This is a genomic window from Nitrospira sp. CR1.1, from assembly GCA_014055465.1.
Lineage (GTDB): Bacteria > Nitrospirota > Nitrospiria > Nitrospirales > Nitrospiraceae > Nitrospira_A.
The window spans coordinates 1-114,016 of sequence record WIAF01000002.1 but is presented as its reverse complement, the minus strand read 5'-3'; the positions used below and the strand labels follow the sequence as shown (position 1 = coordinate 114,016).

Sequence of the window (114,016 nt, the reverse complement as noted above, 5' to 3'; positions counted from 1 at the left end):
TTCTCCGGCTCTCTTGAGCAAGAGATTCGGCGGGCTTGCATTTCCTGCCGATGTGAAGAGCGCCTCCGTCCTGATCTGGACGACCACCCCTTGGACCCTGCCGGCCAATCAGGCCGTCTGTCTTCATCCCGATATCGACTATGCCTTTGTGCAGGTCGGGGACGAATTGCTGGTCATGGCCGAGAAGCTGGTCGAGTCGGTTGCCAAGGCCTGCAGTCTGTCGAACTACACGATCGTCGCGGTGAAAAAAGGTCGCGAGGGATTTGAAGGGTTGGAAACCCAGCGCCCCCTAACCACGGGCCTTTCGCCGCTGCTCCTGGGAGATTTTGTGACGTTGGAGCAGGGAACCGGGTGCGTGCATATCGCGCCTGGCCACGGCATGGAAGACTATCTGCTGGTGTTGGATCACAATGCCAAGGCTAGCGTCGGAGAGCGACTCGAAATTCTGGCGCCGGTGGACAATGGCGGGAAGTTTACCGAGGCGGTTCCGGAGTTCGCCGGCCAGCATGTGTTCAAGGCCAACCCGAAAATCGCGGAACGCCTCAAAGAAAACGGCCGCTTACTCGGCCACGGATCACTCAAGCACTCCTATCCCCATTGCTGGCGGTGCAAGCAGCCGGTGATCTTTCGCGCGACTGAGCAGTGGTTCGTCTCGATGGAGACGAATGAGCTGCGGAAAGAGGCGCTCGCGGAGATTGAACGGGTGCGCTGGATTCCTGCCTATGGCCGTGACCGCATCAACGGGATGATCGAGAACCGCCCCGATTGGTGCCTGTCACGCCAACGGGTCTGGGGCACGCCGATCCCCGGCTTTACCTGTGTAAAATGCGGCAAGGTGCTGGCCCACCCCCAGGTCATCGATCATGTGGCGGATCTCATCGGCCAACATGGCACGGACTACTGGTTTGCCAATCAGGCCGGCGCGTTGCTTCCTTCCGGAACCAGTTGCGACGGATGTGGCGGAACTGCATTCGAGAAGGAACGCGACATTCTGGACGTGTGGTTCGAATCCGGCGTGAGTTACGCGGCTGTGTTGAAGAGTCGCCGCTGGTATCCGGCGGATCTGTATCTGGAAGGGTCTGACCAGCATCGCGGCTGGTTCCACAGCGCGTTACTGGCGGGGGTCATCACCGATCATCAAGCGCCATACAAGGCCGTGCTGACGCATGGCTTCGTGTTGGACGGGGCCGGGCGAAAGATGTCGAAGTCGGCGGGCAACGTTGTCGCCCCCCAGGATGTCATCAAACAATCGGGCGCGGAGATCCTTCGTCTTTGGGTGTCGGCCCAGGACTATCGCGAAGACCTTCGAATTTCGCAGGAGATCCTGAATCACCTGATTGAAGCCTATCGCAAGATTCGCAATACCTGCCGCTTCCTGCTGAGCAATCTGTATGACTTCGAGCCGGCGCAGCACCGTGTGCCCTTTGAGCAGTTGCCCGAATTAGACCGCTGGGCGCTCATGCGGCTGGGCGAACTGATTCCGCGCGTGTGCAAGGGGTATGACGAATTTGAGTTCCATACGATCTTTCACGCGCTGAACAACTTTTGTTCCGTCGATTTGAGCGCCGTGTATCTGGATATCCTGAAGGACCGCTTGTATACCTTCCGCAAGGATTCTCCGTTGCGGCGCGGCTCGCAGACGGTGCTGTTTGAGATTGTGGTGGCGTTGACCAAATTGATGGCGCCGGTGTTGAGTTTCACCGCCGAGGAAATCTGGAGAACGTTGCCGGAGTCTGTGCGGGCAGAGGCGAACGCTGAGAGTGTCCATATCGCCATGTTCCCGGAGGTTGATCCGCGCTGGGCAGATCCAACGCTGGCGCAGCGGTGGGAACGGCTGCTCGAGGTGAGGACCGCCGCTCAGGCTGCGCTGGAAGTCAAACGTCGCGAGAAGGTGATCGGCGCGCCATTGGAAGCGCGAGTCGTCATCGAAGCCGATGCCAGCGCATACGAATTCTTGAAGGGCTACGGCCAGGATCTGTCGTCATTCTTTATCGTGTCCGAAGTGGTTCTCAATGCGGTCGCTCCTGTGCCTGGCAGTTCCGGGTTTGCGATCACGGTCGAGAAGGCGACCGGTGCGAAGTGCGAACGTTGTTGGAACTACCGATCGGCCGTGGGCGCTTCTGCAGACCATCCCACTCTCTGCGATCGTTGCATCGAGGCGGTCCAGTGAGTCCATCTATCCGGTATCTCCTGCTTGGATTGCTTAGCCTGGCGATCGTGGTAGTGGACCAAGCCACCAAGGTCTATGTCATGGAGACCATGCGGCTCCATGAGTCCATTCCCGTCATCACCAACCTGTTTAGTATTACCTATATCCGCAATCCCGGCGCGGCGTTTGGCTTCCTGTCGTCCAGCAGTAGCTCATTCCGGTTCGTGTTCTTCGGATTGACCTCGATCTTCGCCGTGGGTTTACTGGGGATGATTCTCGTGCGTATGCCGAAGGATGACTGGATGGGGCGGCTGAGCGTGGCGGGGATTCTGGGCGGAGCAATCGGCAACTTATTGGACCGGCTGCGCTACGGGGAAGTGATCGATTTCCTCGACTTTTATATTAACGGGTACCATTGGCCGGCGTTTAATGTGGCCGATTCGGCCATTACGGTCGGGGTGGTGTTCCTGATCCTGCACTTCGCGTTGGAGAAGGAGTCTGAGCACAGTCCGGTGGTGTCCGAGAATCCCCCCTCCTGACAGGACGCTGAAAAAGCCCGCCAGCAGCGTTCTCGCGTCGCTCGCATGTTCAACGTACCGCTGAGGGTACGCCTCACATGCTCTCTCGCTGCGGCCTTGCTGATCAGCCTTTTTGAGCGTCCTGAAACTCTTCACATTCAGCGTTCAAACTAGTCGCCTCATTTTTCCCCGTTACACCGGCAGGGTGATGATGAATCCGCCCTGTTCGCGGAACTGCCGTTGCTGCTCGACTGAAAACATCACGAGCGGTTCGCTGTGGCAGAACTGGCATTCCTTGAGCGTAATCTCGGCCTGGGGTTCGCCGATGCCTACCAAATATTGCTTGGCCAGCGTTAAGGCCTTCTCCTGACTTGTGGTCATCACGTCAAAGTGGAGTTTGCCGTTCTTGCCCTTGACCCAGGTATCGTAGACGTGGACGCTGTCCATCTGCTCTCCCATGTTGACTCGGCTCCTTGTTCTTGATTGTCCTAGCGGACGACTAACAGTACGATCACGCCCAGCACCATACGGTAGTAGGCGAACACACTCAAGCTGTGGCGCTGCACGTAGGTCAGGAAGGCGGCGATCACGGCCCAGGCCACCACAAACGACACCACCAAGCCGATCCCGAGGGCGACATAGTCATCCTGAGAGAATGAAGCCTGCGATTTCAGCATCTGATAGATGGTGGCGATGATCATGGTCGGCAAGGCTAGAAAGAAGGAGTACTCCGTCGCAACGCGCCGGTCGAGCCCGGCCAGCAGGCCGCCGACAATCGTCGAGCCGGAACGGGACATGCCGGGGATCAGGGAGGCGCATTGAGCCAGGCCGACCCACAGGGCCGATCGGGGCGTGACCTGCAGCAGTTCCTTCACGCGCACGCGGCTTTGCATGCGTTCGACCACCAGAATGATGATACCTCCCACGATCAATGAAATCGCGACGGTGGTCGGGGAAAAGAGGTAGGCCTTGATGGACTTGTGCGCAAGGAATCCCACCAGTGCGGCGGGCAAAAAGGCCAGGCCCAGTCCGATCACGAACCAGAGATTGGGTTGGGCAGTGATCGATTCTTGAATGGTCGCCGCCCAGGATCTCGTGCCCCGGCCGGCGATCAACGAGCGAAAGTCCCGTTGCTCGCGTAGCGCATGCGAGGCCAGCGAGGCAAGTTTGGCGCGCTCGTAAGCAATGATCGCGAGAATTGATCCCAACTGAATGGAAATCTCCACGTTGGAAGCGATATCACCCGTAAACCCGAGGGCATGTCCCACCAGGATGAGATGGCCTGTTGAGGAGACGGGAAGAAATTCCGTCAGTCCTTCAATGATGCCGAGAATAACGGCGAGCTCCGGGCCCCAGTTCATCATAGTGTACGAGACGGTGTGTGGGATGCGGCGGTTGGTTGCGTGGTTGTCACAGACAGTCACTCATATTCCCAGACTGGTCACCGGCAGTCAAGCACTGTTGAATGTTGCGGCAGTCCGTTCTTGATAGGAGTCTTCTCGGCGCTGCGCAATCGGCAAACTTGTTGACAAAGTGGAGTTGATGGCATACACACAACAAGACAGAAGAGGTCCGATCGGTCCAGATCGAACAGGGGAGGGTCGCATGAGGCATGTGTGGATGGCTGGGCTTGCGCTCATGAGCGCGATGGCCGCCAGCGGGTGCGTAAGTGACAAGAAATATCATGAGGCGCTTGCCGATGCCGATGCCACCAGGGGTGAACTGGAGCGTGCGCGAGCGCAGAAGAATGCCCTGGAGCAACAGGTCAAGACCTTAAAGGACTTGAATGCGAAGTTCGGGTCTGAAAGCCAGATTGCCCGTGATGAGCTTCAACGGATTCAGCACGGGCGCGATAAAGAGCGCGATACCATCGACGTCAGGACCAAGGAACTGGAAGACAAGGTCAAGCAGCTGAACGCACAAAATCGAAGCGTCAAGCAAGAGTATGAAGAGGCTCGCCGGCACAATGAACAATTGAAGTCTTTGGTTGCCCGGTATCAGAAAGAGATGAAGGAGCGGTCGCGAGCCCTGTCGTCGGGGATGGGGTCTTCGGCGTCGACCGCAGCACCCGGAGTCGCCGGTTCTTCGTCACCGAAGGCGGCCCCCGCGCCACTCGCCTTGGATGCGCCCGCGCCGGCTGCCTCGCTGCTCAATATCAACAAGGCGCCGTCGACGGATCTCGTGCTTACGCTCGGCCTTACGCAGGATGTGGCGGACCGTATCGTGAGCAACCGTCCTTACAGAGTGAAGGGCGAGCTTGTCGCCAAGAACGTGATCACGAAGGACGTGTTCGACGACATCAAGGATCGCATTACCGTCAGTCCCTAGTCGCCTGTGTGTGGGTCCACCGCTGGTGGACAGCCTGACCCGAACGGCCGTTTGCCCTTACCGGCAAACGGCCGTTCTCATGTGTGCCGCCGCGCTCCGCAAGGCCAGATCGCGGACCGCTGCCTGACATCGTCAAATTGTTTTCTGCTAGAATGCCGCAGTACTTGGCGAAGAGGAACGCCTGTTCATGCGCCGTGTCAGTATCATTGCCGGTGTGCTTGCGCTCGGCCTGGCCATCGCCGGGTATGTGTTTTTCAACGGCGAACGGAAAGCTCCCGTGCGCTACCGCACGGTTCCCGTCGAGCGCGGAACGGTCGTCTCTCTGGTGACCGCAACAGGTACGATCAATCCCATTACCACGGTTCAGGTCGGAAGCCAGGTCTCGGGCATGATCGAGAGCCTGCACGCCGATTTTAATTCCAAGGTGAAGGCGAGCCAAGTCGTCGCGCGCATCGATCCATTCCCCTACCAGGCCAGGCGTGATCAGGCCGCCGCCAGCCTCGCCAATGCCAGGGCCGCGTGGGAAAAGGCGCGGATCGACCTCGCTCAGCGGCGGCGCGAACTGGATCGAGCCAAGTCGCTCATCGGCCAACAATTTATTTCGCAGAATGAAGTCGATGTCGCGTTAACGGCTTCCGAGGGGGCGGTCGCGCAATTGAAGGTGACGGAAGCCGCCGTCAAGCAGGCGGAGGCCATGCTGCAAGCGGCCGAGTTGGACCTGAAATATACGGTGATCCGTTCGCCGGTCGACGGAGTGGTGATTTCGCGTCTCGTAGAGGTCGGCCAGCGAATTTCCGCTAGCTTCTCCATCCCGACCCTGTTTCTGATCGCCGAAGATGTGACCAAAATGCAGGTCGATACCAACGTGAGCGAGGCTGACATCGGCGGCATTGTCGATGGGAAAGCGGCGTCGTTTACCGTCGATGCGTATCCGGGGGAAGCGTTTCAGGGGCGGGTGCGTCAGGTTCGCAATGCGCCCATTAATATTCAGAATGTCGTGACCTACGATGTCGTGGTGGAATTCGAGAATCCTGAGTTTCGTCTGAAACCGGGTATGACCGCGAATGTCTCTATCGTCGTCCACAAGCGGGAGAATGTGCTCAAGGTGCCGAATGCGGCTCTTCGCTTCGTTCCTCCCAAGGTGGTTCGAGAAGAAAGGGGAGAGGCCGGGTCGAAGAAGAATGGAGACGGTGCAGGCGGAAGGCCTACGGCCGGAAGTGTTCCTGCTGAACCGGCGCATCGGCAATGGGGTGTGTGGAAGCTCGACGCTGCGGGAGAACTGGAGCGCGTTCCTGTCGAGATGGGCATATCGGACCGGTCGTATGTCGAAATTGCGGCTGCGGGAATCCAGGAGGGCGACCAGGTTGTGACCGGGATTGAGTCTCCACGGGGTGAGCGCAAGGGCGGAGAGCTGCCACCGGGTTTCGGGGGTGGGCAACAGCGTAGCGGGCGGCGGGATCGGGGGATGTAGCTGCGGCGGAAACCATCGCCCGCGATGGTCGTCGAATCGACAGATGGCTACCATTCATTTGAGCAACGGGCATCGTGCAAAGCGGCCTCATGGTGGAGGATCGCACGTCCACCTGGTGACCGGTCCCGGCGATACCCGTTTGTGAGGGCACTGTGGCTCCCTTGATCGTCTGCGAAGACCTCTGGAAGATGTATCGCATCGGCGATGTCGAAGTGCAGGCGTTGCGCGGCATCAATCTGACGATCGAACGCGGCGAGTTTGTCGCGGTGATGGGCACGTCGGGATCGGGCAAGTCCACTCTGCTGAACCTGTTGGGTTGTCTGGACCAGCCCTCGAAGGGCCGTTATCAGTTGGATGGGCTGGATGTCAGTACCGCGAAACCGGACGTGCTGGCGGATCTTCGCAATCGGCAGATCGGGTTCGTGTTTCAGAACTTCAACCTCATCCCCAGGACCAGCGCCCTGGAGAACGCGCAGTTGCCGCTGTTTTACCGCGGCGTCTCCATCAAGGAACAACGGAAGCAGGCGGCCGCCGCGTTGCAGCGTGTCGGGCTGGCCGGCCGGGAACAGCATTATCCGGCTCAACTTTCCGGCGGCCAGCAGCAGCGCGTCGCCATTGCCAGGGCATTGGTCGGCGCCCCATCAATCCTGTTCGCGGACGAACCGACGGGGAATCTCGATACCGCCTCGAGTCGTGAAATCATGGATATCCTCGAACATCTCAACCGGGAGGACGGGATCACGATTATTCTCGTGACGCACGAGCCCGATATCGCCGCCTACGCCTCCCGCGAACTCGTCATGAAGGACGGGCAGATCGTGCAGGATGTCCGGCGCTCGCCCCACCTGTCTGTTGTGACGTAGCCCGCAAGCTTCATGAGCACTTCTGCTGCACTTGCCGATTCATTGCTGCGACGGTCCTCCGGTCGGCGGGCTCACCTCCCGGACTCTCATCGTACTGCACGAGTGCGCCTCGGGTCCTCCCGGCTCCGCACGCCGGTCTCGCCACGCAACACGGCGATTTCGCGACGAACCGTTAGGAATCATGCGGGCTAGGCCATCCATGTCGGCATTTGTTCTACTCACCGTCATGACCGCCTTGCGAATCCTGAACCGGAACCGGCTGCGGGCCGGTCTCACCATGCTCGGCATCGTCATCGGCGTGGGGGCGGTCATTGCCATGGTCAGTATCGGGCAGGGGGCCAGGGCGGCCGTTCAGGCTCAGGTGGCGAGTATGGGGACGAATGTCATTGTCATCATGCCGGGTTCCACGACGGTCAGCGGTGTCCGTGGCGGGCAGGGCGGGGCGGTGACCTTGACGATCAACGATGCGGCAGAGTTGAAAAAGCGGAGTCCGCTGTTATCCGACACCGGCTGGGCGAAGCGCGATATTATCCAAATCATCAACGGGAATCGTAACTGGAATGGACCCGTGAACGGCGTATCCCCGAGTTATCTCACGATCCGTGATTGGTCGTTCACGAGTGGAGGGCCTTTTACCCAGACGGATATGGAGAGCGCAGCTCGCGTGGCCTTGATCGGCCAGACCACGTTGGAAAACCTCTTTGAGCCGGGCGAAGAAGCGATGGGGGCGACGATTCGCATCAAGAATGTGCCGTTCCAAGTCGTCGGGGTGCTGGCTCCGAAGGGGCAGTCGGCCCAGGGAAGCGATCAGGACGACGTGATCTTCATCCCATTCACTACGGCGGAACGGAAGGTGTTCGGGAGCCAATTTCTGGGATCGGTCGGCGCTCTGTTCGCCTCCACCGAACAGAGCGCCGACTTGCCCGAGGCTGTGGAGCACATTCGGGAGACGTTACGGGCCCGGCACCGGCTGGAGCCGGAACAGGCGGATGATTTTACGATCAGGACGCAGGTCGATATCGGAAAAGTGCAAGAGAGCACGAGTCACACCCTGACGGTCATGCTGTTCGCCATCGCCTCGGTATCCCTTTTGGTCGGCGGCATCGGGATCATGAACATTCTTCTGGTGTCGGTCACCGAGCGGACGAAGGAGATCGGGGTGCGTATGGCCGTTGGCGCCAAACGCATCCATATATTGACTCAATTTCTGATCGAAGCCGTGACGCTGAGTCTGTTCGGCGGCATGATCGGTGTCATTGTCGGCATCGTCGGCGCTCAGCTGACGACGGTGATTGCTGGCTGGCCGACCATGATTTCGGTCGATGCGGTTGTAACGGCCTTTCTGTTCTCCCTGGCCATCGGGCTGTTTTTCGGGCTCTATCCCGCCAATAAAGCTGCTCGACTGAATCCGATCGAAGCGCTTCGGTACGAATAGGCCTCACGAAAATCCGGTGTTCAGGTTGTCCGGTCTTCGTGATGAGGTGTGACGGATGATTGGACCGGCGTCAGTGATAGGCCCGTTGGAATTCTTCCGGGATCGTACCTAACACCGAACGAACTGCGCGAGGAGGCGCCTGTTCATCCTGGTTGGCCAGGTCGATGACGAGCGGGACAATATAAGGCTCTCCCGAAGGATCGTGTGTGATCGTCACGATGGGTTGATGGAGTTTTCCCGAATTGATGACGGAGACGATCGCACGTTCGCCGGTCGTCAGCAGGACATAACTGTAGACCGGGTAAATGCCCATGACTTTCACGAATACTGAGATCAGCCGGCTCTCATACCGGCCTTCCTGACCTTCCTGATAGAGCCGCTGGAGCGATTGGTGCGGGGTCAGCGGCGAGGCCCCGCCGAAGCCCGTCAACAATTCGTCGTAGCGATCCGTCACCATCACAATCCGGGTCATGTCCGACGTGAACGCCCCGCCCGTTTCCGGTGGAAAACCACTGCCGTTCAAGTAGGCATGATGTTCCGCCACAATCTGTTCCACCGCTTTGGTAAATCCACCCCGGCGTTCCAAGAGAATGGCGCCCGCGCGCGCATGGGCCTCATAGGCCAGCCGGTTCTGTTCCGAGAGCGTGGTCGAGGTGTCGTGAACGCGCCGGAGAATCGCCGGCGGAACCTGTAGAAGGCCGATATCGTGAAGCAGCGCGCCGGTGGCCAACTCCTGGATGGCCAGTAAGTTGTAGTCGGCGGCATGGGCGAGGATCATCGAAAAGCTGCACGTGGCGAGCGCATGTTGACTCAGAGGCGCATTGGCTTCCCGGCCTTGGCTGAACACCATGAATAAGGCATGGGTATTCAGCGCTTGCGCCACGGCGCTGATGGCGTGGACGGTATGGCTGGCCTCTTCCGGATCGACGATGCCGGTCTTGGCGATACGGGAGAAAGCGCTATGAACGGATTCTTCGAGCTTGGCGCGCGCGGACCTGGCGGTCAGCAGTTCTTGCGTCATCGCGGCAAGGGAACGGATTTCCGCTGCTTTCCCTGTCTGCGAAGGCGCAGGTTGGGGCGTGAGAGGAAGCGGGTGTTGGGAAGGAGCAGCGGGGTCCTGGATGTCGAGTCCGCGGGTGGGATCGATACTGAGGCGCGTCACTCCCGCGCGTCGCAGCTTCTCGATTTGCTCGTCGGTTCGAATCAAAAACGAGTGGCGCAGGAACGGTGACCGGAACCAGGCGACGTCGAGTTTGGCGACATGCATGCCGATTCGGAGCGCATCAATTGTAATGGGTCGATATGTCATAACACGTGCTGGCCGCCGGACAGGCGGACGTCAAGCGGGGATCACCCGACCATCCTACCGGTGTTGCCCGTTGTCGAATGGCGGCCTGGAGACTGCCGCGACCTGTGCCTTGACTGAGGCGGGGAAAAACGGATCTGGCCCCGACGGGGGCGCCACCGATAACTGAATTTCCATGCGAGGATTATCGCGATCCTGGCGCTTGTAGAGATGAGTTTCGACTACTCGATTGTCATTCAGTCCAAGCCCCTCGCACAGAGCATCTTGGGCGATCTTGAGCCCGCCGTCAGTATCCCGCCGCAGCGCAGAGGCGAAGAAAAAATGGATCGAGAGAGAAAGGCTCGCCTGCCGCAAGGTCTGTCTTAGAGTAGCACGATGGGGCGATTGGGCAAGCGCAACCAGAATTTGTTGCCCGACGAAGTCCTTATACGTACGTCCTTTGGCGGAGAGTAGCCGACGCCCGTTCACCGTCGCGTACTGGTGGTTCACGCTGGGCGGGACCGGCAAGGTGAGGGTGATGGAGGTCGTGGTAATGGTCAGACCGGTGGACGTTGGAATGGCGAACGGCAGTGAACGGCGGCTTCGGGTGGATTGCTGCGGGAGAAGAGGCTGTGTTTCCTGAGGCAAGGCCTGCCGAGGCGGGGGCCTAAAGGACGTTGATCGGATCGTAACGGGAGATTGTCGGGGACGGGACACGCGGCGCAAGGGCCTGCCTATAGAAGATTTTGGATCTTAGCCATGTCCTGCTCGGCCCGGTCTTCGTTTCTGGTGAGATACCGGCGCCACTCCGACGGGCCCCAGATCTCCAGGCGGTGATACATCCCCACGAGGATGAGTTCCTGATCCTCATCCATCGGGACGAGCTTGCGGAGGCGGCTTGGAATCAACACCCGGCCGGCTTTGTCGATGTCGGAGGCGCCGGCTTGCGCCATGACATGGTGCATGAACAGGCGGGTCTGGTCTTCATCTAGCGTCGCTCTCGTGCGTTCCAGGACCTGTCCCCATTCTTTGCCGGAGTACATCCACAGGGTCTGCTCGGTGTTCTTCAGGAACATGACCTGATTGCCCTCGGATTGGAATCGTTCGCGAAGGGGCGAGGGGATCAGGAAGCGTCCCTTTTCATCGACCTTACAGAGATGTTCTCCGGCGAACACGGGCGGTTCCCTCCGTTTCATTGCCGATGGTAGGAGACATGGACAATCCTGTCAAGAGAATATTCTGACCGCGTGGGTCAATCACAGTCGGTGCCGTCCATTTCAGGCGGGGGCGATTGACCGTCCTCCATCGCGGCATCGAGCTCATCACCCAGGTCTTCACCCATTTCTTGGCCCATTTTTTTCATGAACCGCGCCATGCTTCGGGGGTCATTTTCATCGAGTCCTCCCAGGTTGCTCGGGTCGGAGAGGGCCTCAAGTCGCGCTTCCTCCGATTTGGGCGAGGCGAATCGCGAGAGCAGCCGTTCCATGTCGGCGCTCTGGCAACGGGCGCAGGTCTGCTGCGGGACAGAGTTTGCGTTGAGAACCAGACGCGTGGTGCGTGTTCCGCATTGTCGGCAACGATACTCGTAGATCGGCATGGGTCAGGCTCGCTGAATGTGTTTTTGGTTGATGGCTGATGGCGGCAGCCACGTGTCCGGCACCATCCCCGCGTCCACGGAACGCGCCAGGGCGAGAACCGCAACCTGTTTGGCTCCGGCTTTGAGCAGGACTCTGGCGCATTCACTCGCCGTGGTGCCGGTGGTGAACACGTCGTCGACGAGGAGAATGCGCGCTCCGGCGACGTCCTGCGGCGCGCGTATGGCAAACGCCTTGCGGAGGTTGTGCAGTCGAGCTGCGCGCGGAAGCGAAATCTGCGGGTCGGTATCGACGGTACGAATCAGGTTTCGATAGGATACCGGCAGTCCGAGAGCGGAACCGATGCGGTCTGCGAGAAGGAGCGACTGATTGAATTCCCGCTGCCGCAGTCGGTTCGGATGCAGAGGGATGGGCATGAGCCTATCGAATTCCAGACGCTCCGGGAGCGCCTTCAGGAGTAACGAGCTTAACGCGTCCGCCAGGGCGACCCTTCCCCGGTATTTGAAGAGGGCAATGGCATCCTGGAGCGGCGAACAGTAGGCATAAGGCGCCCACACCTGGGAGTAGTTCGGTTCGCGAGTGCGACAGTCCCCGCATTCGTGAGTCGGACTGTAGGCCAGTGCAGAGGCCGACGCGAAGGGACGATGACACCGCGGGCAGGAGGGGCCGTGGAGCGGTCGAATCAAATCCCAGCACGGGCGGCAGAAAAACGGCACCGGATCATCCGTGAGAGGCTGTGCGCAGGTGGTGCAGTCCATCGGAAGCAGCAGCCGGGAGGCCTGTCGGACAATGTCTATGATCATTGGCGAAGACTCATCGTCGACGTTGGAAGCCAGGCCCTGCGCCTTGCTGGGAATTTGTAAGGAAAACTCGCTTAGCCTGTCAAGGTTGTGGGTGTCAAAGGGGGTGTGATATAGCACCTTTTCGTCGGCATCGGGGCGATTTCACTGGTTCCGTTCGGTGCACCGACCACGAATGGAAGAGTCCATCGTCGTTTCTGGTTATGGTTTTCCGAGATGCATGATTCTGCCAAAGCCCTGGTGGGCGTTCAGCGCCTCTCGAAAGAATATCGCCGTGGGGGAACGGTCCTGTGCGCGTTGCAGGACGTCACGCTTGAGGTGAAGACCGGAGAATTTTGCGCGTTTGTGGGGCCAAGCGGATGCGGAAAAAGTACGCTGCTTAATTTGATCGCAGGCTTGGATCAACCCACTTCGGGGACCATTATGATCGAGGGCCGGCCTGTCACCAATGCCAGCGCCACCGAATGGACGCGTCTCCGGCGCGAGTTGATTGGAATTGTGTTTCAGGCCTTTCATTTGATTCCCGGGCTCACGGTTGCGGAAAATGTGGCTTTGCCCATGTTGCTGAAGGGCGAACAGGGGCGGATCGTCGCGGATCGAATTGATGAGGTCTTGCAGGCAGTGGGGATGGAAGCGCGCCGTTCGCATCGGCCCAGTGAATTGTCCGGGGGGGAGCAACAGCGGGTGGCAATCGCCAGGGCGATCGTGCATCGGCCCCGCCTGATCCTGGCCGACGAGCCGACGGGAAATTTAGACTCCAAACAGGGCGCCGACATCGTGAGCCTCTTCCGCACATTGCCCCAACGGTTCGGCCATTCCGTGTTGTTGGTGACGCACAGCGACAGCGCGGCGGAAGCAGCGGATTATGTCTGGCACATGCGGGATGGGCGTCTGGTGAACCGTATCACGCATTGATCTCAAGAGAGCGAAGGGAGTTCGGTGCTTCTCAGCCTCGCCCTATTCATGATGGTCGGGGTGAGCGTTTGTAAGTGCTACCGTCGGAGTGTCCCAGCATCCTGCCGGAGAAAGGATCGGTATGAATCTCAGCACGACCATTGCGGGTGTAACCTTTCCGAGCTGTTTCATGAACGCGTCCGGGGCGCTCTGCATGACGCGCGAAGAATTGCTGGCCCTGGGACGTTCGCGGGCCGGCGCCATCGTGACCAAATCGATGACGGTGGAGCCGCGTAACGGGAACCCTGAACCGCGATATTACGGATTTCCCAGCGGGTCGATTAATTCCATGGGCCTTCCGAATCTTGGCTATCTGGCCTATGCGGAACTCATCCCGGAGCTCAAGCAGTTCGGCAAGCCTGTCATCGCCAGTATTGCCGGCTTGTGCGAAGACGATTTTCTCACCATGGCGCGGGTAATTAATCAGGCGAACCCTGATCTCATTGAGGTGAACCTGTCGTGCCCGAACATTCCCGGCAAGCCGCAAATCGCCTATGACCCGGTGGATTCAGAGCGGCTTCTGAAGCGAGTGCGGCCGCTCATCACGGTTCCGATGGGCGTCAAGCTGCCGCCCTATTTTGATCCGGCTCACCATGCGGTCATGGCCGAGGTGATCGGTCGTTGCGGCGTGGACTATTTGAATTTGATCAATTCCGTCGGTAATGGTCTTGTGATCGACCCGAAGCGTGAAACCCCGGTCATTAAGCCAAAGGGAGGGTTCGGGGGCTTGGGGGGAGCGTTGATCAAGCCTGTCGCCCTGGCCAATGTGCGCGCGTTTTGGAAGCTGCTCGCCGGGCGTATTCCGATCATTGGAACCGGGGGAGTCATGCAAGGAAGCGATGCGTTTGAACATGTTCTTTGCGGGGCCTCGGCTGTTCAGGTGGGCACGGTTTTGGTGGAAGAAGGCCTGGGGGTGTTCGAACGCCTGGAGCGTGAGTTGGAGGGAGAACTCGCCTCTCGCGGGGGGCAACGGATGGAGGCCTATCGGGGGCGGTTAAAAGAGTTGTGACACGTGGCGCGGGGTTCCGCGCCACGCGCTGTTCAGTCGGATTATCGAAATGCAAAGTTCTTGGGAAGGAAGCCCTGCTGCAGCGCCTGACGGAGCAGTTGGGCCACGTTGCGGACCTTCAATCGTCGCATCAGATTAAAACGATGCACTTCAACCGTTCGTACGCTGATATCGAGACGGCGGGCGATGTCGCGGTTGGTGTTCCCTTGCGACACCAGTTTGAGAATTTCCTTTTGCCGGGGAGTCAGTCCGTCTGAGCGTCGGGCGCGCACCGGCGCAGCCTTGGACAACTTCACGGGCTTTCGTTTCTTCGCTGCGGGCGAAGCTTTCGTGGCTTTCGAGGATTTTTTTGCTTGAGGTCGTTTGCGTAGTGCCATAAGAATTATGTACCCCAAATTCTACTGAAAGTAATCTTAGCATACCTGGGTAAATCTGTAAAAACAATTACTGGACTGTAAGGCGAACGAGCGTACAGATGTCGTTGGTTCACGCTGCTTTATTCAAGGTCTGTGCGCGCCTGGGATGGACACATTTGTCCACTCATCCGGGTCGGACAGCGTTGACCATGATCGGTGTCGGACTGGGAGTTGCGGCCACCATTGCCGTTCAAACGGCCAACGTGGAAGTTCTGCGGTCTTTTGAAGAGTCAGTCTTGACGGTTGCTGGTCCGGTCACCCTTGAAGTGTCGGCTGGAGAAGCCGGTCTGGACGAGCGGCTAATTACCACCATTCGGACCGTTCCCGGCGTTGGATCGGCGAGACCGGTGTTGGAGGTCGGCGTGCGGGTCATGGATGGCAGGACCCCACGGCAGTCGTTGCCGATCCTTGGTTTGGACCTCCTGGAGGAGTTGAGCTCAGAGGGAGGACGTGTCTCTCCCCCACCTGATGCGGGAGCGCGGGCTGGCGAGCGAGTCGCCTTGGACGACCTCCTGGCGGATAATGGCCTTCTGGTGGGGCAGGCCCTTGCGTCGGAACTGGGTCTTGCACCAAGGGCTCAATTGGCGCTTCAGAGCGGTGACCAGCAGGTGTCCGTCTCCATTATAGGAGTCATGGGGCGCCGCCCGGGCGCGTCTTCAGCCTGGGACCGCATGGCGGTGATGGATATCGCGGCGGTGCAGCGGACCTTCGGGCTCATCGGTCGTCTCGATCGCATAGATGTGGTCACGTCGCCCGCTGCGTCTGTCGAGCAGGTGGCGGAGGCGATCGGGAAGGTCTTGCCCCCGGCTGTCACGGTTCGCCGTCCGATCCAGCGTAGCCGGCAGGTCGAGTCGATGGTCGGGGCCTTTCAACTGAATCTTACCGTTTTGAGCATGGTGGGGCTCCTGGTCGGGATCTTTCTGATCTACAACACCGTTTCCTTTACGGTGGCACAGCGACGGCGAGAGGTAGGGATTCTGCGCGCGATCGGCATGTCGGAACCGATGGTCGTCGGCCTGTTTCTGGCGGAAGCCGGAGTGTTCGGGGTGGCGGGCGGACTGCTGGGGGGGGTACTCGGTCTGTTGCTGGGCGATGTGCTGGTCGCGCTGGTCGGCCGGACGATCCATGATCTCTATACTCCGCTGTCTCATTCGACCGGAGCCGCCGGTTTTCCTCCCGGGTCGGGCCGGTTGTTGGTCGAAGCGGTGATGATTGGGAGTGGAGTATCCATCCTGGGCGCACTCGGTCCGAGTGTGGATGCCGGACGCACCATTGTGGTCGCGGCGCTGGCGCCGGGTGAATACGATGTCGCTCAGCGCGTCCGTGCGGCTTCGCTGGGCCTGGCTGGTGGAGTTCTGTTAGTGATTACCATGGGATGCGCATTGGCCGGTCCGGTCGGTGGAGTGCCGGTATTCGGGTATCTTGCAACCTTTTGTCTGCTCGCGGGTTTGTCCTGCCTCGTGCCTAGCCTGATGCTGCGCCTCTGTCAGACCAGGGAATTGGGCGTTATGTCCCAGACACCCACGTTGGGAGGGGCCATACGGCATATCGCCCGCGAGCAGACCAGCCGGGGGATGGGGCGGAATGCCGTCACGGTATCTGCTTTTCTCGTGGGCGTCGCGATTATGGTCGGCGTGCTGGTTATGATTCGAAGTTTTCGCGACACGGTTGAAATCTGGATCGATCAGACCGTCATGGCCGATTTTATCGTCGCTCCCGCCGGGTGGCCGCACGCAGTGCGCAGCGGGACGTCGAGTCCGGTGCTGCCTGGTCACTGGCGGGCCCGGTTGGCCAGTTCACACCTCGTCTCAGCGGTTGACACGTACCGTGACCTGCGCATCGACCTGCACGGAAGGCCGGTCTCGCTGGTGTCCCGCGATCTAGCGCTTCATGCAGCCCGGAGCCGGTATCTTTTTGTGGAAGGGGAGTCTGCGGCAATCCTGGCTCGTGCCGCGGCCGGGGAAGGCGCAATTCTTTCAGAGGTAGTCGCGAATCATTTGGCGGTAGGCAGGGGAAGCCGGTTGTCTATTGTGACGCAGAGGGGCGAGCAGTCCTTAGAGGTGCTGGGCGTGTTTTATGACTATGCCACCGATGGGGGCAAGATCGTCATTGACCGTTCGTTGTATCAGCAATGGTGGAACGATGAGGGGGTGACCGTCTTTCCTGTCTATGTCGAATCGGGTGCCGATATGGAGAAGGCCCGAACGGCCATTCTTGACACCCTCGCCAGAGCCTCAGCCGGAAATCTCATGCCGACTCTGTTGAGCAATGCAGAGTTGCGCCAGGAGATTCTTCGAATTTTCGACCGGACGTTTACCTTGACCTATGTGCTGGAGGCCATCGCCGTGATCATCGCGACGTTGGGAATCATCAACACATTGGTCACATCGGTGGTCGAGCGGCGGCGTGAATTGGCTACCTTACAGGCGTTGGGCAGCAGCCGGGGGCAGGTGACGGCGTTAATTCTCTGGGAGGCCGGCTATTTGGGATTGCTGGGGACAGCGATGGGATTGTTCGGAGGGGCTGCCCTCGCGCTCATCTTGATCCGGGTCATCAACCGGCAGTCGTTCGGCTGGACAATCCAGATCTCCTGGCCAGTTGGCCTCATGGCAGAGGTTGCTGCCTTGGCATTGGTGGCATCCCTCCTTGCCGGGTTCTGGCCGGCCCGCTGGGCCGCCAGGCAACCCTTGGTCGAGGGGCTTCGTTATGAATGAAGGCCGACAGCCGGCTCCGCGGCTGGAGTGGCGCCCTGTGTCGGGAGCGCGTCCACTTGGATATCAAATCCCAGGTCTTCAATCATGCGCCAGACTTCTGCGGCCGGTTGGCCTGGAGTGGTGAGATACCCATTCACAAACACGGAATCTGCCGGATAGAGCGCCAGGGGTTGCAGGCTGCGCAAGTTATGCTCGCGGCCGCCGGCGATACGAAGTTCCGTGCGCGGGTGAAGAAAGCGGAATAGGCAGAGGGCTTTCAGGCAGCGCTGCGGCGTCAGGGGCGTGCAATGCTCCAGCGGTGTGCCGGAAGCCGGATGCAGCATGTTCAGGGGAATCGAATCCGGTTTGACCTCCCGAAGGGCAAGCGCCAGATCGATCAAATCCTCATCACCCTCTCCCATCCCGACAATGCCTCCCGAACAGATCTCCAGACCGGCCGTCCTCGCATGTCGAATCGTGGCGAGCCGGTCTTGAAACGTGTGCGTGCTGCAGATTTCCGCGTGATAGGCCTCGCTCGTATTCAGGTTGTGATTAATGCGATCCACACCGGCGGCTTTGAGGTCTTTCGCCTGGCGTTCGTTGAGGAGTCCCAAGGAGCAACAGATTTGGATCGGGACTTCCTGCTTGATGGACCGGACGGCCGAGGCGATATCAGCGATCTCCCGATCCAGCGGGCTGCGTCCGCTGATGACGATGCAGTAGCGTTGAGCTTTGGCGGCGGCCGCGCGGCGCGCGCCGGTTATCATTTGATCTTGCGGCAGCAGGCCATACCGCTCGATGGGGGCCGTTGACACGGAGGATTGCGAGCAGTACCCACAGTCTTCCTGGCAGGCGCCGCTCTTCGCGTTCAGAAGCATTTGAAGACGAACAGTCTTGCCGAAATACCGCTCACGGACCTTGAAGGCTGCCTGTAGAAGTTCGAGCAACCGGTCGTCTGGTGTGTGCAATACGGCGAGGCATTCCTCTGGGGTGAGCAACTCATCCCGCAAAGCCTTGTCGGCCAGGATCGTAAAATCAGTCATGCACGCTACTCCTCGAAAAGACAGACTAGCCTTTGCTCCACGATGGGGGCGTACGAGGCTGAGGTCTTATCCGTGAAAAGAAAAAAGGGCGGTGGAAACCCTACACGGTTTCAAACGGAGATGCAATGCCTTGATAGGGGACGGCGGGGATCCGTGCCGTCTGCCCGTCCTGATCGGCACCGGACTTGGCACTGTCTCTCCAGGGCAGGGCGACATAGGTATTCCAGCGGCCGCACCGGCGGCACCGACCTGACCATTCGGCCAACTCATGGTGGCATTGGGTGCATTGGTAGGGCACGACGACACGTTTCTTGAAGCCCAGGGCTTTTTTCAGTTCGCCCACCGCCTCGTCCATGTGTTGTTTGCGAAGGTACAGATTGGCCATGATCTTATGGTAATCGACAAGCTGTTCCTGCGTGCCGTCCAGGGTTGCCAGCACGTCGTACGCCTCATCCACCATTTCGAGCCGGTAATACAGCTTGCCCAGGTAGAACTGGATCACGGCATTGTGCGGATCCTGCTGCAGGGCCTCCTGGTACACACGGATGATTTCATCCGGCTCTCCGAGCTCCAGAAACAATTCTTCCAGGCGGTGCAGGATGATGACACTGCGCGTCTTGGCGTAAATCTTTTTGAGGATTTCAACCGCGTTCTTGATTTTTCCCTCACGGACCAAGATCTCCCCGATGCCGATATAGGCCGGCAGGAACGAACGATCTTTTTTGATCGCGCCCCTGAAATACCGGCGGGCCTTGTCCGGGTGCCCTCGCTCCAGGAGTTGCCGACCCACTTCATACATGCAGCCCAGCAGAAGATTGGCCTCGGCCCGGCGCTCGCTTTCTGGGAGGTTCGCTTTGACCAACCGGTGTTGGATCTCCAGCGCGTCGCTCCATTTTTCGAGTTTGATCTGCAAATCGCGCTTGCGGATCAGGGCCATTAGATTGTCCGGCTCGATCCGCAGAATATTCTGGAGTGTCTGGAGGGCCTCTTCATAGCGGCGGGCGCCTTCCAAATCCTTGGCTAATTCGAGCAGCACCTCCACATTCCGTTCTTCAATGCGGTAGGCCTGCTGGTGGAGCCGGATGGCTTCCGTGAAATTGCTTTCGGAACGATAAATATTGCCGAGCCACAGCAATGAGTCGGTCCGATTGGGATCGATGACGAGGGCGCGCTCAAACAGGCTGACGGCATCGGCTGTTCGCTTGGACATGAAGGCGTGCGTTCCATCCCGGTGGAGAGCGTCCACCTTCTCCTTGCGGCGTACGAGGCGATTCGTGCGCCAATTCATGAAGACGTGCGACGTTTCCTTGATCGTGACGATGAGGGCAACCACCGTGGCGCCCAGGGCCATCGAGAACAGCACCAATGAGACGGGGCTCAGCTCAAAGAGGGCGTCGGGACTGGTCCGGACCGTGATTGTGCCAGGGTTCAGTTCGCGGAAATAACTGTAGAGAAAGATGCCGACACTGACAAGGAAAATCGTGGAGAGAAGCCGAAACATGCTAGACCCGTTTCCGGGTGCGGGCAGTCCGGGCCGTTGTGCGTGCCGGTGGAGCCACCTTCACGGCGCGCTCTTCCGGCAGCTTGACCTGTCCTGCGTCGCCCCACAGTCGTTCGAGGGCGTAGTGTTCGCGAATATCCTTCTGGAAGATGTGAACGATGACGTCACCAAAGTCCATAACGACCCACTTGGCTGACGACGCCCCTTCAACACTGAGCGGCGGATGCCCTTGGGCCTTGAGCACATCGCCGACGTGGTCTGCGATCGCCCGTGCTTGACGTTCCGACTCGCCGGAGCCGATGACTAAGTAGTCGGCGATAGAGGTCAGTTTGGCGATATGCAGGATCAGGACATCGGTGGCTTTCTTGTCCAGAATGGCGGCAGCCACCGCGAGAGCTTTGGCTTTTGTCTCAGAAACGCTCACGGTCCTCCCTGTATAACCCCTCGCGAAGTATATAGGATTCGACCAGGGTGGGCAACAAATTTGCCAGAGGACGGCCATCGGACACGCGTGCTCTGATGTCCGACGCAGAGCTTTCACAGGGCGGCAGCCTCAAGAATGTCAGCGCCTGACCATTTTTGAGCGGCACGTCCGCTCGTTCCAGCCGCCCGGCATCCAGCGCGATCAGCTCATCGGTGGGAATTTCAGGAAAAAACGGCATGGAGGCCACTGCCAGGAAGGTCGTGGACGGTCTGGAAATGACCACGAAATGGCAGAGCGTCAGAAGACGTTCCGCTTCCTTCCAGGAGGGAAGGTCCAGAAACGCATCGAGGCCAATGATGAAAAAGAGCGCGGCGTCCGCCCCGTATTCCTGTTGAAGCGCGCGGACGGTATCGATGGAATAGGATTTGCCGGTCCGGCGGATTTCCATGTCCGTGAGGGTGAAGGCGGGCTGATCTTGAATCGCCAGTTGGACCATGTGATAGCGATGGTGTGCGGAAGCCAGGGTACCCGGTTGTTTGTGCGGGGGATCACCGGTCGGGATGAACAGCACCTGATCCAGATGCAGGAGACGCCGTGCCGACTGCGCAATCAACAGATGGCACCGGTGAATCGGATTAAAACTGCCGCCCAAGAGTCCCAGGCGCATGTGGGCTCCATCTCAATTCGCGAATATGCGGCACGTACGGAAGCACAGCCCTGGCAGCCGGCGCCTAGACCTGAGCCGTTACAGGATCACCAGGTTGTCGCGGTGAATGACCTCTTCGTACTCCTGGAGACCAGGGATTTTCTGGATGTCGGCAGTCTTAAGCCCTTTGATGCGGGTCAAGATCGTGGATGAGAAATTGACCAGGCCTTTGGCGCATTCTCTCCCGTCAGGTCCGGCGCAGGTGACCGCGTCGCCGGCCTCGAAGTGGCCGGTAATATCACGGATGCCCGAGGCCAACAGGCTTTTGCCGTTTCGCACCAGCGCCTCAACGGCGCCCTGATCCAATTGCACGTGCCCGCGGGGGCGTAACGTAAACGCGATCCAATGTTTTCGGCTGTTCATGCGCCGTTCGCGGCCGAGAAACAGGCTGCCGCCTGGTTGCCCTGACAGCGCATCCGGAAGCAGGCCTGTGCGTGTCCCGTTCAGGATCAAGGTCGCCACGCCATATTCTCCCACTTTCTTAGCGGCGCGTACCTTCGTCGCCATGCCGCCGGTGCCTTCAAAGGTGGAGGACATGCCTGCACGTTGCTCGATGTCCTCCGTGATCTCTTGAACCAGCGGAATCAGTGTGGCCTGCGAATCTTTGCGAGGATCGGCGGTGAAGAGTCCGTCCACGTCAGAAAGGATGATCAGCAGGTCGGCATCCACCAGGTGAGCGACCTGGGCCGCCAGCGTATCGTTGTCTCCTACGCGGATCTCCTCGACCGCGACGGTATCGTTTTCGTTAATGATGGGAATGACGCCGAATTTGATCAGGGTGGTGAGGGTGTGCCGGGCGTTCAGAAACCGCCGGCGATCCGCGAGGTCTTCATGGGTCAACAACACTTGGGCCACGCGAAGAGAGAGGCGTTCGAACGCCTTCTCGTAGGCCCACATCAGGAGGCTCTGGCCGACCGCGGCGGCGGCCTGTTTGATCGGCAGGCTTTTGGGATACTCCCGTAACTGTAGTTTTTTGATGCCAGAGACGACCGCGCCGGACGAGACAACCAGCACTTCGCGCCCCTGTGCCCGTATCTGGGCAATTTCGGTGGCGAGTCGCTCGATGCGCTCGGTGCTCAGGCCGGATTCGCGTGACGCGACCAGACTGCTTCCGATCTTGATAACCACTCGTCTGGCTTGTTTTAGGAGTTTGTCTCGCACGGGGTTTTCCGGAGCCGCTCCACCTGCTGGCCCATGTAGCGGATACACTCGTCCAGCCCTTCCCGCGTGGCCGCCGAAATGGCAAAAAATGAAATCTTGCGCCGTTGGCAATATGTCCGAAGCCGTTCGAGCCGTTCTCCTTCGCCTTTGACGTCGAGTTTCGTGCCCACTACGGCAAAGGGGCGCGCGGCGAGCGCGTCATCATAGGCAGAGAGTTCGTGGCGCATGACCTTGAGACTTGCGACCGGGTCCTCAGTGGCCCACTCTGAAATATCGATCACATGGAGCAACAGGCTGGTGCGTTCAATGTGCCGGAGAAATTGAAAGCCGAGGCCCTTGCCTTCGTGGGCGCCTTCGATTAATCCGGGGATGTCCGCAATGACGAAGCTGTGGTCGCCGGGCGATCGTACGACACCCAGGTTGGGTGTGAGGGTGGTAAAGGGATAGTCGGCGATCTTGGGACGTGCCGCAGAGACGGCGGAGATCAACGTCGATTTTCCGGCATTCGGGTAGCCGACCAATCCGACATCGGCCAGGAGTTTCAAGTCGAGGCGCAGAAGGCGTTCCTCACCCGGCGTGCCCGGTTCGAACTGAGTCGGGACACGGTTGGTAGAGGTGGCGAAGCGAGTATTGCCGCGGCCCCCCATTCCTCCCCTGGCAATGACACAACTCTCGCCATCCACGGTCAGGTCCGCCAGGAGTTCCTGGGTATTCTCGTCGACCACGATGGTGCCGACCGGGACAGGAATACGCACATCGGCGCCGCGGCGCCCATGGCAGTTGCTGCCGCCGCCGACCTCGCCCTTTTCCGCCTCGTAATGTTTTTGGTACCGCAGATCCAGCAGAGTGCTGAGCCGAGTTGTGGCCTCGACAATGACGCTGCCGCCGTCTCCGCCATCCCCGCCATCCGGGCCACCGCGCGGGACAAATTTCTCGCGACGGAAGCTGCAGGCCCCGTTGCCGCCGTGTCCGGCTTTGACCAGGATTTGAACTTGATCGACAAATGTAGACATTGCAGCGATCCCCCACCCGGCATCATTTATTCAGAGGCCACAATATAGCGTAACCGCCGGCTCATGGGGGCTGCTGCGTGAGCGAAAGGCATGTGTTCCGAGGAACAAAGACCGAAACTGAGGAGGGATCAGGCCTTCGCTGTCACCGGATAGACGCTGACCTTCTGTCGGCCGCGGCCGCCTTCGAACTTTACGACACCGGCGACGTAAGCATAGAGCGTATGATCACGGCCTAGGCCTACGTTGAGGCCGGGGAAAAACTTCGTCCCGCGCTGACGCACAATGATGGAGCCGGCCTTGATCGTCTCTCCTCCGTAGGCTTTGACGCCGAGGTATTGCGGGTTACTGTCACGGCCGTTTCTTGTCGAACCGCCGCCTTTATTTGTTGCCATGGCAAACTCCCCTTCGAGTCGTTACTTCGTTGCGATCTCAGTGACCCGCAGCTGCGTAAAGCCCTGCCGGTGGCCTCTGGTGCGGCGATAATTCTTGCGACGTTGCTTCTTGAAGACCGTGATTGATCTGGTGCGTCCCTGGCGGATGATTTCCGCCGTGACGCGCGCGCCGGCGACGACCGGTTGGCCGACCACCAATCCATTGTCGCCATTCACCAGTCGAACCTTGTCGATCTGCACGGAATGGCCGACATCGCCCGGGAGGGACTCCACCTGAAGCACGGTCCCTGTTTCCACTCGATACTGTTTCCCGCCTGTCTCGATAATAGCGTACATGTGCGTCCTTCTCCTCATCAGCAGAACGTGGGTGTTTATCATAGCCTCGGAGAGGGTGTCAAGAATAAGTGCTGGCTTGGTGGGTGATGGCGGGCAAAACCGCAAGAAGGAGCTCGGTCGGACGGCGCGGTGTCCGAACATTACTGCGGGTCTGAGTGTTGGCCGGCTGTTGCCTTGACGCTCATCGCGAGCCGCTGGTATTATCCCGCGCATGTTACAAACCAGCGAAAAAATATGGATGGATGGGAAGTTTGTGGCGTGGGCCGATGCGCAGGTGCATGTGCTGACGCACTCGCTGCACTATGGCTTGGCCGCCTTTGAGGGCATCCGCTGCTACAAGGGAACAAGCGGATCGGCTATTTTCAGGCTGCCTGAGCATGTGGACCGGTTGTTTGAATCGGCGCACATCGGCCTGATCGAGATGCCCTACGACCGAAAGCAAATCACCGACGCCATTGTCGAAACCGTCAGGGTGAACCGGCTAGAGGCTTGTTATATTCGGCCGCTGGTCTATATCGGGTACGGCGCCATGGGGCTGTATCCCGGCGAAAATCCCATTAAGGTGAGTATCGCCGCGTGGAAATGGGGTACCTATCTAGGGGACGAGGCTCTGCTAAAGGGGATTCGCGCCAGAGTCTCTTCATTTACGCGGCACCATGTCAATGTGTCCATGACCCGCGGGAAAATTTCCGGTTATTACGTGAATTCCATCCTTGCGAAGCGGGAAGTCAAAGCCGATGGGTACGATGAAGCGATCATGCTCGATCCCGAAGGATATGTGGCTGAGGGGACGGGGGAAAATGTCTTCATCGTGCGGCGTGGCGTGTTGAAGACCACTCCGTTAACTTCGATTCTGGAAGGGATCACGCGCAACTCCATCATTCAACTGGCGAAAGAGCGTAACATTCCGGTGGTCGAGGAGCGATTCACCCGCGATGAGATGTATGTGGCTGAGGAAGTGTTTGTGACAGGGACTGCAGCGGAACTCACGCCAGTGACGGAAATTGATCAACGGCGTATCGGCAGCGGAAAACCGGGGACGATCACGCAGACGTTACAAAAGGCGTTTTTTGATGTGGTGCGCGGCACCGATGCGGCTCACCGGCAATGGCTCACTCCCGTCTAGCAGGTCGCGACAATCCTCGATTGATCTTTTGATTGAATCATTCGGCGCATCAATGCGGGGTGTGATAAGACCCCTCTCCTCACGCATTCCCTAGTTCTACCTTTATCCTCCATGTTCAACCAGCACAATACCCGGGCCAGTGGCCGCGGAGTTTTGCAGCCCATGCGAAGCGTTTGGCACTGGCCGATCGGGTTGAGTTGGTTCGAAGACAGGTGGAACGGAAAGGCTTAGTGGGAACCTTCGCTGGAAGAATGCGAGTCCTTGGCCGGTGGCGTTGTGGTTTCCGCCGGTGTGGTGCTGGGGGTTGTTGCGGCAGGTTTCTTGTTGAGGTCGATGACCGTCGACGAAAAGTTTCGGTCCTTGGCGATAATAGCCAAAGACAATGACGTGAACATGAAGACGAACGCGGTGATGACCGTGAACTTGCTCAGGAAGTTCGCCGGCCCCCGGCTTCCGAACACGGTTTGGCTGGAGCCGCCGAATGCCGCTCCGATTTCAGCGCCTTTACCGGATTGCAGCAGAATGGCTCCAATCATGAGCAGGCAGACGATGACATGAATGATGACGAGCAGTATGTACATAGTGAGTTTTTAGCCTGCGGCAGGTTTGGACCTGACAGCGACCTTGGCGAGTGTAGCAAAAGAGACCGGATCTAAACAAGCCCCGCCGACTAATGCGCCGTCGATTTCTTTAGAAGCCAGAAAATCAGCAATATTGTGCGGCGTAACGCTTCCTCCATACAGAATGCGGACCCGCCGGCCTGCCTCAGCTCCGCTCAATTCGTTCAGGGTGTGGCGGATCAGTTGATGAACCGGCACCGCTTGTTCAGGTGAGGCGGCGCGTCCTGTACCGATAGCCCACACTGGTTCGTAGGCGATAATCATAGTGTCGAGATTCTGGCTCTCGATTCCAGCGAGTCCGGCGCGAAGCTGGCGTTGGATGACCAGGTTGGTCTGGTCGGTATCGCGCTCCTGAAGCGTTTCGCCGACACAGAGAACCGGCTGGAGTCCGTTTCGCTGGGCGGCCAGAATCTTTTTATTCGTCCAGCCGTCTTGTTCTCCGAAGAATTGTCTGCGTTCCGAGTGACCGATCAAGACAAATTGACAGCCGAGCTCCTTCAACATGGGGCCCGATACTTCACCAGTGAAGGCGCCTTTTTCTTCCCAATAAAGATTTTGCGCACCGAGGTGAAAGGTTGATGCGGGACCGAGCGCTTCACGGGCTGCGTGCAGCGCGGTGAACGGCGGCGCAAACCCGACCTGGATTCCGTCGAGATCCGGCAGTTCCTGCAACAGGCGACGAACGAACGCCCCGGCTTCGGTACCGGTCTTGTTCATTTTCCAGTTGCCGATGATGAAGCGGGTTCTCACGAAGCCTCTTTCCTGTAGGAATGGCGGAGGTTGTCGTTACGTTGCACGATTGGGAAGTGCGGCAAGTCCCGGGAGAGTTTTTCCCTCAAGTAGCTCGAGCGCTGCGCCACCACCGGTAGAGATGAATGAAATGCTTTCAGACTCTCCGGCGCGGTGAATGGCCAGGGCCGTTTCGCCTCCTCCGACAATGGTCAGGGCATACGCGTTTGCGACGGAATGGGCCATGGCAAGGGTGCCTCTCGCGAAGGCGTCCACTTCGAACATGCCCATGGGGCCATTCCACAGAATGGTTTTCGCATCCTGGACTGCCTCGGAAAACAATTTCACCGACGCGGGACCGATATCGAGTCCATACCACCCCTTGGGAATCTCCTGAACCGGAACGATTTTCGTCTCGGCTCCCGGCTCCCGCCCGGCTGCGACCACACAGTCCACGGGAAGATAGAATTTGACGCCGCTGGCAAAGGCGTGGTCCTGCACTCCCTTGGCGAAGTCGAGCATGTCGTTTTCAACGAGCGATTGGCCGATCTCAAGACCCATGGCTTTCAGGAAGGTGAACGCCATGCCCCCGCCGATGATGACCTTGTCGACTTTCTTTCCGAGATTTTCAATGACACCGATTTTTCCGGATACCTTGGCGCCGCCTAAAATAGCCACAAATGGCCGCACCGGGTTCTCGACGGCCCCTTCCAGGTACTCGATTTCTTTCTTGAGCAAATACCCGGCTGCCGCTTCGGGAATATATTTCGTGATGCCGACGGTGGAGGCATGGGCTCGATGGGCGGCGCCGAAAGCGTCATTGATATAGACGTCGGCCAGTGACGCCAGTGCCTTGGAAAAGCCTTCGTCGTTTTTCTCCTCTTCAGGGTGAAAACGGAGGTTTTCCAGTAACATGACATCGCCTGGTTGCATCTTGGCCACGAGCCCTTCGACGGCAGAGCCGATGCAATCCGGGGCAAAAATCACTTCCTTGCCGAGCAGCCGTTGGAGGCGTTTGGCAACCGGAGCCAGGCTGAACTTCGGATCAAATTTCCCCTTCGGTCGACCGAGGTGTGAGCACAGGATAACCTTGGCTCCCTCGTCGACGGCCCGATTGATGGTGGGAAGGGTCGACCGGATCCTGGTATCGTCTGTGATCTGCAAGGAATCATCGAGGGGCACGTTATAGTCGGCGCGGATAATCACGCGCCTGCCCCGAAGTTGCACATCCTCGATGATCCGTTTGCGAATATTCATGGCAGATCCTCACTCCTCCTCTGCTGTGTCCCGCGCCGATCGTTGACAGCCCCGGCCGGTGCTGCACGTCAGAAAAGCGTGTCGTGCGACGCGCTACGCCGATTTCGCGACGATGTATTTGATCAGGTCCCGCACGCGGCAGGAATAGCCCCACTCGTTGTCGTACCAGGCAGTGACTTTGACGAGCCGTTTGTCGATCACGGCGGTCAGCGGAGCATCGACAATGGCAGAGTGTGCATCGTCTTTGAGATCGATCGAGACGATGGGTGCTTCCGAGTAGGCCAGCACATTTTTCATGGGACCGGCGGCGGCTTTTTTGAACGCGGCATTGACCCCGGCAACATCGCAATCCTGTTCCGTTTCGACGGTCAGATCCACCAGCGAGACGTTGGGGGTGGGAACGCGAATGGCCAGTCCGTCCAGTTTGCCTTTCAATTGCGGAATCACCAGATGCAGGGCCTTGGCTGCGCCGGTGCTGGTTGGAATCATCGACATGCCTGCCGCGCGTGCGCGCCGGAGATCCTTGTGGGGCAGGTCGAGCAGTTGCTGGTCGTTCGTATAGGAGTGGATCGTCGTCATCACGCCGTGCTTAATGCCGAAGTTTTCCAGCAGGACTTTCGCGACCGGAGCCAGACAGTTCGTCGTGCAGGAGGCGTTGGAGACGATATGGTGAGCCTTGGCGTCGAACACCTGTTCGTTCACTCCAAGGACCACCGTGGCGTCGGGATCTTTCGCCGGAGCGGAAATGATGACGGTTTTTGCTCCAGCCGACAGGTGCTTTCCCGCTCCCTCGCGGTCAGTAAAATGCCCGGTCGATTCCACGACAATATCCACGCCGAGGGCTTTCCATGGCAGTTCCTTGGGATCCCTGACGGCCAGGACCTTGATGGGGCGGCGGTCAATAATCAGCTGATCGTCTTTGGCCTCGACGGAGGCCTGCAGCGTCCCATGAACCGAATCATACTTAAGTAGATAGGCCAAGGTCTTGGCATCGGTGAGATCGTTGATGGCGACAAATTCAAGGCTGGGATCTCCCAGGGAAGCACGAAGAACGTTGCGGCCGATGCGTCCGAATCCATTGATGCCGATACGTGTGGTCATGGGGCTAAATCCTCAAGAATTAAACGGGTTGAACAGCGTCAGTCTGGGGCGATAGTACTGACCGACTTTCTGCCTGTCAAGCATACAAAAAGAGGGAGTGGGGCGGAGAGCGGCAACAGGTGTCTGGGAATTCCATAGGCCGCTGATCTGCCTTGCCTGAGCTCTGGTGGTCGGGTAGAGTCTGGCTTTTTGAACATCAATCGGTAGTCGGGGCGTGATGCAATCGGAAAAGCTGCACTTCGAAGCGTGTAAGGTTTTGGAATGGGCCAAGCTGTTGGATCTGGTGGCGTCCTACGCCCAATCGACAGTCGGCGCGGAACACTGTCGGTCCATGGAGCTGGAGCGGGACGTGACACAAGCCCGGATCCGCCAGGAGGAAACCTCCGACATGCTGCGGCTGCGGACCGGCGTCGATCCTTTTCCCGTCCTGCGATTTCCAAACGTGACGGAGTGGCTCGGGCGGGTGGCGAAGGGCGCCTGTTTGGAGGCGCATGAGCTGCGAGACATCGCACTGGTGTTGGAATTGATCGTGGACGTCCAACGATACCTGCTGCGGCATCAGGCCGACGCTCCGACGGTCAGTGCCATGGCCGCTCAGCTCGGACCGGTTCAGGAATACCGTCGGTTGACCGTCGCGCTGAACGGTGCCATCGATCCCGATGGGTCCATACGGGAATCGGCCAGCCCGGAATTGCATCGGTTGATCCAGCGGGCCAATGACCTCAAACAGCAGATGCGGCACCGGCTCGAACAGATTCTCCATTCGCGTCGATATGAAGAAGTCTTGCAGGAACGATATTTCGCCCAGCGGGAAGGGCGATACGTGGTCCCGATTAAGGCCGAGATGCAGGGGCGAATGCCCGGCATCGTGCACGACGTGTCGTCCAGCGGCGCCACGCTCTTTTTGGAACCCCGGGAACTCGTAGATCTCAATAACTCCATCAAGGTGGTGGACCTGGATGTCGAACGCGAGGTGCGCAGGATCCTTCGGGAACTGTCGGCGCTGGTGGCGCCTCATCAACCGGCGCTGGCCGGGAGTGTGGCCCTGCTCGGTCGGCTGGACGCCATTTCGGCGAAGGCAGGTCTCAGTCAACGTCTACAGGCCTCGCCGCCGCGCCTCAATGACCAGGGACGCATTCTCCTCGCGCACGCGCGCCACCCGTTTCTGGTGGTGAGCAAGGACCAGGTGGTGCCGAATGATCTCGCGTTTGATGAAGCGGTGCGGGTCCTCATCATTTCGGGCCCCAACACGGGCGGGAAGACCGTCATCTTGAAGTTGCTGGGATTGTTCTCGCTGATGGTCCGTTGTGGCCTGCATCTTCCCTGTGCTCCTGAGTCGGAGATGGCGATCTTTTCGTCGGTGTATGCGGACATCGGTGATGCGCAGGATCTGGCGAGGGATCTGTCCAGTTTTTCGGCCCACATTACACAAATGGTGCAGCTCCTGAGCGAAGTGTCGGATGGCGCGGGGGGCGGGCAGGACAGCACGCCGGTGCCTCCTGCTCGAGCCCTGGTGTTGCTGGATGAACCGGTGACCTCCACGGATCCGGCCGAAGGGGCAGCGCTCGCGAGTGCGTTGTTGTGCCGGCTGGCGGCTGCGGGGGTGAAAGTCGTGGCCACCACCCACTACAGCCTGTTGAAAGGCCTGGCCCAGGACCGGCCGGGCTTCGCCAATGCCAGCGTGGAATTTAACCTCGATACTCTTTCACCGACCTATCGCTTGATTCAAGGCCAACCAGGCGGCTCGGCGGCGATTGAAATTGCAGGACGTCTCGGGATGGATCAGTCGCTCCTGGAGGATGCTCGCGCCCGATTGCAGGGAGACAACCGCTTGCTGGAGACGCTGCTCAGGGACTTGCAGGACAAACAACGACGACTCAACGACGACCTGACGGCTGCGACGGCGGCCCGGCAGGCTGCGGAACAGGCGTCTCGCGAGTCGCAGGAGTTGCTGACGTTCCTACAGGAATCCGAACGGGATGAGCGACAGGGGTTGAAGAAAAAGTTGTCTCAGGAGTTTCAGCGCGCCAGGGCCGCAGTGCAGGCGACGATGGACGACCTGAAGCGCGATCAAAAATTGCTCAAGGCCAAGGAGGCCAAAGCCCGGTTGATCGAATTGGAACAGGCGGTCCGGCGCGAGGTCGAAGAATCAGAAGAACCGATTCCCGTCGATCAGCTGTCCGTCGGAGACGCGGTCGAGGTGGTCGGGTTGGGTATGACCGGAACGTTGCTGGAGAATCCCCAAGGCAAAAAGCGCGTGCGTCTGAAAGTCGGTGAGGGGGAAATCCTGGCTCATGTGGCGAGTCTGGCAGGAATCCAGAGGAATCGTCAGCCACAGGCCCCGGGACCTGTCAAAACGAGCGCCGCTTCACCGAGGCGAACCAGCCAGACGCTGTCATCCGAGGACATCCAGGAGACGCTGGACGTGCGCGGTCAGGCAGCTGACGATGCATTGGACGTGGTAGTGGCCGGTCTCGATCGCGCCATTCTCGGCGGGAGCCCCTTTGTCCGCATCATCCATGGGCATGGGACCGGCCGGTTGAGAAGCGCTTTGCGGGACTACTTGAAGGCCTCTCCCTACGTGATGGCCTTCAGACCGGGCGACCGCGCAGAAGGGGGCGATGGGGTGACGATTGTGGAGTTGCGATAACCCGGTGGCCTGAGGGCTATGCTCCATGCCGGAATTTTTGTATGCTGAAGGAGAGTCGTCCGAAGGGATGCGTCTGCAATTCGATGTGTGGAGTCTGACATGACATAACCTTATTGCGTCCGAACCGGGGCTCCGCCGGGCCTCACACAGCGCCTGACTCAAAGCGCCGGTCCAGCCGCAACCTACCCTATGGCCTGCCGTCATGCGCCAGCGGGTCAGTCTTCAGAGTTTGTTCACCCTGTCAGTGCTTGCCGTGGGAATGTTCTCCGGCACTGTAGGCCTCGCCTATGCCTACTGGCACGCCAGACAATCCCTTCAGTCCACCGTGGGGATCACTTTCCAAGAAATAGCCCGTCAAAGCGCCGACAAGGCTGCCTTATTGCTTGCCGGAGAAATTGAATGGGTGCAGCGGCTTGCCGCGCTTCCCGATATCCGGGCATCCGTGGAACGATCGTTGACGCCTGCGCAGACGGCTCTCCGGGTCGAGCGATGGCGCGAAGAACAGCATCGATATTTCCATGCCCTGGCAATTATTCGGGCGGACGGGCACCTGGTCGGCGGCCGGGTGAGTGATTCCGCGCGAGAGTTCTATAGCCGGCAGCCTTGGTGGACGACGGTCGTGCAGAAGGGGCGCTCCTGGGCAGGCCCGCTGACGCTGGATGAGGAAGGGAAGGGTTACTGGGAAGTCGCGGTGCCGATTGGCGAGCGGGATAAGCCGGTTCGTGGAGCTCTCAAAGTCGTCATCGGGACGAACCGCATCTTGTCCTCGATCCTGGGCAGCCGTCTCGGCCGGACAGGCCACATGATGCTGTTGGATGAGCAGGGAGCGGTCCTGGCCTGCTCCGCGCTTGCGCCCAACCTTCATACGCCTCTTCCGGAGAGTGTCACGCAGGAGAGGACCGGGGTCCCTACCGCACGATGGGCTCAGGTAGCCAGGGATAGTCACGGTGGGCAGGGGGGCATCATCGGGATGGCCCCTGTCGTGCTTCCGGCGGAGGTGGCGCAGGCGCCGGTCTGGTCCATCCTGGTGCAGCAGGATCCGGCGGAGACATTTGAACCATTGTCTGCCCTGCTCGGGAAGCTTGGGGCATTCTGGATCGGGGCGAGTGTGTTTGTGTTGTGGCTGCGCTGGCGGCTGGGGCGGCGGATTGTGCGCCCTCTGGGGGCGTTGATTCAGCGCATCAACCGGATGGGCGATGGTGAGCGCCCCGCCCCCCTTCCGGTGCCGTCGTCCGACCATCTGTGTGGAATTGAAGAGATCGACAGGATCGCCGCAAGTTTCGACGATCTGGCTCAGCGTCTGGAGCTGGCGTCGCAAGCGAAGGCACAATATGTTCGTCGGATCGAGCAGGCTAATGTCGACCTGGCGACCTCCGAAGAACACTATCGGCTGCTGTGGGATCACTCGATCGATACCAAAATTCTGGTCGATCCCCTCGGGGTGATCCAGGCCATGAATGGACGCGGCGAGCTGACGCTCGGCCGGCCGGCCTCAACCGTCGTACACCGTCGGGTCGTCGAGCTCGTGGCCGAGGCCGAACAAGTCCGTCTGCAGGCACAGTTGGATTGTGTGCGGCAAAGCGGCGCGGAAGTGTCGGCGGGCGAGATGCGCGTGCCCCTGCCCATCCCGGGAGGTGAGCTGACGATGGACGTTGATTGCGTGCCGGTCAAGAAGGCCGGCCGCATTGAATCGATCATGGTGCAGCTCCGTGACCTGACCGAGCAGAAACAGCTTGAGCAGCAATTGCTCCGATCCGAACGCCTTGCGTCGTTGAGTCAATTCGCCTCGATGTTTGCGCACGATATCCGGAATCCCCTGGCAGGGATCAAGAAAACGCTGGAATGGCTCGCCGGTCGCCCGGAGATGGGGCAAGACTTGCCGCGTCGCTGCCTCGAGGATTTGCGTTTCACGACCGACCTGCTCCTCGGCATGATCAACGACATGCTGGACGTGTATCAGGAACACTATTCGGGACTTCCGCTGAGCCGGTCGCCGGTGGCGACGGGCATGCTTCTGCAAGAGACGTTGCGGCTCTTTCGTTTCGAAGCAGAGGCGCAGGGCGTGCGGTTCGTGGTACGCAGGCCGTCGGAGGAAGTGTGGGTGTGGGGGGACGGGCGGCGGCTGCAACGGGTCTTGATCAATCTGCTGCATAACGCCCTCAAGTACTCGCCGTCGCAGGGCACCATCACCTTGACCCTGCTGGTGGATGAGTCGCCGATGCAACGCGCGGCGTCCGCCGCAGAGCCGTCTCCCGGCTCCATGGTGACGATCCGGATCGAGGATGAGGGGCCGGGCATCGCCCCGGATGATGTGTCGCACGTGTTCGAGATGTTTTTCCGGAAGAAGGACGGACAGGATTATCGGATCGGGCGCGGCCTTGGATTACATTTTTGTCGGCTCGTGGTCGAGGCCCATGGCGGGCGTATCACCGCCGGCAATCGTCCTGCGGGCGGAGCCGTTCTGACGGTCGCGTTGCCGGTCAGACAGGAGCAGTCATGCCTATCTCCATCCTGATCGCCGAGGATCAACGGTTGTTTCGGCAGAGTTTGCGGATGTTGCTCGAGCATGAGCCGGACATTGTGGTGGTAGGGGAGGCCATGGACGGCCGGCAGGCGTTCGACCTCGCCGTGGAGAAAAAGCCCGACATCGTGCTGATGGATGTCGACATGCCGCGGCTGGACGGCATCACGGCCACCCGATTGATCCGCGCTTGTGTGTCGGACTGCCGGGTGTTGATGCTGTCCGTGCACGACGACGATGCCCGTATCGTCGCAGCCGTGCGGGCGGGAGCCTGCGGGTACATTCTAAAAGACGCCGACCATGAGGAGTTCCTGCGGATCATCCGCGCAACCTTCCTGAATAAGCCCGTGCGTTCGGCCTACATGCCGGACGGGTTTGCCAAAAAAGCTGTGGCCCTGGCGGGCCAACAAGGGGAGTCGGATTCCGGCGGGCTGTCCTTGCTGACCGATAGGGAACGAGAAATTCTCGCTTGTGCCGCGGCCGGGCGCAGTAATAAAGAAATCGCCGATCAACTCTGCGTGTCCCTCGATACCGTGAAAACTCATCTCCATCATGCCTATCAAAAGTTGAAGGTCAACGGGCGTGTTGAGGCCGTGCTCGTGTATCTCGGGAACGGCTGACGCCCGCTTGCTCACCGCGTTTCTGCTCACCCGAAGGGTGGAGAGAAAATCCACCTCCCAGGCAATAGGCCTCGCGTAGACCTTCCCGTAGAGTGGGATCGGTTTCGATCATCGTGGATCAACGCGTTCAGGCTTGAGAGAGGAGGACAGATCATGGATAGGACAGCGTTCCTCTCGACTGCATCACCGATCATGATCGGCTCAGCTGTCGTCGCGTTCCTGGCATCGGCGGGGTTCGCTCAGGTCATCCACCCGGATCAGATGTTCGGGGCGTTCACGCCACAAGCGGAAAGTCGGCCTGGAGACAGTCCTGCCTCCAGCGACTCGGCGGGAAGTGAGCCGGAGAAGGGGTTTGATCGCCAGATGCTGGCTCCGGATAACGAGCCTTCCGAGGGGATGGGCATGAACATGCTGAAGACGCCGGACAGCAAGGATGCCGATGATGCTCGGGAATCGGATCGTCAGTCGTCGGTCTCCTTCTGACCCTCTTCCGGGGATTGCGTCGTGACCAAGGAGGCGCACCATGAAAAGCTCTAGATTGAGAGAGGCGTGTTGGACTCTGGTGATTGGATTGTGTCTCGGGACGAGCCTGCTGCTCGGAACGGCCGGTGCTCAACAGTCCTGGGTCGATGACCTCAACGGGTCACTTACCTTCTACAAGACCAGCTATCCGGGGGCGAATTGGGAACCCTACAGTGAACGCCTGGCGGTTGTGAAGGACGCCATCGGACGGGGAGATAACAAGACCGTCAAAACCGAGATGGGGAAATGGTTCAAGATGTTGCGGACCCGCGAGCAGGGCATTCACGACGTGGCGGCGGATGAGTTGTTCAACTTTGCCGTCATGATTACCCCGATCCAGGAATATGGCATTGCTGTCCCGCCGGCTCCGGGGATGGGGAATGAGCCGGGCTACTGACCAGAACAGGGATCGCGAAAGACGTAAAAGGAGGGTACCATGAAGTGGACGGCGTGCCTTCTCGTCGGGTTGATCGGAGTCCTGTGTCCATTGGCGCCGGCCGGGGCGGAATCATCAGAGGGATCATCGCCCGGCGTGCATCTGGCCGTGAGCGGGCAGATTGCTAAGATTGAGAGCGGGCTCCTGTTTGTGAAAACTCCGTATGGGCTGCAAATGCGGACGATTAGCCCCAATAAGGCGGATCGAATCGGGCTGTATGACGCGCGGGTCGGCGATGAGGTGTGGTTGCTGGTCGATTCGGGAAACGTGTTGTTGGACGCCACCAGACCCGGCGGGGAGGATTTTGCCAATCACAAGGTGGTGGCCGGCCGGATTCGCTACGCCGATCCTTTTTGGCGGGAAATTCAACTCTCCACTCCTGCAGGGTTCGAACGGTTTGAGGTGGATACGCTGGTAGGGAGCAAACTCTCGGTGTTCCAGGAAGGGATGCCTGTGACGATCGAGCTGGATGCGGACAATGTAATGATCGACATCCGGCCCAATCGGTAAGGGCAGAGGGCTCGGTATGCGCGTAGCGCCTTGACTTGGTCGCAGGCCACTCGTACCATTTGCATGACGTGCGCTGCTGTCCGGCTGAGACGGGCGGCAGCGCACGGTTTCCTACAGCCCGCAACGCGAACGCATCAGGGGCAATCCATGCGACGTCGTCTGCTGTGGATGGTGGCGTGTCTGGTCGCAGGAGGGGGGCTGAACGCCATTCAGCCGACTTCGGGGTTCGAACAACCCGAACGTTCTTCAATTCCATTCCATACGGTGCTTGAACTCGAACAGACTGCCCGTCTGCTCGCCGTGCTCCTCGACTCCGGCCGTGCGGTGGTCAATGACAATCAGATCCTCTTGGATGGATCACACGGCCAAGGCCTCACGCCGGAAGCTTTCGAACGACAACTCCTGGATATGTTCCGGGGCCGGGCCGGAATCGACTTGCATGAGTTGGACAACGCGACGCTAGCCCCGCGGACGAAACGGCTGCTTCGTGCATTGGTCGAGACCAGCAGGCAGGTGATCGCCGATGTCCGCCGGGAGCTCGATCCCCACGCCACCGGATTCAAGGGGTTCATTCCCGCGGCGTTCGGGGCGCGGGTGTCTGCCCGGTTCACCGATCAAACCGGCGTGCGCCTGAAGCAAACCTCGCTGGCCCCGCGGAACCCTGCCAACCGTCCGGACGCCTACGAACGGGGCGCCTTGGAAGCATTTGCCGATGCCGCCTATCCTCGGGAAACCGTCATCAGCGAGATGGCGGCCAACAGCTCGTCATTCCGCTTGATGTTTCCGTTGTATGCGACGAGGCATTGTCTGGATTGTCATGGTGAACCCAAAGGGGTGGTCGACCGCATGGGCTACCCGCGGGAAGGCCTCGTCCTCGGACAAAATGCCGGGGCGATCAGTGTACTACTGCCGGTCAAACCATGAAGATTCTTCTGGTCCTAGTCGCCCTCTTCCTGGGCACCGTTGATCGTGGGGAGGCCAACGAGCGGTCACCGCTGCCGGTGGAGAAACCGGCTGGCAGCGGCGTGATCGTCCACCACGATGGCTATGTGCTGACAGCGCATCATGTGGTCGCCAACGCCAAACGGATTACGATCGTCACGCCGGGAGAATTTCGGGCCCCCGCTGTGCTCGTCAGTGTGGATGCGGAGCATGACCTCGCCCTCCTGAAGGTGGAGACCGTCGGACTATCCGAAGCGCCGCTTGGGTATGCCGGTGCCGTGAAACTGGATCAGGAGGTGATTGCCGTCGGGTTTCAGTTCGGGTTGCGCGAAACCACCATCACCAGAGGCCATGTGGCCGCGGTGCGTACCAGGGGCGTGCAACGGGTGTTTCAAGTGGACGCGGCGGTGAACCCGGGCAACAGCGGCGGAGCGGTCTTCAATCGGCAGGGGGAAGTCGTCGGAATTCTCACCACGAAATTTACGCATCCCTCAGGAATCGTGCCGGAAGGCATGGCGTTCGCCGTCCCCATCAGTTATGCCACGCCCTTGCTGGCCAACATTCCGGATTTTGATTTTTCGGCGATCGGCAAAGTTAGAAAAGAGATCAAGAAGGGAAAAGGCACCAGCGATCCCGTTCCGGACATGGCGCGGACAGCCGTACGGATCGAGACCATTCGCATGTCTGACACGCCGGCTGCGCCGAGCCGGTCTGCCACGATGCCTCCGGCTGCGGAGGCGCTGCGAAGTGGGCAGGCGTCGGTGGCCCGCGCGGCCGCACCGCCTGTTCGTTCGACTGAGGCCGCTCCGGCGGCCGGTGAGGATTCTATCGCTCGGGTCAATGTCCAGCTTGAGGCGGACCAGCAGGAGACGGTGAAACGGCTCTTGGAGCAAGGCCTGACGCCCCCTGCCGGAATGGTGCTGATCCCGGCAGGCGAATTTCTCATGGGGATGGAGGATGGCCTGCCCGATGCGCGCCCCCTGCATCGCCTCTATCTCAGCTCCTACTGGATCGATCAGCAGGGGGTGACAAACGCACAGTATCGAGCCTGTGTGGACGGAGGGAGCTGCCTCCCGCCGAAAGTGCGCGCGGCCTTCGATGATCCCCAGCTCGATCAACATCCCGTGACCGATGTCACCTGGATGCAGGCGAGAACCTATTGCCAATGGGGCGGGAAACGGTTGCCCACAGAGGCCGAATGGGAGAAAGCCGCGCGCGGCATCGACGGAAGGCGGTACCCCTGGGGGAACAGCGACGAGGTGATCCAGAAAAGCCGGGGGGCGCTGACGGATGGAAAGGCTTCCGCGAACGGCGTCGAGCCGGTGGGCGTGCCGCTGGCCTCCCGTTCACCCTATGGCGTGTCCGGCATGATCGGTCTGGTCTCGGAATGGGTGAAGGATTGGTATGCGGAGGATTTTTACCGCACCTCGCCGGCCCGTGACCCGCAAGGGCCCCTGCGGGGAACCTTTCGAGTCTTGCGGGGTGGCAGCTGGATGGAGCGTCCGCTGGAATTGCGCGCCGGCTACCGGGGATGGGATGAAATGACCTATTGGGGCCCGACGTTGGGGTTTCGTTGCGCGAATGACGCGCCGTAGTGGTTCGAACGCAGACAAGGCCGCCGGCATGATTGACGGTTTCCCCTTTTGAACGAGGTTGCTCTCCCGCCTCTTTCCCTCTCACCCAATCTCCAGTACGATAGCCCTCGACGCGCATGGTTGCCTCGGGTGAACCTTCTCGATGACCTCTTCGACACGGACAACGAAACTCCTCTCCGCGCTCGCGGTCGGCCTCGCTGTGTTCAGTCTCGTGGCTGGACTGCGGATGACCCGGTGGTTTGAGGTGGTGGAACTCAACGCGTTTGATCATCTGGTCCGGCGGTATGCCGATCCTGCCAAGGCGGATTCAAATCTTGCGCTGCTGGCCATCGATGAATCGAGCCTGGAGGCGTTCGGACGCTGGCCCTGGCCGCGTGACCGATTTGGGTATGTGGTGCGCTATCTCAAACAGGCGGGTGCAAGAGCCGTCGTCTTCGACGTGATGTTTTTCGAACCGGATGAGAATGCCGAAGAGTTTGATCAGTCGTTTGCCGACGACATGCGTGCGGCAGACAATGTGTTCCTCCCTATGTTGTTCCTCGCCGAGCCCGCCCCGATTCCACAGGAGCTGCAATCCCGCGCGACCCTGAAGGTCGAGTGGCGGGAATCGGACCGCAGGGCGGACATGCAGGCCGGGGTGAAGCCGCCGACTCTAGTGCTGGCGCAGCAGGCGCATGGCCTCGGCGTCATCAATCTGTCCGCGGATGCAGACGGCCCGACGAGGCGCATTCCGTTGTTGGGGCAGGTGGGCGGGCAGTTCGTTCCGCATCTCCCGGTCGCGGTGGCCCGGTACCTGCTCGGGGCGGACGGGCTTTCCGTCGAGGATGGCCGGGTACGCATCGGGAACAGCAGTACTCCACTCGATGCCGATGGCCACCTCTTGATCCGGTGGCACGGCTCGCTGGAGCAGACCTACCATGCTCGGAAGTATTCGATTGGCGGAGTGCTGCAGGCATTCGCTCAGCAGGAAAAAGGGGAGCGGCCAACACTGGATGCGACGTTGTTCAAAGACAAGGTCGTGTTTATCGCCGGGACGGCGGCAGGTCTGTACGATCTTCGAGTCACCCCATTTTCTTCCGCCACACCCGGCGTGCTCATCCACATGGCGGCGCTGGACAATTTGCTGCACGGGCAAGGATTGCAGGCCGCGCCGGCCTGGTTTTCGTTGACGGTTCTCCTGCTGCTGTGCCTCGCTTCGGCCGGGGCCTTCATGCTGGTGCCTTCCTATCCGGTCAAATTCGGCGTCACGATTGGCCTTGCCCTGGCCTACTATGGGTTGGTGGCACATGCCTTCGCCGGGCACGAGCGGTGGCTGGATCTGGTGTTTCCGGAGATGGCCCTGGCCTTGACGTTCGGCACGGCTGCGACGGTCGAATATGTAACCGAGGGAAAGCAGCGCCGGCTCATGCGGGCGGCGTTCGACAAGTACATGTCCTCTGAAGTGGTTGAGGAGATCATGCGGAATCCCGAGGCCATCAAGCTCGGGGGAGAGAAGAAGGAGATTTCGATTCTCTTCTCGGATATTGCCGGCTTCACGACCATCTCCGAAAAGATGCCGCCGGAGGATCTCGTGGCGTTGCTGAACCGCTACCTGTCGGCCATGACGACCATCATCAAGACCACCCATCGTGGCAATGTGAACAAGTATCTCGGAGACGGCATCATGGCACTCTTCGGCGCGCCCCTGAACGATCCCCAGCATGCGTCGCTGGCCTGCTATGCTGCGTTGGACTGTCAGGCCGAATTGGCCCGGCTCCGTGTGATTTGGAAGCAGGAGGGGTTGCCGGAAATTGGCGCCAGAATCGGTATCAACTCCGGGCCCTGCATTGTCGGCAACATGGGGTCTGAAGAACGGATGGAGTATACGGTGACCGGGGATAGCGTGAATCTGGCGTCGCGCCTAGAAGGCGCCAGCAAGTACTACGATACATTGATTTTGATCGGCCAGCGGACGGCCGAACTGGCCAAGAACGACGTTGAAGTGCGAGAGATCGATCTGCTACGAGTGAAGGGCAAAAAAGATCCGGTCGTCGTGTTTGAGCTGCTGGCCCGCAAGGGGCAGCTGGACGAGAAGAAGCAGCGCGTCATCGACGTGTACCTGGAAGGTCTGGCGGCCTATAAATTGCGAGATTTCTCGATCGCTTGCGCCAGATTTGCAGAAGCCGTGACCTTGGACCCATCGGATGGTCCGTCGCGCGTCTACCTCGAACGCTCGACCAATTATCGCCATACCCCTCCGTCAACAGAGTGGGATGGCGTGTATGAAATGACGTCGAAATGATCCGCGCCGTTGAAGGGAGAAAGCTGTGACACCACCACGATTGCTTCGAGTGTTTCCCATCGTCCTATGCCTCGGTCTGTTCGCCTGGGGGAGCGAGGCCCAGGCAGAAACTGTCTATGTGCAAGCCAAGACGGCGCAACTTCGCGCCGGAAAAACTTCATTGGATGCCGTGGTAGGGAACGTGAAGTTCGGCGAGGCGTTGGAGGTGGTCGGGCGTGACGGCAATTGGGTGGAGGTCAAGACTTCAGCCGGCGCCAAAGGATGGATCTTCGCCAACAAGACCTCATCGTCCAAACCGTCCGGCACCAACGATACATTGGCCAAGCTTGGCCAAAGCATGCGCGGCGGCGATGCATCGGCCACGACGGCCTCGGCGGGCGCCAGAGGACTGGATAAGGCTTCCGAAGGCTATGCCAATCGCGCCGGCGTGTCCGCGCGTGATCGCGACGCGGTGGATCGGATGACGGCCTATCAGATTCCCGATCAGGAGGTCGAGGAGTTTTTGCGAGAAGGAGGCCTCGGTGAATATGCGAAGTAATCAGAATCTGGCGGCAACGTTGATTGCCTTTTCTCTGGCCGCGGCCGGTTGCGCGGACGTGCAGCGAGCCAGTGAAGATATCGCGCGACAATCCGGTAATCCGCGCTTGGCCGGGGCCATTCATGGGGTCGGCAATGTTGTCGGGAGTCTGTTCCCCATCGGCTATGAGGAGGAGTCGTCGATCGGCCAGTCGATGGCCTTGCAGGTTGTGGCACGGTATGGCGGAGTCGTGGATCAACCGGAGCTCGTCCGGTATGTGAATCTGGTCGGGCGGGCAGTCGCCAACACGTCCGACCGGCCGGATATTCCCTATCGGGTGGCGATTCTGGAGCATGAATCGATCAATGCCTTTGCCGCGCCGGCCGGATACATCTTTGTCACGCGCGGTCTGCTCAAGCAGATCCGAAACGAGGCGGAGTTGGCCGCGGTGTTGGGACATGAAATCGCCCACGTGAGCCAAAAGCACATTCTCGATGTCATTCAGCGGAGCAAGCGCCTGGCAGGTGTGACCGAAGCGGGCCTGTCGTATGCGACGAGCAATCCGGCGGCGTTCAAGACCGTGATTGACGGCGCGGTCAAGAAGTTGCTCGATGAAGGCCTGGATCAGGAGAAGGAAACGGAAGCCGATACGGTCGGCGAAGTGTTCGCGGCGCGGGTCGGTTACGACGCGGAGGCCTATGTGGGCTTGCTGACGCGCTTACGGGACCTCAAGGGCGATGACCGGGCTTTGTTTAAAACCCATCCCAACTTTTCAGCGCGTATCGAGGCAGTGCAGAAAACGATTCAGGGCAAACATCTTGCCGCCACCGGCGTCCTGTTACAGGAGCGGTTCTCGCGCATGACCAAACGCATCTAGGGGCAGGAGGCTGAAACAGGCCGCCAGCGGCGTTCTCGCCTCGCTCAGGGCCTCAACGTACCGCAAGGGTACGCTTCGGCCCTTCCCTTGCTGCGGCCTTGCTGGACAGCCTGTTTGAGCCTCCTGCAGGACTGGTCTGATTAGCTGCCAGCGGCGTTCTCGGGTCGTTCAGGGGCCGTTCCTAGCTCGCCGGGCGAAAGCGCAGCGTGAAGGTGGTGCCGTTCCCCTGATTGCTGGTCACGGCCAGGGTTCCCCCGTTATCTTCCACGAGACGTTTGACGTTGGTGAGGCCGAGGCCAGTGCCATAGGTCTTGGTGGTGAAAAACGGTTCGAAAAGTCGCGCGAGGTGGTCTGGCGCTATGCCGCTTCCCGTATCCGCCACATCGATCTCCACATCGCCTCCTTCCCCGCCGCGGGTTGCCAGGGTCAGGGTTCCCCCTTCCGTCATCGCTTCCCGCGCATTGATCAGCACGTTCATGAGGGCTTCCTTGATCTGTTCAGGATCAATATGAATCAGGGGCAGGTTGCGTCCGAACCGGTGCTCGACCCGGATGTGTTCATGCCCGCCTTGCGCTTCCCACTGCTTCACAGCGGCGCGTATTACGTCTTCCGCAGCGCAGTCGGCAAAGTCCGGCGGCTTCTGCCTCGCATAACGCAGAAAGTCGTGAAGGCGTTGGGACAGTTTGTCGACTTCGTCGATGATATAGCGAGCCATTTCGTGACGGATCGCTTCGTCCTGCGGCCCCTCCAGCACCACTTGGGCTGAGCTACGGATCACGCCGAGGGGATTGCGGAGGTCGTGGGCAAGGGCGGCAAGGAGTTGTCCGACCGATGCCAGCTTTTCCTGCCGGATCAATTCATGTTGCTGCGACTTGATGGTGCGCAGATTTTCTTCCAGCACCGCCCGCATTGCGCTGAACGTCGTGGCGAGGTCTTCGATTTCATCACCGGTCCGGTATTCCTGCGGCAAGGGCGGAGTCGCAGGCGGGACAGTGCTGTTGGTGTGAGGCGTCGTCAAATTGAGGCGCAGTCCCTCGGCCTCCCGCTGGAGCGCGGCGAGCGGTTTGACGATCCGATAGCCGACGGCAAATCCAAAGGCGGACAGCACAATCACCAGGCCGAAGCCGATCACGCCGACGGACAGCAGGAGCGAATAGATTGGCGCATAGGTTTCCTCGGGAGCCTGTCGAACAAAGGCGTACCATCGATTGCCTTCCAGGCTGGACGGGGTCAACGGATGGCTGAAGCGGACCGGCGAGGCTCCAACGATCGCATCGCGCCCGCCGTGCGCATCGTCATTGGCCACCAACCACAAGGGACGGTCCAGAGCCAGCCGGTTCATCAGACTTGGGGGAATGAGGTGGGCGGTCGGCGGCAGCACCGGACAGATGAGCGGTGTCCCTTGCGTATCGAGGAGCATGGCATGGCCAGTATTCCCGATATGAATCGGGAGGATCAGCTGGGTGAGGAGATTGTGGCGGATCACGAGGTCGACGGCGCCAGTCACCGTGGCCCCGGCCTTCTCCACAATGGGAACCGCAACGTGGAAGATCGCGTCGTTGATGGCCGGGTCGAGCGTGACAGTGCTGACATAGGCCGTGCCGGCCGGGGCGTGCATGGCCTCGCGCCACCACGTTTGATCAGCCTGCTGCGGTGAGAGCCCCGGATCGGTGGAGGCGAGGACCAGGCCCCGGTGATCGGCAATGGTGACACGCAGATAGTGGCGGGATTCGTGCGCCCATTCTTCGAGGTAGCCGGCGGTGACCGGCTTTGTCAGAGGCCGATGAGCGGGGTGCGAACGAGCGGTTTCGGTTTGGCTGCGGTCGGACCGGTCGGAGAGTCCTTGCGCTTGTTGATTGGCGACGCTGATGGCCAGACGGCCGGCGCGATCGATTTCATCGTCGACGGCGCCGGCTAATCGAATCGATGTGGAGCGCGCAATTTCCTGGAACCCTTCTCCGATCGCCTGCTTGAGGCTGGCGGTGCTGGAATGGTAGGTGGCCCAGAGCGCGGCCATGCCCGGCACGATGCCGACGATCAATAACGCGACAAAAAATTTTCTCTGGAGCCCGCCGGTCCGTCGTGCAGCGCGCATCAGCCTTGAGGCTGTGACAGGTTATGTTTGGCCATGCGATAGCGCAGCGTGTTGCGTGTGATTTTGAGCAGGCGGCTGGCTTCAGACACATTGCCGCCGCTCTTCGTCAGCGCTTCTTGCAGCATCGCTTTTTCGACCTCTTCGACCGACAGCCCGAACGAGAGGAGCGAGGGACCGCCGGCCGGCGACGCCGGCGGCTGGGGGGCTGCGGCGGTCAGCGAAGCCGGGAGATGCTCGGGCTGAATCATGTCCTGCTTGCAGGTGATCGTCAGCCATTCCACGACATTGTGAAGCTCCCGCACATTGCCGGGCCAGGGATACTGCGTGAGACGCGTGAGCGCGTCCCGCGCGATCCCTTTGATGCGGCTGCCACGCTCGCGGCGGGCCTGGTCGAGAAACTGAGTCAGGATCGGTTCGATATCGCCCGGCCGTTCCCGCAGGGGGGGCATGCGAAGCTGGTAGACGTTCAGGCGATAATACAAATCCAGGCGGAAGCGACCGGCCTTGATGAGGTCGGGCAACTCCTGATTCGTCGCGGCAATGACTCGCAGATCGACTGGAATGCTCCGAACCCCGCCCAGCGGCTCCACCACATGCTGCTCGAGCACCCGCAGAAGTTTGGCTTGCGCCGTCAGGCTGAGTTCGCCGATTTCATCCAGGAACAAGGTGCCGCGATCGGCCATTTGAAAACGGCCCGGCTTGGACTTCTTTGCGTCGGTGAAGGCGCCTTTCTCATAGCCGAACAGTTCGGATTCAAGCAGATGCTCGGGAATGCCGGCGCAGTTCAGCGCCACCATCGGGCCTTGCGCGCGCGGGCTGACCAGGTGAATGGCGCGCGCGAGGAGATCCTTGCCCGTGCCGCTCTCGCCTGTGATCAGCACGGTGGCATCGGTCTGGGCCACCTCCCTGGCAAGCCGTTTGACCAGCTCCATTTCTTTGGAGACGCTGACGATGCGGTCGAATCCGAACTGCTCATGGAGCCCTGCGCGCAGCGCGCGATTGTCCCGGGCGAGTTGACGGACTTGCAGCGCGCGGGCGATGACGATTTTCAGCTCTTCGTTATCCACCGGCTTGGAGATGTAATCGTAGGCGCCCTTCTGCATTGCCTCGACGGCCGATTTTACCGTTCCATAGCCGGTCACGATGAGGACCGGCACATCAGGCGCCTGTTGGCGGGCGGCTTCCAGCACGTCCATGCCCGACAGGGTTCCCAGTTGAAGGTCCGTGATGATCATGTCGAGCGAGTCATGCTCCTGCAGCAAGCGGATGGCTTCCTCTCCGGAACGCGCCAACAGCAGATGATACCCGGCAGGTTTCAGCACCAGCTCAAAGAGGCGGCGCATGCGTTCTTCGTCTTCGACGATCAGGAGGGTGGGTGCGTGCATGGTCTTGCAACCGCTGAGGTGGGTCCTCGACTGCGCGAGGACGTGAGGCAGTAGCCTACCACTATCGGCGAAAGAGAAACAGAGGGACGCTTACAGAGGATCGGCGTTTGATGATGGTGCGGGTGTGGGACTCCCGGCTGGCTTGGCTTCATTGTTCCACGCCCAGGAGAGGTTGCGTTGGAATCCCGCATGTTTTGCGCGTCGAATGGGACTGTGTTTGAATGTTGCGGCGAATGTCGCCTCGTTCAGTGCCATTAAGGCGCGCAGCGAAGGCGAGGCGGTAAGCCGGGTAGGTTGGAAGCCCGGTTCGCTGGTCGGTTCGGCTTGATGGTTGTACGGGCAGATATCGAGGCAATCGTCGCAGCCGAAAATTCGATTCCCCAATCCTCGCCGGAGTTCGTCAGAAATGGGGGGCTCGCCGCCCCGAAGCTCAATCGTGAGGTAGGAAATGCAGCGCCCGGCATCCACGACGTATGGCTCGGTGATGGCTCCCGTGGGACAGGCTTGAATGCAGAGCGTGCAACTGCCGCACAAATCGGTTCCGGCCTCGTCCGGATCTAGTTCCAGGGTCGTCAGAAGTTCTCCCAGCAACAGCCAGGAGCCGAACTGAGGTGAGACGAGATTGGAATGTTTGCCGATCCATCCCAGGCCGGCCTGCTGAGCCCAGGCTTTTTCCATGACAGGCCCCGTATCGACGTAGGCGCGATGGCGACTCTCGGGCGCGAGGGCGGTGATGTGTTCGGATAGTCGGGTCAATCGATCACCGAGGATTTTGTGGTAGTCGAGCCCCCAGGCATACCGGGCAATCCGCCCATTCCCCGGTCGCTCGTCCGCTCGCTGGTCGGTGTAGTAGTTCATCCCGACGGAAATGATGGAACGGCATCCGGGCAGGACCAGGGCGGGATCGGCCCGTCGTTCCGGGTCGCGCGTCATCCAGCCCATGGAGGCATGGAAACCTCGTCGCAGCCATTCATGCAGCCGGTCGAGGAGCCGATTGAAGGGAGGGCCGGCACGATGATCCGGTGTCGGTTCCAAGCGGTGCGGCAGTCTGCTGATGCCGACCACGTCGAAACCCAGGTCGCGCGCGGCCTGTTTGATCTGAGTGGTGAGTGTCGGGGACATCAGGGTTTTGTGCACTCAAAACGCACCATGAATTGGCCGGTGCAATGGCTGGAGTCACAGCGCGTGCATTGTCCGGTAATTTTGGTTTTCCAGTCCGTCCCTTTCTTGTCGAACGCGCAGAAGGTGCGGCCGGCTTTAGAGACGGTAGTCCAGGGTTTGTCCGTTCCGGGAAACTTCGCGATGACGCAGCCGGCTGGGACCGGCACCTGGCACTGGTGGGCGGGATCTCCCTTGGCCATGCCGAAACTACATGAATGCTCAGTCGTTGCCGCAGAGTCAGGGGGTGTTTGTGCCTGCGCGTCGAGCGGCGGGACGCTGAGCGCGGCGTGCATACCGAAGAGCATCACGGACATCATACGAACCAGCCAAACCATCATACGGAGGCTCCGGTGGAAGGCGGCATGGTATCACAGCCTGCTTTCCGCGGAGAACCCTCGCCCCGTGAGTACACGACACCTTTGCTCCGGTCTCTTCCGATTCTGTCCGGACATTGTTCAAAAACCACCGTCGGTGTAGGGGAGTGCAGAAGCCTTGTGAGGCGTAACCTGCTGCCAAAGCAGGGACAGGCGAGTGGCATGCGAGTTGCGAGAACCTGTGGGCATCCAGGGGCGTGTGGATACGTGTGCAACGGGACGACGGGATCCCGGCATGACGGATGATGATCGTTTCTTCGTCGTTTTCTGGTTGCACCATGGCGCAGGAAAAAATTCTGATCGTTGACGATGAAGTGGTGGTGGCTGAAGACATCCGTCGTCAGCTGCGTTCGCTTGGATATGTCGTGGTCGGGGTGGTGGCCTCGGGAAGCGAGGCCGTAGATTTGGCTGGAGAACATCGGCCGGATCTGATCCTCATGGATATCAAGCTCAAAGGTCCGCTGGATGGGATCGATGCGGCCCGAACGATTCACTCGCGCTATGGCATCCCGGTGATCTATTTGACGGCGTTTTCCGACGAAGACACTCTGGAACGGGCGAGACATACTCTTCCGTTGGCGTATTTGATCAAACCCTTCGTGAGTAGCGATTTACGCGCGGCGCTCGACCTGGCGCTCTTTCGTCATCGTGTCTTGCGGATTGCTGAACAACGCGGCCGTTGGCTCGATTCGGTGGTGCAGTCGATGGGCGATGCAGTCGTGACGATCGATCTGCAGGGAAAGGTGACGTTGCTCAACCCGGCGGCGGAGAGATTAACCGGGTGGTCCCAATCAGATGGGCTCGGGAAAGCAATTCAGGATGTCATGGTCGTTGTGGATGCGCAGCGCCGCACACCCCTCGTGAACACGGCCCTCTCTGCCTTGCAGCAGATCAAGGCGTCGGAACAAGGCGCCGGCCCATTCCTGCTCATCAGTCGTCAAGGAGCCGAGCACCTCATCACCGAGAACGCGACCGTCATTCACGACGAACGGGGAGCACCTGCCGGAGTTGTGCTGGTATTCCGTCCCGCCACCGCCTGACCGGTGAACCATTCGCCGATCGCGACGTGATCCTCCGTTGGCCATTGTTGGGTCATGTTCTCTGCGCTCGCACTCCCGGCGGTCAATGAGTATACTTTTCCTATGACCTCCTCGGCGTTGAGTGATTCCTGCGGCCATTCTGTTGTCATAGCTGGAGCACGAAGGATCCCTCGTCCCATCGTTCAATGGATTCCAACATCCCTCGTGAGAAACGACATCTCCCGACCTAACGGTGCCTTCGGTAGAACATGATGCGCGCCATGGGACGTCTCATGTCTTTTCTGGGGGCTCTTCTCGGCTGCTTGACGGCCTTTGTGCTGACGCCTGCCTCTCAATCCTGGCCGGGAGAGGTGGGGGCGATTCACCTGCTTCGGCCTCTTCTGGTGGAGATTGATCCAGGCGGCGGAGTCAAAGCGACGGCCACATTACTTTTTCCGGGGAGTCCGTCCGTCCTTCAATCCATCCTCACTGAATACCGCAAGTGGCCGGAGTTATTTGAGACCCGTATGCGTGTTGCGCAGGTCGAGGAACGCGAAGGACATGTGCTGACCGACGTCTATATTTCTCATGCGCTCCTCCCCGGTGAACAGCGATTGCTCTGCGAATCGCAGGAATTGCCTGGCGGAGGATTGATCACCGATCTCAAGGGAGGCGATTTCAAACAGTACCATCGGGAGTGGAAGCTGCAAGCGGCGGGCGAAGGCACTCAGACGAGAGCGGAGTTTGAACTCCTGGTCGAGCCGAAGATCATGATTCCCGACTGGTTGATTGCTATGGCCATGGAGCGGGAGCTCACGGTGCACTTTCGGCTCGTGCGGCAACGGGCGCTGGATCTGGTTACGAAGGAAAGGTAAGAATTGTCAGTTCGGCCTTTTCTACGCCCCGCTTGACGAAGGCACTGATCTCCAGCCCACGTTCGATGCGAACGATATCATCGGGTTTGGTCCTGGTGCTCGGATGTAACGGGACGAAGAGTTTGCAACAATCCTGATCCGGTTCTATCGAGGTGGTAAAGCTGCCGATCTGTTGCGCCTGTTCCGTAATTTCGATCTTATCCATGCCAATGAGCGGACGGAGCATCGGAATGTCCGCTGCGTTCTCAACGACACACAGATTCTCCGCTGTCTGCGAGGCGACCTGGCCCAGACTATCGCCGGTTACCAGCGCCCAGCAGCCTTCCCGCCGCGCCAGCTCCTGCGCAATCCGCACCATGATCCGCCGGTATAACACCACACGAAAGGGCGCGGGCGCGTTGGCGACGATCTCCTGTTGAATCTCGCCGAACGGCACGATGTACAGCTTGGAGTGATATTGGTACGTCGTCAGGAGCTGGACCAGCTCCTGGACCTTTTCCTCTGAGGCGCGACTGACGAGCGGGCGGCCGGAGAAGTGGACGAAGACCGCCTTGCAGCCGCGTTTGATCATGCGGTAGGCCGCAACCGGGGAGTCGATACCTCCGGAGATCAAACAGGCAACCTTGCCGCTGGTGCCCACCGGCATGCCGCCGGGACCCTGGATCTTTCTCGCCGCGACATGGGCTTCTTTGGTCAGAAGCTCGATGTAAAGGGTCACGTCCGGCTGTTTCAACTTCACCACTTTGCCCGTGGTTTCATGGAGATACCCGCCGACTTCGCGCTCCACATCCATCGACGTCAATGGCAGACGTTTATCCGCGCGTTTGGCCGTCACTCGAAAAGAGGTGAATGTCTGTTCAGCCAGTTGGCGCTGTGCGATCCGCTTGATGATCGACAGGTCCGGCGCCCTGAGATCTAACGGCACGGATTCGCTCAACAGGAAGTTTGACACTCCGCAGATGCGCCGGAGCCGTTCTGTCACCGCGTCCGGCGTGACCTCGTCGGGAATCGTCACGCGGATGCGCCCTTGCAGCGATTCGATTCGCCGGATCTTCAAGTCTCTAAGGGCCAGGCGGATGTTGCGGACGAGTCGCTGTTCGAAGAAATCGCGGTTGCGGCCTTTGAGGGCGAGTTCGTGGTAGTGGACGATCGCGCAATGCATATCTTAGCGTGAAAGGTAAAACGTGAAAGGTAAAAGGTTGAAGAAAGTAAGCCTGTCGAAGGGGTAATGCATAAAGTTTACGATTTCGCTCCCAGATGACGAATAAGTCCGCTGAGCATTTTGTCGACTCGTTCAAGCAGTTCATTCAAAGCCTGCCACTCTTTCGGCCCAAGATACTCAAGGCGAACAGCGAGTTCCAGTTGCGTGTCGAGTTCGCTGAGTGAGCCTTTGGCAATATGGAGAAATTGAACAAATTCCCTCTTTGTTTGCCTTGCCGCGCCTTCGGCGATGTTGCTTGGGATGCTGACTCCTGCGCGTCTGATCTGATTGGTTAGACCATATTGCTCTTTGGAAGGGAAGTGGTCGGTCTTTTGATAGACTTGCTGTGCTAATTCAATTGCCGTGGTCCAGGCATCCAGCTTTTTGTGGGGCTTGTTCATTCGTGAACTTTAAGGAGAACGTTTCACCTTTCACGTTTTACGTTTCACGCTCCAGAAATCGCTCGGCGTCGATGGCGGCCATGCAGCCGGAGCCGGCAGCGGTGATCGCTTGGCGGTATTTCGTATCCTGGACGTCGCCGGCGGCGAACAGGCCAGCCACGCTGGTGGCGGTCCCGCGCGAGGTGAGGACGTAGCCCTTTTCGTCCATCTCCAACTGGCCCTTGAACAAATCCGTGTTGGGACGATGGCCGATGGCGACGAAGACGCCGGCACAGGCGAGTTCCGTAAAGGCACCGGTGACGATATTTTTGAGTCGGACCCCGGTGACCAGATCCTTTCCGAGAATGTCTTCAACGACGGAGTTCCACGAGAAAGAAATCTTTTCGTTCCTCATGGCGCGATCTTGCATGATTTTAGAAGCCCGCAGCTTGTCGCGGCGGTGAACGAGGGTGACGGTGCGCGCAAACTTCGTCAGGAAGATGGCCTCTTCCACCGCGCTGTCCCCTCCGCCGACGACCACCAGGTCCTGGCCGCGAAAGAAGTAGCCATCGCAGGTGGCGCAAGTCGAGACGCCGTGCCCGGTCAGGCGTTGTTCGTTCGGCAATCCGAGTTGGATAGCCGAGGCGCCGGTGGCCAATATGAGGGCTCCCGCCTCCAGGGTCTGCTCTCTGTCGATGGTCAGGCGAAACGGGCGTCGCGACAGATCAACTGCCGAGACGTCCCCGGTCAGGAACTCAGTCCCGAACCGCTCTGCCTGGCCCCGCATTTCCTTCATCAACTCGGGCCCCATAATGCCTTTGGAAAAGCCCGGATAGTTTTCGACCTCCGTTGTGGTGGTCAGTTGTCCACCGGATTGCCAGCCTTCGATCAGAAGGGGTGACAGGTTGGCTCGCGCGGCATAGATGGCTGCTGTGAGGCCCGCAGGGCCGGAGCCGATGATGACAAGGTTGCGCATGAGCGGATGCTAACATACAGAAGCCGCGAGGGAAAAGCTGGGGTCAGGCAAGGGCGAGGAGTTCAGCGTAGAGCTGCTTCACGACAGTGAACAGGCGCCGGCGCGGGGTGGTGCCGTCGAGGAGGTAGTCGGAAGCGGCAGCCTTCTTCCGCAGCGGCCATTGACTGCGGATGCGCCGGATGGCTTCGGCGCCTGTCAATCCATTGCGTTTCTTCAATCGAGTGATTTGTGTGTCCCGATTGGCGGTGACCACGACGACCTTGTCCACGCGCGCATCGATTTTTGCTTCGAACAGGAGCGGGACATCATAGATGACGACAGATTTGGGCTGATGGCGAGCGGCCTCCCGAGTTCGTCTGGCCTGCTCCCGTGCGACGCGAGGATGAATGATCTGTTCCAGGCGCCGCAGTTGTGCCGGATGCCGGAAGACGAGTGCACCCAGGGCTTGCCGGTTCAGCGTGCGATCTGGGTTTAGCACGGAGGGGCCGAACGTCTTGATGATCTCGCGCCAGGCTGGTTTGCCCGGTTTGACGACCTGATGGGCCAGGGCATCGGCATCGATGACGACCGCTCCGCAACGCGCAAACATACGTGCGACCGTGCTCTTGCCGGTCGCCACTCCGCCGGTCAGGCCTACCAGAATCATGGGGCGTGAAGATAGCATGGGGTGGTTGCCCCCGCAACGAGGCTCGATTGACTTCTCGCTGGTCCCGGCGGTATAGCCATCCATATGCTGTGCGCTATCGTTCGAAATGTGGTCTTGGGTCTGACGGTCGTGGCTGCTGGGGTGACTGGTGCGCTGGCGGAAGACCCTGCGGCTGCGCAACGCGAGCCCCTGGTGGTGGCCTTGGACGGCTCGGGCCAGTATCGCTCTATTCAGGAAGCGGTGGATGCCGCGAAAAAGGGTGACACCATTCTGATCCGCCCCGGTGCCTATCCCGAAGACGTCACTATTCACAGCAAAGAAAATGTCCGCTTAATCGGGGCCGGCATGGATCAGGTGACGATCCTGGGTCGTGAACGGGTGGGCGTGTTTCATATCGGCAAGTGGCCCTACGGGGCGACCAATATCGAGATCTCCGGCATTACCGTCAATGAACATGGCGGGCACGCGATGGGGATGTTTAACGGCCGCGGCATCCACTTTCATCATGCGCGGGTGAAAGGCATGTTGTTTACGCAGCAGGTGGAGGATGTGCGGATTGAGGATTGCGATATCGGCGGCAGCGAAACCACCGGTATTCAATTTGCCAATTCTCAGGCCGTCATGCGGGGCAACTTCATCCACGACAACGACCATGGCGTCAGCGTCGCCGGGAAATCCACCGTGCGGCTGGAACGGAATGTCATTACCCGAAGCCTGTTTGAAGCCGTGATCGTCAACGATCAGGCGCAAGCGATTCTGCTCGGGAATACGTTCGTCAAAAACGGCGGGGGCGCCGCGTTTTTGGGAACGTCTCAAAATGAGGCCTCAGGCAATATCGTGAGCCTGAATGCCTATGGGTTCGTCGTGGGAGCCTCGAGCCGGGTGCTCTTCTCCTACAATGCCATGCAGAACTCGGGTTCCAACTATCTCCGGTCGGGAACCCCGAACCAGCCGGCGCCCGAACTGAAGCCTGATTCTGATTTGACGGTAGACCCACGGTTCGTTGACACCGCGCGGGATGATTTCAGGCTTCGGGCAGACACCTCGCTCGTAAAAATCGGCGCATTTCCCTACCTCGGCGCGCTCCCGCCCCTGAGCGCATCACGCTGATCTCCTGTTGGAACGTGCAACAAATTGAGAGGTTATCCGCCTCCCCTTGGCGGCGACGACCTTGTGCTATGCTTCATGGTGAGCAAGGAATTCGACGTGCTCCTGTGTGGCTCAAGAATTGCTGCACTACGACCGACAAGGGATTGGAGGTAAGACGTGGCCAGCTTTCGATTTGATCTCGAAAAACGCAGTACCGACGGGATTCCCAACCTGGCAGAGATGGAGTCCGGCAAGCTTCTCGGAGCAATTTTGCCGATGTCTGAGCAGGCGCAACTTCAGTTGCGGGATAGCATCGAAGTTATCGACTATCTCATGAACCAGGAAGCTGTCGTCTGGAGCTAACGTCTCTGATTCCCAGGTAAGTCATCCTCTCCGTTCCTTCGGCAATTTGTTGAATATCCCGCATAGGGTCTTCACCGCCCCCCTCAAGAACGGGGGCAGTGGCCCGTTTCTGTCTTAGGCGCGTTCACTCTCAGCTCCGGCGCGCATACGCAGTTCCTCCATCAGGCTCTCCCCGCGAATCCCTGTTGAATCTTTTCGACGCCGGGCGCATGCTGGCGCGGTTTTGACGGTCAAGGGCGGCCGGGAAGAGGAGTCTGTGTCATATGTCGACATCGCCAGTGCGGAAACCTGCCTCTGCGCAGTCAGCTGAACAGGAGCGCCTCGATGAAGATGATCGACGCCAAAAACATTGGAAACGTTGGGGGCCCTACCTGAGCGAACGAGCCTGGGGAACGGTCCGTGAAGACTATAGCCCCTACGGAACGGCCTGGGAGTCGCTGCCCCATGATCATGCCCGCTCGAAAGCCTACCGTTGGAATGAAGAAGGCCTGGCCGGAATGTGCGATCGCCACCAATTTATCTGTCTCGCGCTGGCCCTCTGGAACGGGCGCGATCCGATTCTCAAAGAACGGCTGTTCGGCCTGACCGGAAACGAAGGCAACCATGGAGAGGATTGCAAGGAGTACTACTTCTATCTCGATTCGACGCCTACGCATTCCTACATGAAGTTTCTCTACAAGTATCCGCAGGCTGCTTTTCCTTATACCCGCTTGATTGAAGAAAACCGCCGTCGGAACCGGGCGGATCCTGAATTCGAGTTGCTCGATACGGGTCTGTTCGATGGCGACCGGTACTTCGACGTGTTGGTTGAATACGCGAAGGCGTCGCCCGAGGACCTGCTGCAGCGCATCACCGTGATCAATCGCGGGCCGGACCCGTCTGAGTTGACCGTCTTACCAACGATCTGGTTCCGGAATACGTGGTCATGGGGGCTTGATGTGCGCCGTCCGCGATTGCGACAAGGGGAATCGAGTCTCGGGGTGAGTGCCGTCGAATTCGACCATGAGTATTACGGGCAGCGCCGATTCCTGTGCGAGGGGGCGCCTGATTTGCTGTTCACGGAAAACGAGACCAACACGCGTCGGTTGTACGGCGATTCCAACGGGGCGCGGTATGTGAAAGATGGCATCAATGAGTATATCGTCCAGGGAAACACCAGCGCCGTCAATCCGGACCGGATTGGATCCAAGGCGGCGGCGCAGTACGTGCTCTCCACCTTGCCTGGCCGGCCGGTCACCATCCGGTTGCGCTTCACCAACGGTCCTGCGGAGGGGGCTCTTGATCCGGTGGCATTCGACGCCGTTTTCGCAGACCGTCAACAAGAAGCGGACGAATTTTATGCGCATCTGGCGCCCCCAGGTCTTTCCGCCGATGCGCGCCTGGTGCAGCGCCAGGCTTTCGCCGGTCTCCTCTGGAGCAAGCAGTTTTACCACTACGAAGTCGATCGGTGGCTCAAGGGGGATCCGGCAGGGCCGGAGCCTCCGCCGGAACGGTTGCGCGGCCGCAACGCCGACTGGACGCATCTCTACAACGCCGACGTCATTTCCATGCCTGATAAATGGGAATATCCCTGGTATGCCGCCTGGGACCTTGCCTTTCACTGCCTGCCGATTGCGCTGGTCGATTCGCGGTTTGCCAAGGACCAGCTCGTGCTGATGTTGCGCGAATGGTACATGCATCCGAACGGGCAGATGCCTGCGTACGAATGGGCCTTCGGCGACGTGAATCCGCCGGTGCATGCCTGGGCGGCCTGGCGCGTGTATAAAATCGAGAAGAAACGCAAGGGCGTCGGCGACCGTGTTTTTCTGGAGCGGATCTTTCACAAGCTCCTGCTGAACTTTACCTGGTGGGTCAATCGCAAGGACGCCGAGGGGAAGAATATTTTTCAGGGCGGGTTTCTGGGGTTGGATAATATCGGAGTCTTCGACCGGAGCAAGCCGCTTCCCACCGGCGGGCACATCGAACAATCAGACGCCACGAGTTGGATGGGCATGTATTGCCTGAACATGTTGTCTATCGCGCTTGAACTGGCGAGGGACGATCGGGCGTATGAGGATGTCGCCAGTAAGTTTTTCGAGCATTTCGTTTACATCTGCCGGGCGATGAACAATTTCGGGAATGCCAGGATCGAGCTCTGGAACAGGGAGGACGGATTTTTTTATGACGTGCTGCAGCTGCCGGACGGCAAGACCTTTCCTATGAAGATCCGCTCCATGGTCGGACTGATCCCCCTCTTTGCCGTGGAGACGCTGGATTCCGAACTCATTGACCAGCTGCCGCGCTTTAAGCATCGCATGCAATGGTTCATTGAAAACCGGCCGGACTTCAGCTTGCACATCGAAACCCAATCGCAGGACGGCGAAGTGCGCCGCTTCCTGTCTTTGGTCAATCGACCCCGATTGGCCAAGGTGCTACGGTACTTGCTCGATGAAAATGAATTTCTGTCGCCCCATGGCGTGCGGGCATTGTCCCGGTATCACAAAGATCACCCCTACGTGTTCTCGATGATGGGGACCAACCAATGTGTCGAATATCAACCGGCGGAGTCCTCCAACGGCCTGTTCGGGGGGAACTCGAACTGGCGGGGGCCGGTCTGGTTTCCCGTGAACTATCTGTTGATCGAATCGCTCCAGAAGTTTCATTATTATCTGGGCGATTCGTTTCGCGTTGAATACCCGACGGGCTCGGGGCAGAGGCGCAATCTGGCCGAGGTGGCCGCCGAGTTGTCCCGCCGCCTCACACATACATTTTTGCGGGGACCGGATGGCCGCCGTCCGGTTTATGGCGGGACGGCGAAGTTTCAGCAGGACCCGCACTGGCGTGATCTGTTGTTGTTCTATGAATACTTCCACGGCGATAACGGCGCCGGTCTCGGCGCAAGCCATCAAACCGGCTGGACTGGCCTGGTGGCCAAATTGATTCAGCAGTCAGGCGAATAAGCCGGAGACGCGTGATGACCATCGATTCGAGACGTTGCCAGGATCTGGAGCGGGCGTTGAGTCTGGAGTGGCTGGAGACGAACGGCCGCGGGGGATACGCGTCGGGTACGGTCGCCGGCGCCAATACGCGACGCTACCATGCATTGCTATTGGTCGCGAGACACCCGCCGGTCGACCGTGTCGTGCTCGTGAACCACGTTGAGGAATTCGTGGAAAGCGGCGGGCGCACCATCCCATTGTCGACCAATCTGTATAGCGGCGTTGTGCACCCGGAAGGGTATCAGTATTGCGAAGAGTTTTCCGGCGATCCCTGGCCGACTTGGCGTTACGCCGGTCATGGCATTCGCCTGGTGCGTGAACTGTTGTGCCCCCTGGGGCGCGATCTGGTGATTCTGCGCTGGCGTTTGCTGGGTGAGCTCTCATCCCCGTTGGTATTGCGGGTCAGGCCGATGCTGTCGGGACGCGATTTTCATGCGACGCAGAGAGAAAATGCCGGCGTACGGAGCGAGGCGACGACAACAGAACATGAGGTCATCTGGCATCCCTATGAAGGATTGCCGGCCGTGCGGGCGTTGCATAATGGGCAGTACCATCACGGACCGGATTGGTATCGCCAGGTCCACTATCCTGTTGAGCGGGAACGGGGACTCGAGCATACCGAGGATTGGTGGTCGCCGGGTGAATGTGTATTCACTCTCACGCCCGGCACCGCGGCGGAACTCGTCTTCACCAGCGAGGCGTTGCCGTCCTACGATGTGACGCAAGCGATCGAGGACGAGCGTCTCCGCCGCGACGGGGTAGTAAAATCCATCCCCGGTGGCGATGTGTTGATGCGCCGGCTGTGGGCAGCGACGGGCGCCTATCTCGTGCGGCGGGGGGCGCGGCAGACGGTGGTGGCCGGGTATCCCTGGTTTGCCGATTGGGGGCGGGACACATTTATCGCGTTGCCGGGGCTGTGTCTGGTGACAGGGCGTTACGACGTGGCGCGGCAGGTGATCGAGGCGTTCGCGTCCTACGTTTCGCAGGGCATGGTGCCGAACCGCTTCCCCGATATCGGCGAACAGCCAGAATACAATACGATCGACGCCTCGTTGTGGTTCGTTCACGCCGTGGATCGCTATCTGCACTACAGCCGCGATCTGGCCGGGGTCCGCGCGGTCGCCTGGCCGGCCATCAAACAGATTCTTGACGGGTATCGCCACGGCACGCGGTTCGGGATTCGCATGGACCAGGATGGCATGATCACCGGCGGGGTGGACGGTGTCCAACTGACCTGGATGGACGTCAAGATCGGGGATTGGGTCGTCACGCCGCGGCATGGCAAACCGGTGGAGGTGCAGGCCTTATGGGTGCGGGCGTTGGCCGTGGCCGCTTCACTGGCAGACCAGTTCGGCGAGACCGCTTATGCGGAGCACTGCCGGCAGGATCGCGCACGCGCGACCGCCTCGTTTCGTGAGCGCTTCTGGTACCGGACAGGGGGATACTTACTTGATGTCGTGGACGGGCCGACCGGGGACGATGCCTCTCTTCGCCCCAACCAGATTTTCGCCCTGGCTTTGGATGACCAGTTGGTGACTGACTCGCAGGCAAAACAGATTTTGCAGTTGATGAAAGAGCGCCTGCTCACACCGGTGGGGTTGCGCACACTCGCCCCGGAGGATATTCGATTCTGCTCATCCTATGAAGACGGCGTGGCCGCGCGGGACGGCGCGTACCATCAAGGAACGGTGTGGCCCTTTCTCCTGGGTCCGTTCGTGACGGCCTGGGTGAAGACCTATGGCGACAGCGCGGCCGTGCGGCATGACGCGCGAATATTTCTCGACGGACTGTCCGGACACCTGGAAGACGCTTGCCTGGGGCAGGTGTCGGAGATTTTCGATGGGCAGCTTCCGCACTGCCCTCGTGGCTGTTTTGCAGAGGCCTGGTCGGTGGCCGAGCCGTTGCGAGCGCTGATCGAAGATATCGGGGTGATCCGAGAGGGTGCGCCGTTTCCATCCTGATTGATTCGTTCTGTCGCCTCGCCATCGACGACGATTTGTCGTCATCGTTTCGACGCTCGTGTCAGATGCTTCACCCGGATTCGCAAATTCCTCCCTGAAATTCTTGACAGTGTCGGAACCGATCCGGTAAGGATACGTGCATGGTCTCTTCCTCCGGGACAAAATCGTTGCTGCTGTTGACCGTCGGAATGTTCCTGGCCGGCTGTCAATTGTTCGATTCGTCGTCGCGCGCGGCCGCGCCGCGGTCGCCTTCCGTGATGTCAATGTGGGAATTGTATCGGCATTGCCAATCGAGCGGTGATGTCGAAACGGTGTTGTCTGCTGCGAAACAACTGCAACAATCTGCGGATACCCACGTTGTGCCCGCTCCGGACGTTCCGAAGAGCCTGGATCGATTCGTCACCAGACAACCGGTTCGCACCACCGTTGATCCCAAAGCCCTGGCGGCTTCGTGCACCCTGCAAGCAGCCCGGACGAGCCTGAGCGCCGGGCGTGAGCAGGAAGCGAAACAGCTCCTCTATGCCGTCGTGTTGAGTTATCCGGAAAGCGACTACACCTTTTATGTCGCGCAGGCGAAAGTGTGGATCGAGGAGTTGCATCGTCCCGGCTCTTCAGATGCAGTGATCCACCCCATTTCCACCCGTTAAAGAGCCATCGACCTCGTCCGCAAGAATTGTGCTTTGTCGGCGTCTACGCGTCTAATGACGGGATCGATGCCGCACGCAATTCCCTTCCTCTCCTCGCGCTATCCACCACGAGCAGTTGCCACCGGCAGCGAAGTTGCGCGTTATTCCTGGCCCGTTACGCTCCGTGCCGAGCCTGTTGAAGAGAACCCGAGTATTGACAGAGCGGTGTGATGACCGTAGGCTGCGCGCGCAGTGCGGGTTGCTCACTGCTGACGAACAGAGAATGGAGGCTGATGATGGTGAAGAGAATACACGTGTCTGGACGATTGGTGGGATGTGCCGGTCTCCTCGCCGCAGGACTCCTGGCCGCCGGATGGCTTGGGGCAGCGCATGCAGCGGATGAGTTGCCGAAAGAATCGGTTTTGCCGGCGGCTCTGGCCGGGAAGGCCGCTCAGGCGGCGCTCGAGGCCTGCAAGAAGGATGGCTATCGGGTCAGCGCATCGGTGGTGGATCGAGCCGGCGTGCTGCGTGCCATGTTGCGGGCTGATGGCGCCGGTCCCCACACCGTCGATAGCAGCAGGAAAAAAGCTTACACGGCAGCCAGTTTGCGGCGGGCGACGAGCGAGTTGGCGGACATGATTGCCAAGCAACCGGCGTTGCAAGCGCTGCGTGACATGAACGAGAGCATTCTGATGGTTGGCGGCGGTTTGCCCATTGAAATCGCTGGTGAAGTGGTGGGCGCGATCGGGGTCGGCGGCGCGCCGGGGACTCATTTGGATGATGCCTGCGCCGAGGCCGGTCTTGATGCCATCGGGGCGGCGTCGAAGATGCCTGCCGCCAAATGAATTTCGTGCAGGGGGGACGAGGACCGGCCTGGATGGTCATGGGGCTGGTTGTTGTCCTGACGGCCTGTAATAGCGATCGTCCGGAGCCCGCTGAGGTCGATCTGCCCTCAGCGGGACTTCGCGTGCAGGTGACGCGTGTCGCCACGCATCCGTTTTTGTCCCGTTACCGATTAATCCTTCAGGTGGAAGGCTTTCGCGGTTGTACCGGTACAGCCGAGTTGTTTCCAGATACGGGGTATGCCGGCCGGCGCAATGTGTACGAGCAGGCGTCGGGTGCGATCACTCTGCTAGGGCAGTACGATGCCCGTGTGATTGATCGAACGGGCTGTACGATTCGCCTGGTGGAGTTTCAGTCGTTGGCGGGTCCGTCGAAGTTTTTGGGGGCGTTTGATGTGGATGCGCAGAAACGGTGGCAGTTTATCCCCGCATCAATCAGGGCCGAGCGGCCGTTCGAAACGCACTAACCGGATCGTCAGGAAGTCAGACGGTCTTTGAACGTCAGTTCTGCGACTGCGGACTTATCCAATTCGCCTTTTCCCAGGGTCACCAGCCGCCGGTACTGATCATACGTGGCTTTCGCAACGGGGAGATTCAGACCGGCCTCTTCGGCCAGACTGCAGGCGATGCCTGAATCTTTGGCGGCATGGGCTGCCGAAAAATAGCAGTCATGCGCGCGTTGCTGCATATCTTCGCCGTCGGTCTCCAGGACGCGGGAGTTGGCGCCAGTCTGAGAAAACACGTCGCGTAGCATAGTGAGGTCCAACCCCAGGGCTGATGCCAGCCCAAGGCCCTCCGCTAGGGCTGCGGTGTTGGCGTTCATGACCATATTCACCAACGCTTTCACCTTCGCGGCGTCACCTGCCGGTCCGATATAACGCAGATGCGCGCTCAGGTCCTTGAGTAACGGGGTTGCGCGCTCGAATACCTCCCGTCGTCCGCCGCACATGAGATACAGCGTGCCTTGGCGCGCCTGGGGAATGCTGCTCGCCATACAGGCCTCGAGGCTGCGGCCGCCCTCTTCCTCCACCAGGTTGTGGACTTCTGTTTGGAGAGCGGGAGAAAGGGTTGCGCAATTGATAAAGAGCCGGTTTGCCGCATGCCGCAGTAAGCTGTCTGGTTTGCCGGGTGCATAGATGTGGCGCATGGCTGCGTCATCCGGCACCACGGTCAATACCGTGTTTGCCAGTTCAGCGACCTCTGCCGGAGTTGCGGCGGCGATGCAGCCGACTTCTTTGGAGAGCGTCTCCGCGCGTGAGGATTCGGTATCGTACACGGCGACAATGTGATACTTGAGGTCATGGAGGCGGCGAGCCATGTTGGCCCCCATGCGTCCTACCCCGACGATGCCGATGCGAAATGCTGACTGTGCCATCCGCGCCCTCCCGGAAAACATGGTACTCTGATTGGCGTGGAAGTGTACCACAGTCCATTCCAGCCCAGGTATCGTGACACCAACAGATGTGTCCATGGGCGCTCGGATACTCACGAGGGGGGTGAGATGCAACAATCGATTATCGGGTATCACCAGGATGAGGAGGGGCATTGGGTGGCCGACCTTCGCTGCGGGCACGGCCAGCATGTGCGCCATCAACCGCCGATGACAAGTCGTCCATGGGTGCTGACGGAAGAGGGGCGGCAGGTGTTTCTCGGCACGGAGTTAAATTGTAAGAAGTGCGAAGAGGGTGGAGATGGGCTTATTCCGTCCGGGGCCTCTTCGTAAGGGCCCCGGAGGGAAACCGGGTTACGTGTGGAGAGACAGCTGTCAAACGGCGGCGAGGGCGAGCCGATCCCTGTCTTAGGCCCAGAGCCAATCGATTAGAGATGAAAACCATCCTGTCACGCTGGAGAACCACGATTCATCCTGGGGGGCTGCTGCAGGGGACGGACGAGGGGCCGGTGGGGTAACGGAGCCAGTCGTTGCCTGGCTCACCTGTGCAGGCGCGTTCGGAGTGGCGGGTGCTGCGACCGCCGGTGGGGATGGGGGAGTCGCTGGAACTGGCGCGGCGCTCATTGCTGGCGCAGGAGGCGCTTGTGACGGGGCGGCCGCCGAAGTCGGCGGCGTTGAGGATGTGTCAGGCTGGGATGGTTGCGGTGTGATCACGGCAACCACGTGCGGCTCCTGTGGAACGGTGTCGACGGGAGTCACCTGTGCTTCCGGTCCAGGTCGCTGTGTTGCCATCGTCCGTTCGCGCAGCGTGGTGATCGCCTCCAACCGCTTCTCGATTTGTTTGGTTGCGCTGATTTCCTTCATCATGGCCTGGTGCCTGGCACGCAACGCTGCAATGTTGTGCTCAAGCAGTGCCAGTTTGGCCTGGTTGGCCTTGTGGATCTGGTCGTAGGAGGCGTGAATCTTTTTCAGCTCGTCCTTCAGGTTGGCGAGCGCTCGTTCGTCGCGCTGATTCGCGAGATGAGCCGCATCTCGTTCTTGTTCCAGGCTATGGATATCGGTCTGAGTCTGAGCCAGCTCACCGGCCCGCGTTTTCACTTCATGCCTGGCCGTGTCATAGGTGTGCTGCGAGACGCAGCCGCCCAGCGTCAGTGCCGCGCCTCCCACCATCCAGCAGAGCGTGAAGACAGATGCGAATCGTGGGCATGGGGTCATTGATTGCATGGGACGTTCCTCCCGGATACGTACGGTAACGATAGGTGCGAAAGGTGCTCCACTCTTCGGAGCCACGGTGCCTCAGGCTAATTTTTCAGAAAAGTGGAAAAACGGCAAAATATTTCCGGAAACCTGCAGAGGACTCTCGGGAGAGACTGACGCGTCGGCGAGAGGGGCTGCCGGTTATTGAATCGAGATACAGTCGGGAGGAACGGGCATCTGCATATTGAGTCCCGCCTCATGCCAGGGCTGGAGTCGCGGGCCATGGTAACGATACCCGCCGGTGATGGGATCAGTGGAAAGGAGGAGTGGCGTGTCAAGGTCCAGCACGTCGAAGTCGCCGAGCCCCAGTACAAGGCTGAACGAGCATCCCATCGCGACGCGGGTTTCGAGCATGCCTCCGATCATGAGTCGCAGGCCGGCTGAGCGGGTGAAGGCCGCAATGCGCCGTGCTTCTATCACGCCGGTTTTCATGATCTTGATGTTGATATAGTCCGCAGCCTGCATCCCGACCACCCGGCGGGCATCATCCAGGGATCGGACGGATTCGTCAGCCGCCACGGGAATGCCTGTCAGATGCCGGATCGCCTGGAGCCCCTCGAGGTCGTCTCGAATTACCGGTTGTTCAAGAAGGACCAGCCGCCCTCCGAACTCTTTCACCCCGCCGGCAAAACGGATGCAGTCTTCTCGGGAAAAGCCCTGATTGCCGTCACCGATGAAGCCGATTGCCGGAAGTGCGTCATGTACGGCCTGTAAGCGGAGAATATCTTCCTCCACATCGGTTCCGACTTTCATCTTGAACAGGCGGAAGCCGTGGGCATACCAGCCGCGCGCGAGAGCAAGCGTTTTATCCAGATTGCAGATCGGAATGGTGATGTCGGTGTCTCGTTCCCGGACGTCGGCCTGTCCCCAGAGTTGCCAGAGCGGGATGCCCTGAGTCCGGCAATAGGCATCGAGGAGAGCCGTTTCCAGCCCGCATCGAGCGGCGGGAGAGTGCGGAGCCTGTTCATTCAGGCGGTCTGCGAGGCGTTCGTAGTCGGCGGCGGATTGTCCCACCATGCCGGCGGCCAATTCCATGGCGGCCGTGAGGCAGGAGGTCCGGTCTTCGCCTCCCACTTCGGGAAACGGCGCGGCTTCTCCGATGCCCTGAGTCCCATCATGCAAGGTCACTCGCATGAAGAGGTTTTGCGCCGTCACACGCGCGCCGGTGGCCACGACGAAGGGATCAGTGATCGGAATATCCACCGGCCAGATCTCGATGCGCTGTATGAGGTGGGACATCACCGGGCGTCGTGCCTGCAGATGGAGGCTCATCCGTAGCGATCATTTTTCCAGGGAAAGGCGGTATTGGAATATCCACGCACTTCCCAGAAGCCCTTCTCGTCGTGGTCGGCGAAGGTGATCTCCTTGATCCATTTGGCGCCTTTCCAGGCGTATCGTTTCGGGATAATCATGCGAACAGGACCCCCGTGTTCCTTCGAGAGCGGCCGGCCGTTCCATTTATAGGTGAGCAAGACGTCGTCATCCAGGCAGGCATCGAGCGGTAAATTGGTGGTGTAGTCGTCATAGGATTTGAACAGCACAAACCGGGCGGAAGGAAGCGGTTGGACGACGGCCGTCAAGTGCTTGAAGCTGACCCCTTCCCATTCATTATCGTAACGACTCCAGGAGGTCACGCAATGAAAGTCCGATTTATCTTTGAACTGGGGCTGCGCAAGAAAATCCGTCCAGGTCCAGGTGATCGGCGCTGCGACTGCGCCTCCAATCGTGAGACTCCATTCGGCAAGGGGGATGTCCGGTTTTTGGCCGAGGTCGAGTACCGGCCACGTTTCAACCAGGTGTTGACCTGGGGGAAGCCGATCGTCCCCTTCATAAAACACCTCCCGCTCTTCACCGCCGCGCCGGGCCTTGGCCCAGTTCTCCTTGGTCTTAATCAACCGTTCATTCTGATCCATCCCGGCCTCCCTGGTCACAGAGTAGGACAAGAGGCCCTGTTCTGACAAGGGTGGATCGACGCAATCTGAACAGGACGGTTGCGGGCTATTTGTGGCGGTGTGAGATAAAACGCTGATGATTGTGTGCTGGAACGGTTAGTCGGAGGAACAGGAGCAAAATTGCGCAGAAGGTGGGCCAGAGAGGAGGCGAAGACGTCTGAAATTCCCCAAGGCAGGACTGCTAGGAGGACGTCAAACGTGCAGTCTGGTCTCGCGTTCACACCAGCGTTGCGGGCGCATCAAGGTTCCCAGTGCGGCAATGGCGCAAATCGTGGCCAGTAACACGAAGCTTGCGATGAGGAAGAATCCACCTTTCATGTCGTGCATCGAGAGCGGTCCCATGACGTCACCCCCTCCATATGACCTAAGTGTACCACTTCACTCCGTGCGCCAGCCGCAGCCGCAATGCCATGATTCTTCAGGCGATTTTTTCTTCAGTCGGCAATGGCAGTGAGGACAGGGGCGCATCCACACGTGCAAAGCGGTTTCGTAAGCGGGGTGCGAGGCACGAGTCTGCTGTGGAACCGAATGTGTCGTCGGCATGGCAACGTCCAAGATTTCACTGATCGCGTACATGTCGACATTACCTCCACTCGCACCCTGGCTTCAAGAGTTCTTTCGGAGGTTGCATCCCCGCACTTGAGTGCATAGGCGGGCCGGGTAGGGGAGAACTGGGGCGAGGGCAGGGCCGATCAAGGCGCGCCGCGATTGACACAGGCGCCGGCAGACACGATGATACCGCCGGGGAGCATGGAAACACGATGAATACTTCTGTAGATTCTTGTCCGGCCAAGGCACGTGTGGGGGGCGGCAGACTCCTGTTGGGGATCCTGGTAGCCTGTGCGGTGGCGGGGTTTGTCTATTTCGATCTCGGTCGCTACCTGTCCCTGGAGGCGCTGAAGGCCAATCGTGATCAGCTGCTTGCGTTCACGGAGGCCAACTATTCGACGGCTGTTGCCATGTATGTGTTGGCCTATTGCACGGTCGTCGGGCTTTCGTTGCCGGGTGGTGCGATCATGACCCTGGCCGGCGGATTTCTCTTCGGTAGCATGCTGGGCACGTTGTATGTGAATGTCGGCGCGACCGTAGGGGCGACCCTGGCGTTTCTGGTTGCGCGCTATCTGCTCCGAGATTGGGTTGAGCAGCAATTCGGGAGCCGATTGGGTGCCATTCAAGATGGGTTTGCTCGGAATGCGTTCAGCTATCTGCTGACTCTGCGGTTGATTCCTCTGTTCCCGTTTTTTTTGGTTAATATGGTGTCGGGCCTGACCCGGGTCAACGTCGGAACCTATGTGGCGGCAACTTCCCTCGGTATCATTCCCGGAAGTTTTGTGTTTGCCTATGCGGGACGCCAACTGGGCACGATTAATTCGCTCAAGGAAATCGTGTCCCCCAACGTGTTGACGGCGTTTACCCTATTGGGGCTGCTGGCGCTGGTACCTATCCTGTACAAGCGGTTCACGGGTACATCGAACTGAACAGACTGAGGCCCAGCGCGACAGGCCTCGCGGACAGAAAGAAAGGTCGTGCGCATGACCGTGATGACCGCTGAGAGTCAGCATCTCGTTCTGCCGGATGACGAGCACAATCGGAAACTGGTGGGCAATGTGCATCCATCCAATTGGGTGAATCCCGAACCGGATGGCCGATACAACATCGTCGTGGTCGGGGCTGGAACGGCAGGATTAGTCACGGCGGTGATCGCCGCGGGGGTAGGCGCAAAGGTGGCGCTCATCGAGCGGCATTTAATGGGTGGAGATTGTCTCAATGTCGGTTGTGTGCCGTCCAAGGGCATAATTCGCGCCGCCAATGTCTGGGCGCAGGTGCGCGAGGCGTCGGTATTCGGAGCTCGGATTCCAGGCGGGGTGAGTTATGACTTTGGCGCGGCGATGGCCAGGATGAGACAGTTGCGGGCAAGAATCAGCCATCTGGATTCCGCGCAGCGGTACAAATCCCTGGGAGTGGACGTCTATATCGGTCAGGCCCGTTTTGCCGGCGAAGAGACCGTGATGGTGGAAGGCTCGGCAGGCAACCGGACCCTGAGCTTCGTCAAGGCGGCGATATGTACCGGTGCAAAGGCCTCAGCGCCTTCCATCCCGGGCTTGGAAGTGGCGGGATATCTCACGAATGAAACGGTTTTTTCGCTCACCACGCTGCCGGCACGAGTCGGAGTGATCGGGGCGGGCCCGATCGGATGTGAACTCGCGCAGGCCTTCGCGCGTTTCGGAAGTCGAGTGTCACTCATCGAGGCGATGCACGGCATCCTGCCGAATGAGGATCGCGACGCCGCGGAACTGGTGCGCCAGTCGATGGTTCGTGACGGCGTGGCCCTGCTCTGTTGCGGGAAGGATCTCAACGTTGACAAAGTTGCCGACGGCAAGCGGCTGGTTGTCGATTCTCACGGTCGGCACTATGATTTGACGGTCGATGAGATCCTGGTAGGGGTGGGCCGCGCGCCCAACGTGCACGGGTTGGGGTTGGAGACCATCGGCGTCGAATACGATAAGACGGGCGTCAAGGTGAACGATCGCCTGCAGACGACGAACCCGCGTATCTATGCCGCCGGTGATATTTGTTCGCGCGACAAGTTTACCCATGCCGCCGATGCGATGGCGCAGATCGTCATTCAGAACGCCCTGTTTCCACATCCGTTCGGTTTGGGATATGCGAGTGTGAATTCGCTCATCATGCCCTGGTGCACCTTTACCGCACCGGAAATCGCCCACGTCGGTCTCTATGAAGCAGAGGCGGCAAAGCGGGGACTAAAGGTCGAAACCTATACCTACGCGTTCGACGAAGTTGATCGAGCCATCCTGGACGGTGATGAAGAAGGGTTTGCCCGCATTCATATCCAAGAGGGCACTGATAGGATTCTCGGCGCGACCATTGTGGGGGCGCACGCCGGTGACTTGATCAGCGAGGTGTCTGTGGCGATGAAGGCGGGGGCCGGCGCCAAGACGATCGCTTCGACGATCCATCCCTATCCGACCCGTGCGGAAATCATCAAGAAAGCCATCAATCTCTGGCGCAAAGCTCATTTCACCCCGCGAACAAAATCAGTGCTGACCAGATTGTTCGCCTGGCTGAGGCGATGAACGAGTGATGAGGCCTATCGGTCCGATTCTGTGTCTCGCGTTCGTGGGCGCAACGGGAATGGGGTTGGCCCAGGAACCAGCGCGGCTGGCAGTGGGAACGTTTTCCGCAGCAACAGCCGGGCCCGCGTTGCCGGATGGCTGGCGCCTGCTCACGTTTAAGAAGATTGAGCGGCATACGCAGTATGAAGTCGTCACAGACCAGTCGGTGGCCGTCGTCAAGGCGGTAAGCGAGGCGAGCGCTTCGGGGTTGACCAAGGCCGTGACGATCGACCCGCGTGAATATCCGATTGTCCGCTGGCGTTGGAAGATCGAGAATATGTTGCAGAAGAGCGACGTGAACCGGAAGGAAGGCGATGACTATCCGGCGCGGCTGTACATTACCTTTGCGTATGAGCCGGATAAGGTGAGTTTCGGGAAGAAACTGAAATATAAAGCCGGCCAGGCGCTATTCGGCGACATTCCAATTGCCGCGCTGAACTATATCTGGGACAGCAAGAGCCCTATAGGTACGGTGGTGGATAATGCGTTCACGAGTTTTGCCAAGATGATTGTCGTGGAGAGCGGGGCTCGACGAGTCGGTTCCTGGGTCGAGGAAGAGCGGAACGTCTACGAGGACTATCGATCAGCTTTTGGCGAGGAACCGCCGGCCATCAACGGCATTGCGATCATGACTGATACGGATAATACGAAAGAGCGTGCCGTGGCGTATTACGGTGATATCGAGTTTGTGCGGGCTCCAAGATAATGGTCGCAAATGTAAATGTGTGAACGAGGATGGAGAGGCTGACCTATACAGGGTCGGCCTCTCCGGAACGCCAGCGAGCTGAAGCGGGTTACTGGATAGAATTGGCGAAGCCGCCGTGAGTAATCTCGGCCCGAATGGTGTCGCCGACCTTTTTGTTGCCCCGGAGGTGCTTGGTTCCCTGTCCGACATGTACCTTCATTTGGCTGCCATCGTAGTCTTCGACGATGTATGTCTCGCCGTGAATTTCTTTGACGGTGCCGCCCACGGTCTTCCATGCGACTCCGGGTTTGGAGTCATGTTGCCCGGGTTTCGGAGCCGGGGGTTGCTCCGGGAGCGATCCCAACAGTGAGGAGGCCGCGGCTGCCGAGGTGATGGTCGCATGGCTCGAATGTTTGCCGGACTTGTCCTTTGCCGATGCCGGAGCTACGACAACCGCGAGGGTGGCGAGAGTGGCTGTTGCGATGGTGAGTATCGAGTGCTGGAACGTGCTGGTCATAATAGTCCTCCCTGGGATGAGTCGAGCTGTGCCGTAGAGAGTCATTCAGCAAGCCGTATGCCGGAAAACCCGCTGCATGCAGTGCAGAATGGCCTGGATTGGTGCCGATTGTGTCGCGTTGTGCTGACCCGAGAACCGCGGGGCAAGAGGAAAATGGCAACAAATGTTCAAAGATGCTCACTCATAGCAGGCGATTCACGGTGACAGTGAAGCGCGCGGTTGCGATGATGTCAGCCCATGCTCGGCCCCTGGCTAATCTTTTACAGGGGCGCCCGGTCCTTGCCACGTTTCAGGTGACCTTGCGGTGCAACTCCGCCTGTGGGTATTGCGCCCTTCCGTTGAACCTGGGACGGTACGAACTGACTCGAGAGGAAATCCGGGGCATCTTCGGACAACTCTACGCTGACGGTATTCGATTCGTGCTTATTCAGGGTGGGGAACCGCTCCTACGCTCGGACCTCGTCGATATCCTGACCGACCTCTCCTCGCTGGGGTTGTATGTGACCGTGATCACCAATGGGACCAGGCTCACGGCCGACCTCGTCGCACGGTTTGCCTCACTACGCCTTCCTCTATCAGTGAGCCTGGACACGCTAGACCGCGCGCGCTACCGACAGATTCGTGGAGCTGATCAGTTGCCCCAGGTCCTGTCCGGACTTGATCTTCTGGCACAGTATCCCTACCCGAAGTTCCTGACCTGTATTGTGAGCGAGGTCAATCGCGAAGAGGTGCCCGAAGTCGTACGATTCGCCAGGGCGCGGGGATTTATTCCCGTCGTGGGAGCCTACCACTGGAATATAGGCCTTTACGGCAAAGAGGATGCCGGATTGACGTACGATCGCTCTGCTGCCGCCGGGGTGTTCGAGCTGCTTCTGAAAGAGCACCTGATTCCTCCGGGGTATTTCCGGAAATTTGTCGCTGACAGCGCGGGATGGTTGCGAGGTCAGCGACTTGAGCCCTGCGACGCCGGAAGATATAGTATTGCCGTCGATGCCTCCGGTGAGGTGTCAGCCTGCCTGGCGATGTCGTCTGTGGGGAATCTCCGCGAGGTGCCATACCGAGAGATCCTCAGTCGTTTCAACCGGACCCAAATTCAAGTCTGTTCCGATTGCTCCTCCTGCAACCGTCTTGATGGGCGGGTGGTGGGAACTATCCTGAGACATCCGATCACGTCATGGCGGACTCCGGTTCGGTTTCAGTAGGAGAAGGATTGTGACGCGAAAGCTGTTGATCGGAGTACTGCTGATCATGATGGGAGGCTGTTCGACGGCGCCGACCTCTTTCACCCCCTCTGACCCCCTCCCGTCGGAGCAAGTGTCTCATCGGTTGTGGCAGGAACTACTGAGCGCGGATGTCCGGGATGGCGTCGTTGATTACCCGGCCATTCGCCGCCAGGGACGGCTTCCGTCCTATATCGCGTTGTTGAATCGAGTGGATCCGGGTCGCTTGTCGGTTGGAGACCGGTTGGCGTTCTGGATCAATGCGTACAATGCCTTTGCCGTCACGGGCATTCTGGATGGGTATTCTCCTGACACGCTGTTCGGCCGATACCGGTACTTCATCGCGCGGAAGTACTCTATTGGTGGACAGGCGGTGAATCTCTACGATCTGGAGCGGGAGATTCTTATCGCCCAGTTTCACGAACCGCGCGTACATTTTGCGATCGTCTGCGCGTCAGCCTCCTGCCCGAAACTTCAATCGTGGGCGTTCGAAGGCCAGCATCTCGATGAACAACTCAATCGGGTCACGGAGGAGTTTGTAAATGACCCGTTGCGCAATCGTTTTGACCGATCGAGAAAAGTGGCCTCGTTGTCGATGATTTTCAAATGGTTTGCCAAGGATTTCGAGGCTCGTTCCGGATCAATCCTGGGCTATGTCGGTGAGTATGTGCAAGATCCATCGCTCAAGCAGGCCCTTCTAGCCGGCGACTACACCGTGGAGTTTCTCGACTACGATTGGCATTTGAATGGACCGTCCCCGTAGAACTGAAGGAGTTGTGCATGGTGGTGTTGCCTGGTGAACGAGTCCCCATCGCCCGGCTGCTGGCGTTTCTTGAACATGGCGAACGGATGGCTCACCTCTGTGCGCGCCGCCAGGCGGCGCTGGCTGCCGACTCGAAGGCGCGGCGTTTTCTCACGACCCAGGCACGTCAGGAGGCGATGCACGCCGCGGTGTTTCGTGGCGCCATCGGCTGGCTTGCGCCGCGCCACCTTGGCGATGCTCCGTTCCTGCCGGCACTCGAGGCCTATCGCCGGCTGCTCACGGAGGCGCTTGAACGCGGCGATTGGCTGGAGAGTATTCTGGCTGAACAGGTAATCCTCGAAGGACTGGGGGAGGCGATTCTGACTCGGATCGAGGGCGGCCTTGAAAAGCGGCAGGCGCCGTTCCGCCGGTTGCGCCGAGTGCTGCTGTACCAGGAAGAGGCTCATCATGACTTCGGGCGGCGTGTGTTGGAGCGAGCGATGGTGGATGGGCACAGGGAGTTGGAGGCGCTTCGCCTGCGCACGCAGGACTATCTGGCGTTGACCGATTCGATGGTGTTGACGCTCTGCGATCTCTTCGAGACGATCGAGGAGGACGCGTTTGCTTGGGCCGCCGATGTACGTACCTTCCTGCCCGTTTGGTTGATAGCATGATCTCCATCGTGATTCCTGCCTACAATGAAGAGCGGGCGCTGCCGGCCACACTCCGGGAGTTGTTCGAACAAACCGGGTCATATGAAGTGATCGTGGTTGATGGAGGAAGCCACGATCAAACCTGTGAGATCGTTCGGCGCTGGCCGGTCAACGGTCGATTGCCGGCTCCGCTCACCCTCCTGACGGCGCCCAAAGGCCGGGCCTCTCAAATGAATGCTGGCGCGAAGCTGGCTTCCGGCGAGTGGTTGCTCTTTCTGCATGCCGATACGCGGTTACCCGTCGGTGCGCTGAGTCGGATCAATGCGTTGGAGCGGAATCTTACGATCCAGGCCGGCGGATTCCGCCACCGATTCTCAGGGTCGGACTGGCGGCTCCGGATGATCTCCTGGCTCGACAATTTTCGCTGTGTCAGGAGCCATATTATTTACGGCGATCAAGCCTTATTCATACGGCGGGCGTTGTTCGAGCGGCTTGGAGGATTTCCAGATCGGCCCATCCTGGAAGACGTGGCATTCGGTGAGAATCTGTTGAAAGTCACCACGCCCATTCTTCTCTCACCCCCGGTCGTCACGGATGCCCGCAAGTTTCTCAAAATGGGAATCTGGCGGAGTTTTCTTCGCGTCCTGCTGATTATTTTACATGTGGAATTCAAGCTGCCGTACCTCCCACGCGTCTTTTTTCAGGATATTCGCTGATTGCATCTCCTTCTCGTGTTGTCCGCCCGCCACGGTGGTTCTCCTCTCTTCCGTTTAAACCGCTATTTCGATTGTCAACCAGCCGGCCCCCTTGTACGTTGAACTCGATGACAGAAATCTGGCGGTAACCAAGGGAGGATGTATGAAGCACGTGATGTTGAGTGTGGCCTTGCTGTCGATGTGTGCCCCGTCGTGGGTGTTGGCGCAGGCGGAGACGCCAAGAATCGATCAACGGCAGGCGAACCAGGAGCGGCGGATTGATCAGGGAATTGCCAGCGGTCAGTTGAACGAGCGTGAAGCCAATCGCTTGAACAATCGGCAGGAACACGTCAACAACATGGAAGACAAGGCAAAGTCCGACGGGGTGGTGACGAAGAAGGAGCGCGCCCGCATCAATCATGCTCAGGATCGCACGTCGCGCCACATTGCTCGCCAAAAGCACGACCGCCAGCAGCGATAATGTCTCCATACGGACTGCGTTCGGCAAGTAACTGAACGTGTCGGTCCGGGTAACTTGACCGGTCTCTGCGCTCGTGCTTGTTGTCGGGTGTCCTCCATGCCGTCCACAGGTCAAACTGTGGACGGCATGGTTGCGTCTCGCCCCACTTCTCACCTCCCGCGCACAATGGCGCCTGAGATACGACCTCCTCACATCACGCCTGAATCAATTCGCTCGATCCTGCTAGAATGCCGGCATGGATCTCATCACCACGCATCTGAATGCCGACTTCGACGGACTGGCCTCCATGGTTGCGGCCCGGAAACTGTATCCCGGTGCCGTGTTGGTGTTTCCCGGCGGCGCGCAGGAGTCGGTGCGAAATTTTCTGGCCGAGCACGATCTGGGCATCTGCCGCCTCAAGGATGTGGCGCTGGAGCAGGTGCGCCGGTTGATACTGGTCGATGTTCAAGAGCCGGAACGGATCGGTCCCTTGAAGGCGCTGAGTGTGCGCAAGGATCTGGAGGTCCATGTGTTTGACCATCATGGAGCCGGCGAAGGATCAGAGGCTTCTGCCTGGCCGTCGGTCACGGAACGGCATATTGAACCGGTGGGAGCCACCGCCACGCTGTTGATCGAGCGACTGAAGGGGCGGCACGTGGCACTCACGGCTTCCGAGGCGACAGTGCTGGCGATGGGCCTGTACGAAGAAACAGGCTCGCTGGCGTATCCCTCAACCACCCCGCGCGATTTGGAAGCGGCGGCCTTCGTTCTCCGCGCGGGCGCCGATTTGAACCGGGTCGCGGAGGCGCTGCAACACCCGCTTGATCCGGACCTCATCGCTCTGCTGAACGATCTGCTCCAATCAGGAGAGATTTACTATTTGGAAGGCCGCAAAATTCTTGTTGCAGCGAGTGCCTACGATCGCTATACGGGCGATCTCGCTGAGGCGGTTCAGCGGCTCGCGGAACTGCAGGGGTTTGATGCCGTGATCGTGGCGATTGCGATGGAGGAAAAGGTTCAGATTATCGGACGGAGCCGTAGGCCGGAGATCGATGTGGGCTGGATCGCGCGCGAGTTTGGCGGCGGCGGACATGCCGTGGCAGCGGCCGCCAGCGTGAAAGGCCGTACACTGGTAGAAGTGCAGGAGCAGCTGACTCGGTTGTTGACCGAGCGGTACCGCCCTACGTTGTTGGCACGGGATGTGATGACCACGCCTGTTAAATCAATTATGGCTGATGCGACGGTGAGCGAGGCGGAACGATGTATGACGACCTATAGCGTCAACGTGTTGCCGGTGGTCGATGCCAAGGAGCGGTACGTCGGCACAATTTCACGGGAGATCGTCCAGAAGGCCCTCTTTCATCAGTTGGGCGCTCAGCGGGTGGGGGATCTGGCCGGCAGCGGACACTACAGCGCATTGCCGGACACGCCATTTCATGAGATCGAAACGCGGATGATCGAATTGAACCAGCGTTTCGTACCGGTGTTGTCCGATGGCAAAACAGTCGGCGTCATCACCAGGACCGACCTGCTCCGCAGTTTGCATGACGATGTGCTTGCGGCAGCGCGCGGTAAACCGAAGTCGTTGATGGGGCTGGAGTCACCCGGCGGAGTGCGGAAGCGGGATCTGAAAGGACTGCTGCGCGATCGACTGCCTACTCACATCTACGAGTTACTATGGACAGCAGGTGAATTGGGTGAACGGTTGGGCGTATCTCTCTATGTCGTCGGAGGATTTGTCCGCGATCTGTTGCTTGGCCTCGATAACCTCGATGTCGATTTCGTGGTCGAGGGGGATGGCATCGCGTTTGCGCGCGCGTTTGCGAAGGAACGCGCAGGCCGCGTCAAGGTGCATGAGCGATTTGGAACGGCCGTGGTGTTGCTGTCGGACGGGTTTAAGGTGGATGTGGCGACGGCGCGAACCGAATACTACGAGTACCCGACGGCCTTGCCGACGGTGGAGCAAAGTTCCATCAAGAAGGATCTCTACCGGCGCGACTTCACCATCAATACGTTGGCGGTGGCGCTCCGGCCTCGCACCTTCGGCCAGCTCATCGACTTTTATGGCGGTCAACGCGATCTGAAGGAGCGTTTGATCCGCGTGCTCCATAGTCTGAGTTTTGTCGAAGATCCGACGCGGGTCTTTCGCGCCATCCGGTTTGAACTGCGATTCGACTTTCATCTGAGCAAGGACACGCTGGCCCTGATCAAGGGCGCGGTAAAGATGGAGTTGTTCCATCGGCTGTCCGGCCAGCGACTCCTGGATGAGTTGCGGTTGTTGTTTTCTGAGCGCACCCCCAGGCACGCTGTCCGCCGTCTAGCCGACCTCGATCTGTTGCGATTTGTTCACCCCACGTTGACGTGGTCTGCCAGGTTGGATCGACGGCTGACCGACCTGGAGGCGGCGTTGGATTGGTATCGGCTGTCCTGTCTTGATCGGACCATTAACGCTTGGGTGGTCTACGCCATGGCACTCGCGGAGGTCATGCCGGATCAAGCCGCCCGTGATATGCTCAAACGGTTTCCCTTTACCGAAGCGGAACGGACTGCGATGACACAGGCTCGATTTCTCACGCAGCCTGTGTGTCGGATCTTGACCCGGCGTGCGCCTCTCCGGCCATCGGAAACAGTTGCACTGTTAGCCGGCCTGTCGGAGGAATGCTTGGTCTTCCTGCTGGCGAAGAATGCCTCCGAAACGGCAAAACGGTACCTGTCCCAATATCTCACTGTGTATCGTGATGTGAAGCCGGCACTCACGGGAAAGGCGCTTCACGCGTTCGGTTTACGCCCCGGCCCTTTCTATCGCACCATTCTGGAGCGATTGACTGAGGCACGGCTGGATGGTGAAGTGAAGAGCGAGGAAGAGGAACGGGCACTGGTGAAGGAATTGACCGAGCGAACTCGCTCAACGTCCTAGCCTTGTGCGCGGGGCGGTGATGTCACGCAGCTGCGATGGCCACAGCGTATGGGGGCCGGCTACAGGCGCCCCTCGGCGACCGGACTACAGCGAGGGGATTAAGCCAGTGGCTCAACCGGCTCGAGTTCGTCGTGAGTGTCGACGGCTCGAGCCTCTTTCCCCATCGCAGCGAGAAGGCCGTCGTAGACGATGCGAGCCGCGTCAGACCATTTGGGATTGAATGGGCGACCAGCGAAAGCGGCTTCAGCCGCTTTTTTCTCATCGTGGGTAATTTGTCGAGGAGTCAATGCGGTGTCCATACGAATAATAATAGATCGCTTCAGGGCAATGTCAAGGACTCAGCGCATTGAACGGACCCTCTCGTTCGATGGGGGCTGTGCACGAATCATTTGCAAGGGCCTGCAGGGAGCGTCTCCGCTGATGGCCTGGTCTCAGGAACAGCACCGGGGGAGGAGTCGGTCAAGTTCGGCGTGATTCGACCGAAAGTGGTCAGAGGCCTGCTGCGCGGTGATCATTCGAAACGAGAGGCTGTCCCCCGGGGCCAGTTGCGCGGCGAGAGAACGATCCGCGCTGATCATCGTGGCGAGCTTGGCATATCCGCCCGTGGGTTGACAGTCTGCCATCAGCAGTATCGGTTGTCGATTCGGCGGGACTTGAAGACTCCCGGCGCATACAGCTTCGGAGACGATTTCGGCCGAGGCACGATGCGGCAGCTCCGGACCCTCCAGGCGATACCCCATCCGGTCTGATTCTGGTGTCACCCGGTACAGACTGCCGGTCAGCAGTCGAACGGCCGCGACTGCAAAGTGATCGGATTGCGGACCCGGCATAACTCGTACGACGGGCGACCTCGAATACCGGGGCCGATACGGTTCCGGCAGCGAGCGGCCTATGAAAGGTGCGGCCCCTCGGGCAACAGGTCCCACGCTGAATTGATCCCATTTCTTTACCGCCCGACCCGCCGGCCCGCCCAATCCACTCCGCACATGCGTCGAGAGGCTTCCAAGTATCAGCGGGCCGGTGATGCCGCCTGCCACCGTGAGATACGCGCGTGCGCCCTGCCGCCGCATCCCGAATTGCAGCCGGCTTCCAGCCTTCATGGTCACCACTGTCCACAGTGGAATGGCCAGGCCGTCGCTGGTCGGGGAAAGGTCGGCGCCGGTAATGGCAATCGATAGCGCCTGCTCGAACAACAGTTCCGGCCCGTGGAGCGTGATTTCCAAACCGGCGGCTCGATCGGGATTGCCAAGCAGGCGATTTCCGACCGTGAGCGCCCAGGGATCCATCGCTCCACTCACCGACACGCCAAATCGTTGGTAACCACGGCGGCCGAGATCCTGCACGGTGGTAAACAAGCCGGGATGCAACACATGAATAATCGGTTGCTTAATCGGCATGATCGAGACGCCTCACGCAAATCCCGCCATCGTCGAACATTGCTCGCAGCGCATGGGCCAACCGGATGGCGCCCGGGGTATCAGCATGAAGACAGAGCGTGTCGATGTGAAGATGGAGCAATGCCCCATCAACGGCAGCAATGACGCCTTCATGCACCAATGAGTGCGCTCTGGCGACCACGGTCGATGCATCGTGAATGAGCGCATGGGCGTCAGTCCGGGGCACTAACCGGCCATCAGCCCGGTAGGCTCGATCGGCAAAACCCTCTGCGGCCACCACCAGCCCATGCATCGTTCCGGCGGTGAGTAGTTCGGAGCCGGCTAATCCGATGAGGATCAACCGCCGGTCGATTTGGGCGATACCTGCCGCGACCGCATCGGCGAGCTCCGGATCGCGTGCCGCCATGTTGTACAGGGCTCCATGTGGTTTCACATGAGAGAGTCGGATGCCTTCCGCTTGACCGATGGCCGTTAACGAACTCACCTGCGAGAGGATCACGTCCAGCGCCAACGCGTGCGACAGCGGCAGCTCCCGACGTCCGCGTGATTCCCGGTCGGGTAGGCCGGGATGTGCCCCGATCGCCAAGTCGTACTGTCGTGCCAGCTGCAGGGTGCTGCGCATCAGGGCCGCATCGCCCGCATGCACTCCGCAGGCGATATTCACTGACGTCACGTAAGGCATGAGATGAGCCTCCGTGTCCCGCTGCTCGGGCGTTGCCGCTTCGCCGAGGTCACAATTCAGATCGATACTGCGGGTGCGGGTCATGCCCGGTCTCCTGACAGGTGGTGAAATTCTTCTTCCTCGATCGGGACGAATTGTACCTGGTCGCCGGGAACGAGGAGAAATGGCGTGGGCCTTTGGAGACTGAACAGAAGCACCGGAGTGCGCCCGATGATGCGCCACCCGCCCGGACTGGCTTGAGGGTAAATGCCGGTCTGCGTGCCTGCGATGCCGACAGACCCGGCAGCCACGTGTGTGCGCGGGGATGGAAGGCGCGGTGTGGCGATACGGGTTGGTACGGTACCCAGGTAGGGAAAGCCTGGACTGAAACCCAGCATGAAGACACGATAAGTCACAGAGGCATGGAGCGCGGCGGTTTCTTCGGGAGTGAGCCCGGCTTGTCCGGCTACATCGGTCAGATCCGGTCCTGCTGCGCCTCCATACCAAACGGGAATAGAGTGAGTGATGGAAGGGCGCGAGGGCGCGACGGCAGCGTTCACCGCCAATGCGCGCAGAGTGTCCATGACCGTGATGGCATCGGTGAGCAATGCGTCAAAATAGACTGTGGCAGAGCAGTAGGTGGGAACGACCTCTATGAGACCTGGGATTTCCGCCTGGTCTACTGTGGCGGTAAAAGCCAACACCAGTTCGTTCGTGTGAAGATCGATCGTGTTCCCGAACTCGACGGTGACTGCGGACTCGCTGAGCTGGATCATGCGAGAGATCATGGTCAAAGCCTGCCGCGCGGTGTTCCCAGCGGACAATCAGGGGAGTTCACTCCGGTAACGGTCTGCCCTTGGTCTCGGTGGCGAATGGAAGTATGGCCAAGCCGAGCACGTAGATCAATGCGATGGTGCTTGCGGCGTTGTTGAACGATCCCAGCATGGTGACGAGCCAACCGGTCACGAAGGGCGCCGCGGAGGCGAGGATGCGGCCTGCGTTGAAACAGAATCCGGCGCCGGTGGCACGGAGCCGTGTCGGATACAATTCGGGCAGGTAAATCGGAAAGCCGCTAAAGATGCCGTTAGTGAAAAATCCCAGCGCGGGCAACAGCAGCAACACTTCCGCATAACTATGCGGCACAAAATACGTGGCCGGCAGCAGGATGAGGCTGCCGAGGCACATCAATCCGAACACGGGGCGGCGCCCGAATCGTTCCGCCAGCGGTCCGAATCCCAGATAGCCGAAGAGGGCGCCTGCGTTCAGCGCCATGATGGCATAACTGACCTTCTCGGTGAGCCTGGCGGAGTCCAGTTCCTGAAGATCGGGCATGGCATGGACGAGAGTGGGCGCCCAGTTGGTTGCGCCCCAGACTCCGAAGACCGCCACAAACGCCAAGGCTGAACCGATCAGCGTGTCGCGGCGTAAGGACGGCTGGAATAACTCGACGAGATGGAGCCAACTGGTGCGGGCCGTTTGTGGTTCTCGCTCGTGAGCCTGCACCCAGCGTTCGGGTTCTTTCACCCACCGACGGACGAGGAGGGCTACCAAGGCCGGCAGAATTCCGATAAGAAAGAGCATCCGCCAACCGGAATCCTTCAGCAGCAAATTACAGCCGGCGGCGAGGAAAAAGCCGAAGGCCCAGGCTGACTGTAAGATGCCCGCCGCCCTGGATCGCTTCTCCTCAGGCCAGGTCTCGGCCACGATGGCAGCTCCCGCCGCCCATTCTCCGCCGACGCCAAGCGCCGTCAGAAAACGGTAGATCGCGAGATGCCACCATTCCTGCGCAAGCGCGGCCAAGCCGGTGAAGACCGCGTAGATCAGAATCGTGGCAATCAGCGTTTTGGTGCGACCGAAATAATCGGCGGCCATGCCGAAGCCGATGCCTCCGATGGCCCACCCAATGAGGAACACGGAAAAGACGATGCCGCCGTACCATCCGATTTGTTCGGACGTGACCTCGCCGCCCGTGGCGCCGGCTTGCAACAGCTCATGCAGCGCGGGATGGAGCACGATCGCGTAGATCGTGGCATCCATGGCGTCGAATACCCATCCGAGCCAGGCGACGAACAGCACCAGCCATTGATATCTCGTGACGCCCTTTGTCCATGCCACGCTGCGGAGCTCCTGTGTACGAATCACGTGCCGCCACGCTACGGGGAGGAAGGGGCGCTGTCAAGGTGAAGCGCGCACAGCGGACATGCTATAGTTCCCCGCACTATGCCGCGCGTTGATTATTATCGCGTCCTCGGGGTGTCGCGGGACATTTCCGATGACGAGATCAAAAAAGCCTACCGAAAGCTCGTCTTCGAGCATCATCCCGATCGGAATCCGGATAACAGCAGGGCTGAGGAAAAGATCCGTGAGCTCAACTCCGCCTATGAAGTCCTGGGCGATCCCGAGAGCCGGCGCACCTATGATCGCCTGCACTGGGGCGAGGAGATGCAGCCTGAGACCGTCGATCCGTCGCTGATTCTCGAGGAAATGGAGAAGAAGCTCTTTGACGAGGGGCGCAAGGAAGTGTTTGCTGTCCTGATGAAAATGGTGCCGCGGATCAAATCCGAACTGGCCATCATTCGTGAGCGCACAGTGGCACACCAGGGCTACGATACGTTCAAAGAACCGATCGTCGAGGCGCGGGGGGCGGAGGTGCTGGATGAATTCGTCACGCCTGAAATGGAGCAACGCAAGCATCGTCTGCTTGAAGTGGCCGTGCAGATGATGGTGTCCCAGGCGGTGGTTGCGCGGGGCGATGACGGCGGCATTCGCGCGTTGCGGGGCCGCTTGGATGAGATGTTCCGGAAGGGGCGAATCAACGGGTTTGTCACGGCGCTGGAACTTCTGTACCAACGCCGATGATCAGACGTAAACGGTGAAACATAACCAGTCACAGGTAGAAGGTGAAGGGTAGGAGGGGCTAGTGACGAAAGCGTGCCTTGAACGCTATTGCGTCTTAGCGGCCACGTGTTACCTTTCACGTCCGTGAGAGCGGTCCCGACACGAACCGCCCGCGTTGCATGACTCCCGCGAGCCGTTCCTGTTTCAAGAGCAGTCCAATATTTCTCAGCGGGTTGCCTTCCACCACCAACAGATCCGCCTGTTTGCCGGCTTCAATCGTGCCGATTTCTGCCGAGAGGCGCAGCAACCGCGCAGCGGCAGAGGTGCTCGTCATGATCGCATCCATGGGTGTCATGCCCAGGGTGACCATCCGCTCCAATTCCTGCGCATTGTCCCCGTGGTGATTGAAGGGCGTGCCGGCATCGGTCCCGAGGGCAATCGGCACGCCACGCCGAACGGCGGCGCGGAAGCTCTTCTCGTGTTGTTTCACCATGTTCCTGGCTTTTGAGCGGGCGCTGTCGGGGATGCCGCAGCCGGTCGGACACGCTGCGGTGGTGGCCAGGGCGGACAGGGTGGGAACCATGTAGACGCCGCGCTGGGTCATCATGCCGGCGGCCTCGTCATCCATAAGCGTGGCATGTTCGATCGAATGGACGCCGGCGCGCAGGGCGTTTTTCATCCCGCTTGCGCCATGGGCATGGGCGGCCACGTGGCGGCCATGGGCGGCAGCCACTTCAACCGCCGCTCTCAGTTCTTCCACGGTCATCTGGGCTTCGTCCGGGGACGTGCCCGGGGTGAGCACGCCGCCCGAGGCGATCACCTTGATTACCTCCGCGCCGGCCGTGAGCTGATCCTGCACGGCAGCCCGCACGGCTTCGATCCCCTGGGCTTCGCGTCCGATGAAGCGGGCATGCCCTCCCGGCATGCAGATCGCCAGGCCGGCGGCCAAGATACGCGGCCCCGGCGTCAGTCCCGACTCGATGGCCCGTTTCAGTGCAAACACGGCATGGTCGCGGAAGCCTACATCTCGGACGGTGGTAAATCCGGCCTGCACGGTGCGGCGCGCCAATTCCGCGGCCTTCAGCAACGTCACAGCCGGGGATTCCTGCTCCACGGCCGCAACCACATCGGCTTCAGCGCCCAGGCAAAAGTGGACATGGCAATCGATGAGACCGGGGAGGACGGTGAGGCCCCGGCCGTCGATGCGTCGCGCGCCCCGGGGCACCCGAATGGACTCGTCTGGCCCGGCGGCTACAATGCGATCACCCTCAATCACGACGGTGCCTCGCTCAATCTTGCGGCCTTGGCCGTCGAGGATACGAATCTGGCGGATGGCGATGGTCATGGCGCCTCGTTGATCGGAATGGTGACGATGACACCGCCCATGATGTCGTTGAGTTTATAGTCTCTCCGCGGGCTGTTCGCATGCCCGTTGTGGCAGGACACGCAGCTCTCGGAGACCGCCCGGTCGGCGTAGATGCCTTGGAAGTACCGGACCCCGCCCTGCTGATAAAATCCCGTGAAGGGTTTCTCCGGCGCCTTCATGACGACTTCCAGGCCGCGTCGTTCAAATTCGCTGTTCGGTCCGTTCCACACATAGATCGGTGTGAGGCTGGCGAGCCGGAAGCTGAGTTTCATGTCTTTCTGCGCGACCAGGCGGCCGGATTCGAGGAGAAATTGGGCGGGCAGGGGGAGCCCCTTCTCTTCTTTCCAATGTTCAAGGGCTTCAACCACGCCCTGGGTGTGTAGCTTGTCTACGACGTTTTGCGTGTAGTTGGCGCGATTGGCATCGATCACGGCGTGAATGAAACTGGTGACCCGTTCGGGCGCCACCATGTCGGCCTTGCGCGATTCTGCCACGGCGAGGGCGATGACCCAGTAGGTGATCGCCGCCACGAATCCCGCCACCCCTGCCATGACGATCCAGAACCCGTTTCGACTCATGCCCCCCTCCTCGCCGACAACTGTGATTGGGTATAGGTTTCGATCGCCGCTTGCACCGCGCGACCGGGCTGATTCAGCCAGCCGTGCTGAGCGAAAATCCCTTCCAAGGCGTTGAGCAGTGTGAGGACGTGGGCTTGCTGGCAGGACTCGCCCATCAGCCCGATCCGCCAGACCCGTCCGCGTAGCGGCCCCAGGCCGCCCCCGATTTCAATCCCGTGGTCCCGCAACAACTGCGTCCGCACCAGCGTCTCGTCAATCCGGTCGGGCAGCGTGACACAGTTGAGCATGGGGAGTCGATGTCCCTTCGACGGGAGCGGCAGAAGGCCCAGAGGCTCAAGTCCTGCCACCAGGGCGTCGCTGTTGAGCTGATGACGGATGAAGCGCGCCGACAGTCCTTCTTCGTGCACGAGTCGCAGGGCTTCGTACAGTCCGTAGAGCATCGAGATCGGAGCCGTGTGGTGATAAGCGCGGCTGCGGTCATTCCAATATTCGGCGATCAATGAGAGGTCAAGGTACCAGCTATGGCTGGGAGTGCGTCGCTGTCGAACGACCTCCATGGCGCGCGGGCTCATCGTCAACGGGGCCAGGCCTGGCGGACAGCTCAGGCATTTCTGCGTGCCGCTGTAGCAGGCATCAATTCCCCAGGCGTCGACTTCGACGGGGATGCCTCCCAAGGAGGTCACCGCATCGACGATGAGTAAGGCGCCGTGCGCACGGCAAAGGGCGCCGGCCCTGTCGAGGGGTTGCCAGGCTCCGGTCGAGGTCTCCGCATGCACGAGCACCACCGCCTTGACGGGGCCGCCCCGGGACAACGCGTCATGCAAGGCGTCCAACGGAATCATCTGTCCCCAGGGGGCCTCGATACGTAGCGGGATGCCGCCGCTTCGCTCAATCATCGTCGCCAGGCGTGAACCGAAGATCCCGTTGACCCCTACGATCGCGCGGTCCCCGGGTTCGATGAGATTGGCGATCACGGCTTCCATGCCTGCCGACCCTGTGCCCGGAAGGGCAATGGTAAATTCGTTTTCCGTCCGGAATAGGGTGCGGAGGGAATCTTGAATCGTATTCATCAGGCCGAGGAATAGAGGGTCCAGATGGCCGACAAGCGGCTGCGACAGGGCATGGTAGACCCGCTCATGCACCATGCTCGGGCCCGGGCCCATGAGCAATCGATACGGAGGGACAAATTCGTGATCTTGAGGGGAAAGGCTCATCGTTGGATCTGATCGTGTCCGTTCGTCAGGGGAAGGCATCGCTGCCTATGGAAAAGTCTGACACTACGGGTGGCGTAGTATAACGAAACTGGAGGGCGTTCAGCCATGGGATTGTGGCGAGGCTCGACCGGTCGATGCCGCGGGTCGCTCTCCAGTTTCACCGCCCTGAAGCCGGTGGTATACTCCGGCGCGCCGTACCCCTTGGAGGTCTTGTGGACGCTGACGAATCGACTGGCCCGGTCCCGCATTCCCCTCAACCCCCCGCGTCTTGTGTCGGAGCGCCTCCTCCGCCGCATCCGTACAATCCCGGGTTTTCCCGGGCGGTTACGCTGTTGTCGGCCGTCGTTCTTTCGGCCTCGATTGCGGTCGTGGCCTGGTTATCATTCGATATTCCAAGGGTGGAGCGAGTCGCGGATGCCGAGCGGGCGCTCAGCCACATGGTCGGCCGCCTGATGGATCAGGCAGACGGCGTGAAGACGCTGCCGGTATGGGAACAGTTGCTCTATGACCTCACGATGGGGAGCGATGCGAACGATCGTGCCCAGGCCATCGAATGGTACCGCGAACTTGCCGAAGAATCGTCCGATCCGTTTGTGGATTTACACGTAGCCATTTTGGAGGGCGAGGCGGGGCAGCTTCAGGAGGTTCGACAACGCATCTCGCGATGGGCGAGACAAGCCCCACCGTATCCGCTGTTCGCCCGGCTGCTGCAGGCCGGATATGTCGAATCGCATGTGGCTCCGGGCGCCGGGTTCGACCTGCAAGCACACCTGGCGGAGCAACCGGTCTCGGGCTGGTTCTACAGCCGGCTGGCGGCCCGTATTGCCGAACGGTCCGGAGACCGTCCGCTGCTCGTCACGATCGAGACGGCTGATCAGCAACGGATCGAAGCGTTGGTCTGGCGCTCAAGGGCAGTTGCCCTGCTCGAATTGACGCTGATGGTCGTCGGGGGGATGGTCTTCATGGCGTGGGTGCGGAGGGGCAAGGGCGCCGCGATGTTTCGGGTGGGCTCCGCCGAGCTGCCGCCTTTGTGGGCAGGACGCCTGGGCGCCGGCGTGTTGCTCCGCGGCGGCGCTGTCGGCGCACTTCTGACCGTGGCGTTCCTGTTTGCCGCCGGCGACTTTCCTTCCTTGCGGGTCGTGGCGGTGCCGCTGTCGAATCTGCCGCTGCTGGCGTTAGCCTATGTCCATCTGCTCCGGCCTCAACGGCAGACGTTCTGGCGAGGATTGGGGCTGAGTCTCGAGCCGCGTCATGTGGGACAACTGGGATTGGCGGTGCTTGCGGTCGTGGCGGCCGGGCTCATGGGAGAGTGGGTATTGGGCCGCATTGCCGAGCCGCTGAATTTGATCAGTCATTGGACCGAATGGTTCGACGCCGATCTCGTATGGGGCGCGCCACCGACTCTGATTGTCAGTTTGATGGAATATGTGATCTTCGCGCCGGTGTTTGAGGAGTTGGCTTTCCGCGGCCTCTTATTCGGGGTATTCCGGCGGCGGTTTCAGTGGGGGGCCGCGGCCGTGTTGAGCGCGGCACTGTTTGCTATCGCGCACGGCTACGGATTAATCGGATTCTTGAGTGTCTTTTGGAGCGGTGTATTGTGGGCCTGGGCCTATGAGCGGACCGGCAGTTTATGGCCGGGAATGATCGGGCATGCTGTCAATAATCTGCTGGTCTGTCTCAGCGTGATGGCGTTACTGCGTGCCTGAGAAGCGGGCCGCGCCAGGCCATTCGGTGTTCCCGGGCGAGAAGTTGGTGGTGTGTCTCTACGAGACGGGAGAGTGTGACGGAGACTACAGTCTCCGGTGTGCGGTGACGATGAGAATTTGCGCGGGCCGTTTGCTGATATTCCGCCAGCAGTGCCGGCTGCCTGCGGGAATTCCGGCCGCATCGCCCCGTTTCAGATTGTGGATTTCCTCCTCCAGAGTCAATTCGAGCGTCCCCATGAGTACGACGGCCAATTGCTCGGCCTGGCGGACGTAGGGTTTGTGCCCGCTTGCTCCGCCCGGCTGAATCGTGATGACCATGGGTTCCAGCTGACTGTCCTTGTTGAATGGTCCGAGCGCTTCGATTTTTGCGCGGGACCATTCGCTTTGCACGACCGGTCGGGCCCCGGACCGGATGATCGCAGGAGGGGTAGGGTCGAGGGCGCGAAAGAATTCTCCCAGGGTCACGCCCAACGCGGAAGCAATCCGCTCAGTGGAGGCAATGGATGGCGAGGCCTGCCGTAACTCAACCTGAGAGATGAAACTGGGGGAGAACCCGCACTTATCGGCCAGTGTTCGCACCGAAAGATGATGCGATTTCCGGAGGCGCCGGACAATATCGCCGACGTGCATTTCAGCTTTTCTTGGGGATGGTTGAGTTCGTTTGGCAGGCTTCTTCTTGGCAAGGTCGGTCATCAATGGCTCGCGGTTAAACCCGATAGAATGCGGAACGCGCAACACCGATTGTGCACCTGTGTAGCACGTTTTTGGGGGGAGTCTCAAGGAATGTGAGGCGTCCCTTCCCCTCTGCAGCCGTGACCGTTCCGTTCATCCCAGCGTCATTCCGGCAGGCCAGGGATTTCACCGGCTATCCGAATCTCGCAAATGAGGTTATGGACAGGTGTCCAGCCCGACTGGACATCTGTCCATTTTTGTGAGAAAAACTGTCATTCGCATGCCGCGCTCTGTGGCGTGAGTTGAGGCGAGGCGAATGGAGCGGGAAGGTTCGACTCTGGAGGTCGGTGATTGCGGAGAGACAGGGCGACATGGCTGACGTTGGCGATCTTTCTCTGTGGATGTGCTGTGTTATGGCTGACGGAGGTAACGAGCACAGGACATCTGGTGGACAACCTTGTCGCCGGGTATCTTTTCTCCTGGGGGTTGTACGCGCTTCTGTCGAATCTTCCGCGGAAGGAGATTCGCGCGCGATTCGTCCTGGTGACCCTGTCCGTGATCGTCATGCTGGGGATAGCCGAATTGGCCGGCGTGGTGGGACTACTCAATTATCAAACTCTTTTCGGTACCCACGGGCGGGAGTGGTTCGATCGTTCGGGGTATGTCCGCGATCCGGAGTTGGGATACCGGCGTGAGCCGCATTATCGTGAACGAGGGTTCTTTGTGCGGGGAAATATCGGCGAAGCACTCTGCCTTCCGGCGAATGCTCCGGAACCGTTCGACCTCCGGTATGACCATCGAGGATTTCGAAACGACACTGATATGGATCGGGCCGATGTCGTAGTCATTGGTGATTCCTATGTCGAATCGCCCATGCTCCCGGGCTCCAGTCTGTTGACGACCCAATTGAGCCATCAGTTGCAGACGTCTGTCGCGAATTTGGGGATCAGCGGGTACGGACCGGAGCAGGAGCTCGTCGTGTTGAAGCGGTATGCGCTGAATCTGCAACCGAAGACCATTGTCTGGGTATTCTTTGAAGGGAACGATTTCTACCAATTAGCTCCCGAAGATCTGGAAGATCTGGCGGTGAGGGGGGAGCCCGACGCCAGGGCTGCGCATGACGAGTATTGGATGCGGTCGCTGACGAGAAATCTTCTCCTGGTCTCGCGCAGAGCGGTGCGGGGATGCGTGCCACATTCCGGCTACTTGCGTCTTCGCGGAACGTTTCGAGATACAGAGGGGAAGGAAACGGTGTTGTATTTCTGGGAGAGGCTCGCGGCATTGAAGCTCACGGACAGACCTCGTCTTGACCGGTTGCGATCAATTCTGTCTGAAGCGTATGAGCTGACCCGGCAACGAGGCATTCGCCTGGTCGTGGCGTTTGCGCCGGTTAAACATCGGGTTCATCAAGGATTGCACAATTTTGAGCCCCTGACAGACGAGATGAGAGACTGGCCGCTCAATGATTTGCCCAACGAAGTCGCCACCATGCTGGGAGAGCTTACGCCGGAGATCGTATTCCTCGATTTGACTCCGCCGCTTCGCGAAGCCGCAGCACAAGGACGGTTGACCTATCTTCCGGATGATACGCATTGGACCGTTGAAGGGCAGCGAGTGGCCGGGGAGGCCATCCATCACGTGCTCGCCGGCAGCCAGACTCGCCTGGCCAAACAGTGACGTGATGCTATCGAGGAATTCTGTCGCCTGCGTCCTGCTGGAAGGCTGCCAGCGTGTCAGAGAGGTCGGGATGCCGGAGTGTGTAGCCCAGGGCTTCCAGGACTTTGCGATTGCAGATCCGTTTCCCGGGCTGGCTGGGGAACGCCTCGCGGGGGCTCACGATGCCCCATTTACTCGACACGTCGGCGCAAATGTCGGCCCATCGGCGCGGATGCCCGTCGCTAATATTGTAGACGTCTCCCGCCCGCCCGGTTCGCAGGGCGAGGAGGCAGAGCCGGGCCAGATCTTCGACATGGATCAAATTTACGAATTTATTCGTGGGGCCGACACGTCCTTGCCGGATCCACTCCACCGGATTGCGACTTGGGCCGTAAATGCCGGCCACGCGGAGGATTATGCCACCATGTTGTGTCCGGAGATATTCTTCCCCTTGGACGCGGGGAAGGTCCAAATTGACGGGGCTTGTCTCGTCAATCCAGGCGGGGAGATCTGTCATGGGCTCATCGCCTTGATCGTAGGCTGACGTGCTGCCGAACACCACCAATCGGCGGGAAGGGCTGCAGGCGTGCCGGGCAAAGGCCCGGACCCGCTCAAGAGGAACTGCCGGAAACGTCCAGATCAGGTCGGCCTCTAACGGCAACGCAGACCAGGTGGCTGGATTCTCGAGATCGAACTGAATGCGTGCGGTCGCGGCCACGTTGGCGAGGTGGCGCTCCGGCCGGCGGCTGCTAGCCAGGATGGGGAGAGATTGCTCCCGGGCTAACGTGTAGATCCAGCGGCCGGTATAGCCGGTTCCGAGAATGACAATGGGGCGGAGGGTGGACATCCGTCCATCATACCCGAACCGCCGGTGCGTGTCCTGCTGCCGGTTTGAGCCTTTTCTGGTTCTGGTCTCCGGGTAGAGACGCGTGCTAAAATCCGGTCCCGATGACGCCCTTCAACTTACGGCAGCATGAGACCGGTGAGATGATCGACCGACAGGCCGGCGCGCAGGCGCAGCGGCGGCAGCGGATCCTGGTCGGGCTTGCCGGCCTGTTGGCCTGTTTCTTTTTTGTGCTGGATCTTCAGTTGCCGCTGGGTGTGGCGAACGCGGTGCTGTACAGCGCTGTCGTGCTCCTGTCATCCGCCAGTCAATACCGATGGTTGCCGATTGCCACCGCCACTGCCTGCTCAGTATTGACCATCGTTGCCGCCCCGTTCAGTCCGCGGATTCCCAATCTTCCTGCATGGTTTGAATGGGTCAATCACTTGTTCAGTCTGTTCGGCGTGTGGGCTCCGGTCGTGTTTGTGTATCAGCGCCGCCATACGGAACGACTTCTGGAGGAAGTCAACGAGCGGCTCGAACGAGGGGTCGAAACGCGGACGGCGGATCTGGCCGCGAGCCGGCTCGCCTTGGAGCGCAGCGAGGAACAGTTGCATACGCTGACCGGCCGGATTCTCACGGCGCAGGAAGAGGAGCGCCGGCGGATTGCGCAGGATTTGCATGATGATGTCAATCAACGACTGGCGTTGCTCATGTTGGAACTTCAGGGCGTTGACCGGCAAATAGGGGTGTCGCCCGCGACAGCCCAGGATGGCGTGCACAATGTGTTGAAAGGGTTGGAGGCTCTCTCCGACGACGTCCGGTACATGGCCTATCGATTTCATCCCTCCATCCTCGACGACTTGGGCCTGGAGGCGGCCTTGCAGCGCCTATTGGATGACTTCTCCGCTCGCACGGGCGTGAAAGCCCTGTTTGTCCATCAACCCCTTGACCACCCGCTCGACAAAAACGCTTCGACGGCGCTGTATCGGGTCGTTCAGGAAAGTCTGTCCAATATCGCCCGTCATGCGAAAGCGACCCGGGTGGAAGTGGAAGTCACCGTTGAAGAAGAGGGGGTGGTCGTGGTGGTGCGTGATGACGGCAAGGGGTTCGATCAACTGACGGTGGAGCGGTGTGAGGGCGGTCTGGGTCTGTTGAATATGCGCGAGCGCCTTCTGTCGGTGCAGGGCACGTGCGAAGTCGCATCCCGCCCGGGTAAGGGCACGACCGTATCAATGTACGTCCCGCTTGTACGGGTGGGGATATGACGCTTCCTCGTGTATTGTTGGCCGATGACCACACCCTTGTCCTGGAGGGGTTTCGGCGCTTGCTGGATGACCAGTGCGAATTGGTCGGCACGGTGGGCGACGGGCGGGCGCTGCTGGAGGCAGTGGCGCAGTTAAAGCCGGATATCGTCATTCTGGACATCTCGATGCCGGTGCTAAACGGCATCGATGCCGCCCGTGTCATGAAGGTCAAGTTTCCTCAGGTCAAAGTGGTGTTTATCACCATGCACGCCGATCCGGCCTATGTGCGGGCAGCGTTCGAGGCAGGAGCCTCCGCCTACCTGCTCAAGCGTTGCGTCGGCGAGGAATTAGCCCAGGCGATCCGGGCCGTCCGGGGCGGCAACTTTTATGTGACGCCTCTCGTCACAAAGGAAGTGGTGGAAAGCATGTTGCGCGGGGTGGACGGCGGCGCCCCGTCAGGTCCGGAACTCACCACTCGTCAACGCGAAGTGTTACAGCTCCTGGCCGAAGGCCACACTGTGAAGGACATTGCCGGCACCCTCAAGATTTCTCCCCGTACGGTTGAGTTTCACAAGGGACAAATCATGGAACAACTCAACCTGCACACCACGGTGGAACTTGTGAAATATGCTCTGGCGCAGGGCCTGACCAGTCAAGCCTGATCGGCCTCTCGATTCCCCCCGGCCCTCCTCCATTACCAGCACGTTTGCTGGTAGATTTTTCGCATACAACCTCGTTTTGTTACGCGTGTGGTTTACCCTTCACTCCCCTACTATACGCAATCCTTTTCTAAGCAGAGACTCGTAGGACTATGAGAAAAAAGATTTCACGTCCCCGCGTGCTGATCGGTGATTCCTCTCGATCCATGTTGGCGTTTCTGGAGATTCTCCTGGAATCTCACTTTGATGTCGTCGGGTCTGAAACCGAGGGTGAAGCCTTGGTCTTGACGGCAAAACGTCTTGCCCCTGAGTTGGTGATCCTGGATTTTTCACTCTCCTTTCTAGATGGTCTTTCGGTAGGCCGTCAGCTTCAGGAGGCTCTGCCAGACAGCAAGGTCGTGTTTTTTTCATCGCACGAAGATACGGCCTATGTGACGGCAGCCTTTGAAGTGGGGGCGATGGGGTATCTGGTCAAACACCGGACGGTGGATCCCGGCCATTACTTGCGTCGGGTGTTGGACGGAGAACGGGTCTGTTGTCCGGACGACTTGCACAAGCGGGTGGGGCGCCCGAAGAAAAAGTGACTGCCGCGGATGAGGCAGGAAGTCAGATTCGCGCAAAAGGAGACCGACGATGGTTCGAGTCGTACCGATGTGTGAGTTGTGCCGCCGGGTGTGTGACGACGGATTGTCCATCAGGGGGACCAACAGCTGGGTCGATTTTCCCAGTTACCTGGCCCGGCACGTGGTGTCGCCATCCCAGGTGCGGTTTTCGAGAAATTACTGTAGCGAGTGCCGGTTGTCGTATGACATCTTAAAAACCTACGGTGAACAATGAGGTCGACCTGGCCCGCTGATTGTTTCGCCATAGGAGGTCGTCTCATCCCTACCTGCCGGACCGGAGTGGTTTGGGGTCACTCCGTACTGCCTGCCATTCCGTAAACCTTCCCGCCGCCGGCGCGCTTCAATTCCGGACCCTGTTCCGCGTCTGACCTCCGGCTCGCATTTTCTGTCGGTGGCCGTTGTGTTACGATCGCCCGATGACGCCGGTTCTTCCCTTTCATCCCATCATCGCTGACTGGTTCACCGCGAAATTTACGGTTGCGACCGACGTGCAACTGCAGGCTTGGCCGGAGATTCAGTCCGGGCGTGATCTTCTGATTTCCGCCCCGACCGGGTCTGGAAAGACCCTGGCAGCGTTTCTGTCCTGTATCGATCGGCTGTTTCAGCAGGCGCTGCGCTGCGACTTGCGGGACGAAACACAGATCCTCTATGTCTCGCCCCTCAAAGCGCTCAGCAATGATGTGCAAAAAAATCTCCGGCAACCGCTGCTCGAGATCGGTCAGGCGGCCCTGTCTGCGGGACTGTTGCTGCCCGACCTGCGGGTGGTTGTGCGGACCGGGGATACACCGATGACCGAGCGGCAACTGATGCTTCGGCGGCCGCCGCATATTCTGATTACCACGCCCGAATCGCTGTTTATTCTGCTGACCGCGGACAAAAGCCGGGCGATGTTGAAGACGGTCCGTACCGTCATTGTTGATGAGGTTCATGCCGTCGCTCCAAACAAGCGAGGGGCGCATCTGGCCCTGTCGCTGGAACGCGTGGCGGCGTTGGCCGGCGGTGTCGTCCAACGGATCGGCCTGTCCGCCACCCAGCGTCCGATTGAGCGTATGGCAGAGTTTTTGGTGGGAAATAGAAACCTGTCTATCGTGAAGCGTGAAGCGTCTCTCGCGGGGGACGAGACGAACAACGAGATACGAGCGACGAACGACGCAATGGTGATCGATGTCGGCCATCGTCGCGACATGGACCTGGCGGTCGAGGTTCCGAAAGACGAACTCGGGCCCGTGGCCACGAATGCGATCTGGAGCGATGTCTATGATCGGGTTGCCGCATTGGTCGAAGCCCATCGTTCCACGCTGGTTTTTGTGAATACACGGCGCCTCGCCGAACGGGTGTCGCACTACCTGGAAGAACGGCTGCGCCATCTGGGTAAAGGCGTCGTGGCGGCACACCACGGGAGTTTGTCGCGGGAGATCCGCCTGTCTGCCGAGGACCGTTTGAAGGCCGGAGCGGTGCGAGTGGTGGTGGCGACAGCTTCGTTGGAACTCGGGATCGATGTCGGGACGGTCGATCTCGTTTGCCAGATCGGGTCGCCACGGTCCATTGCGACCTGTTTGCAACGTGTCGGCCGTGCCGGCCACTGGATTCATGCGATCCCGAAAGGCCGCCTCTTCGCCACCACGCGGGACGAGTTGATCGAATGTGCTGCGCTGATTCGCGCGATCAGGGCCGGAGTGTTAGACCGTATCGAGGTGCCGCCTGCCCCGCTTGATGTCCTGGCGCAACAGATCGTGGCGGCGGCTGCGACTCAGGACTGGGATGAGACGGAGCTGTATGCGCTGTGCCGTCGGGCCATGCCTTATCGTGAGCTGAGCCGTGAGACGTTCGACACGGTGATCGAGATGCTTGCCGACGGATATACGACCAGTCGAGGCCGGGGACGAGCCTATCTTCATCACGACCGCATCAACCATCAGATCCGTGGGCGGCGCGGAGCCAGATTGGCCGCCATCACCTCCGGCGGCGCGATTCCCGATACCGCCAACTACGCGGTGATTGCCGAACCGGACGGCACCGTTGTGGGATCGGTGGATGAGGACTTCGCCGTCGAAAGTCTGGCGGGAGACATTATCCTGTTGGGCAATACGTCCTGGCGCATCAAGGGCGTCGAAGCCGGCAAGATGCGCGTCGAGGATGCACAGGGCGCTCCGCCGACCATCCCGTTCTGGCGCGGGGAAGCGCCGGCGCGCACGGCGGATTTGTCTGCGGAAGTGGCGCGCCTCAGGGCCGATCTCGACCAGCGTCTTGATTCGAACGGCCAGGCGCCCGCACCCTCTGCGCGGCCGGTGCAGTGGCTCAAGCAGGAATGCGGCCTTGACCAGCGGGGGGCGGAACAGGCCGTTCAGTATATTTTGGCCGGGAAGTCCGTCCTGGGGACGGTGCCGACGCAACAGACGATCGTGGCGGAACGGTTCTTCGATGAAAGCGGGGGCATGCAGCTGGTCATCCATGCTCCGTTCGGCGGCCGGGTGAACCGGGCCTGGGGGCTCGCCTTGCGAAAACGCTTTTGCGTGACCTTCGATTTCGAACTGCAGGCCGCCGCGACGGATGAAGGCATCGTGTTGTCGTTGGGAGAGAAGCACAGTTTTCCGCTCGAGACGGTGTTTGCCTTTCTACATGTCAACACTCTGCGCGAGGTGCTGACTCAGGCCGTGCTGCAGGCGCCGATGTTCATGACACGCTGGCGGTGGAATGCGTCGAGAGCCCTGGCGCTACTCCGGTTTGCGGGGGGAAAGCGGGTGCCGCCCCAGATTCAGCGCATGCGCGCCGAAGACCTCCTGGCTGCTGTGTTCCCCGACGCGATTGCCTGCCAGGACAATTTCCAAGGCGAGCGGACGGTCCGTCAGATTCCTGGCCACCCGTTGGCGCAGGAGACCATCAGGGATTGTCTGACGGAGGCGATGGACATCGACGGGTTGGCGGCGGTGCTGCATAACATCGAGTCCGGCGCGATCACCTGCGTTGCGGTCGATACGCCGATGCCCTCCGCCTTCTGCCACGAAATTTTGAACGCCAATCCCTACGCGTATCTCGATGATGCGCCGCTTGAAGAACGCCGGGCGCGGGCCGTGGACATGCGGCGCACGCTCCCGCCTGCATTGGCCGGTGAGATGGGCGCGTTGGACCAATCGGCCATCGATCAGGTCAGGGAAGAATCCTGGCCTGACGTGCGTAATGCGGAGGAATTGCACGATGCGCTGTTAACGCTCGGCTGGGTGCCCTGTGCGAGCATGCCGGGGTGGGATCTGCTCATTCAGACACTCGCGGACGTGGGCCGGGTGGCGACACTGTGGCAGGGGGATGTCAAGCGGGGGTGGCTGGCCGCGGAGAATCACCCTTACGGCAGCATGCTGTTTCCGGATGCCCGGCTCGATCCGGAGACGGCGCCGATGGATCCGGAGAAGCCGCTGGAACGGGAAGAGGTGTTGGATCGCGTGGTCTTGGGATGGATGGAAAGTATAGGTCCGGTCACGGCTGCCGATCTGGCCGCTCGCTTGAACCTGGCCGTGGGTGATGTCGATCGGACGATGGTGCGACTCGTAGCGCAAGGCCACGTACTCCGGGGGCGGTTTTCGCTGCAGGCCTCACGAACCACGGGCGACATGGTGGAATGGTGCCACCGGCGGCTATTGGCCAGAATTCACCGCCTCACGGTCGGGCGATTGCGTAAGGAGATCGAGCCGGTTTCCGCTGCCGGGTTCATGCGGTTTCTCTTTCAGTGGCAGCATGCCTCGCCGGGAGCCCGTCTCCATGGTGAGGCCGGACTGCTGGAGGTGGCTAAACAGCTTGGAGGGTTCGAGGCTGCTGCGTCTGCCTGGGAGGCGCAGATTCTCCGGGTTCGTCTGGCGAAGTATCAGCCTGAATGGCTGGATCGACTCTGTTTGGGTGGCGCGCTGATGTGGGGACGTGTGACGCCCCATCCGCGGCTCATGCAAGAACTTACGGTCATGCCGGGGCGGCGCGTGGTTCCGACGCGTGTGGCGCCGGTGAGTCTGTTTGCGCGAGAAGATGCGCCCGCGCTGCTGGGGGCGACCGCGGAGGACCTCGCCAGGATGGATCTTTCGTCCAAACTGAGCCTCTCCGCTCAGGCCATTCGCCGGTGTCTGCAGGAGCGTGGCGCGAGCTTTTTCAGCGAGTTGTTGCACGGCACCCGCTTGTTGGCGTCGGAGGTGGAGGGCGGTTTGTGGGAATTGGTGGCTGCTGGGCTGGTCACGGCCGACGGGTTCGACAACCTGCGCGCGCTGATCGATCCCCGCCGTCGTCGTGCCGAGGCGTCCGACCGGAATCGCCGGCCGCGCCATGTCGGGGGCCGCTGGTCGCTCCTGATGACGGCAGCGGGGCCATCCCAGGCCGGTCGTCAGGCCTTGTCTGATCCCCGGTTGCCGCCTGCATCGCCGAATACCGCTGAACCATCTCCAGCAACGTCGGCGACTGAGCGTATTGCACGGCAACTGCTGCAGCGCTATGGAGTGGTGTTCCGAGACCTTCTGGCGCGCGAGTCCATCGTCTCTTCCTGGCGGGATCTCTTGATCTGTTACCGGCGTCTCGAATTGACGGGAGAACTGCGCGGGGGACGGTTTGTGAGCGGGTTCACGGGTGAACAATTTGCGTTGCCGGAAGCGCTGGAGGCCCTGCGGGCGATGAAGAAACGACCGGGTAGCGACATCCAGCAGGAGATCAAAATTTCCGCGGCCGATCCGCTGAACCTGGCCGGGGTGATTCTCCCGGGACCCCGTATTGCGGCGGTCCCATCGAATTTTGTGGTCTTTCGCGACGGCGTCGTCATCCGCACGGTGATTGGGCGAAGCGCGAACGACCTCAACGAGCCGCCTGTCCTTGAGGTGACGCACAGGAACGTCCGGTCCTGATCAGATGAGCGGGGCCGGAATGGCGAGCAACGGGCAACGTGCTCCGCGCAACACGCGTTCCGTGGTGCTGCCGCGCAGCATGTCGAGCAGGCTGTCCTGCCCTTTTGTGGCCATCACAATCAAGTCGACATCAAACTCGGCGCCTGCCGCCAGAATCCATTCAACCGGGTCGCCTTTTCCGAACATCTGGTTCCAGGACCAGTCTGCTTTCTTCGGGAGCACGAGCGCATCGACTTCGGCTTCCGCGCCTGCATGGATGAGCGTCATGGTGACAGGCGGCGCGCTCAGTTGCGAAACCAGGACGGTCGCGGCATCGATGGCTGGTTGAGATGAGGGATGGCTCGAGATCGGCAGCAGCACGCGATGCAGTGAGGTTTCGCCGCTGGCACGAGAGACGAAGCCTGCCACGTTGGACGGGACGAACAGTGTGGTGACATGCATTTCGCGTGAAACGGGTTCGGCGACCGCATGATGGACCCATCCGGCAAAGCCCTCGTGTTTGTGTGTGGCCAGTACCATAAGATCGGTCGGTGTGGCGGTCAGATGATGGATGATGGCCTGCTTCGCATCGGCGGCCAGGGCACGAACCTTTCTGATCCGGATGCCAAGCGTGGTCACATCGCTCTTCGAACTGGATTCCGGGAGGAGTCCCCATTGCGCGAGCGTCGGACGAATGCGGGGGAAGTCCTCGAATCCCTCCGGCGACACGTCAGGGTCCACATGCATGATGGTCAGTTCGGCACGAAAGACCAACGCCAGCTTGAGGGCGTGAACGAATGCCACCTGACTGTCTTGGGAGAAATCCGTGGGGTGGAAGATCCGATGGATCGCGAGGGGATTGCGCGGCGCGTTCATGTGCGTGTTGAACTCCGGTGAGGTGCGGTCTGTCTGTAACGGTCTGGTAATCGGTCTCTGCTATCAGCGGCGCGCGGATTGTAAGGACTTCACCAGGTCGGTGGTCGACAGGTAACCGGTTTGGCCCCAGCGGCTGAAAGACGCTTGCGCCGCCGGTCGAAATGCCTGCGCATCCGGCTGGTCGGACAGCGCACCCAACGAGGCGAGATATTCGCCTTGCCCTCGCGCCGCATCGCTCTCCAGATTCTGCGCATTGTAGGCGGTGAAAGCGGCCACCTTGTGTTCAGATTTCAGCAGGCCGTCTTCGTTCCACCAGATGCGCCCGGACGTGGTGCCGGTGATATTGGATGTGGTGTCGGTGGTCTCTTTGAACGTGGCTTTGAAGGAACAGGCTGACAGCAACACCATGAGTGACAGTCCGCTCACGGCGGCCAGGATCGAACGATGATGCCATGCCATATGTCGTGCTCCTTTCTGCGGCGAAATGGAGGTGATGGTGGCCGACTATACCATAGTCGGCCTGGAAATGAGCCCGGGAGCGTCTCAGCTCCGGGAGATCGCACGTTCCGTCCGCTGGAGGTAACGGTTGACAATGTCACCGGGCATGAGCACAATTCCCGGGTCCTTGATGGGGCACGAATTCGGGCGAGGCGGCCTGGTTGCTGTGGTGAGCCAGGAGCAGACGCACCCCGGTGTGACAAGGAGGGTTGACGATGAAGGCAGGCATAGGGCTGTTGGTGATCGCGAGCGTCCTGTGTGCGGCGCCGGTGGTGAGGGCGGAATCGGTTCCTCTCAAGCCGGGCGAGTATCAGGTGACGGCTGTGACCGAAAGCAGTAGCGGGGAGGCGGGCAAGCCGGACACCCATACCCGATGTGTGAAGGAAGAACACCTTGCCAATCCGGATGCGGTCTTTAACTATTATGCCTTAAACGGATTCAAACCCAATCCGGCGAACAAGGTCATGAACGTGTCGATGCATGGCGGGACGGTCAGTTATGACATTGAAAGCCTCTATGCGATGACCCGCGTGGAAGGCACGGTATCCACTACAGGTTTTTCTGTGGTCCGCAAAGCGACTCCCAAGGGCGACAAGGCGCTGTCGGTGACGATGAAGGTCGACGGCAAGCGCACGGGTGATTGCGCCCCGAAGTAATGCCCTGCCGGTGCCAGTCCTGAATACAGGCGGAGGCCGGTACCCCGGCCTCCGGTTTCTTTCCTGCTGCTAGTTCGCCCACAATCGCTGATACCACTTCTTTTCTCCGCCGGCCGGCACCGATGCCAGGTTCATGGTTTTGCGGATATTGCTGATATTCCAACCGGTCAGCGAGGCCAGGGTCTGTGCTTCCCGCTCGTGCCGCTCGCGTAATTGTTGGCGGTACGTCTTGGCAGCCGAACAGTCGTCTGTCCCGGTCCAGGGATGACGCAGGATGTAACGCGCCTGGAAGTTGGCGCGATCCGAGGTTTCCTGGAACAGCAGGTCTTCGGGAAAATGCGCGGCATCGTAACGGACGTGCAACCTGGTCAGGAAGACGTTCTGCGCCGTCGGCATGCGTGTGCTCATCCGGCCATCGCTCTCCTGCCAAAAGACGCCGAGGCCTCGCAGCTCTTCAGCCGACAGGGGATCGGCCGCGCAGGGATCACACCAGTTCATATCCCAGGCATATTCCATGAAGACGCCCCGTTCGTTTTCCCGCTTCACGCGCTGGCTGAATAGGTCGCGGTAGAAGTCGCCGAACTTGTCCTTCACGAATAGTGGAATCTCCTGCGCGTCCGGCAGCCGCACGGTCCGGTAGTTCGTGGTTTCGACGCGGCCGTGCTTCGTGAGGAAGTAGATGAAGAGTTCCTGCGCGCTGTCTGCGTTGACTGTGCCGAGACGGATGGGCAGCATGAACTTGGGCGATTCGAAGGCGATCTGCAGCGGCCGGAGGTGCGTCAGCCCCAGCTTCGCCTGTTCGCCCAGGTTCACCTTCGCGACGAAGAATTTCATGCCCTGTTTGAGGTAACTCTGCAGGACTGCCGAGGCTCCCTGCGGGATGCGGTACCCATTTTCGGTCAGCCAGGTTTCAAGGCCGCTGCTCTCCTTGGCGGAGAGAATCAGGATGTCGTATTCACCGACCGTATATTGCGCCTCCACCGTCACCCCCAAGGTTTTTTCACGTTCGCGGGGGGCCGCCGCCGGCGCCATGCTTTTCATGGCGTCCATACTGCGGCGCTCCATCAGTTCATCGCGCAGGCAGGGATTTTGGTCGAAGTATTCGACCAGCCGGGGAGCCGAGTAGTCGGCCACGTGTTTAAGGAGGGCCGGATCGCCGGCGTGAATCTGGTCTTTCTCCAGGATGGTCGGCACCGGCACCACCAGCGCGAACTCCTTCACGTCGCCCGTGAAGTCATTAGCCATCGTGATCACGGTCTTGTTCTCGTGCCGCGCGATGGCCACCTCGGAAGCCTTGTTGAACAGTTTCGTGTCGGCCTTGCCGACATAGAAGCCGCAAAAAGCCGAGGCGTCGCCGCCCCAGGCGAGCAGCCCCAGGGGCAGGAGTAATGTAGGAACGATGACGCGTCGCATAGGAACCTCCTTGGTTGGTGACAGAGCAGTGACGAGATCGGAGACAGGTTTGGGAATCGGGTGAACTGAACGACCGGTTGAAGAGGGAATCCAGTGATAGCGTGAACCGGGACGCACATGATCGATCACTGGAACAAGCGGCGCGCAGGCGATGAGTCCCCAGAGCGGCCCATTCGGCCTGAACAGCCCGAACTGGACATAAAGCGCAACCAGGGACACGAGGAGCGCATAAATGATGCGCCCGGTTCGTGAGTCTGGCGTCGTTTTCGGGTCGGAGATCATGAAGAAGGCAAAGATGAGCAGCGCGCCGCTTTCAATCTGATGGAGCGGAATCGTCAGCGGGTCGCCCAGCCAGCGCGCGCGTGCGAACAGGAGGCCGACATAGAAGGCGAGGAACGCCAGCGTGACATCCGCCCGTGCGGCGCGAGTGACGACCAGGCTTCCGAGGCAGGCGATGAGAAAGGCGAACCAGGTGGCCTGTCCCCATTGACCAGGCGAAATCCACCCGAGCCCGCTTGCGAGGATCACGGCCAGGGCCAGGCTGGTCGGATTAAAGAGATGTTTGCCATTCCAGCGGAGGAGGAACTTGCTGCTGATGGCAATCAAGGCAGCCAGCGAGGCGACCGCGAGATCGTCGGTACGCAGCAAGAGGCACAGCGACAGTGAGGAAATCAGGGCGCTCTTGGGATCAAAGAACGGAATGGCGGCGAGGCGTGCCCAGGCATATTGGGCGAGGAGCGCAGTGGCTATCGTGACGCCGGCCTGCCGGATCGACAGGTCGAAGTGCAGCCAACACAGACCGTAGAGGAGGAGGGCGCCAAGGCTTGCGATTTGGTAGAGACGAGGATCCTGCTGAAATGCTGCCAGGTCACGTTCGGGACTGTCGTGATGGTGCTCCATAAGTCCTCCCTTCACAGGAGGGTATGGGACGAAGCGAGGAATCCTTTCAGGAGGACATGGAGGAGGGAACTGACCCATCTTCCTTGCTCGCGCAACGTGTGGCCCCGGAAGGCCCTCGTCCGATGCGCGCAGTGGAGGATCGGCCAGCTCGCTCGTGTTAGGGACGCAGGCAGGGCGAAGGGGCCTGCGGGTTGATACGTGTGTGCCCTCAATCCCCCCAAAGCCGCTGGGAGCCGGCGCCTGCTGGTATCCGGTTGAATAGCGCTTCGCAGTCGTTTAGCATTCCAGGAGGGACACATTTCAGACGGAGTGACTTCATGCGAGTTTCTTTCTCAGTCATAGTCGGTTTCATGACGCTCCTCATGGGATGCTCGCTGGAACAGGAGCTGTCCCGAACACCCAGGACGGCGGTGGAGCAGGTTCTGCTGACGCAAGCTGTGAATCAAGCGCTCACCAATCTCACCTTGCAGTTGCCCGCCGGCGTGAATGTCGAGCTGGATGCCACGGGTCTCGAAAGCGACCGGTCCCGTCTTCGCATGACCAATTCAGATCTGGGCTCGTTGAATAGCCCCAACCGCGACATTCTGTACATCCGGGACACGGTGGCGGCGGAATTGGGACGCAGGGGGTATCGGGTGCGGGCGCGCGACATGGAGTCGCCCTATCTCGTGCGCGTCATGGCCGAGTCGTTCGGGACGATGCAGGGTATCACGTTCTTTGGGATGCCGCCGGTCCAGAGCGTGTTGGTTCCGTTCGCGCTCCCGGAATTGACCCTCTACAAGCAGCAAAACCAAAGCGGGTATGCCCGCTTACATCTGGACATCTATGACAATCGCACCGGCGAATTCCTCGGTTCTTCCGCCACGCTCGTGGGCCGAACGTTTTACAATCAGTATACGATGTTGTTTTTTCTCACCTGGAACCGCACCGATATCGATGCGCCGCCGTGATGCGGCAGCGCCCGGCCTCTCTGCACTCGTTCGAAAATCAGCCGGGCCATGCTGGACGTGCTGCTTGTGCTGGCCAGCCTGGTGGTGATCGGACTGACAGGCCTCTTGGCCATGGTCATCACTCCGCTTCGAATGGTCGAGCCGAGGCGCTGGGAGGTATGTTCTGCCTCATCGGAGGGGCGATCGCCGGAATGTTGGTGATGCGGTTTCACCCATGATCCAGGGTGTTGGCGGTCGTCATGCTACTGAGCGACCGGTATCTCGACGGCGAGTTGCGCGCTCGTGGATGGATCCTGGCTCACGACGTAGGTGGCCTTTTCCTGCACACCAGTGGTCACGCCCGGAGAAGCCGTTTCGATGAGCAGATTTGCGGAGAAGCGGTCCAGCATGCCGACTTCCTGCATCGTCAACGGCCCGAAGGGTTTAGAGGAGAGCCGGATAATGATCGTGATCAGCCCGTTTTCCGCCGGAGGCGGCATGGGAATCTCGCTCCGTTTTCCTGCCTGGAGTTTGAGGGAAATCTTGCCGGTTTCTTGCGGCGGCCACCAGAGTCTGGTGCCGGCGGAGCCAAGATTCTGAAGTAGCTGCACATAGGACTCCTGAGTGGCTTCAACGGTCATGCGTACGGGTTCGCTGCTTCGCGCAGCCATCGCGGCCGAGATTTCCTGATTCCGGCCGTCGGCAGTCCTCGTCACAAAACTGTAGCGGAGGCCTAACGGTTTCGGCTGACTGGCGCTGCCCTCGGAGCTCTCGCCATAAAAGATGGCCCGGGCACTTTTCTTCGAAGCTGAATCGCCAGCTGTCGATAAGCCGGCTGGCGCCTGCAGGGCAGGCGGAGCCGCCGCCGACTTAGGCGCCGCTGCCGGAGACGGCGCGGATGCGGCGAGTTTCCGGTCAGCTGAGGCGACCAACTGCTCGGCGTCCTTTTCGGTTGTCGTCAACGGGGCCTGCCGGGTCGACGCATCGCGCTCGCTTCGAGCAACGGTCTGTTCAGCGGGAGCGTGTGATGCCCGCCTTTCTTGCGTTGTGGCCGGAGCGGGCTCCTTGCGCGCGGCAAACTTATCGGAGCGACTGTCTTTCCTGGCCGGTTCGTCATGCTCTTGGATTGGTAGTTCAGGCGGAGCCGTAGCTGGTGCCGCTTGCATCGAGGGTTGTGCGCGTTGAATCGACGGCGCTGCCGGTTTGGCCTCTTTGGTGGCGACCGGTTGAACCGCGCGGTCGAGGCTCTCCTGATACAGGTTGATCCCGAAAGCGATAGCAAGGACGGCGGCAGCAAAGCCGCCTGCCCAGGCGAGCCCTGCCGGTTGTTTGAGCCAGGCCAACCGGGGATTTGTTCCGTCGGTTGCCGAGCGGCCAGGCTGCTGTACTGCCTGAAGAAGACGCAGGCGAACATCCGGGTCTGTCAGCAACTCTTTCAACGCCTGTTCGTCGGCAAGGGCATTAAATAGCTGCTGGTCTTGCAAGGCCGCTGAATAGAGTCGCTTACGCTCCTCTGGCGTCAAGGTATCAGCCGTGAAGCCGCCGAAGAGTTTTTTTAGTTCGTGGTCAGCCATGGTATTCGTACGTCTAGGGCGAAACGGTGATCGTGCGGCATCATTCCCAGGAGCCGCCCATCAGATCCAATAACTGTTTCCGGCAGCGCAGATCCCAGGTGTAAATCGTGTTGATCGACGTCTGGTTCATCAGGCGCTGAATCTCCGGAAAGCTGTTTCCCTCCAGTTTCCACCGGAAGAGTTCGCGGCAGCGCTCTCCGAGCTGCGCCACCGCGGCCACTAAACGATCAACGCGCTGCTTCTGATCCAATTGCGTGGCCGGATCGTCCCCGGGGGTGGCCACCGGCAGGTCCTCGACGGAATTTTGATTATACTCGCCCCGCCGCAGCGATTTGCGGTGGGTGTCCAGCATTTTGAACCGGAGCACTTGAAACGCCAGGGGAACCAGTTCGGTCAGCTCAGTGACACGGCCATATTTCTCATGGAGCAGGATCAAGACCTCTTGCGTGAGATCCTCGGCCAGGTCCTTCTGGACACGTGATGTCGCGAAGGCCAGAATCCTTTCGCGCAAAATGGTGAGGATCTCGTCCCGCCTCACGGCAGTGATGCTCCGTGCGGCGCCTGTGCCGACACCGGGGGAATGAGGTCGCCGATCGAACGAAATCCCAACTGGAGCCCGTCGCAGACCGCGACTTGCCGGTCGAAGCGGTTCTTGGTCTTCAAAAGTTGTTGTAGCCGTCCGAGCGAGACTCGTCCCCATGCCGCCACGTGAAAGACAGGCAGCGGATAGTCGGTTCCGAATAGGAGCCGTTCATGCACCTCCGGATACGTACGGAGCTGCAGGAGCATCCTCAGCCGGTTGGGCAACGTGAGGGCGGAAATATCCGCATAAAAATGCGGGTAGCGCTGCACCAGGTCGCGCAGGGTCGGGAGAAACTTCTCATACAGGAGCAAGCCATAGCTGCACGCATGCGCCGCAATGACCGTCACGCCTTCATCCAATGCCAGGCGAAGCCGCTCCGGCTCACCCACTGACTGGTCCTTGCCGATCAAGCTGAATTCATAGCCGACATGGCTGAGAAAGGGCAACTTCCGTTCAGCCAGCGCGCGGTAGAAAGAGATGTATGCCGTATTCGCCGGATCGAATTGTTGCGCGTTCGCCAGCACCTTCACCAACACCGCGCCGGCATCGGCGCAGCGATGCACCTCATCGACGGCATCGCGACGCTGCGGATTGATAGAGACGCCTGCGAGTAGTTCGTTGGGATGGGCCTGCGCGGTCTTCAGCACATAATCGTTGCTGATAAGGAAGTCTGTGTGCGCCTGGTTGGGCCGGCCGTTCCGGTCATAGACGCCGTCCATGCCAAGGAGTATGGCCTTGTCCACATGGCGTGACGCCCGCAATTCGGTGAGGAGATCGGCGAGATATGTTTGGTTTGCCTCGCGCGGCTTATCCGGTGAGAGCCCATGTTTCCAGAGCAGAAACCGGAACAGCGGGCTCTTCAGCGTCTTGGCCGAGATGAAGCAACCATTGTCGCCGTCCGGTAGCGCGGCCAGATGGACATGGCAATCGATCAGTGACTTCCCCTCTGGCTTGGCTTTCTGGAGCGGATCTTGTCGCTCGTCGTTCATCTCTCGTTCCTCGTGCGTCACGTATCAGTCTTCCCGCCTCCCAGCCGTTCCATCGCGATCCGTTTGAGGGCCCGGAGATCCAGCTTGCCCGTTCCCAGGATGGGCAGCGCCTCGACCTTGAGGCAGTGGCTGTGGGAGGGCAGAAATAAATTGGGAAGGCCGGCAGCTGCGGCCTTTGCCAGGATCTGAGGAATTCGCTCTTCGGCGAGTGTGTGCAGGACGGCCAACTGTTCTCCCTTGCGCTCGTCCGGCACCCCGGTGACCGCGCAGATTTGCGCATCTTCCCCCGAAGCGAGTTGCAGCGCTTCTTCGACCAACCGGTGCGGCACCATTTCCCCGCCGATCTTGGAAAAACGTGACAGCCGATCAGTGATCGTCAAGAATCCGTCGTCGTCGAGTGTCGCGATGTCGCCTGTAATATACCATCCGTCTCGCATGGCTTGCGCGGTCAGATCTTCTCGCCCTAAGTAGCCGTTCATGACATTCGGGCCTTTCACGAGCAACATGCCGGACGTGCCGGGCGGGAGAATGGCATCACTATCGGGATCGACGATACGAACCGATACTCCAGGAAGCGGCTGGCCGACGCTGCCGCGCCGCGAGGCCGGTTGATAAAATCCCGCCGCTCTGAAATCCGGACAGTTCACGGCAATCACCGGGGCGCACTCGGTCACGCCATAGCCTTCGATCGGGGCAATGCCGAATCGGTCCTGGAAGGACTGGCAAAGCCGCAGCGATAATTTTTCCGCGCCCGTCAGCACCACCCGAAGCGTGCTGAATTGTTCCGGCGTGCAGCGCCGTTGATAGAGCTGCAGAAAGGTGGGGGTGCAGACCAGAAACGTCAGGCGATGTTTGGCGCAGAGTTCGCCGATTGCCGTGACATCCAGCGGCGAGGGATGGAACACGGTTGCAGCGCCGTTGAGCGTGACGTACCAGAACACGAGGTAGCCGAATGAGTGGAAGAGCGGAAGAATGCCCAGGATTCGATCATCCCCGGCCAGGGGAAGCACCTGTGAGACGGCCTGTACATTGGCGTCAATACTGAAGTGAGAGAGCATGACGCCTTTCGGCTCGCCGGTGCTGCCGCTGCTGAAGATGATCGTGGCGAGATCGTCCATGGTCACCCGCCGGGTTTGTCCGCAGGCCGATTCAATGAGTCGGAGCGGGGCTAAAATCGCCAGGGCCGCGGCGAGCGCCTTCTGCGGGCTGCCGATGGTGGCGCCGATGTCTTCCAGCCAGAGAATGGTGGGACCATCAGGGAGTTCAAGTTTGGCCTTCTCGATAAACTTGCGACTGGTGACGATGGTGCGCAGCTGTGCCTGCTGCACGGCCGATTCCAGTCCGGCTTTGCCGACGGTGTAATTGAGGTTCACGCTGGTGCGGCCGGCGAGCGCGGCGGCAACCGTCGTGAGCGCTCCCGCGACGGTCGGCGGCAGCAGCAGGCCCACATTCTGTTGGCTCTGCCAGTGGATTTTTAAGGCGCGTGCCAGGGCGATTGCCCCGATCAAGGCCTGCAGTGAAGACACGCGGGGTTTCGTCGCATCGGCCATCGCGAGGCGGAAGGGATGCCGCCGCATGGCGCGGACACACGCCGCATGCAGAGGATGCCGTGAAGACTTTCGCCAGCGCCAGGCGGCTTCACCGAGTTCCCTGACGAGGCGGCGGAGCTCATGCGCGGGTGTGTCGGCAGGAATCGGAGTCCCGAATGAGACGGTCACCGGATAGGGCAGGCGCTCCGGCCATTTGGTGACGAATCGGCCCCCGACAAAGCTGAAGATGCTGCCCCAGACGCGATCCAGATGCACCGGGACCACCGGCACCTCGCGACCTTTGACGATCCGCTCGAACCCGCGGCGAAAGGGCAACAGGTTGCCGGTGCGCGTGATCTGCCCTTCGGGGAATATACAGACCAGATCACCGGCGTCGAGCGCTTGGCCCGCATCGCGCAGCGCGCGAAGAATGACGCGAGGACCGCCATCGGAGGCAATCGGAATTACCTGCAGTGCCCGCATGAACGGTTTGAACACGGGGTGATTCACATAGTGGGCATCGACGACAAACCGGATGGGTCGATCCAGGCTGGCGATCAGCAAAAAACCATCGATGAATGAAACGTGGTTGGGGACGAGCAGTGCGCCGCCCGTGACCGGCACATGGGCCTGGCCGACAATACGCAACCGGTAGAGAGTATGAGTCAGCAGCACCAGGACCAGGCGCAGGAACGTTTCCGGCATGAGCCACATCGCCCAGGCTGTGCCGAGCGTGGTGGCCAGAGCGGTTGCGAGAAAAATGCCGACGGTGGAGAGTCCTGCGCTCGCGAGCAGGCCGCCGCTCAGGGAGCCCAGCAGGATGCCGGTGAACACGCAGATGTTCTCCAGCGCGATAACCGAGCCCCGGCGATCGTGCGGCGCGCGCCATTGCACCAGGGCATTGATGGGAATGAAAATGAGGGCGCTCGACATGCCCAATGCGATCATCAGCACGAGGGTGCCGGCGAACGACGGCATCCACCAGCCGAGGATCAGCAGGAATACGGCCACCCCGGCCGCTCCCAAAGGGACCAGCCCGTATTCCACGCGAGACCTGGAGAGTCGTCCGACGATAAGGGCGCCCAATCCGATGCCCACTGAAATCAATGCCGAGGGCACGGTGGCCAGGGCATCCGAAAGGCCCAGCACGGCCTTGGCGTAGACGAGCACGTTCTGCACGACAAGGCTGGCAATCGTCCAGAAAAAGACCGCTCCGGTAATGGCCAGGCGCAACAGGCGATCCGCACGCAATGCCGAGAGGGCCCCGCGCAACGTATCGAACAGGCCCCCGGCCGCGCGCGCGGCGGGAACCGGCGGCACAGCCCAGGCTGCGGCAAAACCGATCAGCGCCAGGGCTGTCAATGTGAGCGGGGCGAGCCAGGGCTGGGTTCCGGCGCCGGCCAGCAGGAACCCGCCGGCCGTGGTGCCCGTCAAAATCGCCAGGAAGGTGAATAACTCCAGAATACTGTTACCCCGGGCAAGTTCTGCATGCGGGAGCAGTTCTGGAAGAATGCCGTACTTTGCCGGGCTGAACACTGCGCTGTGGATGCCCATGCACGCGAGCATCACAAGGACCCAGGGGCCGCCGGTGGGATGAGACAATAAGGCGAGTGTCGCCCCTGCCATGAGCACAACTTCCACCGCCTTCATCGTGATGATGACGGTACGCTTGCTCAGGCGGTCGGCAAAAAATCCGGCCACGAATGAGGTCAGGACCAAGGGCAGCGTAAAGACCACCATGGCGAGAGTGGTCTGAGTTTGCGATGCCGCTTCACTATCCTGGCCGGGTGCGAGTGTCGTCGTGGCAGCCCGGATGCCCAGGAGCGCGACCATGAATTTCCATGCGTTGTCGTTGAAAGCCCCGCAAAACTGCGCGATGAGCAACCCGCGCAACGGGCGCGCGGGTGGTGGTGAGGAATCCGGCCGGGGATCGATAGAAGCCTCCTTGGTCTGAGGATGAACAATAGCGTGTTGACGGGTATGCCTCAGTCTGCCGAAACTGCCGGCATGATGCAATTACTTATCGTGCGGCGCTGGTCCCAAGCTCTCGATCGGGAGCCCTTCGAGCGCCATGATCCGCAAGGCATTGGTCGTCGGGCAGGGACCTGGTTTCAATCGATAGTCGAAGTGCAGAGCGCCGTCCACGACGGTTTCTTGAAAATGGACATTGGTGACAGCGGGAAGCTGCTTTTCCAGCTCAGCCAGCTCGAGGTCATGCGTCGTGACCAAGCCGAATCCGTTGCCGCCCGCTAGCGCGGTAATGAGCGCGCGCCCGCCGATAAGCCGCTCCCGGTTATTGGTGCCTTTGAAGACTTCGTCGATCAGCCACAGCACGGGTGGTTCTTGCCGGTCTAGAGTACTGTCCAGGATGGTTTTAAGCCGTTTCACCTCGGCATAGAAGAACGAGAGGCCGCCGTCGAGCGAATCGTCCACGCGGATGCAACTGGCGAGTCGCACCAGCGACCAGCGAAAGGCCGTGGCACAGACCGGGGCTCCTGCCTGCGCGAGACAGGTGTTGATGCCGATGGTTCTGAGAAACGTGCTCTTGCCGGACATGTTGGAACCGGTGACCAGAAAGATCCGTCCTTGTCCCTGAAACGTGACGTCGTTTGCCACACGGATCGCAGCCGGAATGAGCGGATGTGCCAGCCCTTCCGCCGCGAGCCCCGGCGCCTCGCCGTTTCCCTGGGCGTCCGCGCCGGCTTGATGCAGCGTGGGCCAGAGATAGTCTGGGTGCAGGTGGGCGAAGGCGGCCAGGGATGCGGCGGCATCCAATTCGGCGAGTAATTCGAACCAGAGCGGCGCAACGGACGCAATCCGGTCCTGGAGTTGTTGCAAGCGGTAGGTGTGGAAGAGATCCCACGGGCCGATGGCATTGATGAGATAGTGTACCAGGGGATGGGCGCGGACGCTGAGCCGGTTCATGAGCGATGCGGCTTGCTTCAATGAGCGGGATGGACGGCTGTGTTGTTGCAGCAGCGGGCCACAGAGCCGGGCCAGGTGCGGAGTGGCATGGTAGGAGCGCCGTTCCAGATAGCCGAGGACGGCGCTGAGCCGTTCCAGTTGCAGGTGCAGCGACTGGGCATGGTCGAAGATCTCCTCCGACCGGCTGCGGACCGACAGGAACAAAAAGGCATAGAGCCCGAACGACAGCATCCAATAATTGCCAAGCCCGTACAGTAAATCGGCGATCAGCAGGAGGGCCGTGGTGAGGGCCAGGACCGATTCCGTCAGCAACATCGGCATCAGCCCCGAGTCGTCCACCCGTTTCTGCAACACCGAAAGGAGCCGGCGCCCATCGATATCTGCCTCCTCGACCGCTTGCGCCTCCAGGACCAATCGGTCTCGGAGCAGCGAGAGGGGGGTCAATTCGCGGATAAGTGCCTGCCGGCTTGTCCATTGCGCGGCATGAGGCGGCTGCTCCAACAGCCAGGAGGCAAGACGTTGCCGGCCCTGGGAGGAAATGGTGTGGTCGATCAGGTGCAGCAGGGAGCGGGGACCGGCAAGGTCGAGGTCCCTGGCATACCCATGCCGTTCCGGAACGGGTACCTCACGGAGGGGAATCTCCGTCCATTTCAAACTGAGGCGTGCCAGGTGAATGCGTTTGATGCCTTGCCAGCGCCGGAGTCGATGCAAGCGATCTTCGAGCCTGTTATGATACCAGGCCGTGATCAGGAACAGGATGAAGCCGGATGCGAGCACCAGATTGCCGGACATCGTCCAGCCGAATTTATGTAGAATGACGGCGCCGAAGAGGCCGCCGGTAAAAATCGCGAGACGCGCCGTGGTAAACCTCGCGCTGATGCGGCGGCCGTTCGTTTCTACCCGAGCCGCGCGGCGGAGCGCATGGACGAGATGCTGCTCTCGGGCTGCGCTCAATCGGAATGGGATGGGCGGTGTCACAATATTGCTGACGATACTGGGAGTCTGAGATGGCGTCAACCTCCAAGGTAAATCAATCTGCTATAGGCGCGTCCGCGGTGGATGCAGGTGATTGGATTCAAGTCGATGTGCGGACCTCGCTGGATGCCGGCGAGCTGTTGGGGGTTCTCAATGATCCTGATGTCACGGGAGCCTGGCAGGAGGAGGAGTGGGTCCATCTCTATTGGCCGGTCGGCCGTTGCGGGCCGGATACCTGGCAGGGGCTCACACGTGCGCTGATTCAACTTGGCCATCCGGACCCGGACCGAGCCGTGACCATCAATCAGTTGGCAAATCAGGATTGGAATGCGCAATGGTCCCGGCTGGTGGAACCGATCAGGACCGGGCGGGTCCTGATCAGACCGAGTTGGAAGCCAGTGCCGCTGAATCCGGATGATATCGAATTGATTATCGATCCCAAGCAGGCATTCGGCACCGGCCACCATGCGACGACACAGTTGTTGATTGAATGGCTGCAGCAGGTCGTGCAGACAGGCGATCGGGTGTTGGATGTGGGGACCGGCAGCGGCGTGCTGGCGATGGTGGCCTTGCGACTCGGGGCAACGGAAGCGCTGGGCGTGGATTTCGATGCCGTGGCGGTGGACTGCGCGCGTGAGTATGCTCAGGTCAATGGATTCGACCGGCGGCTGACGCTGTCCGTGGGTGATGCCCAATTGGGGCAGCCCCAAGACACGTTCGATCCTACCCTGGTGCTCGCGAATTTGGATCGGCAGACGCTATTGGCATCCGCCGAGAACCTTTGCGGGTATGCCGCTGGTGGGGCACGGCTCTTACTGTCCGGCCTGCTGGTCGACCAGCGGGCGGACATTGAAGCAGCCTATGCCTCTCGCGGAGTCTATGTGAACGCCGTTCGGGAACGCGACGGGTGGCTGGCATTGGAAGCGACGGGAATGGAAAGCTGTGATGGCGGTCTCTGTTCCTGATGCGGCTATGAAGCCATCGGTGACGCCACATGTTCACCAGGTAAGCCTTTCCGATGGCGGAGTGCCGAAGCGGGCTGTGGATTCGGCCGTGATCACGATCAGGGGATTGGCCGGCGATCGCCAGCGCAACCGGAAGTACCACGGAGGACCCGATCGGGCAGTCTGCCTCTATTCGTTGGAAGTGATCGAGGCCCTGCGTGCCGAAGGTCATTTGATAGGGCCGGGCTCGTCCGGAGAGAACCTCACGATGGCTGGCCTCGATTGGCTGCACATGGCTCCGGGGGATCGACTCGCGATCGGAGAGCATGTCCGCCTTGAATTGACCAGTTACACCACACCGTGCCGGTTGAATGCTCAATGGTTCAGAGACGGGAACTTTGGCCGCATTGCGCAGGGGGCGTACCCCGGCTGGAGCCGTCTCTACGCGCGGGTGCTCAATGAGGGAGTCGTGAAGCCAGGGGATGTGGTGGTGGTTGACGCACGCACTGGTGAGCGGTAAGGGATCTGCACACTCAATCTGGGAATGAATGATGAAACGAGTGCTTGAACCGGAATTGATGGATGATGCGGCGCAGGCCCGCGCCTATGCGAAGGCGGATTTCTCCGAAGAGAATCAGGGTTTCGTCGATCGCTTTCGTGACTATTTCCCCGAATGGAACGGCGGCCATGTCGTTGATCTGGGGTGCGGACCCGGCGATATCCCGATTCGTTTTCTGCGCGCCTATCCGGCCGCGCGAGTGACCGCCGTGGATGCGAGCCGTCCCATGCTCGATTTGGCGGCGGAAGCCGTTGCAGGAGCAGGATTCACGGATCACATCAGCCTTCGTTGCGAACGGTTTCAGTCGCTCGCCTTATCGGAGCAGGCCGACGCGCTCCTTTCCAACAGTCTGTTGCATCATGTGCCGAATCCGCTTCAATTCTGGTTTCGTCTGAAGCAGCTGGCGAAACCCGGCGCCTGCATTCTGGTCATGGATTTACTGCGGCCGGAATCTCCTGAGGCTGCCCAAGCCTTGGTGGAACAGTATGCGGCTGATGAGGATCCGATTTTGAAGCGGGACTTCTATCACTCATTGCTGGCGGCGTTCACCGAGGATGATGTCGCGGCGCAATTGGCTGAGATGAATTTATCCAGGCTCCTCATCGACGTGCCAGATGATCGGCATTGGGTTGTGGGCGGCATCATCCCCTGACCGTCTGTCGAAGCCAACTGTTACGGCGAGAACCCAGGTGCAGATCTTCATGGGCGGTGTTTCTACAACCTCCCCCTCATCCACAGCGATCATGCGTCCCTTGCGCGTTGCCCTGCTCACCTGTCTGCTGGTCATTGCCCCGCTGTGCCCGGCTGAGTCGGCCGGCGGGCTGCTTGAGCAGTTGCGCCACCCGCGCCCCAGTCTGGAGACGCAGGCCTATCCCGAGGTCCCGATGGCGATGGTTCCTGAGGGGGTCTTTCGTATGGGCGCCAATGGGACGGACGCGTTGGAGGACGAGAAACCGCAGCATGAGGTGTGGATCGACCGGTTTGAGATTGACCGTGACGAGGTGACGACCGGGCATTACGCTGAATTCCTTGCCTCCACGAAGCATCCAGCGCCCTGGCAATGGGAGTCGGTGGACCTGTCGCAGCACTATGACCGTCCGGTCATCGGCGTCAACTGGTTCGACGCCGCCGCCTATTGCGAGTGGCGGGGCAAACGGCTCCCGACCGAAGCCGAGTGGGAGAAGGCGGCACGAGGGATTGACGGACGGCTGTTTCCATGGGGCAATCAGAGTCCGCGCGAGGAATCGGCCAATTTCGGATTGGGCGCCCGGTTCAGCTACAGCCAGGTGCTGGTCCCCGTGGAGCGTTACGAACAGGGGCGTAGCCCCTATGGCCTGTATCAGATGGCAGGAAATGCGGGAGAATGGGTCGCGGATTGGTACGGGGCGAATTATTACGAGACGGGTTCGCGCAACAATCCCTCCGGGCCTGATGTCGGATTATTTCGAGTGGTGAGGGGAGGGTCCTGGTCAGACTTGCCGAAGTATCTGCTCACCTATGGCCGGTTCAAGTTGCCGCCGGAGACGCGCAATAGCTATACAGGATTTCGATGCGCCAGGTCCGGTGGTCCGACCGCTTCGCCGTGAGCCGGGCGCCCGAGCGCACCAGCTCACGGTGTCTCGCTGCGAGTTAAAACAGGCTCTTACTGACTTCCGTAGATTTCGCACTTTCGTTCCCCGACTTGTCAAAAGCCGAGACGGCAAAGAAGTACGTGGCACCGAGCGGAAGGTTTGGCACGGTGAAACTGGTGCTGTTCGTGACTTCGAACGGTCCTACGAATCCGTAGCTGCCAGATCGCGTGCCCACATAGATGCGGTAACCGGCCAGGTCAGATTCGGTATTCGCATACCAACTCACCGTAGCGTTGGCGGTCTTGGGCGCCGTGGAAGAGGCGGACGACGTCGGAGTCGGTGTCACAGCGACCGGTGACGGAGGGCTGGGAGGCGGCGGGGGCGGGGTCGCCACCGTCGGCTGGGTCGGGGCAGTCGGCGTGCTTGACGTGGCCTGCCCCGCGGCGACCGTGAGGGTCACTGGAATCCGGAGCATATTGGCGAAGTTATTGGGTCCTGATTCGACGATGTACACCACTCCTGAATAGGTGCCGGCTGCCAGGCCGTTCGTCTGGGCCGTAATGACCAGCTGATCGGTTTCGGTGGTAATCGTTTGCGTGCTGCCATAAGGGGGATTCATCCAGATCCACCCCTGGTTCGTGCTGAGGTAGTAGGCGTGTTGGTCGGTTCCCGTTTTCTTCAGGGTCAAGGTGCCGACGTTATTGGCGCTGGTCAGGCTCAAGGCCGAGGGGGTCACCTGAATCGGTCCTGTAGCCACAGTGACCGGCGCTGGTGCAGGCGGGGCCGGAGCTGGAGGCGGCGGTACGGCCACGGGGG

106 protein-coding genes (1 of these 106 cut by a window edge) are annotated in these 114,016 nt (G+C 60.1%); 54 read left to right on the top strand and 52 right to left on the bottom strand.

Going from position 1 to position 114,016, the window contains the following annotated elements:
* Positions 1–2,170, top strand: partial view of an isoleucine--tRNA ligase gene (gene ileS / locus GDA65_05130; protein ID MBA5862074.1) — the 3' portion only. It extends 650 nt beyond the left edge of the window; the window shows 2,170 of its 2,820 coding nt (coding positions 651–2,820); its start codon lies beyond the left edge, outside the window; it ends in the stop codon at positions 2,168–2,170.
* Positions 2,167–2,688: a signal peptidase II gene (lspA, locus tag GDA65_05125; protein MBA5862073.1), complete on the top strand. Its 522-nt coding sequence runs from the start codon at positions 2,167–2,169 to the stop codon at positions 2,686–2,688. The genes ileS and lspA overlap by 4 nt, the downstream gene beginning before the upstream one ends.
* 171 nt (positions 2,689–2,859) lie before the next feature.
* Here the strand turns inward: lspA and GDA65_05120 are convergent, their stop codons facing one another.
* Both GDA65_05120 and GDA65_05115 read right to left on the bottom strand, forming a co-directional pair.
* On the bottom strand, positions 2,860–3,114 hold the full coding sequence (locus GDA65_05120; protein ID MBA5862072.1) for a DUF2024 family protein: 255 nt from the start codon (positions 3,112–3,114) through the stop codon (positions 2,860–2,862).
* A gap of 41 nt (positions 3,115–3,155) precedes the next feature.
* Entirely contained in the window at positions 3,156–4,028 is an 873-nt protein-coding gene (locus GDA65_05115; protein MBA5862071.1) for an undecaprenyl-diphosphate phosphatase, read from the bottom strand.
* 181 nt (positions 4,029–4,209) lie between these two features.
* Here GDA65_05115 and GDA65_05110 point away from each other — a divergent pair, with 181 nt between their 5' ends.
* The 4 genes from GDA65_05110 (at position 4,210) to GDA65_05095 (ending at position 8,764) form a co-directional block, all read left to right on the top strand.
* Positions 4,210–4,995 carry a hypothetical protein gene (locus tag GDA65_05110; GenBank protein MBA5862070.1) on the top strand — a complete coding sequence of 262 codons (786 nt, stop codon included), beginning with the start codon at positions 4,210–4,212 and terminating at the stop codon, positions 4,993–4,995.
* A 187-nt stretch (positions 4,996–5,182) separates the two neighbouring features.
* The gene (locus GDA65_05105; GenBank protein MBA5862069.1) at positions 5,183–6,466 is read left to right on the top strand and encodes an efflux RND transporter periplasmic adaptor subunit; all 1,284 of its coding nucleotides are present in this window, start codon (positions 5,183–5,185) and stop codon (positions 6,464–6,466) included.
* Between the two features lie 188 nt (positions 6,467–6,654).
* Positions 6,655–7,329, top strand: coding sequence for an ATP-binding cassette domain-containing protein (locus GDA65_05100; protein ID MBA5862068.1), 675 nt, complete (start codon positions 6,655–6,657; stop codon positions 7,327–7,329).
* A 199-nt stretch (positions 7,330–7,528) separates the two neighbouring features.
* On the top strand, positions 7,529–8,764 hold the full coding sequence (locus GDA65_05095) for an FtsX-like permease family protein (GenBank protein MBA5862067.1): 1,236 nt from the start codon (positions 7,529–7,531) through the stop codon (positions 8,762–8,764).
* Positions 8,765–8,834: 70 nt separating this feature from the next.
* On the opposite strand, the gene GDA65_05090 is transcribed toward GDA65_05095, so the two are convergent.
* Genes GDA65_05090 through GDA65_05070 form a run of 5 tightly spaced genes read right to left on the bottom strand, consistent with a single transcriptional unit; the run spans position 8,835 to position 12,447 of the window.
* Positions 8,835–10,073: a DUF3391 domain-containing protein gene (locus GDA65_05090; GenBank protein ID MBA5862066.1), complete on the bottom strand. Its 1,239-nt coding sequence runs from the start codon at positions 10,071–10,073 to the stop codon at positions 8,835–8,837.
* A 54-nt stretch (positions 10,074–10,127) separates the two neighbouring features.
* A complete protein-coding gene (locus GDA65_05085; GenBank protein MBA5862065.1) occupies positions 10,128–10,787 on the bottom strand; it encodes a RusA family crossover junction endodeoxyribonuclease in 660 nt (219 codons plus the stop codon).
* Positions 10,784–11,245, bottom strand: a complete 462-nt coding sequence (locus tag GDA65_05080; protein ID MBA5862064.1) for a hypothetical protein — start codon at positions 11,243–11,245, stop codon at positions 10,784–10,786. The genes GDA65_05085 and GDA65_05080 overlap by 4 nt, the downstream gene beginning before the upstream one ends.
* A gap of 56 nt (positions 11,246–11,301) precedes the next feature.
* Entirely contained in the window at positions 11,302–11,646 is a 345-nt protein-coding gene (locus GDA65_05075) for a zinc ribbon domain-containing protein (GenBank protein ID MBA5862063.1), read from the bottom strand.
* 3 nt (positions 11,647–11,649) lie between these two features.
* Complete coding sequence (locus tag GDA65_05070; protein ID MBA5862062.1) at positions 11,650–12,447, bottom strand: ComF family protein; 798 nt, start codon at positions 12,445–12,447, stop codon at positions 11,650–11,652.
* Between the two features lie 213 nt (positions 12,448–12,660).
* On the opposite strand from GDA65_05070, the gene GDA65_05065 reads away from it, so the two are divergent.
* Together GDA65_05065 and GDA65_05060 are read left to right on the top strand one after the other, a co-directional pair.
* Positions 12,661–13,359, top strand: a complete 699-nt coding sequence (locus GDA65_05065) for an ATP-binding cassette domain-containing protein (GenBank protein MBA5862061.1) — start codon at positions 12,661–12,663, stop codon at positions 13,357–13,359.
* Between the two features lie 121 nt (positions 13,360–13,480).
* Positions 13,481–14,407: a dihydroorotate oxidase gene (locus tag GDA65_05060; GenBank protein ID MBA5862060.1), complete on the top strand. Its 927-nt coding sequence runs from the start codon at positions 13,481–13,483 to the stop codon at positions 14,405–14,407.
* A 41-nt stretch (positions 14,408–14,448) separates the two neighbouring features.
* Here GDA65_05060 and GDA65_05055 read toward each other — a convergent pair whose 3' ends face one another.
* Positions 14,449–14,784 (bottom strand): hypothetical protein, encoded by a 336-nt coding sequence (locus GDA65_05055; GenBank protein MBA5862059.1) that lies wholly within the window; start codon positions 14,782–14,784, stop codon positions 14,449–14,451.
* A gap of 98 nt (positions 14,785–14,882) precedes the next feature.
* Between GDA65_05055 and GDA65_05050 the strand changes: the two genes are divergently transcribed.
* Positions 14,883–17,537, top strand: coding sequence for an FtsX-like permease family protein (locus GDA65_05050; protein ID MBA5862058.1), 2,655 nt, complete (start codon positions 14,883–14,885; stop codon positions 17,535–17,537).
* Here the strand turns inward: GDA65_05050 and bioB are convergent.
* From bioB to rplU, 8 genes are all read right to left on the bottom strand, one after another.
* The gene (gene bioB / locus GDA65_05045; protein MBA5862057.1) at positions 17,528–18,559 is read right to left on the bottom strand and encodes a biotin synthase BioB; all 1,032 of its coding nucleotides are present in this window, start codon (positions 18,557–18,559) and stop codon (positions 17,528–17,530) included. The genes GDA65_05050 and bioB overlap by 10 nt on opposite strands.
* 100 nt (positions 18,560–18,659) lie before the next feature.
* The gene (locus GDA65_05040; protein MBA5862056.1) at positions 18,660–20,060 is read right to left on the bottom strand and encodes a tetratricopeptide repeat protein; all 1,401 of its coding nucleotides are present in this window, start codon (positions 20,058–20,060) and stop codon (positions 18,660–18,662) included.
* 1 nt (position 20,061) lies between these two features.
* Complete coding sequence (rsfS, locus tag GDA65_05035) at positions 20,062–20,562, bottom strand: ribosome silencing factor (GenBank protein ID MBA5862055.1); 501 nt, start codon at positions 20,560–20,562, stop codon at positions 20,062–20,064.
* Positions 20,471–21,151 carry a nicotinate-nucleotide adenylyltransferase gene (locus GDA65_05030; protein MBA5862054.1) on the bottom strand — a complete coding sequence of 227 codons (681 nt, stop codon included), beginning with the start codon at positions 21,149–21,151 and terminating at the stop codon, positions 20,471–20,473. The genes rsfS and GDA65_05030 overlap by 92 nt, the downstream gene beginning before the upstream one ends.
* 78 nt (positions 21,152–21,229) lie before the next feature.
* On the bottom strand, positions 21,230–22,351 hold the full coding sequence (proB, locus tag GDA65_05025) for a glutamate 5-kinase (protein MBA5862053.1): 1,122 nt from the start codon (positions 22,349–22,351) through the stop codon (positions 21,230–21,232).
* The gene (obgE, locus tag GDA65_05020; GenBank protein MBA5862052.1) at positions 22,333–23,364 is read right to left on the bottom strand and encodes a GTPase ObgE; all 1,032 of its coding nucleotides are present in this window, start codon (positions 23,362–23,364) and stop codon (positions 22,333–22,335) included. Before obgE ends, proB begins: the two co-directional genes overlap by 19 nt.
* 128 nt (positions 23,365–23,492) lie before the next feature.
* Entirely contained in the window at positions 23,493–23,756 is a 264-nt protein-coding gene (rpmA, locus tag GDA65_05015; protein ID MBA5862051.1) for a 50S ribosomal protein L27, read from the bottom strand.
* Between the two features lie 21 nt (positions 23,757–23,777).
* On the bottom strand, positions 23,778–24,092 hold the full coding sequence (rplU, locus tag GDA65_05010) for a 50S ribosomal protein L21 (GenBank protein MBA5862050.1): 315 nt from the start codon (positions 24,090–24,092) through the stop codon (positions 23,778–23,780).
* A 211-nt stretch (positions 24,093–24,303) separates the two neighbouring features.
* Here rplU and GDA65_05005 point away from each other — a divergent pair, with 211 nt between their 5' ends.
* On the top strand, positions 24,304–25,218 hold the full coding sequence (locus tag GDA65_05005; protein MBA5862049.1) for a branched-chain amino acid transaminase: 915 nt from the start codon (positions 24,304–24,306) through the stop codon (positions 25,216–25,218).
* A gap of 227 nt (positions 25,219–25,445) precedes the next feature.
* Here the strand turns inward: GDA65_05005 and secG are convergent, their stop codons facing one another.
* The 4 genes from secG to gap form a co-directional block, all read right to left on the bottom strand.
* Positions 25,446–25,799, bottom strand: a complete 354-nt coding sequence (gene secG, locus GDA65_05000) for a preprotein translocase subunit SecG (GenBank protein MBA5862048.1) — start codon at positions 25,797–25,799, stop codon at positions 25,446–25,448.
* 9 nt (positions 25,800–25,808) lie between these two features.
* The gene (locus GDA65_04995) at positions 25,809–26,588 is read right to left on the bottom strand and encodes a triose-phosphate isomerase (protein MBA5862047.1); all 780 of its coding nucleotides are present in this window, start codon (positions 26,586–26,588) and stop codon (positions 25,809–25,811) included.
* Between the two features lie 36 nt (positions 26,589–26,624).
* The gene (gene pgk, locus GDA65_04990; protein MBA5862046.1) at positions 26,625–27,824 is read right to left on the bottom strand and encodes a phosphoglycerate kinase; all 1,200 of its coding nucleotides are present in this window, start codon (positions 27,822–27,824) and stop codon (positions 26,625–26,627) included.
* A gap of 93 nt (positions 27,825–27,917) precedes the next feature.
* A complete protein-coding gene (gap, locus tag GDA65_04985; protein MBA5862045.1) occupies positions 27,918–28,925 on the bottom strand; it encodes a type I glyceraldehyde-3-phosphate dehydrogenase in 1,008 nt (335 codons plus the stop codon).
* A 214-nt stretch (positions 28,926–29,139) separates the two neighbouring features.
* Here gap and GDA65_04980 point away from each other — a divergent pair, with 214 nt between their 5' ends.
* The 11 genes from GDA65_04980 (at position 29,140) to GDA65_04930 (ending at position 42,396) form a co-directional block, all read left to right on the top strand.
* Positions 29,140–31,575, top strand: coding sequence for an endonuclease MutS2 (locus GDA65_04980; protein MBA5862044.1), 2,436 nt, complete (start codon positions 29,140–29,142; stop codon positions 31,573–31,575).
* A 202-nt stretch (positions 31,576–31,777) separates the two neighbouring features.
* Entirely contained in the window at positions 31,778–34,090 is a 2,313-nt protein-coding gene (locus GDA65_04975) for a PAS domain S-box protein (GenBank protein MBA5862043.1), read from the top strand.
* On the top strand, positions 34,072–34,716 hold the full coding sequence (locus GDA65_04970; GenBank protein ID MBA5862042.1) for a response regulator: 645 nt from the start codon (positions 34,072–34,074) through the stop codon (positions 34,714–34,716). Before GDA65_04975 ends, GDA65_04970 begins: the two co-directional genes overlap by 19 nt.
* 153 nt (positions 34,717–34,869) lie before the next feature.
* Positions 34,870–35,199, top strand: a complete 330-nt coding sequence (locus tag GDA65_04965) for a hypothetical protein (protein ID MBA5862041.1) — start codon at positions 34,870–34,872, stop codon at positions 35,197–35,199.
* A 40-nt stretch (positions 35,200–35,239) separates the two neighbouring features.
* Entirely contained in the window at positions 35,240–35,635 is a 396-nt protein-coding gene (locus GDA65_04960) for a hypothetical protein (protein MBA5862040.1), read from the top strand.
* A gap of 39 nt (positions 35,636–35,674) precedes the next feature.
* The gene (locus GDA65_04955; GenBank protein ID MBA5862039.1) at positions 35,675–36,184 is read left to right on the top strand and encodes a hypothetical protein; all 510 of its coding nucleotides are present in this window, start codon (positions 35,675–35,677) and stop codon (positions 36,182–36,184) included.
* Between the two features lie 63 nt (positions 36,185–36,247).
* Positions 36,248–37,108: a DUF3365 domain-containing protein gene (locus GDA65_04950; GenBank protein ID MBA5862038.1), complete on the top strand. Its 861-nt coding sequence runs from the start codon at positions 36,248–36,250 to the stop codon at positions 37,106–37,108.
* Entirely contained in the window at positions 37,105–38,721 is a 1,617-nt protein-coding gene (locus GDA65_04945) for an SUMF1/EgtB/PvdO family nonheme iron enzyme (GenBank protein MBA5862037.1), read from the top strand. The genes GDA65_04950 and GDA65_04945 overlap by 4 nt, the downstream gene beginning before the upstream one ends.
* A gap of 142 nt (positions 38,722–38,863) precedes the next feature.
* A complete protein-coding gene (locus tag GDA65_04940; GenBank protein MBA5862036.1) occupies positions 38,864–41,002 on the top strand; it encodes a CHASE2 domain-containing protein in 2,139 nt (712 codons plus the stop codon).
* A gap of 25 nt (positions 41,003–41,027) precedes the next feature.
* On the top strand, positions 41,028–41,540 hold the full coding sequence (locus GDA65_04935) for an SH3 domain-containing protein (GenBank protein ID MBA5862035.1): 513 nt from the start codon (positions 41,028–41,030) through the stop codon (positions 41,538–41,540).
* The gene (locus GDA65_04930; protein MBA5862034.1) at positions 41,524–42,396 is read left to right on the top strand and encodes a M48 family metalloprotease; all 873 of its coding nucleotides are present in this window, start codon (positions 41,524–41,526) and stop codon (positions 42,394–42,396) included. The genes GDA65_04935 and GDA65_04930 overlap by 17 nt, the downstream gene beginning before the upstream one ends.
* 181 nt (positions 42,397–42,577) lie before the next feature.
* On the opposite strand, the gene GDA65_04925 is transcribed toward GDA65_04930, so the two are convergent.
* The 4 genes from GDA65_04925 to GDA65_04910 form a co-directional block, all read right to left on the bottom strand.
* Positions 42,578–44,491, bottom strand: a complete 1,914-nt coding sequence (locus tag GDA65_04925) for a HAMP domain-containing protein (GenBank protein ID MBA5862033.1) — start codon at positions 44,489–44,491, stop codon at positions 42,578–42,580.
* Positions 44,491–45,876, bottom strand: coding sequence for a response regulator (locus tag GDA65_04920; protein ID MBA5862032.1), 1,386 nt, complete (start codon positions 45,874–45,876; stop codon positions 44,491–44,493). The genes GDA65_04925 and GDA65_04920 overlap by 1 nt, the downstream gene beginning before the upstream one ends.
* Positions 45,877–45,966: 90 nt before the next feature.
* Entirely contained in the window at positions 45,967–47,013 is a 1,047-nt protein-coding gene (queG, locus tag GDA65_04915) for a tRNA epoxyqueuosine(34) reductase QueG (GenBank protein MBA5862031.1), read from the bottom strand.
* The gene (locus GDA65_04910; protein ID MBA5862030.1) at positions 46,998–47,375 is read right to left on the bottom strand and encodes a hypothetical protein; all 378 of its coding nucleotides are present in this window, start codon (positions 47,373–47,375) and stop codon (positions 46,998–47,000) included. Before GDA65_04910 ends, queG begins: the two co-directional genes overlap by 16 nt.
* A gap of 278 nt (positions 47,376–47,653) precedes the next feature.
* Here GDA65_04910 and GDA65_04905 point away from each other — a divergent pair, with 278 nt between their 5' ends.
* Both GDA65_04905 and GDA65_04900 read left to right on the top strand, forming a co-directional pair.
* A complete protein-coding gene (locus tag GDA65_04905) occupies positions 47,654–48,451 on the top strand; it encodes a response regulator (protein MBA5862029.1) in 798 nt (265 codons plus the stop codon).
* Positions 48,452–48,699: 248 nt separating this feature from the next.
* Entirely contained in the window at positions 48,700–49,305 is a 606-nt protein-coding gene (locus GDA65_04900; GenBank protein MBA5862028.1) for a hypothetical protein, read from the top strand.
* Here the strand turns inward: GDA65_04900 and thiI are convergent.
* The 4 genes from thiI to GDA65_04880 all read right to left on the bottom strand — a co-directional run bounded on the left by thiI (position 49,289) and on the right by GDA65_04880 (position 52,508).
* Positions 49,289–50,467 carry a tRNA 4-thiouridine(8) synthase ThiI gene (thiI, locus tag GDA65_04895; protein ID MBA5862027.1) on the bottom strand — a complete coding sequence of 393 codons (1,179 nt, stop codon included), beginning with the start codon at positions 50,465–50,467 and terminating at the stop codon, positions 49,289–49,291. The two genes, GDA65_04900 and thiI, sit on opposite strands and share 17 nt — an antisense overlap.
* A gap of 77 nt (positions 50,468–50,544) precedes the next feature.
* The gene (locus tag GDA65_04890; GenBank protein MBA5862026.1) at positions 50,545–50,907 is read right to left on the bottom strand and encodes a four helix bundle protein; all 363 of its coding nucleotides are present in this window, start codon (positions 50,905–50,907) and stop codon (positions 50,545–50,547) included.
* Positions 50,908–50,944: 37 nt separating this feature from the next.
* Entirely contained in the window at positions 50,945–51,862 is a 918-nt protein-coding gene (gene trxB / locus GDA65_04885) for a thioredoxin-disulfide reductase (GenBank protein MBA5862025.1), read from the bottom strand.
* Positions 51,863–51,905: 43 nt separating this feature from the next.
* Positions 51,906–52,508 carry a dephospho-CoA kinase gene (locus tag GDA65_04880; protein ID MBA5862024.1) on the bottom strand — a complete coding sequence of 201 codons (603 nt, stop codon included), beginning with the start codon at positions 52,506–52,508 and terminating at the stop codon, positions 51,906–51,908.
* An 84-nt stretch (positions 52,509–52,592) separates the two neighbouring features.
* Between GDA65_04880 and GDA65_04875 the strand changes: the two genes are divergently transcribed.
* The 7 genes from GDA65_04875 to GDA65_04845 all read left to right on the top strand — a co-directional run bounded on the left by GDA65_04875 (position 52,593) and on the right by GDA65_04845 (position 60,834).
* Entirely contained in the window at positions 52,593–53,618 is a 1,026-nt protein-coding gene (locus GDA65_04875; protein ID MBA5862023.1) for a DUF1565 domain-containing protein, read from the top strand.
* A 156-nt stretch (positions 53,619–53,774) separates the two neighbouring features.
* Positions 53,775–53,960 carry a hypothetical protein gene (locus GDA65_04870; protein MBA5862022.1) on the top strand — a complete coding sequence of 62 codons (186 nt, stop codon included), beginning with the start codon at positions 53,775–53,777 and terminating at the stop codon, positions 53,958–53,960.
* A gap of 263 nt (positions 53,961–54,223) precedes the next feature.
* Complete coding sequence (locus tag GDA65_04865) at positions 54,224–56,899, top strand: glucosidase (protein ID MBA5862021.1); 2,676 nt, start codon at positions 54,224–54,226, stop codon at positions 56,897–56,899.
* A gap of 14 nt (positions 56,900–56,913) precedes the next feature.
* The gene (locus tag GDA65_04860) at positions 56,914–58,899 is read left to right on the top strand and encodes a glycogen debranching protein (protein MBA5862020.1); all 1,986 of its coding nucleotides are present in this window, start codon (positions 56,914–56,916) and stop codon (positions 58,897–58,899) included.
* 140 nt (positions 58,900–59,039) lie between these two features.
* Positions 59,040–59,546, top strand: a complete 507-nt coding sequence (locus GDA65_04855; protein ID MBA5862019.1) for a hypothetical protein — start codon at positions 59,040–59,042, stop codon at positions 59,544–59,546.
* Between the two features lie 275 nt (positions 59,547–59,821).
* A complete protein-coding gene (locus GDA65_04850) occupies positions 59,822–60,370 on the top strand; it encodes a heme-binding protein (GenBank protein ID MBA5862018.1) in 549 nt (182 codons plus the stop codon).
* A complete protein-coding gene (locus GDA65_04845; protein ID MBA5862017.1) occupies positions 60,367–60,834 on the top strand; it encodes a hypothetical protein in 468 nt (155 codons plus the stop codon). Before GDA65_04850 ends, GDA65_04845 begins: the two co-directional genes overlap by 4 nt.
* 8 nt (positions 60,835–60,842) lie before the next feature.
* Here GDA65_04845 and GDA65_04840 read toward each other — a convergent pair whose 3' ends face one another.
* Positions 60,843–61,742: an NAD-binding protein gene (locus GDA65_04840; GenBank protein MBA5862016.1), complete on the bottom strand. Its 900-nt coding sequence runs from the start codon at positions 61,740–61,742 to the stop codon at positions 60,843–60,845.
* Positions 61,743–61,868: 126 nt separating this feature from the next.
* Between GDA65_04840 and GDA65_04835 the strand changes: the two genes are divergently transcribed.
* Positions 61,869–62,090 carry a DUF3565 domain-containing protein gene (locus GDA65_04835; GenBank protein ID MBA5862015.1) on the top strand — a complete coding sequence of 74 codons (222 nt, stop codon included), beginning with the start codon at positions 61,869–61,871 and terminating at the stop codon, positions 62,088–62,090.
* Between the two features lie 75 nt (positions 62,091–62,165).
* Here GDA65_04835 and GDA65_04830 read toward each other — a convergent pair whose 3' ends face one another.
* The 3 genes from GDA65_04830 to GDA65_04820 form a co-directional block, all read right to left on the bottom strand.
* Complete coding sequence (locus GDA65_04830) at positions 62,166–62,981, bottom strand: hypothetical protein (GenBank protein ID MBA5862014.1); 816 nt, start codon at positions 62,979–62,981, stop codon at positions 62,166–62,168.
* 174 nt (positions 62,982–63,155) lie between these two features.
* Positions 63,156–64,253 carry a dipeptide epimerase gene (locus GDA65_04825; protein MBA5862013.1) on the bottom strand — a complete coding sequence of 366 codons (1,098 nt, stop codon included), beginning with the start codon at positions 64,251–64,253 and terminating at the stop codon, positions 63,156–63,158.
* 29 nt (positions 64,254–64,282) lie between these two features.
* Positions 64,283–64,927, bottom strand: coding sequence for a molybdopterin-dependent oxidoreductase (locus tag GDA65_04820; GenBank protein ID MBA5862012.1), 645 nt, complete (start codon positions 64,925–64,927; stop codon positions 64,283–64,285).
* An 800-nt stretch (positions 64,928–65,727) separates the two neighbouring features.
* On the opposite strand from GDA65_04820, the gene GDA65_04815 reads away from it, so the two are divergent.
* The 3 genes from GDA65_04815 to GDA65_04805 all read left to right on the top strand — a co-directional run bounded on the left by GDA65_04815 (position 65,728) and on the right by GDA65_04805 (position 68,806).
* Complete coding sequence (locus GDA65_04815; protein ID MBA5862011.1) at positions 65,728–66,444, top strand: TVP38/TMEM64 family protein; 717 nt, start codon at positions 65,728–65,730, stop codon at positions 66,442–66,444.
* Between the two features lie 63 nt (positions 66,445–66,507).
* Complete coding sequence (locus GDA65_04810) at positions 66,508–68,061, top strand: FAD-containing oxidoreductase (GenBank protein ID MBA5862010.1); 1,554 nt, start codon at positions 66,508–66,510, stop codon at positions 68,059–68,061.
* 7 nt (positions 68,062–68,068) lie between these two features.
* The gene (locus GDA65_04805) at positions 68,069–68,806 is read left to right on the top strand and encodes a DUF3047 domain-containing protein (GenBank protein ID MBA5862009.1); all 738 of its coding nucleotides are present in this window, start codon (positions 68,069–68,071) and stop codon (positions 68,804–68,806) included.
* An 88-nt stretch (positions 68,807–68,894) separates the two neighbouring features.
* On the opposite strand, the gene GDA65_04800 is transcribed toward GDA65_04805, so the two are convergent.
* Positions 68,895–69,302: a hypothetical protein gene (locus GDA65_04800; GenBank protein MBA5862008.1), complete on the bottom strand. Its 408-nt coding sequence runs from the start codon at positions 69,300–69,302 to the stop codon at positions 68,895–68,897.
* A 173-nt stretch (positions 69,303–69,475) separates the two neighbouring features.
* Here GDA65_04800 and GDA65_04795 point away from each other — a divergent pair, with 173 nt between their 5' ends.
* The 6 genes from GDA65_04795 (at position 69,476) to GDA65_04770 (ending at position 75,989) form a co-directional block, all read left to right on the top strand.
* On the top strand, positions 69,476–70,504 hold the full coding sequence (locus tag GDA65_04795; protein MBA5862007.1) for a radical SAM protein: 1,029 nt from the start codon (positions 69,476–69,478) through the stop codon (positions 70,502–70,504).
* 10 nt (positions 70,505–70,514) lie between these two features.
* Positions 70,515–71,285 carry a DUF547 domain-containing protein gene (locus GDA65_04790; protein ID MBA5862006.1) on the top strand — a complete coding sequence of 257 codons (771 nt, stop codon included), beginning with the start codon at positions 70,515–70,517 and terminating at the stop codon, positions 71,283–71,285.
* A 17-nt stretch (positions 71,286–71,302) separates the two neighbouring features.
* On the top strand, positions 71,303–71,938 hold the full coding sequence (locus GDA65_04785) for a hypothetical protein (GenBank protein MBA5862005.1): 636 nt from the start codon (positions 71,303–71,305) through the stop codon (positions 71,936–71,938).
* Positions 71,935–72,633 (top strand): glycosyltransferase, encoded by a 699-nt coding sequence (locus GDA65_04780; GenBank protein ID MBA5862004.1) that lies wholly within the window; start codon positions 71,935–71,937, stop codon positions 72,631–72,633. The genes GDA65_04785 and GDA65_04780 overlap by 4 nt, the downstream gene beginning before the upstream one ends.
* 142 nt (positions 72,634–72,775) lie before the next feature.
* Positions 72,776–73,093, top strand: coding sequence for a hypothetical protein (locus GDA65_04775; protein MBA5862003.1), 318 nt, complete (start codon positions 72,776–72,778; stop codon positions 73,091–73,093).
* Between the two features lie 235 nt (positions 73,094–73,328).
* Positions 73,329–75,989, top strand: a complete 2,661-nt coding sequence (locus tag GDA65_04770) for a CBS domain-containing protein (GenBank protein MBA5862002.1) — start codon at positions 73,329–73,331, stop codon at positions 75,987–75,989.
* 98 nt (positions 75,990–76,087) lie between these two features.
* Here GDA65_04770 and GDA65_04765 read toward each other — a convergent pair whose 3' ends face one another.
* The 5 genes from GDA65_04765 to GDA65_04745 all read right to left on the bottom strand — a co-directional run bounded on the left by GDA65_04765 (position 76,088) and on the right by GDA65_04745 (position 80,162).
* Positions 76,088–76,276: a hypothetical protein gene (locus GDA65_04765; GenBank protein MBA5862001.1), complete on the bottom strand. Its 189-nt coding sequence runs from the start codon at positions 76,274–76,276 to the stop codon at positions 76,088–76,090.
* Between the two features lie 144 nt (positions 76,277–76,420).
* Positions 76,421–77,386 (bottom strand): 5-oxoprolinase/urea amidolyase family protein, encoded by a 966-nt coding sequence (locus tag GDA65_04760; GenBank protein MBA5862000.1) that lies wholly within the window; start codon positions 77,384–77,386, stop codon positions 76,421–76,423.
* On the bottom strand, positions 77,376–78,152 hold the full coding sequence (gene pxpA / locus GDA65_04755; protein MBA5861999.1) for a 5-oxoprolinase subunit PxpA: 777 nt from the start codon (positions 78,150–78,152) through the stop codon (positions 77,376–77,378). The genes GDA65_04760 and pxpA overlap by 11 nt, the downstream gene beginning before the upstream one ends.
* Positions 78,149–78,823 (bottom strand): 5-oxoprolinase subunit PxpB, encoded by a 675-nt coding sequence (gene pxpB, locus GDA65_04750; protein ID MBA5861998.1) that lies wholly within the window; start codon positions 78,821–78,823, stop codon positions 78,149–78,151. Before pxpB ends, pxpA begins: the two co-directional genes overlap by 4 nt.
* Positions 78,824–78,881: 58 nt before the next feature.
* Complete coding sequence (locus GDA65_04745) at positions 78,882–80,162, bottom strand: MFS transporter (GenBank protein ID MBA5861997.1); 1,281 nt, start codon at positions 80,160–80,162, stop codon at positions 78,882–78,884.
* A gap of 105 nt (positions 80,163–80,267) precedes the next feature.
* Between GDA65_04745 and GDA65_04740 the strand changes: the two genes are divergently transcribed.
* Positions 80,268–80,906 carry a DnaJ domain-containing protein gene (locus GDA65_04740; GenBank protein MBA5861996.1) on the top strand — a complete coding sequence of 213 codons (639 nt, stop codon included), beginning with the start codon at positions 80,268–80,270 and terminating at the stop codon, positions 80,904–80,906.
* 115 nt (positions 80,907–81,021) lie between these two features.
* Here GDA65_04740 and GDA65_04735 read toward each other — a convergent pair whose 3' ends face one another.
* From GDA65_04735 to GDA65_04725, 3 genes are read right to left on the bottom strand one after another with little or no spacing between them, the layout of a single operon-like run.
* Positions 81,022–82,230: an amidohydrolase family protein gene (locus tag GDA65_04735; GenBank protein MBA5861995.1), complete on the bottom strand. Its 1,209-nt coding sequence runs from the start codon at positions 82,228–82,230 to the stop codon at positions 81,022–81,024.
* Positions 82,227–82,829, bottom strand: coding sequence for a DUF3365 domain-containing protein (locus GDA65_04730; GenBank protein MBA5861994.1), 603 nt, complete (start codon positions 82,827–82,829; stop codon positions 82,227–82,229). The genes GDA65_04735 and GDA65_04730 overlap by 4 nt, the downstream gene beginning before the upstream one ends.
* Entirely contained in the window at positions 82,826–84,043 is a 1,218-nt protein-coding gene (locus GDA65_04725; protein ID MBA5861993.1) for an aminotransferase class V-fold PLP-dependent enzyme, read from the bottom strand. Before GDA65_04725 ends, GDA65_04730 begins: the two co-directional genes overlap by 4 nt.
* Before the next feature lie 134 nt (positions 84,044–84,177).
* Between GDA65_04725 and GDA65_04720 the strand changes: the two genes are divergently transcribed.
* Complete coding sequence (locus GDA65_04720) at positions 84,178–85,749, top strand: CPBP family intramembrane metalloprotease (GenBank protein MBA5861992.1); 1,572 nt, start codon at positions 84,178–84,180, stop codon at positions 85,747–85,749.
* Between the two features lie 84 nt (positions 85,750–85,833).
* Here the strand turns inward: GDA65_04720 and GDA65_04715 are convergent, their stop codons facing one another.
* A complete protein-coding gene (locus GDA65_04715; protein MBA5861991.1) occupies positions 85,834–86,487 on the bottom strand; it encodes a cupin domain-containing protein in 654 nt (217 codons plus the stop codon).
* A gap of 381 nt (positions 86,488–86,868) precedes the next feature.
* On the opposite strand from GDA65_04715, the gene GDA65_04710 reads away from it, so the two are divergent.
* The gene (locus GDA65_04710; protein ID MBA5861990.1) at positions 86,869–88,098 is read left to right on the top strand and encodes a hypothetical protein; all 1,230 of its coding nucleotides are present in this window, start codon (positions 86,869–86,871) and stop codon (positions 88,096–88,098) included.
* A 7-nt stretch (positions 88,099–88,105) separates the two neighbouring features.
* Here GDA65_04710 and GDA65_04705 read toward each other — a convergent pair whose 3' ends face one another.
* A complete protein-coding gene (locus tag GDA65_04705; GenBank protein ID MBA5861989.1) occupies positions 88,106–88,924 on the bottom strand; it encodes a hypothetical protein in 819 nt (272 codons plus the stop codon).
* A gap of 101 nt (positions 88,925–89,025) precedes the next feature.
* On the opposite strand from GDA65_04705, the gene GDA65_04700 reads away from it, so the two are divergent.
* The 5 genes from GDA65_04700 to GDA65_04680 all read left to right on the top strand — a co-directional run bounded on the left by GDA65_04700 (position 89,026) and on the right by GDA65_04680 (position 96,300).
* Positions 89,026–90,168 (top strand): hypothetical protein, encoded by a 1,143-nt coding sequence (locus tag GDA65_04700; GenBank protein MBA5861988.1) that lies wholly within the window; start codon positions 89,026–89,028, stop codon positions 90,166–90,168.
* Positions 90,165–90,809, top strand: a complete 645-nt coding sequence (locus GDA65_04695) for a response regulator (protein ID MBA5861987.1) — start codon at positions 90,165–90,167, stop codon at positions 90,807–90,809. Before GDA65_04700 ends, GDA65_04695 begins: the two co-directional genes overlap by 4 nt.
* A 149-nt stretch (positions 90,810–90,958) precedes the next feature.
* Positions 90,959–91,390 carry a response regulator gene (locus GDA65_04690; protein ID MBA5861986.1) on the top strand — a complete coding sequence of 144 codons (432 nt, stop codon included), beginning with the start codon at positions 90,959–90,961 and terminating at the stop codon, positions 91,388–91,390.
* Positions 91,391–91,439: 49 nt separating this feature from the next.
* Positions 91,440–91,643, top strand: a complete 204-nt coding sequence (locus GDA65_04685) for a hypothetical protein (GenBank protein ID MBA5861985.1) — start codon at positions 91,440–91,442, stop codon at positions 91,641–91,643.
* A gap of 202 nt (positions 91,644–91,845) precedes the next feature.
* Positions 91,846–96,300 carry a DEAD/DEAH box helicase gene (locus tag GDA65_04680; GenBank protein MBA5861984.1) on the top strand — a complete coding sequence of 1,485 codons (4,455 nt, stop codon included), beginning with the start codon at positions 91,846–91,848 and terminating at the stop codon, positions 96,298–96,300.
* Here GDA65_04680 and GDA65_04675 read toward each other — a convergent pair whose 3' ends face one another.
* Both GDA65_04675 and GDA65_04670 read right to left on the bottom strand, forming a co-directional pair.
* The gene (locus GDA65_04675) at positions 96,301–97,155 is read right to left on the bottom strand and encodes a hypothetical protein (protein ID MBA5861983.1); all 855 of its coding nucleotides are present in this window, start codon (positions 97,153–97,155) and stop codon (positions 96,301–96,303) included.
* Positions 97,156–97,218: 63 nt separating this feature from the next.
* Complete coding sequence (locus GDA65_04670) at positions 97,219–97,614, bottom strand: DUF3015 domain-containing protein (GenBank protein MBA5861982.1); 396 nt, start codon at positions 97,612–97,614, stop codon at positions 97,219–97,221.
* Positions 97,615–97,868: 254 nt separating this feature from the next.
* Here GDA65_04670 and GDA65_04665 point away from each other — a divergent pair, with 254 nt between their 5' ends.
* Positions 97,869–98,309 (top strand): DUF3617 family protein, encoded by a 441-nt coding sequence (locus GDA65_04665; protein MBA5861981.1) that lies wholly within the window; start codon positions 97,869–97,871, stop codon positions 98,307–98,309.
* A gap of 69 nt (positions 98,310–98,378) precedes the next feature.
* On the opposite strand, the gene GDA65_04660 is transcribed toward GDA65_04665, so the two are convergent.
* On the bottom strand, positions 98,379–100,700 hold the full coding sequence (locus GDA65_04660; GenBank protein MBA5861980.1) for a DUF2330 domain-containing protein: 2,322 nt from the start codon (positions 100,698–100,700) through the stop codon (positions 98,379–98,381).
* A 239-nt stretch (positions 100,701–100,939) separates the two neighbouring features.
* Between GDA65_04660 and GDA65_04655 the strand changes: the two genes are divergently transcribed.
* Positions 100,940–101,572 (top strand): hypothetical protein, encoded by a 633-nt coding sequence (locus GDA65_04655; GenBank protein ID MBA5861979.1) that lies wholly within the window; start codon positions 100,940–100,942, stop codon positions 101,570–101,572.
* A 242-nt stretch (positions 101,573–101,814) separates the two neighbouring features.
* On the opposite strand, the gene GDA65_04650 is transcribed toward GDA65_04655, so the two are convergent.
* From GDA65_04650 to GDA65_04630, 5 genes are all read right to left on the bottom strand, one after another.
* Positions 101,815–103,125, bottom strand: a complete 1,311-nt coding sequence (locus GDA65_04650; protein ID MBA5861978.1) for a hypothetical protein — start codon at positions 103,123–103,125, stop codon at positions 101,815–101,817.
* A gap of 40 nt (positions 103,126–103,165) precedes the next feature.
* Entirely contained in the window at positions 103,166–103,663 is a 498-nt protein-coding gene (locus tag GDA65_04645; protein ID MBA5861977.1) for a sigma-70 family RNA polymerase sigma factor, read from the bottom strand.
* Positions 103,660–104,697: an amidohydrolase family protein gene (locus GDA65_04640; protein MBA5861976.1), complete on the bottom strand. Its 1,038-nt coding sequence runs from the start codon at positions 104,695–104,697 to the stop codon at positions 103,660–103,662. Before GDA65_04640 ends, GDA65_04645 begins: the two co-directional genes overlap by 4 nt.
* 17 nt (positions 104,698–104,714) lie before the next feature.
* Entirely contained in the window at positions 104,715–108,119 is a 3,405-nt protein-coding gene (locus tag GDA65_04635) for an MFS transporter (GenBank protein ID MBA5861975.1), read from the bottom strand.
* 123 nt (positions 108,120–108,242) lie between these two features.
* Positions 108,243–110,129: a hypothetical protein gene (locus GDA65_04630; GenBank protein ID MBA5861974.1), complete on the bottom strand. Its 1,887-nt coding sequence runs from the start codon at positions 110,127–110,129 to the stop codon at positions 108,243–108,245.
* A 29-nt stretch (positions 110,130–110,158) separates the two neighbouring features.
* Here GDA65_04630 and GDA65_04625 point away from each other — a divergent pair, with 29 nt between their 5' ends.
* The 4 genes from GDA65_04625 to GDA65_04610 are packed head-to-tail and all read left to right on the top strand — an operon-like array spanning position 110,159 to position 113,215.
* The gene (locus tag GDA65_04625; GenBank protein ID MBA5861973.1) at positions 110,159–111,091 is read left to right on the top strand and encodes a methyltransferase domain-containing protein; all 933 of its coding nucleotides are present in this window, start codon (positions 110,159–110,161) and stop codon (positions 111,089–111,091) included.
* A gap of 7 nt (positions 111,092–111,098) precedes the next feature.
* The gene (locus GDA65_04620; protein ID MBA5861972.1) at positions 111,099–111,590 is read left to right on the top strand and encodes an MOSC domain-containing protein; all 492 of its coding nucleotides are present in this window, start codon (positions 111,099–111,101) and stop codon (positions 111,588–111,590) included.
* 31 nt (positions 111,591–111,621) lie between these two features.
* On the top strand, positions 111,622–112,281 hold the full coding sequence (locus tag GDA65_04615; GenBank protein MBA5861971.1) for a methyltransferase domain-containing protein: 660 nt from the start codon (positions 111,622–111,624) through the stop codon (positions 112,279–112,281).
* The gene (locus GDA65_04610) at positions 112,244–113,215 is read left to right on the top strand and encodes an SUMF1/EgtB/PvdO family nonheme iron enzyme (protein MBA5861970.1); all 972 of its coding nucleotides are present in this window, start codon (positions 112,244–112,246) and stop codon (positions 113,213–113,215) included. Before GDA65_04615 ends, GDA65_04610 begins: the two co-directional genes overlap by 38 nt.
* Before the next feature lie 43 nt (positions 113,216–113,258).
* Here the strand turns inward: GDA65_04610 and GDA65_04605 are convergent, their stop codons facing one another.
* Positions 113,259–113,957 carry a hypothetical protein gene (locus GDA65_04605; protein ID MBA5861969.1) on the bottom strand — a complete coding sequence of 233 codons (699 nt, stop codon included), beginning with the start codon at positions 113,955–113,957 and terminating at the stop codon, positions 113,259–113,261.
* Between the last annotated feature and the right edge of the window lie 59 nt (positions 113,958–114,016).

Excerpts from the sequence above, each read along its gene's own strand:
- GDA65_05120 (MBA5862072.1), bottom strand. The coding sequence starts at position 3,114 with ATGGACAGCGTCCACGTCTACGATACCTGGGTCAAGGGCAAGAACGGC.
- GDA65_05115 (MBA5862071.1), bottom strand. The coding sequence starts at position 4,028 with ATGAACTGGGGCCCGGAGCTCGCCGTTATTCTCGGCATCATTGAAGGA.
- GDA65_05110 (MBA5862070.1), top strand. The coding sequence starts at position 4,210 with ATGGCATACACACAACAAGACAGAAGAGGTCCGATCGGTCCAGATCGA.
- GDA65_05105 (MBA5862069.1), top strand. The coding sequence starts at position 5,183 with ATGCGCCGTGTCAGTATCATTGCCGGTGTGCTTGCGCTCGGCCTGGCC.
- GDA65_05100 (MBA5862068.1), top strand. The coding sequence starts at position 6,655 with ATGTATCGCATCGGCGATGTCGAAGTGCAGGCGTTGCGCGGCATCAAT.
- GDA65_05095 (MBA5862067.1), top strand. The coding sequence starts at position 7,529 with ATGTCGGCATTTGTTCTACTCACCGTCATGACCGCCTTGCGAATCCTG.
- GDA65_05090 (MBA5862066.1), bottom strand. The coding sequence starts at position 10,073 with ATGACATATCGACCCATTACAATTGATGCGCTCCGAATCGGCATGCAT.
- GDA65_05080 (MBA5862064.1), bottom strand. The coding sequence starts at position 11,245 with ATGAAACGGAGGGAACCGCCCGTGTTCGCCGGAGAACATCTCTGTAAG.
- GDA65_05075 (MBA5862063.1), bottom strand. The coding sequence starts at position 11,646 with ATGCCGATCTACGAGTATCGTTGCCGACAATGCGGAACACGCACCACG.
- GDA65_05070 (MBA5862062.1), bottom strand. The coding sequence starts at position 12,447 with ATGATCATAGACATTGTCCGACAGGCCTCCCGGCTGCTGCTTCCGATG.
- GDA65_05065 (MBA5862061.1), top strand. The coding sequence starts at position 12,661 with ATGCATGATTCTGCCAAAGCCCTGGTGGGCGTTCAGCGCCTCTCGAAA.
- GDA65_05060 (MBA5862060.1), top strand. The coding sequence starts at position 13,481 with ATGAATCTCAGCACGACCATTGCGGGTGTAACCTTTCCGAGCTGTTTC.
- GDA65_05055 (MBA5862059.1), bottom strand. The coding sequence starts at position 14,784 with ATGGCACTACGCAAACGACCTCAAGCAAAAAAATCCTCGAAAGCCACG.
- GDA65_05050 (MBA5862058.1), top strand. The coding sequence starts at position 14,883 with ATGTCGTTGGTTCACGCTGCTTTATTCAAGGTCTGTGCGCGCCTGGGA.
- bioB (MBA5862057.1), bottom strand. The coding sequence starts at position 18,559 with ATGACTGATTTTACGATCCTGGCCGACAAGGCTTTGCGGGATGAGTTG.
- GDA65_05040 (MBA5862056.1), bottom strand. The coding sequence starts at position 20,060 with ATGTTTCGGCTTCTCTCCACGATTTTCCTTGTCAGTGTCGGCATCTTT.
- rsfS (MBA5862055.1), bottom strand. The coding sequence starts at position 20,562 with ATGGCCGTCCTCTGGCAAATTTGTTGCCCACCCTGGTCGAATCCTATA.
- GDA65_05030 (MBA5862054.1), bottom strand. The coding sequence starts at position 21,151 with ATGCGCCTGGGACTCTTGGGCGGCAGTTTTAATCCGATTCACCGGTGC.
- obgE (MBA5862052.1), bottom strand. The coding sequence starts at position 23,364 with ATGTCTACATTTGTCGATCAAGTTCAAATCCTGGTCAAAGCCGGACAC.
- rpmA (MBA5862051.1), bottom strand. The coding sequence starts at position 23,756 with ATGGCAACAAATAAAGGCGGCGGTTCGACAAGAAACGGCCGTGACAGT.
- rplU (MBA5862050.1), bottom strand. The coding sequence starts at position 24,092 with ATGTACGCTATTATCGAGACAGGCGGGAAACAGTATCGAGTGGAAACA.
- GDA65_05005 (MBA5862049.1), top strand. The coding sequence starts at position 24,304 with ATGTTACAAACCAGCGAAAAAATATGGATGGATGGGAAGTTTGTGGCG.
- secG (MBA5862048.1), bottom strand. The coding sequence starts at position 25,799 with ATGTACATACTGCTCGTCATCATTCATGTCATCGTCTGCCTGCTCATG.
- pgk (MBA5862046.1), bottom strand. The coding sequence starts at position 27,824 with ATGAATATTCGCAAACGGATCATCGAGGATGTGCAACTTCGGGGCAGG.
- gap (MBA5862045.1), bottom strand. The coding sequence starts at position 28,925 with ATGACCACACGTATCGGCATCAATGGATTCGGACGCATCGGCCGCAAC.
- GDA65_04975 (MBA5862043.1), top strand. The coding sequence starts at position 31,778 with ATGCGCCAGCGGGTCAGTCTTCAGAGTTTGTTCACCCTGTCAGTGCTT.
- GDA65_04970 (MBA5862042.1), top strand. The coding sequence starts at position 34,072 with ATGCCTATCTCCATCCTGATCGCCGAGGATCAACGGTTGTTTCGGCAG.
- GDA65_04965 (MBA5862041.1), top strand. The coding sequence starts at position 34,870 with ATGGATAGGACAGCGTTCCTCTCGACTGCATCACCGATCATGATCGGC.
- GDA65_04960 (MBA5862040.1), top strand. The coding sequence starts at position 35,240 with ATGAAAAGCTCTAGATTGAGAGAGGCGTGTTGGACTCTGGTGATTGGA.
- GDA65_04955 (MBA5862039.1), top strand. The coding sequence starts at position 35,675 with ATGAAGTGGACGGCGTGCCTTCTCGTCGGGTTGATCGGAGTCCTGTGT.
- GDA65_04950 (MBA5862038.1), top strand. The coding sequence starts at position 36,248 with ATGACGTGCGCTGCTGTCCGGCTGAGACGGGCGGCAGCGCACGGTTTC.
- GDA65_04945 (MBA5862037.1), top strand. The coding sequence starts at position 37,105 with ATGAAGATTCTTCTGGTCCTAGTCGCCCTCTTCCTGGGCACCGTTGAT.
- GDA65_04940 (MBA5862036.1), top strand. The coding sequence starts at position 38,864 with ATGACCTCTTCGACACGGACAACGAAACTCCTCTCCGCGCTCGCGGTC.
- GDA65_04925 (MBA5862033.1), bottom strand. The coding sequence starts at position 44,491 with ATGCGCGCTGCACGACGGACCGGCGGGCTCCAGAGAAAATTTTTTGTC.
- GDA65_04920 (MBA5862032.1), bottom strand. The coding sequence starts at position 45,876 with ATGCACGCACCCACCCTCCTGATCGTCGAAGACGAAGAACGCATGCGC.
- GDA65_04910 (MBA5862030.1), bottom strand. The coding sequence starts at position 47,375 with ATGATGGTTTGGCTGGTTCGTATGATGTCCGTGATGCTCTTCGGTATG.
- GDA65_04905 (MBA5862029.1), top strand. The coding sequence starts at position 47,654 with ATGATGATCGTTTCTTCGTCGTTTTCTGGTTGCACCATGGCGCAGGAA.
- GDA65_04900 (MBA5862028.1), top strand. The coding sequence starts at position 48,700 with ATGATGCGCGCCATGGGACGTCTCATGTCTTTTCTGGGGGCTCTTCTC.
- thiI (MBA5862027.1), bottom strand. The coding sequence starts at position 50,467 with ATGCATTGCGCGATCGTCCACTACCACGAACTCGCCCTCAAAGGCCGC.
- GDA65_04890 (MBA5862026.1), bottom strand. The coding sequence starts at position 50,907 with ATGAACAAGCCCCACAAAAAGCTGGATGCCTGGACCACGGCAATTGAA.
- trxB (MBA5862025.1), bottom strand. The coding sequence starts at position 51,862 with ATGCGCAACCTTGTCATCATCGGCTCCGGCCCTGCGGGCCTCACAGCA.
- GDA65_04880 (MBA5862024.1), bottom strand. The coding sequence starts at position 52,508 with ATGATTCTGGTAGGCCTGACCGGCGGAGTGGCGACCGGCAAGAGCACG.
- GDA65_04875 (MBA5862023.1), top strand. The coding sequence starts at position 52,593 with ATGCTGTGCGCTATCGTTCGAAATGTGGTCTTGGGTCTGACGGTCGTG.
- GDA65_04865 (MBA5862021.1), top strand. The coding sequence starts at position 54,224 with ATGTCGACATCGCCAGTGCGGAAACCTGCCTCTGCGCAGTCAGCTGAA.
- GDA65_04860 (MBA5862020.1), top strand. The coding sequence starts at position 56,914 with ATGACCATCGATTCGAGACGTTGCCAGGATCTGGAGCGGGCGTTGAGT.
- GDA65_04855 (MBA5862019.1), top strand. The coding sequence starts at position 59,040 with ATGGTCTCTTCCTCCGGGACAAAATCGTTGCTGCTGTTGACCGTCGGA.
- GDA65_04850 (MBA5862018.1), top strand. The coding sequence starts at position 59,822 with ATGGTGAAGAGAATACACGTGTCTGGACGATTGGTGGGATGTGCCGGT.
- GDA65_04845 (MBA5862017.1), top strand. The coding sequence starts at position 60,367 with ATGAATTTCGTGCAGGGGGGACGAGGACCGGCCTGGATGGTCATGGGG.
- GDA65_04840 (MBA5862016.1), bottom strand. The coding sequence starts at position 61,742 with ATGGCACAGTCAGCATTTCGCATCGGCATCGTCGGGGTAGGACGCATG.
- GDA65_04835 (MBA5862015.1), top strand. The coding sequence starts at position 61,869 with ATGCAACAATCGATTATCGGGTATCACCAGGATGAGGAGGGGCATTGG.
- GDA65_04830 (MBA5862014.1), bottom strand. The coding sequence starts at position 62,981 with ATGCAATCAATGACCCCATGCCCACGATTCGCATCTGTCTTCACGCTC.
- GDA65_04825 (MBA5862013.1), bottom strand. The coding sequence starts at position 64,253 with ATGTCCCACCTCATACAGCGCATCGAGATCTGGCCGGTGGATATTCCG.
- GDA65_04820 (MBA5862012.1), bottom strand. The coding sequence starts at position 64,927 with ATGGATCAGAATGAACGGTTGATTAAGACCAAGGAGAACTGGGCCAAG.
- GDA65_04815 (MBA5862011.1), top strand. The coding sequence starts at position 65,728 with ATGAATACTTCTGTAGATTCTTGTCCGGCCAAGGCACGTGTGGGGGGC.
- GDA65_04810 (MBA5862010.1), top strand. The coding sequence starts at position 66,508 with ATGACCGCTGAGAGTCAGCATCTCGTTCTGCCGGATGACGAGCACAAT.
- GDA65_04805 (MBA5862009.1), top strand. The coding sequence starts at position 68,069 with ATGAGGCCTATCGGTCCGATTCTGTGTCTCGCGTTCGTGGGCGCAACG.
- GDA65_04800 (MBA5862008.1), bottom strand. The coding sequence starts at position 69,302 with ATGACCAGCACGTTCCAGCACTCGATACTCACCATCGCAACAGCCACT.
- GDA65_04795 (MBA5862007.1), top strand. The coding sequence starts at position 69,476 with ATGCTCACTCATAGCAGGCGATTCACGGTGACAGTGAAGCGCGCGGTT.
- GDA65_04785 (MBA5862005.1), top strand. The coding sequence starts at position 71,303 with ATGGTGGTGTTGCCTGGTGAACGAGTCCCCATCGCCCGGCTGCTGGCG.
- GDA65_04780 (MBA5862004.1), top strand. The coding sequence starts at position 71,935 with ATGATCTCCATCGTGATTCCTGCCTACAATGAAGAGCGGGCGCTGCCG.
- GDA65_04775 (MBA5862003.1), top strand. The coding sequence starts at position 72,776 with ATGAAGCACGTGATGTTGAGTGTGGCCTTGCTGTCGATGTGTGCCCCG.
- GDA65_04770 (MBA5862002.1), top strand. The coding sequence starts at position 73,329 with ATGGATCTCATCACCACGCATCTGAATGCCGACTTCGACGGACTGGCC.
- GDA65_04760 (MBA5862000.1), bottom strand. The coding sequence starts at position 77,386 with ATGCCGATTAAGCAACCGATTATTCATGTGTTGCATCCCGGCTTGTTT.
- pxpA (MBA5861999.1), bottom strand. The coding sequence starts at position 78,152 with ATGACCCGCACCCGCAGTATCGATCTGAATTGTGACCTCGGCGAAGCG.
- pxpB (MBA5861998.1), bottom strand. The coding sequence starts at position 78,823 with ATGATCCAGCTCAGCGAGTCCGCAGTCACCGTCGAGTTCGGGAACACG.
- GDA65_04740 (MBA5861996.1), top strand. The coding sequence starts at position 80,268 with ATGCCGCGCGTTGATTATTATCGCGTCCTCGGGGTGTCGCGGGACATT.
- GDA65_04735 (MBA5861995.1), bottom strand. The coding sequence starts at position 82,230 with ATGACCATCGCCATCCGCCAGATTCGTATCCTCGACGGCCAAGGCCGC.
- GDA65_04730 (MBA5861994.1), bottom strand. The coding sequence starts at position 82,829 with ATGAGTCGAAACGGGTTCTGGATCGTCATGGCAGGGGTGGCGGGATTC.
- GDA65_04725 (MBA5861993.1), bottom strand. The coding sequence starts at position 84,043 with ATGAGCCTTTCCCCTCAAGATCACGAATTTGTCCCTCCGTATCGATTG.
- GDA65_04720 (MBA5861992.1), top strand. The coding sequence starts at position 84,178 with ATGCCGCGGGTCGCTCTCCAGTTTCACCGCCCTGAAGCCGGTGGTATA.
- GDA65_04705 (MBA5861989.1), bottom strand. The coding sequence starts at position 88,924 with ATGTCCACCCTCCGCCCCATTGTCATTCTCGGAACCGGCTATACCGGC.
- GDA65_04700 (MBA5861988.1), top strand. The coding sequence starts at position 89,026 with ATGACGCCCTTCAACTTACGGCAGCATGAGACCGGTGAGATGATCGAC.
- GDA65_04695 (MBA5861987.1), top strand. The coding sequence starts at position 90,165 with ATGACGCTTCCTCGTGTATTGTTGGCCGATGACCACACCCTTGTCCTG.
- GDA65_04690 (MBA5861986.1), top strand. The coding sequence starts at position 90,959 with ATGAGAAAAAAGATTTCACGTCCCCGCGTGCTGATCGGTGATTCCTCT.
- GDA65_04685 (MBA5861985.1), top strand. The coding sequence starts at position 91,440 with ATGGTTCGAGTCGTACCGATGTGTGAGTTGTGCCGCCGGGTGTGTGAC.
- GDA65_04680 (MBA5861984.1), top strand. The coding sequence starts at position 91,846 with ATGACGCCGGTTCTTCCCTTTCATCCCATCATCGCTGACTGGTTCACC.
- GDA65_04675 (MBA5861983.1), bottom strand. The coding sequence starts at position 97,155 with ATGAACGCGCCGCGCAATCCCCTCGCGATCCATCGGATCTTCCACCCC.
- GDA65_04670 (MBA5861982.1), bottom strand. The coding sequence starts at position 97,614 with ATGGCATGGCATCATCGTTCGATCCTGGCCGCCGTGAGCGGACTGTCA.
- GDA65_04665 (MBA5861981.1), top strand. The coding sequence starts at position 97,869 with ATGAAGGCAGGCATAGGGCTGTTGGTGATCGCGAGCGTCCTGTGTGCG.
- GDA65_04660 (MBA5861980.1), bottom strand. The coding sequence starts at position 100,700 with ATGGGTCAGTTCCCTCCTCCATGTCCTCCTGAAAGGATTCCTCGCTTC.
- GDA65_04655 (MBA5861979.1), top strand. The coding sequence starts at position 100,940 with ATGCGAGTTTCTTTCTCAGTCATAGTCGGTTTCATGACGCTCCTCATG.
- GDA65_04650 (MBA5861978.1), bottom strand. The coding sequence starts at position 103,125 with ATGGCTGACCACGAACTAAAAAAACTCTTCGGCGGCTTCACGGCTGAT.
- GDA65_04640 (MBA5861976.1), bottom strand. The coding sequence starts at position 104,697 with ATGAACGACGAGCGACAAGATCCGCTCCAGAAAGCCAAGCCAGAGGGG.
- GDA65_04625 (MBA5861973.1), top strand. The coding sequence starts at position 110,159 with ATGGCGTCAACCTCCAAGGTAAATCAATCTGCTATAGGCGCGTCCGCG.
- GDA65_04620 (MBA5861972.1), top strand. The coding sequence starts at position 111,099 with ATGAAGCCATCGGTGACGCCACATGTTCACCAGGTAAGCCTTTCCGAT.
- GDA65_04615 (MBA5861971.1), top strand. The coding sequence starts at position 111,622 with ATGAAACGAGTGCTTGAACCGGAATTGATGGATGATGCGGCGCAGGCC.
- GDA65_04610 (MBA5861970.1), top strand. The coding sequence starts at position 112,244 with ATGATCGGCATTGGGTTGTGGGCGGCATCATCCCCTGACCGTCTGTCG.